This is a genomic window from Streptomyces sp. NPDC018000 (genome assembly GCF_044328025.1).
In the GTDB taxonomy this organism is placed as follows: domain Bacteria; phylum Actinomycetota; class Actinomycetes; order Streptomycetales; family Streptomycetaceae; genus Streptomyces.
In genome coordinates, this window is the sequence record NZ_JBIRGM010000007.1 from 1 (window position 1) to 108,489 (window position 108,489).

General features: G+C 68.9%; 118 protein-coding genes and 6 pseudogenes (1 of these 124 only partly in view). 59 read left to right on the forward strand and 65 right to left on the reverse strand.

Annotated features, from left to right (window positions below; translation table 11 throughout):
- Window positions 1-107: 107 nt before the first annotated feature.
- Both ACH4EW_RS17640 and ACH4EW_RS17645 read right to left on the reverse strand, forming a co-directional pair.
- Window positions 108-660 (reverse strand): annotated as a pseudogene (locus ACH4EW_RS17640) (LuxR C-terminal-related transcriptional regulator); the annotation flags it as partial.
- Window positions 658-1,446: pseudogene (locus ACH4EW_RS17645) on the reverse strand (ATP-binding cassette domain-containing protein); the annotation flags it as partial. The pseudogenes ACH4EW_RS17640 and ACH4EW_RS17645, both read right to left, overlap by 3 nt.
- A gap of 147 nt (window positions 1,447-1,593) precedes the next feature.
- On the opposite strand from ACH4EW_RS17645, the gene ACH4EW_RS17650 reads away from it, so the two are divergent.
- Window positions 1,594-2,154: a GNAT family N-acetyltransferase gene (locus ACH4EW_RS17650; RefSeq protein ID WP_398257691.1), complete on the forward strand. Its 561-nt coding sequence runs from the start codon at window positions 1,594-1,596 to the stop codon at window positions 2,152-2,154.
- Between the two features lie 31 nt (window positions 2,155-2,185).
- Here ACH4EW_RS17650 and ACH4EW_RS17655 read toward each other — a convergent pair whose 3' ends face one another.
- The 11 genes from ACH4EW_RS17655 to ACH4EW_RS17705 form a co-directional block, all read right to left on the reverse strand.
- Window positions 2,186-3,724: a type IV secretory system conjugative DNA transfer family protein gene (locus ACH4EW_RS17655; RefSeq protein WP_398257694.1), complete on the reverse strand. Its 1,539-nt coding sequence runs from the start codon at window positions 3,722-3,724 to the stop codon at window positions 2,186-2,188.
- Between the two features lies 1 nt (window position 3,725).
- Entirely contained in the window at window positions 3,726-5,144 is a 1,419-nt protein-coding gene (locus ACH4EW_RS17660; protein ID WP_398257697.1) for an ATP-binding protein, read from the reverse strand.
- A 61-nt stretch (window positions 5,145-5,205) separates the two neighbouring features.
- A complete protein-coding gene (locus ACH4EW_RS17665; RefSeq protein WP_398257700.1) occupies window positions 5,206-6,756 on the reverse strand; it encodes an SCO6880 family protein in 1,551 nt (516 codons plus the stop codon).
- A complete protein-coding gene (locus tag ACH4EW_RS17670) occupies window positions 6,753-8,126 on the reverse strand; it encodes a hypothetical protein (RefSeq protein WP_398257702.1) in 1,374 nt (457 codons plus the stop codon). The genes ACH4EW_RS17665 and ACH4EW_RS17670 overlap by 4 nt, the downstream gene beginning before the upstream one ends.
- A complete protein-coding gene (locus ACH4EW_RS17675) occupies window positions 8,116-8,985 on the reverse strand; it encodes a hypothetical protein (protein ID WP_398257705.1) in 870 nt (289 codons plus the stop codon). Before ACH4EW_RS17675 ends, ACH4EW_RS17670 begins: the two co-directional genes overlap by 11 nt.
- Before the next feature lie 178 nt (window positions 8,986-9,163).
- Window positions 9,164-9,472, reverse strand: coding sequence for a hypothetical protein (locus ACH4EW_RS17680; RefSeq protein ID WP_018101695.1), 309 nt, complete (start codon window positions 9,470-9,472; stop codon window positions 9,164-9,166).
- 284 nt (window positions 9,473-9,756) lie between these two features.
- On the reverse strand, window positions 9,757-10,431 hold the full coding sequence (locus tag ACH4EW_RS17685; protein WP_398257707.1) for a DUF402 domain-containing protein: 675 nt from the start codon (window positions 10,429-10,431) through the stop codon (window positions 9,757-9,759).
- Window positions 10,432-10,464: 33 nt separating this feature from the next.
- Window positions 10,465-10,710: a DUF397 domain-containing protein gene (locus ACH4EW_RS17690; protein ID WP_398257710.1), complete on the reverse strand. Its 246-nt coding sequence runs from the start codon at window positions 10,708-10,710 to the stop codon at window positions 10,465-10,467.
- Complete coding sequence (locus tag ACH4EW_RS17695) at window positions 10,703-10,918, reverse strand: DUF397 domain-containing protein (RefSeq protein WP_398257712.1); 216 nt, start codon at window positions 10,916-10,918, stop codon at window positions 10,703-10,705. Before ACH4EW_RS17695 ends, ACH4EW_RS17690 begins: the two co-directional genes overlap by 8 nt.
- Complete coding sequence (locus tag ACH4EW_RS17700) at window positions 10,909-11,100, reverse strand: DUF397 domain-containing protein (RefSeq protein ID WP_398257714.1); 192 nt, start codon at window positions 11,098-11,100, stop codon at window positions 10,909-10,911. Before ACH4EW_RS17700 ends, ACH4EW_RS17695 begins: the two co-directional genes overlap by 10 nt.
- Before the next feature lie 11 nt (window positions 11,101-11,111).
- Window positions 11,112-11,963, reverse strand: a complete 852-nt coding sequence (locus ACH4EW_RS17705) for a helix-turn-helix domain-containing protein (protein WP_398257716.1) — start codon at window positions 11,961-11,963, stop codon at window positions 11,112-11,114.
- A gap of 196 nt (window positions 11,964-12,159) precedes the next feature.
- On the opposite strand from ACH4EW_RS17705, the gene ACH4EW_RS17710 reads away from it, so the two are divergent.
- Window positions 12,160-12,603 carry an ATP-binding protein gene (locus tag ACH4EW_RS17710; protein WP_398257719.1) on the forward strand — a complete coding sequence of 148 codons (444 nt, stop codon included), beginning with the start codon at window positions 12,160-12,162 and terminating at the stop codon, window positions 12,601-12,603.
- 185 nt (window positions 12,604-12,788) lie between these two features.
- The gene (locus ACH4EW_RS17715) at window positions 12,789-13,367 is read left to right on the forward strand and encodes a Uma2 family endonuclease (RefSeq protein ID WP_398257722.1); all 579 of its coding nucleotides are present in this window, start codon (window positions 12,789-12,791) and stop codon (window positions 13,365-13,367) included.
- Between the two features lie 38 nt (window positions 13,368-13,405).
- On the opposite strand, the gene ACH4EW_RS17720 is transcribed toward ACH4EW_RS17715, so the two are convergent.
- Window positions 13,406-14,092, reverse strand: a complete 687-nt coding sequence (locus ACH4EW_RS17720; RefSeq protein ID WP_398257725.1) for a tyrosine-protein phosphatase — start codon at window positions 14,090-14,092, stop codon at window positions 13,406-13,408.
- A 202-nt stretch (window positions 14,093-14,294) separates the two neighbouring features.
- On the opposite strand from ACH4EW_RS17720, the gene ACH4EW_RS17725 reads away from it, so the two are divergent.
- From ACH4EW_RS17725 to ACH4EW_RS17760, 8 genes are all read left to right on the forward strand, one after another.
- A complete protein-coding gene (locus tag ACH4EW_RS17725; protein ID WP_398257728.1) occupies window positions 14,295-14,660 on the forward strand; it encodes an iron chaperone in 366 nt (121 codons plus the stop codon).
- A gap of 545 nt (window positions 14,661-15,205) precedes the next feature.
- Window positions 15,206-15,592 carry a hypothetical protein gene (locus tag ACH4EW_RS17730; RefSeq protein WP_398257731.1) on the forward strand — a complete coding sequence of 129 codons (387 nt, stop codon included), beginning with the start codon at window positions 15,206-15,208 and terminating at the stop codon, window positions 15,590-15,592.
- Window positions 15,589-17,379, forward strand: coding sequence for an alpha/beta hydrolase (locus tag ACH4EW_RS17735; RefSeq protein ID WP_398257734.1), 1,791 nt, complete (start codon window positions 15,589-15,591; stop codon window positions 17,377-17,379). The genes ACH4EW_RS17730 and ACH4EW_RS17735 overlap by 4 nt, the downstream gene beginning before the upstream one ends.
- Window positions 17,376-17,918, forward strand: a complete 543-nt coding sequence (locus ACH4EW_RS17740; RefSeq protein WP_398257736.1) for a hypothetical protein — start codon at window positions 17,376-17,378, stop codon at window positions 17,916-17,918. Before ACH4EW_RS17735 ends, ACH4EW_RS17740 begins: the two co-directional genes overlap by 4 nt.
- A gap of 228 nt (window positions 17,919-18,146) precedes the next feature.
- Entirely contained in the window at window positions 18,147-20,561 is a 2,415-nt protein-coding gene (locus ACH4EW_RS17745) for an alpha/beta hydrolase (protein WP_398257739.1), read from the forward strand.
- Window positions 20,558-21,154: a hypothetical protein gene (locus ACH4EW_RS17750; protein ID WP_398257742.1), complete on the forward strand. Its 597-nt coding sequence runs from the start codon at window positions 20,558-20,560 to the stop codon at window positions 21,152-21,154. The genes ACH4EW_RS17745 and ACH4EW_RS17750 overlap by 4 nt, the downstream gene beginning before the upstream one ends.
- A gap of 147 nt (window positions 21,155-21,301) precedes the next feature.
- Window positions 21,302-22,297 (forward strand): NlpC/P60 family protein, encoded by a 996-nt coding sequence (locus tag ACH4EW_RS17755; RefSeq protein WP_398258224.1) that lies wholly within the window; start codon window positions 21,302-21,304, stop codon window positions 22,295-22,297.
- Window positions 22,298-22,632: 335 nt separating this feature from the next.
- Window positions 22,633-23,364, forward strand: coding sequence for a phosphatase PAP2 family protein (locus ACH4EW_RS17760; RefSeq protein WP_398257745.1), 732 nt, complete (start codon window positions 22,633-22,635; stop codon window positions 23,362-23,364).
- Between the two features lie 93 nt (window positions 23,365-23,457).
- Here ACH4EW_RS17760 and ACH4EW_RS17765 read toward each other — a convergent pair whose 3' ends face one another.
- Both ACH4EW_RS17765 and ACH4EW_RS17770 read right to left on the reverse strand, forming a co-directional pair.
- On the reverse strand, window positions 23,458-25,080 hold the full coding sequence (locus ACH4EW_RS17765; protein ID WP_398257748.1) for an FAD-binding oxidoreductase: 1,623 nt from the start codon (window positions 25,078-25,080) through the stop codon (window positions 23,458-23,460).
- A gap of 102 nt (window positions 25,081-25,182) precedes the next feature.
- The gene (locus ACH4EW_RS17770) at window positions 25,183-25,371 is read right to left on the reverse strand and encodes a hypothetical protein (protein WP_398257750.1); all 189 of its coding nucleotides are present in this window, start codon (window positions 25,369-25,371) and stop codon (window positions 25,183-25,185) included.
- A gap of 134 nt (window positions 25,372-25,505) precedes the next feature.
- Between ACH4EW_RS17770 and ACH4EW_RS17775 the strand changes: the two genes are divergently transcribed.
- Both ACH4EW_RS17775 and ACH4EW_RS17780 read left to right on the forward strand, forming a co-directional pair.
- Window positions 25,506-26,474, forward strand: a complete 969-nt coding sequence (locus tag ACH4EW_RS17775) for a hypothetical protein (RefSeq protein ID WP_398257752.1) — start codon at window positions 25,506-25,508, stop codon at window positions 26,472-26,474.
- 154 nt (window positions 26,475-26,628) lie between these two features.
- Window positions 26,629-26,823: a hypothetical protein gene (locus ACH4EW_RS17780; RefSeq protein WP_398257755.1), complete on the forward strand. Its 195-nt coding sequence runs from the start codon at window positions 26,629-26,631 to the stop codon at window positions 26,821-26,823.
- Between the two features lie 90 nt (window positions 26,824-26,913).
- On the opposite strand, the gene ACH4EW_RS17785 is transcribed toward ACH4EW_RS17780, so the two are convergent.
- Entirely contained in the window at window positions 26,914-27,273 is a 360-nt protein-coding gene (locus ACH4EW_RS17785; RefSeq protein ID WP_398257757.1) for a metal-sensitive transcriptional regulator, read from the reverse strand.
- Window positions 27,274-27,472: 199 nt separating this feature from the next.
- Here ACH4EW_RS17785 and ACH4EW_RS17790 point away from each other — a divergent pair, with 199 nt between their 5' ends.
- Window positions 27,473-28,093 carry a DUF47 domain-containing protein gene (locus ACH4EW_RS17790; protein WP_398257760.1) on the forward strand — a complete coding sequence of 207 codons (621 nt, stop codon included), beginning with the start codon at window positions 27,473-27,475 and terminating at the stop codon, window positions 28,091-28,093.
- Between the two features lie 5 nt (window positions 28,094-28,098).
- Window positions 28,099-29,097, forward strand: a complete 999-nt coding sequence (locus tag ACH4EW_RS17795) for an anion permease (protein WP_398257763.1) — start codon at window positions 28,099-28,101, stop codon at window positions 29,095-29,097.
- A gap of 158 nt (window positions 29,098-29,255) precedes the next feature.
- Here the strand turns inward: ACH4EW_RS17795 and pstB are convergent, their stop codons facing one another.
- The 11 genes from pstB to mshD all read right to left on the reverse strand — a co-directional run bounded on the left by pstB (window position 29,256) and on the right by mshD (window position 41,046).
- Window positions 29,256-30,032, reverse strand: a complete 777-nt coding sequence (gene pstB, locus ACH4EW_RS17800) for a phosphate ABC transporter ATP-binding protein PstB (RefSeq protein WP_398257766.1) — start codon at window positions 30,030-30,032, stop codon at window positions 29,256-29,258.
- Window positions 30,033-30,060: 28 nt separating this feature from the next.
- Complete coding sequence (gene pstA, locus ACH4EW_RS17805) at window positions 30,061-31,146, reverse strand: phosphate ABC transporter permease PstA (RefSeq protein ID WP_398257769.1); 1,086 nt, start codon at window positions 31,144-31,146, stop codon at window positions 30,061-30,063.
- The gene (pstC, locus tag ACH4EW_RS17810; protein WP_398257772.1) at window positions 31,143-32,138 is read right to left on the reverse strand and encodes a phosphate ABC transporter permease subunit PstC; all 996 of its coding nucleotides are present in this window, start codon (window positions 32,136-32,138) and stop codon (window positions 31,143-31,145) included. The genes pstA and pstC overlap by 4 nt, the downstream gene beginning before the upstream one ends.
- A gap of 159 nt (window positions 32,139-32,297) precedes the next feature.
- Complete coding sequence (gene pstS, locus ACH4EW_RS17815) at window positions 32,298-33,431, reverse strand: phosphate ABC transporter substrate-binding protein PstS (RefSeq protein ID WP_398257775.1); 1,134 nt, start codon at window positions 33,429-33,431, stop codon at window positions 32,298-32,300.
- Window positions 33,432-33,619: 188 nt separating this feature from the next.
- Window positions 33,620-34,030 carry an NUDIX hydrolase gene (locus ACH4EW_RS17820; protein ID WP_398257778.1) on the reverse strand — a complete coding sequence of 137 codons (411 nt, stop codon included), beginning with the start codon at window positions 34,028-34,030 and terminating at the stop codon, window positions 33,620-33,622.
- On the reverse strand, window positions 34,027-35,022 hold the full coding sequence (locus ACH4EW_RS17825) for a CHAD domain-containing protein (RefSeq protein WP_398257780.1): 996 nt from the start codon (window positions 35,020-35,022) through the stop codon (window positions 34,027-34,029). Before ACH4EW_RS17825 ends, ACH4EW_RS17820 begins: the two co-directional genes overlap by 4 nt.
- Window positions 35,009-37,264: an RNA degradosome polyphosphate kinase gene (locus tag ACH4EW_RS17830; protein ID WP_398257782.1), complete on the reverse strand. Its 2,256-nt coding sequence runs from the start codon at window positions 37,262-37,264 to the stop codon at window positions 35,009-35,011. Before ACH4EW_RS17830 ends, ACH4EW_RS17825 begins: the two co-directional genes overlap by 14 nt.
- Before the next feature lie 476 nt (window positions 37,265-37,740).
- Window positions 37,741-38,733, reverse strand: a complete 993-nt coding sequence (locus ACH4EW_RS17835) for an ABC transporter permease (protein ID WP_398257784.1) — start codon at window positions 38,731-38,733, stop codon at window positions 37,741-37,743.
- Window positions 38,730-39,626, reverse strand: coding sequence for an ABC transporter ATP-binding protein (locus ACH4EW_RS17840; RefSeq protein WP_398257787.1), 897 nt, complete (start codon window positions 39,624-39,626; stop codon window positions 38,730-38,732). Before ACH4EW_RS17840 ends, ACH4EW_RS17835 begins: the two co-directional genes overlap by 4 nt.
- Window positions 39,623-40,033, reverse strand: coding sequence for a GntR family transcriptional regulator (locus tag ACH4EW_RS17845; protein WP_398257789.1), 411 nt, complete (start codon window positions 40,031-40,033; stop codon window positions 39,623-39,625). Before ACH4EW_RS17845 ends, ACH4EW_RS17840 begins: the two co-directional genes overlap by 4 nt.
- Before the next feature lie 89 nt (window positions 40,034-40,122).
- Complete coding sequence (gene mshD / locus ACH4EW_RS17850; protein WP_398257792.1) at window positions 40,123-41,046, reverse strand: mycothiol synthase; 924 nt, start codon at window positions 41,044-41,046, stop codon at window positions 40,123-40,125.
- Between the two features lie 311 nt (window positions 41,047-41,357).
- Between mshD and ACH4EW_RS17855 the strand changes: the two genes are divergently transcribed.
- Window positions 41,358-43,181 (forward strand): bifunctional metallophosphatase/5'-nucleotidase, encoded by a 1,824-nt coding sequence (locus tag ACH4EW_RS17855; protein WP_398257794.1) that lies wholly within the window; start codon window positions 41,358-41,360, stop codon window positions 43,179-43,181.
- A 116-nt stretch (window positions 43,182-43,297) separates the two neighbouring features.
- Here the strand turns inward: ACH4EW_RS17855 and ACH4EW_RS17860 are convergent, their stop codons facing one another.
- The 4 genes from ACH4EW_RS17860 to ACH4EW_RS17875 all read right to left on the reverse strand — a co-directional run bounded on the left by ACH4EW_RS17860 (window position 43,298) and on the right by ACH4EW_RS17875 (window position 45,743).
- Window positions 43,298-43,993 carry a DUF5701 family protein gene (locus ACH4EW_RS17860; RefSeq protein WP_398257797.1) on the reverse strand — a complete coding sequence of 232 codons (696 nt, stop codon included), beginning with the start codon at window positions 43,991-43,993 and terminating at the stop codon, window positions 43,298-43,300.
- Between the two features lie 108 nt (window positions 43,994-44,101).
- Window positions 44,102-44,809: a cation transporter gene (locus tag ACH4EW_RS17865; protein WP_398257800.1), complete on the reverse strand. Its 708-nt coding sequence runs from the start codon at window positions 44,807-44,809 to the stop codon at window positions 44,102-44,104.
- The gene (locus tag ACH4EW_RS17870) at window positions 44,809-45,144 is read right to left on the reverse strand and encodes an ArsR/SmtB family transcription factor (RefSeq protein ID WP_398257803.1); all 336 of its coding nucleotides are present in this window, start codon (window positions 45,142-45,144) and stop codon (window positions 44,809-44,811) included. Before ACH4EW_RS17870 ends, ACH4EW_RS17865 begins: the two co-directional genes overlap by 1 nt.
- 155 nt (window positions 45,145-45,299) lie before the next feature.
- Entirely contained in the window at window positions 45,300-45,743 is a 444-nt protein-coding gene (locus tag ACH4EW_RS17875; protein ID WP_398257805.1) for an ATP-binding protein, read from the reverse strand.
- Between the two features lie 247 nt (window positions 45,744-45,990).
- On the opposite strand from ACH4EW_RS17875, the gene ACH4EW_RS17880 reads away from it, so the two are divergent.
- The 4 genes from ACH4EW_RS17880 to ACH4EW_RS17895 all read left to right on the forward strand — a co-directional run bounded on the left by ACH4EW_RS17880 (window position 45,991) and on the right by ACH4EW_RS17895 (window position 49,414).
- Window positions 45,991-46,842 carry a helix-turn-helix domain-containing protein gene (locus ACH4EW_RS17880; protein ID WP_398257808.1) on the forward strand — a complete coding sequence of 284 codons (852 nt, stop codon included), beginning with the start codon at window positions 45,991-45,993 and terminating at the stop codon, window positions 46,840-46,842.
- Window positions 46,843-46,855: 13 nt separating this feature from the next.
- The gene (locus ACH4EW_RS17885; protein WP_398257811.1) at window positions 46,856-47,050 is read left to right on the forward strand and encodes a DUF397 domain-containing protein; all 195 of its coding nucleotides are present in this window, start codon (window positions 46,856-46,858) and stop codon (window positions 47,048-47,050) included.
- Between the two features lie 427 nt (window positions 47,051-47,477).
- On the forward strand, window positions 47,478-48,299 hold the full coding sequence (locus ACH4EW_RS17890) for a class I SAM-dependent methyltransferase (RefSeq protein ID WP_398257814.1): 822 nt from the start codon (window positions 47,478-47,480) through the stop codon (window positions 48,297-48,299).
- Between the two features lie 218 nt (window positions 48,300-48,517).
- The gene (locus ACH4EW_RS17895) at window positions 48,518-49,414 is read left to right on the forward strand and encodes a phosphatidylinositol-specific phospholipase C (protein WP_398257817.1); all 897 of its coding nucleotides are present in this window, start codon (window positions 48,518-48,520) and stop codon (window positions 49,412-49,414) included.
- A 109-nt stretch (window positions 49,415-49,523) separates the two neighbouring features.
- Here ACH4EW_RS17895 and ACH4EW_RS17900 read toward each other — a convergent pair whose 3' ends face one another.
- Both ACH4EW_RS17900 and ACH4EW_RS17905 read right to left on the reverse strand, forming a co-directional pair.
- Window positions 49,524-49,703: a hypothetical protein gene (locus ACH4EW_RS17900; RefSeq protein WP_398257820.1), complete on the reverse strand. Its 180-nt coding sequence runs from the start codon at window positions 49,701-49,703 to the stop codon at window positions 49,524-49,526.
- Between the two features lie 124 nt (window positions 49,704-49,827).
- Window positions 49,828-50,859 carry a hypothetical protein gene (locus ACH4EW_RS17905; protein WP_398257824.1) on the reverse strand — a complete coding sequence of 344 codons (1,032 nt, stop codon included), beginning with the start codon at window positions 50,857-50,859 and terminating at the stop codon, window positions 49,828-49,830.
- A gap of 306 nt (window positions 50,860-51,165) precedes the next feature.
- Here ACH4EW_RS17905 and ACH4EW_RS17910 point away from each other — a divergent pair, with 306 nt between their 5' ends.
- A complete protein-coding gene (locus tag ACH4EW_RS17910; protein WP_398257827.1) occupies window positions 51,166-51,612 on the forward strand; it encodes a helix-turn-helix domain-containing protein in 447 nt (148 codons plus the stop codon).
- Window positions 51,613-51,652: 40 nt separating this feature from the next.
- Complete coding sequence (locus ACH4EW_RS17915; protein WP_398257830.1) at window positions 51,653-52,186, forward strand: putative toxin-antitoxin system toxin component, PIN family; 534 nt, start codon at window positions 51,653-51,655, stop codon at window positions 52,184-52,186.
- Window positions 52,187-52,294: 108 nt separating this feature from the next.
- On the opposite strand, the gene ACH4EW_RS17920 is transcribed toward ACH4EW_RS17915, so the two are convergent.
- The 6 genes from ACH4EW_RS17920 to ACH4EW_RS17945 form a co-directional block, all read right to left on the reverse strand.
- Window positions 52,295-53,719: a sensor histidine kinase gene (locus tag ACH4EW_RS17920; RefSeq protein WP_398257833.1), complete on the reverse strand. Its 1,425-nt coding sequence runs from the start codon at window positions 53,717-53,719 to the stop codon at window positions 52,295-52,297.
- Window positions 53,716-54,444, reverse strand: coding sequence for a response regulator transcription factor (locus ACH4EW_RS17925; protein WP_398257835.1), 729 nt, complete (start codon window positions 54,442-54,444; stop codon window positions 53,716-53,718). Before ACH4EW_RS17925 ends, ACH4EW_RS17920 begins: the two co-directional genes overlap by 4 nt.
- A 63-nt stretch (window positions 54,445-54,507) precedes the next feature.
- Entirely contained in the window at window positions 54,508-54,687 is a 180-nt protein-coding gene (locus ACH4EW_RS17930) for a hypothetical protein (RefSeq protein ID WP_398257838.1), read from the reverse strand.
- Window positions 54,688-54,697: 10 nt separating this feature from the next.
- Complete coding sequence (locus ACH4EW_RS17935; RefSeq protein ID WP_398257841.1) at window positions 54,698-55,795, reverse strand: S1C family serine protease; 1,098 nt, start codon at window positions 55,793-55,795, stop codon at window positions 54,698-54,700.
- Between the two features lie 207 nt (window positions 55,796-56,002).
- Entirely contained in the window at window positions 56,003-57,046 is a 1,044-nt protein-coding gene (locus tag ACH4EW_RS17940) for a LacI family DNA-binding transcriptional regulator (RefSeq protein ID WP_398257844.1), read from the reverse strand.
- A 46-nt stretch (window positions 57,047-57,092) separates the two neighbouring features.
- On the reverse strand, window positions 57,093-57,896 hold the full coding sequence (locus ACH4EW_RS17945; protein ID WP_398257847.1) for a winged-helix domain-containing protein: 804 nt from the start codon (window positions 57,894-57,896) through the stop codon (window positions 57,093-57,095).
- Between the two features lie 503 nt (window positions 57,897-58,399).
- On the opposite strand from ACH4EW_RS17945, the gene ACH4EW_RS17950 reads away from it, so the two are divergent.
- From ACH4EW_RS17950 to ACH4EW_RS17975, 6 genes are all read left to right on the forward strand, one after another.
- Window positions 58,400-58,654, forward strand: coding sequence for a MoaD/ThiS family protein (locus tag ACH4EW_RS17950; RefSeq protein ID WP_398257850.1), 255 nt, complete (start codon window positions 58,400-58,402; stop codon window positions 58,652-58,654).
- A 10-nt stretch (window positions 58,655-58,664) separates the two neighbouring features.
- The gene (locus ACH4EW_RS17955; RefSeq protein ID WP_398257853.1) at window positions 58,665-60,194 is read left to right on the forward strand and encodes a hypothetical protein; all 1,530 of its coding nucleotides are present in this window, start codon (window positions 58,665-58,667) and stop codon (window positions 60,192-60,194) included.
- Between the two features lie 136 nt (window positions 60,195-60,330).
- Window positions 60,331-61,020, forward strand: a complete 690-nt coding sequence (locus tag ACH4EW_RS17960; RefSeq protein WP_398257856.1) for a DUF2993 domain-containing protein — start codon at window positions 60,331-60,333, stop codon at window positions 61,018-61,020.
- A gap of 499 nt (window positions 61,021-61,519) precedes the next feature.
- Window positions 61,520-62,365 carry a sulfurtransferase gene (locus tag ACH4EW_RS17965; protein ID WP_398257859.1) on the forward strand — a complete coding sequence of 282 codons (846 nt, stop codon included), beginning with the start codon at window positions 61,520-61,522 and terminating at the stop codon, window positions 62,363-62,365.
- A gap of 51 nt (window positions 62,366-62,416) precedes the next feature.
- The gene (locus ACH4EW_RS17970; protein WP_351200601.1) at window positions 62,417-62,704 is read left to right on the forward strand and encodes a DUF1416 domain-containing protein; all 288 of its coding nucleotides are present in this window, start codon (window positions 62,417-62,419) and stop codon (window positions 62,702-62,704) included.
- A 154-nt stretch (window positions 62,705-62,858) separates the two neighbouring features.
- Window positions 62,859-63,116, forward strand: a complete 258-nt coding sequence (locus ACH4EW_RS17975; RefSeq protein ID WP_351207450.1) for a DUF3099 domain-containing protein — start codon at window positions 62,859-62,861, stop codon at window positions 63,114-63,116.
- A 19-nt stretch (window positions 63,117-63,135) separates the two neighbouring features.
- Here ACH4EW_RS17975 and ACH4EW_RS17980 read toward each other — a convergent pair whose 3' ends face one another.
- Window positions 63,136-63,498: a DsrE family protein gene (locus ACH4EW_RS17980; RefSeq protein WP_398257863.1), complete on the reverse strand. Its 363-nt coding sequence runs from the start codon at window positions 63,496-63,498 to the stop codon at window positions 63,136-63,138.
- A 107-nt stretch (window positions 63,499-63,605) separates the two neighbouring features.
- Between ACH4EW_RS17980 and ACH4EW_RS17985 the strand changes: the two genes are divergently transcribed.
- From ACH4EW_RS17985 to ACH4EW_RS18010, 6 genes are all read left to right on the forward strand, one after another.
- Complete coding sequence (locus ACH4EW_RS17985) at window positions 63,606-64,577, forward strand: hypothetical protein (protein ID WP_398257866.1); 972 nt, start codon at window positions 63,606-63,608, stop codon at window positions 64,575-64,577.
- On the forward strand, window positions 64,574-65,410 hold the full coding sequence (locus ACH4EW_RS17990; RefSeq protein ID WP_398257869.1) for a hypothetical protein: 837 nt from the start codon (window positions 64,574-64,576) through the stop codon (window positions 65,408-65,410). Before ACH4EW_RS17985 ends, ACH4EW_RS17990 begins: the two co-directional genes overlap by 4 nt.
- Window positions 65,407-66,291 carry a hypothetical protein gene (locus ACH4EW_RS17995; RefSeq protein ID WP_398257872.1) on the forward strand — a complete coding sequence of 295 codons (885 nt, stop codon included), beginning with the start codon at window positions 65,407-65,409 and terminating at the stop codon, window positions 66,289-66,291. The genes ACH4EW_RS17990 and ACH4EW_RS17995 overlap by 4 nt, the downstream gene beginning before the upstream one ends.
- Before the next feature lie 332 nt (window positions 66,292-66,623).
- The gene (locus ACH4EW_RS18000) at window positions 66,624-67,196 is read left to right on the forward strand and encodes an FABP family protein (RefSeq protein WP_398257874.1); all 573 of its coding nucleotides are present in this window, start codon (window positions 66,624-66,626) and stop codon (window positions 67,194-67,196) included.
- A 71-nt stretch (window positions 67,197-67,267) separates the two neighbouring features.
- Complete coding sequence (locus tag ACH4EW_RS18005) at window positions 67,268-67,738, forward strand: Fur family transcriptional regulator (protein WP_398257877.1); 471 nt, start codon at window positions 67,268-67,270, stop codon at window positions 67,736-67,738.
- A 58-nt stretch (window positions 67,739-67,796) separates the two neighbouring features.
- On the forward strand, window positions 67,797-68,762 hold the full coding sequence (locus tag ACH4EW_RS18010; protein ID WP_398257880.1) for a YgfZ/GcvT domain-containing protein: 966 nt from the start codon (window positions 67,797-67,799) through the stop codon (window positions 68,760-68,762).
- Window positions 68,763-68,836: 74 nt separating this feature from the next.
- On the opposite strand, the gene dtd is transcribed toward ACH4EW_RS18010, so the two are convergent.
- Complete coding sequence (gene dtd / locus ACH4EW_RS18015; RefSeq protein ID WP_398257883.1) at window positions 68,837-69,286, reverse strand: D-aminoacyl-tRNA deacylase; 450 nt, start codon at window positions 69,284-69,286, stop codon at window positions 68,837-68,839.
- Between the two features lie 117 nt (window positions 69,287-69,403).
- Between dtd and ACH4EW_RS18020 the strand changes: the two genes are divergently transcribed.
- The 4 genes from ACH4EW_RS18020 (at window position 69,404) to ACH4EW_RS18035 (ending at window position 73,121) form a co-directional block, all read left to right on the forward strand.
- On the forward strand, window positions 69,404-70,006 hold the full coding sequence (locus ACH4EW_RS18020; RefSeq protein ID WP_398257886.1) for an ABC transporter substrate-binding protein: 603 nt from the start codon (window positions 69,404-69,406) through the stop codon (window positions 70,004-70,006).
- A gap of 44 nt (window positions 70,007-70,050) precedes the next feature.
- Entirely contained in the window at window positions 70,051-71,034 is a 984-nt protein-coding gene (locus tag ACH4EW_RS18025) for an asparaginase (RefSeq protein ID WP_398257889.1), read from the forward strand.
- A 75-nt stretch (window positions 71,035-71,109) separates the two neighbouring features.
- A complete protein-coding gene (locus ACH4EW_RS18030) occupies window positions 71,110-72,360 on the forward strand; it encodes a GNAT family N-acetyltransferase (protein ID WP_398257892.1) in 1,251 nt (416 codons plus the stop codon).
- Between the two features lie 80 nt (window positions 72,361-72,440).
- A complete protein-coding gene (locus ACH4EW_RS18035; protein ID WP_398257895.1) occupies window positions 72,441-73,121 on the forward strand; it encodes a TetR/AcrR family transcriptional regulator in 681 nt (226 codons plus the stop codon).
- 189 nt (window positions 73,122-73,310) lie between these two features.
- Here ACH4EW_RS18035 and ACH4EW_RS18040 read toward each other — a convergent pair whose 3' ends face one another.
- Together ACH4EW_RS18040 and ACH4EW_RS18045 are read right to left on the reverse strand one after the other, a co-directional pair.
- Entirely contained in the window at window positions 73,311-73,832 is a 522-nt protein-coding gene (locus ACH4EW_RS18040; protein WP_398257897.1) for a DUF2199 domain-containing protein, read from the reverse strand.
- 10 nt (window positions 73,833-73,842) lie between these two features.
- A complete protein-coding gene (locus tag ACH4EW_RS18045; RefSeq protein WP_398257899.1) occupies window positions 73,843-74,199 on the reverse strand; it encodes a hypothetical protein in 357 nt (118 codons plus the stop codon).
- A gap of 300 nt (window positions 74,200-74,499) precedes the next feature.
- Here ACH4EW_RS18045 and ACH4EW_RS18050 point away from each other — a divergent pair, with 300 nt between their 5' ends.
- Window positions 74,500-74,685: a DUF1737 domain-containing protein gene (locus ACH4EW_RS18050; protein WP_043440283.1), complete on the forward strand. Its 186-nt coding sequence runs from the start codon at window positions 74,500-74,502 to the stop codon at window positions 74,683-74,685.
- A gap of 125 nt (window positions 74,686-74,810) precedes the next feature.
- On the opposite strand, the gene ACH4EW_RS18055 is transcribed toward ACH4EW_RS18050, so the two are convergent.
- From ACH4EW_RS18055 to ACH4EW_RS18075, 5 genes and pseudogenes are all read right to left on the reverse strand, one after another.
- Window positions 74,811-75,332, reverse strand: coding sequence for an HAD domain-containing protein (locus tag ACH4EW_RS18055; RefSeq protein ID WP_398257902.1), 522 nt, complete (start codon window positions 75,330-75,332; stop codon window positions 74,811-74,813).
- Window positions 75,333-75,429: 97 nt separating this feature from the next.
- Entirely contained in the window at window positions 75,430-75,921 is a 492-nt protein-coding gene (locus ACH4EW_RS18060; RefSeq protein WP_398257905.1) for a hypothetical protein, read from the reverse strand.
- Between the two features lie 57 nt (window positions 75,922-75,978).
- Complete coding sequence (locus ACH4EW_RS18065) at window positions 75,979-76,431, reverse strand: hypothetical protein (protein ID WP_398257908.1); 453 nt, start codon at window positions 76,429-76,431, stop codon at window positions 75,979-75,981.
- A gap of 126 nt (window positions 76,432-76,557) precedes the next feature.
- On the reverse strand, window positions 76,558-76,938 hold the full coding sequence (locus ACH4EW_RS18070) for a hypothetical protein (RefSeq protein ID WP_398257911.1): 381 nt from the start codon (window positions 76,936-76,938) through the stop codon (window positions 76,558-76,560).
- 223 nt (window positions 76,939-77,161) lie between these two features.
- Window positions 77,162-77,341, reverse strand: a pseudogene (locus ACH4EW_RS18075) (TetR/AcrR family transcriptional regulator); the annotation flags it as partial.
- Between the two features lie 107 nt (window positions 77,342-77,448).
- Between ACH4EW_RS18075 and ACH4EW_RS18080 the strand changes: the two are divergent.
- From ACH4EW_RS18080 to ACH4EW_RS18090, 3 genes are all read left to right on the forward strand, one after another.
- Window positions 77,449-77,952 (forward strand): helix-turn-helix domain-containing protein, encoded by a 504-nt coding sequence (locus ACH4EW_RS18080; protein ID WP_398257913.1) that lies wholly within the window; start codon window positions 77,449-77,451, stop codon window positions 77,950-77,952.
- Between the two features lie 27 nt (window positions 77,953-77,979).
- Window positions 77,980-78,648, forward strand: coding sequence for a hypothetical protein (locus ACH4EW_RS18085; protein ID WP_398257916.1), 669 nt, complete (start codon window positions 77,980-77,982; stop codon window positions 78,646-78,648).
- Between the two features lie 123 nt (window positions 78,649-78,771).
- On the forward strand, window positions 78,772-79,107 hold the full coding sequence (locus ACH4EW_RS18090; RefSeq protein ID WP_398257919.1) for a DUF2516 family protein: 336 nt from the start codon (window positions 78,772-78,774) through the stop codon (window positions 79,105-79,107).
- On the opposite strand, the gene ACH4EW_RS18095 is transcribed toward ACH4EW_RS18090, so the two are convergent.
- The 3 genes from ACH4EW_RS18095 to ACH4EW_RS18105 all read right to left on the reverse strand — a co-directional run bounded on the left by ACH4EW_RS18095 (window position 79,089) and on the right by ACH4EW_RS18105 (window position 83,106).
- Window positions 79,089-80,495: a PP2C family protein-serine/threonine phosphatase gene (locus ACH4EW_RS18095; protein ID WP_398257922.1), complete on the reverse strand. Its 1,407-nt coding sequence runs from the start codon at window positions 80,493-80,495 to the stop codon at window positions 79,089-79,091. The genes ACH4EW_RS18090 and ACH4EW_RS18095 overlap by 19 nt on opposite strands.
- A gap of 460 nt (window positions 80,496-80,955) precedes the next feature.
- Window positions 80,956-82,044 (reverse strand): NlpC/P60 family protein, encoded by a 1,089-nt coding sequence (locus ACH4EW_RS18100; protein WP_398257925.1) that lies wholly within the window; start codon window positions 82,042-82,044, stop codon window positions 80,956-80,958.
- Window positions 82,045-82,329: 285 nt separating this feature from the next.
- Entirely contained in the window at window positions 82,330-83,106 is a 777-nt protein-coding gene (locus ACH4EW_RS18105; RefSeq protein WP_398257927.1) for a class I SAM-dependent methyltransferase, read from the reverse strand.
- A gap of 221 nt (window positions 83,107-83,327) precedes the next feature.
- Between ACH4EW_RS18105 and mshA the strand changes: the two genes are divergently transcribed.
- Entirely contained in the window at window positions 83,328-84,680 is a 1,353-nt protein-coding gene (mshA, locus tag ACH4EW_RS18110; protein WP_398257929.1) for a D-inositol-3-phosphate glycosyltransferase, read from the forward strand.
- Window positions 84,673-85,230 carry a YbjN domain-containing protein gene (locus tag ACH4EW_RS18115; RefSeq protein ID WP_398257931.1) on the forward strand — a complete coding sequence of 186 codons (558 nt, stop codon included), beginning with the start codon at window positions 84,673-84,675 and terminating at the stop codon, window positions 85,228-85,230. Before mshA ends, ACH4EW_RS18115 begins: the two co-directional genes overlap by 8 nt.
- A gap of 80 nt (window positions 85,231-85,310) precedes the next feature.
- On the opposite strand, the gene ACH4EW_RS18120 is transcribed toward ACH4EW_RS18115, so the two are convergent.
- The 3 genes and pseudogenes from ACH4EW_RS18120 to ACH4EW_RS18130 form a co-directional block, all read right to left on the reverse strand.
- Window positions 85,311-85,436 (reverse strand): hypothetical protein, encoded by a 126-nt coding sequence (locus ACH4EW_RS18120; protein WP_398257933.1) that lies wholly within the window; start codon window positions 85,434-85,436, stop codon window positions 85,311-85,313.
- 55 nt (window positions 85,437-85,491) lie between these two features.
- A complete protein-coding gene (locus ACH4EW_RS18125) occupies window positions 85,492-86,739 on the reverse strand; it encodes an RNA-guided endonuclease InsQ/TnpB family protein (protein ID WP_398258226.1) in 1,248 nt (415 codons plus the stop codon).
- Window positions 86,740-86,862: 123 nt separating this feature from the next.
- Window positions 86,863-87,540: pseudogene (locus ACH4EW_RS18130) on the reverse strand (phosphotransferase family protein); the annotation flags it as partial.
- A gap of 271 nt (window positions 87,541-87,811) precedes the next feature.
- Here ACH4EW_RS18130 and ACH4EW_RS18135 point away from each other — a divergent pair.
- Window positions 87,812-88,600, forward strand: coding sequence for a hypothetical protein (locus tag ACH4EW_RS18135; protein ID WP_398257935.1), 789 nt, complete (start codon window positions 87,812-87,814; stop codon window positions 88,598-88,600).
- Window positions 88,601-88,734: 134 nt separating this feature from the next.
- Here the strand turns inward: ACH4EW_RS18135 and ACH4EW_RS18140 are convergent, their stop codons facing one another.
- Entirely contained in the window at window positions 88,735-88,977 is a 243-nt protein-coding gene (locus tag ACH4EW_RS18140) for a hypothetical protein (RefSeq protein WP_398257937.1), read from the reverse strand.
- Complete coding sequence (locus ACH4EW_RS18145) at window positions 88,974-89,222, reverse strand: hypothetical protein (RefSeq protein WP_398257939.1); 249 nt, start codon at window positions 89,220-89,222, stop codon at window positions 88,974-88,976. Before ACH4EW_RS18145 ends, ACH4EW_RS18140 begins: the two co-directional genes overlap by 4 nt.
- A 354-nt stretch (window positions 89,223-89,576) precedes the next feature.
- Here ACH4EW_RS18145 and ACH4EW_RS18150 point away from each other — a divergent pair, with 354 nt between their 5' ends.
- The 3 genes from ACH4EW_RS18150 (at window position 89,577) to ACH4EW_RS18160 (ending at window position 91,490) form a co-directional block, all read left to right on the forward strand.
- Window positions 89,577-90,101, forward strand: a complete 525-nt coding sequence (locus tag ACH4EW_RS18150; RefSeq protein WP_398257941.1) for a hypothetical protein — start codon at window positions 89,577-89,579, stop codon at window positions 90,099-90,101.
- Window positions 90,102-90,460: 359 nt separating this feature from the next.
- Complete coding sequence (locus tag ACH4EW_RS18155; RefSeq protein WP_398257943.1) at window positions 90,461-90,766, forward strand: hypothetical protein; 306 nt, start codon at window positions 90,461-90,463, stop codon at window positions 90,764-90,766.
- 487 nt (window positions 90,767-91,253) lie between these two features.
- On the forward strand, window positions 91,254-91,490 hold the full coding sequence (locus ACH4EW_RS18160; RefSeq protein ID WP_398257945.1) for a hypothetical protein: 237 nt from the start codon (window positions 91,254-91,256) through the stop codon (window positions 91,488-91,490).
- A gap of 200 nt (window positions 91,491-91,690) precedes the next feature.
- Here the strand turns inward: ACH4EW_RS18160 and ACH4EW_RS18165 are convergent, their stop codons facing one another.
- Complete coding sequence (locus tag ACH4EW_RS18165) at window positions 91,691-91,969, reverse strand: hypothetical protein (RefSeq protein ID WP_398257947.1); 279 nt, start codon at window positions 91,967-91,969, stop codon at window positions 91,691-91,693.
- Window positions 91,970-92,114: 145 nt separating this feature from the next.
- Window positions 92,115-92,498: a hypothetical protein gene (locus tag ACH4EW_RS18170; protein WP_398257949.1), complete on the reverse strand. Its 384-nt coding sequence runs from the start codon at window positions 92,496-92,498 to the stop codon at window positions 92,115-92,117.
- Between the two features lie 72 nt (window positions 92,499-92,570).
- Here ACH4EW_RS18170 and ACH4EW_RS18175 point away from each other — a divergent pair.
- Both ACH4EW_RS18175 and ACH4EW_RS18180 read left to right on the forward strand, forming a co-directional pair.
- A pseudogene (locus ACH4EW_RS18175) lies at window positions 92,571-92,863 on the forward strand (transposase family protein); the annotation flags it as partial.
- Window positions 92,858-93,216, forward strand: a pseudogene (locus ACH4EW_RS18180) (tyrosine-type recombinase/integrase); the annotation flags it as partial. The pseudogenes ACH4EW_RS18175 and ACH4EW_RS18180, both read left to right, overlap by 6 nt.
- Window positions 93,217-93,297: 81 nt before the next feature.
- On the opposite strand, the gene ACH4EW_RS18185 reads toward ACH4EW_RS18180, so the two are convergent.
- A complete protein-coding gene (locus ACH4EW_RS18185; protein WP_398257951.1) occupies window positions 93,298-94,056 on the reverse strand; it encodes a phosphoglyceromutase in 759 nt (252 codons plus the stop codon).
- Window positions 94,057-94,270: 214 nt separating this feature from the next.
- Here ACH4EW_RS18185 and ACH4EW_RS18190 point away from each other — a divergent pair, with 214 nt between their 5' ends.
- Window positions 94,271-95,626 (forward strand): MDR family MFS transporter, encoded by a 1,356-nt coding sequence (locus ACH4EW_RS18190; RefSeq protein ID WP_398257953.1) that lies wholly within the window; start codon window positions 94,271-94,273, stop codon window positions 95,624-95,626.
- Between the two features lie 485 nt (window positions 95,627-96,111).
- Here the strand turns inward: ACH4EW_RS18190 and phoU are convergent, their stop codons facing one another.
- Window positions 96,112-96,789, reverse strand: coding sequence for a phosphate signaling complex protein PhoU (phoU, locus tag ACH4EW_RS18195; RefSeq protein WP_351206122.1), 678 nt, complete (start codon window positions 96,787-96,789; stop codon window positions 96,112-96,114).
- A gap of 198 nt (window positions 96,790-96,987) precedes the next feature.
- Between phoU and ACH4EW_RS18200 the strand changes: the two genes are divergently transcribed.
- Together ACH4EW_RS18200 and ACH4EW_RS18205 are read left to right on the forward strand one after the other, a co-directional pair.
- Window positions 96,988-98,262 (forward strand): sensor histidine kinase, encoded by a 1,275-nt coding sequence (locus tag ACH4EW_RS18200; protein ID WP_398257956.1) that lies wholly within the window; start codon window positions 96,988-96,990, stop codon window positions 98,260-98,262.
- The gene (locus tag ACH4EW_RS18205; protein ID WP_030977814.1) at window positions 98,259-98,939 is read left to right on the forward strand and encodes a response regulator transcription factor; all 681 of its coding nucleotides are present in this window, start codon (window positions 98,259-98,261) and stop codon (window positions 98,937-98,939) included. Before ACH4EW_RS18200 ends, ACH4EW_RS18205 begins: the two co-directional genes overlap by 4 nt.
- 75 nt (window positions 98,940-99,014) lie before the next feature.
- Here ACH4EW_RS18205 and ACH4EW_RS18210 read toward each other — a convergent pair whose 3' ends face one another.
- Window positions 99,015-99,686 (reverse strand): DUF461 domain-containing protein, encoded by a 672-nt coding sequence (locus tag ACH4EW_RS18210; RefSeq protein ID WP_398257959.1) that lies wholly within the window; start codon window positions 99,684-99,686, stop codon window positions 99,015-99,017.
- A 616-nt stretch (window positions 99,687-100,302) separates the two neighbouring features.
- Between ACH4EW_RS18210 and ACH4EW_RS18215 the strand changes: the two genes are divergently transcribed.
- From ACH4EW_RS18215 to ACH4EW_RS18240, 6 genes are all read left to right on the forward strand, one after another.
- On the forward strand, window positions 100,303-100,785 hold the full coding sequence (locus ACH4EW_RS18215) for a CarD family transcriptional regulator (protein ID WP_006380568.1): 483 nt from the start codon (window positions 100,303-100,305) through the stop codon (window positions 100,783-100,785).
- Window positions 100,786-101,120: 335 nt separating this feature from the next.
- Window positions 101,121-101,867 carry a 2-C-methyl-D-erythritol 4-phosphate cytidylyltransferase gene (gene ispD / locus ACH4EW_RS18220; RefSeq protein ID WP_398257961.1) on the forward strand — a complete coding sequence of 249 codons (747 nt, stop codon included), beginning with the start codon at window positions 101,121-101,123 and terminating at the stop codon, window positions 101,865-101,867.
- Window positions 101,857-102,360 (forward strand): 2-C-methyl-D-erythritol 2,4-cyclodiphosphate synthase, encoded by a 504-nt coding sequence (ispF, locus tag ACH4EW_RS18225; protein WP_398257963.1) that lies wholly within the window; start codon window positions 101,857-101,859, stop codon window positions 102,358-102,360. Before ispD ends, ispF begins: the two co-directional genes overlap by 11 nt.
- A 168-nt stretch (window positions 102,361-102,528) precedes the next feature.
- On the forward strand, window positions 102,529-103,932 hold the full coding sequence (gene cysS, locus ACH4EW_RS18230) for a cysteine--tRNA ligase (protein WP_398257965.1): 1,404 nt from the start codon (window positions 102,529-102,531) through the stop codon (window positions 103,930-103,932).
- Window positions 103,933-104,016: 84 nt separating this feature from the next.
- The gene (gene rlmB, locus ACH4EW_RS18235) at window positions 104,017-104,973 is read left to right on the forward strand and encodes a 23S rRNA (guanosine(2251)-2'-O)-methyltransferase RlmB (protein WP_398257967.1); all 957 of its coding nucleotides are present in this window, start codon (window positions 104,017-104,019) and stop codon (window positions 104,971-104,973) included.
- 114 nt (window positions 104,974-105,087) lie between these two features.
- On the forward strand, window positions 105,088-106,761 hold the full coding sequence (locus ACH4EW_RS18240; protein ID WP_398257969.1) for a DoxX family membrane protein: 1,674 nt from the start codon (window positions 105,088-105,090) through the stop codon (window positions 106,759-106,761).
- Between the two features lie 90 nt (window positions 106,762-106,851).
- Here the strand turns inward: ACH4EW_RS18240 and ACH4EW_RS18245 are convergent, their stop codons facing one another.
- The 3 genes from ACH4EW_RS18245 to ACH4EW_RS18255 form a co-directional block, all read right to left on the reverse strand.
- Entirely contained in the window at window positions 106,852-107,562 is a 711-nt protein-coding gene (locus tag ACH4EW_RS18245) for an NDP-sugar synthase (protein WP_398257971.1), read from the reverse strand.
- 34 nt (window positions 107,563-107,596) lie between these two features.
- A complete protein-coding gene (locus ACH4EW_RS18250) occupies window positions 107,597-108,010 on the reverse strand; it encodes a hypothetical protein (protein ID WP_398257973.1) in 414 nt (137 codons plus the stop codon).
- Between the two features lie 224 nt (window positions 108,011-108,234).
- On the reverse strand, window positions 108,235-108,489 hold the 3' portion of the coding sequence (locus tag ACH4EW_RS18255; RefSeq protein ID WP_398257975.1) for an ABC transporter ATP-binding protein. 882 nt of this gene lie beyond the right edge of the window; 255 of the gene's 1,137 nt are visible here — the last part of the coding sequence; its start codon lies beyond the right edge, outside the window; it ends in the stop codon at window positions 108,235-108,237.

Consider the following 108,489-nt stretch of genomic DNA (forward strand, 5'->3'; position numbering starts at 1 on the left):
ACTGCAGGGGGGACCCTGTGGGAGAGTAGGACGCCGCCGAACTCCTTTTCGGGAAAGCCCCGTGCCCTTGTGGCACGGGGCTTTTCTGCGTTCACCCCTCTTTGTGGTCAGGCGGGGGTGACCAGGTGGGTGTCGTAGGCCAGGATGACTGCCTGGACGCGGTCGCGGGATCCCGTTTTGGCGAGGATGCGAGTGACATGCGTCTTCACCGTTGATTCCGCGAGGTGGAGCCGTTCGGCGATCTCCGTATTGGTCCAGCCCTGGCCGATGACCGTGAGGATTTCCCTTTCCCGTTCGGTGAGGGGCGCGATGCGTACGTCCAGGGTGGCGGGGCCACCGGGAACGGTCGGCAGATGCTGTACATACGCGTCCAGAAGGCGGCGGGTAAGGCTGGGGGCGACCCACTGCGTCGCCGCTTGCCACAGCTCGGATACCGGAGAGGAGTTCCTCCGGCAGTGCGTCCTTGATGAGGAAGCCGCTGGCGCCGGCGCGGAGGCCGTCGTACGCGTACCGGTCGAGGTCGAACGTCGTGACGATGAGGACGCGGGTACGGGCGCCGGCCCTGATGATGCGCCGGGTGGCTTCGATGCCGTCCAGGAGTGGCATACGGATGTCCATGAGGGCCACGTCCGGTTGGTGCCGGGAGACGAGGCTCAGGGCCGCGTCCGTGCCGCGGATCTCCAGTTCGTCGGGGGCCTCGGCCGGGCCGGTGGTGATCTCGATACCGGGGCCGGTGAGAAGTTCGCGCAGGGTGTGGGCCTGCGGGGTGACGACCTTGACCGAGGCGTCTCCCGCAGTGGCCACGAAATCGGCGACCGTCGTGTCGGCGAGGAGCCGGCCCCGGCCGACGATGATCAGATGGTCGGCGGTGAGCGCCATCTCGCTCATCAGGTGCGAGGAGACGAGGACCGTACGGCCCTGCTGGGCAAGGGATCTGAGCAGGTTGCGGATCCACAGCACGCCCTCCGGATCGAGGCCGTTGACCGGCTCGTCCAGGATGAGGGTGGCCGGGTCGCCGAGCAGCGCGGCGGCGATGCCGAGGCGTTGGCCCATGCCGAGTGAGAAGCCCTTGATCCGCTTGTGGGCGACCGCGGTCAGGCCGGCCAGGTCCAGTACGTGCTCGACGCGGCTGCGCGGGATGCCGTGGGTGTGGGCGAGCGCCATGAGGTGGTTGAAGGCGGTCCGGCCGGGGTGGACGGAGCGGGCTTCCAGGAGCGCGCCGACCTCGGTGAGCGGTGCGCGGTGAGCGGCGTACGCCTGTCCGCCGATCGTCGAGCGGCCACGGGTCGGGGCGTCCAGGCCGAGCAGCATGCGCATCGTCGTCGACTTTCCGGCACCGTTCGGGCCGAGAAATCCGGTGACGGTGCCGGGCCGGACGGTGAAGTCGAGGTCCTGGACGACGGTGGTGTCTCCGTACCTCTTGCTGAGTTCGTATGCCCTGATCATGCGGTCGACGCTACGGAGGGGGTGCGCGGCGGGCGTCGGACCTGGGGCGGGATGTGGCGGTGCTGTAGTACCGGGGTACGACGCGGGACGGTTGGGGGGCCGTGAATGTTGTTTGCTCAGGTCGGGAGGGCGGGGCAGGATCAGCGGATGGAACATGTGATTCGAGCCGTACGCGCCGATGAATGGCCCCTGGTGAAGGAGCTGCGGCTGGCCGCATTGCAGGACCCGGCAGCACCGGTGGCCTTTCTGGAGACGTACGCGCAGGGCGTGGCCCAGCCCGATGCGTTCTGGCAGGACCGCGCGCTCGGTTCGTCCGAGGCCGGGAGCGGCGAAGCGCGGCAGTTCGTCGCCGTCGCGCCCGATGGGCGGTGGGACGGCAGCGTCACGGTGCTGATCGAGCGGTCGGACGCGAAGGTGCGGTTCGGGGAGGCGGTCGGCGTCCACCAGGCGCATGTGGTCGGCGTGTTCGTACGGCCCGAGGCGCGGAGTGTGGGCCTGGCCGAGGAGTTGTTCCGGGCCGCGACGGACTGGGCGTGGTCGCTGGAGGAGCCGCGGATCGAGCGGGTGCGGCTGTATGTGCACGAGGACAATGCGCGGGCTGCGGCGCTTTACCGGCGGATCGGGTTTGTGGCCACCGGGCAGTCGGTGCCTGTGCCGAGCGATCCGTCTGCTCGGGAGCTTGAGTACGCGGTGGGGCGGACGGTATAGGTGCGTAGCGCCGGGTTTGCCGGGACAGCCCTCAGCCGGGGCTTGTGAGGTTTTGGGGCCAGCGGGCGCGGGCCTGTTCCTGGGAGCGGAGGAGGGCCAGGGTCGGCAGGCCCAGGGTCTGGCCGGTCGACAGCAGCTCCGGGAGTCCGGGGAGGGGTGCCACCGCGGCGACGTCGTCGAGTACGAGCGTCATTGGTGGGTCGAGCCGACCGTCGGTTGACCGTGCGGCCAAGCGGCGGCCGTGCTCGACCACGTGCGAGGCGAGCGCCGTGAGCAGGGGCATTGCTCCGGGGCCCGAGCGGGGATCCTCGATCGGTTCACCCACCACATAGAGGGTGCCCCCCTCGCCGACAAATGATTCCAGCACGAGCGAGTCGGCCCGGTTCGGTGTGCAGGCCTCGCGGATGTGGACCGAGGAAAGCGCGGCGAAGGCCCGTACTGCCAACTCCTGTGCCATCTCGCGGCGTTCCGGATGGGCGGTGAGCGCGGATTCCAGCACGCCGGCGAGTCCGGAGGCTGCTTTGGGGTGGGTACGGAGCAGCCGCACCGGTTCGTGGGCACTGCCGCTGAGGGCCCAGCGGTGGACCTGGCGGAAGGGGCGGCCGTCGATGGCGGCGGCGTGCAGCCAGCATTTCAGGAGGGTTTCCGCGGTGTCGGCCGTCGTCGTGTCGATACGGGCCTGCGGTCGTACCGGGGCGAGAAGTGCGGTGGAGCGGGCGGCGGCCGTGTCGGCTTGTTCGCAGCCTGCCGTGGGGGACCAGTGGAGGCGGGCCGGGGTGTCGCAGAGATGGCCCGGGTCGTAGACGTGGACCGGGCCGAGCTTGGCGCGGGCGTCCTTCGTCTCGGCCCAGACGGTGGGGTCGGAGGTGACGACGAGCGCGGGCCCGTCGGCCTCCTGGACCGCTTGGAGGACGGTGGGGCGGCGGGTGGCGGCCGGTCCGTAGACGACGAGGGGGGCGCGGGGGGAGAGGAGCGTGGGAAGGGCGGTCCGGGACGGTGCGTGCTCCAGGGAAACGGGTGCGGGAACGGGAACGGGTGTGGGCACGCGTGCGGGGTCCGGGGTATGGACCGCCGCTTGCGGCTCCGGCTCCGGCTCAGGCTTCGGCTCGGTCTGCGGTGGGGTCTGGGGCTCAGGACGGGGCTCCTGCTGCTGGGACCGTACGGGCCCGTCCTCGTTCCCGTACCGTTCGCTCCGCTGCTGTGCCCGTACCATCCGCCAGCGGGTCACCACCCCTATGACGAAGACTGTCAGCACCAGCAGCACCATCAGTTCGCCTATGAACAGGCCCCAGAACAGCCCGTACCCGGAGAGCTCGCCCGCCGGGGTGTTCGGCCAGGCGGCCGGGAGGTCGTGCGGTGTGGTGGCGAGTTGTCGCATCGCCAGGGGGGTCTCGGCGAGGGTGACCCCCGTCGGCCAGGCGCCGTGCGTGAACAGTCCGGCCAGGCCGGTGGCCGTCCACGCCAGCAGCGTCAGCCCGAGCAGAAAGGCCAGCAGGCCGACCAGCAGGCCGTCCGGGATGCCTCCGCCGCCTCCGCTGCCGCTGGTTCGTACCTCGCCGCGCCCCGCCATGTCATGCCACCGTTGACTCGGACGACTCGTTCAGTCGTTGTTCGTGTTCGATCCGCGCCGCGCGCTGCTCCGCCTCCAGCTCGGCGGCGCGTACGTCCTCCGGGAGGAGTTCGGCCGCGGAGGACTCGGTCATCGCCCGGTCGGTGAAGACCAGGGGGCGCTCCGCCTCGGTGATCAGGTGTTTGACCACCTGGACGTTGCCGTTGACGTCCCAGACCGCGATGCCGGGGGTGAGGGTCGGGATGATCTCGACCGCCCATCGGGGCAGGCCGAGCACGCGTCCTGTCGCTCTGGCCTCGTCGGCCTTCTGGGCGTAGATCGTGCGGGTCGAGGCCATCTTGAGGATCGCCGCGGCCTCGCGGGCCGCCGCTCCGTCGACGACGTCGCTCAGGTGGTGGACGACGGCCACGAACGACAGACCCAGCCGTCGCCCGAACTTCAGCAGGCGCTGGAAGAGCTGGGCCACAAAGGGCGAGTTGATGATGTGCCAGGCTTCCTCGACCAGGAAGATGCGTTTCTTCCGGTCGGGCCTGATCCAGGTGTGTTCCAGCCAGACGCCGACGATCGCCATCAGGATCGGCATCGCGATCGAGTTCCGGTCGATGTGCGAGAGGTCGAAGACGATCAGCGGGGCGTCGAGGTCGATGCCGGCGCTTGTCGGTCCGTCGAACATGCCACGCAGGTCACCGTCGACCAGGCGGTCCAGGACGAGGGCGACGTCGAGGCCCCAGTTGCGTACGTCATCTATGTCGACGTTCATCGCCTCTGCGGACTCGGGCTCCGGGTGGCGCAGCTGGTCGACGATGTCGGTCAGCACCGGCTGACGGTCGGTGATCGTCTCGTTGACGTATGCGTGGGCCACCTTCAGCGCGAAGCCGGACCGCTCGTCCAGGCCATGCCCCATGGCGACCTCGATGATCGTGCGGAGCAGGGCGAGCTGGCCGGTCGTGGTGATCGAGGGGTCGAGCGGGTTGAGCCGGATGCCGCCGTTGAGTGCGGAGGTCGGGTCGAGGCGGATCGGGGTGAGGCCGAGCTCCTGGGCGATGAGGTTCCATTCGCCGACGCCGTCCTCGCCCTGGGCGTCCAGGACGACGACCTGGCGGTCGCGGAAGCGCAGCTGGCGGAGCACGTATGTCTTCTCCAGCGCGGACTTGCCGTTGCCGGACTCGCCGAGCACCAGCCAGTGCGGGGCGGGCAGCTGCTGTCCGTAGAGCTGGAAGGGGTCGTAGATGTAGCCCTTGCCGGAGTACACCTCACGGCCGATGATCACGCCGGAGTCGCCGAGGCCGGGGGCCGCGGTGGGCAGATAGACGGCCTGGGCCTGTCCGGTCGACGTACGGACGGGCAGCCTTGTCGTCTCCACCTTCCCGAAGAGGAAGGCGGTGAAGGCGTCCGACAGTGCGGACAGCGGATCTCGCATGGCGTGACCGACCTCCCTCTCGATTCTCTCGGTTGTTTGCGGTTAGTACTGCGACCGCGTATTAGCGACGGATGCCGGTGGCGAACGGCAGGGTGTTCACGAAGGCGCGGTGATGCTCGCGGTCACACCACTCCAGCTTGAGATACGACTTTCCGGCCGAGGCCCGGATCGTCCGCTTGTCGCGGGCGAGGGATTCGGGTGAACGCGAAGACACGGTGATGTACCCCACCAGGTTCACTCCGGCCGCGCCGCTCGCGAGATCTTCACCCCGCTGGTCGAGCCGGCCGTGCGCGGCGATGTCGCGCGGGTCGACAGTGCGGTTCATCTTGGCCTGACGGCTGGCTTCCGCTTCGTCGTTGGTCTTCTCGGTGAGCATCCGCTCGATGGCGATCTCGGTGGGTTCGAGGTCCATGCAGACCGCGACCGTACGGATCACATCGGGTGTGTGGACGAGGAGCGGAGCCAGGAAGTTGACGCCGACAGGTGTCATCGGCCATTCCTTCACCCAGGCCGTGGAGTGGCACCAGGGCGCGCGGGTGGCCGATTCGCGGGTCTTGGCCTGGAGGAACGTCGGCTCGACCGCGTCCAGTTCGGCCGGCCAGGCGTTGCGCTTGGTCATGGCCTGGATGTGGTCGATGGGGTGGTCGGGGTCGTACATGGAGTGCACGAGGGAGGCGAGCCGGCTCTGGCCGAGCGGCTGGCGCACTCGGATGTCGGCCTCGGCGAGGCGGGCGCAGATGTCGGTGAGTTCGCGCGCCATGACGACGGCGAGGCCCGCGTCCCGGTCCAGCTTGCGGCCGGCCGCGGGGTGGGCGGCGCGGGCCATGGCATTGGCCTCGGCTGCCAGCTCACGGGTGTAGTGCATGCAGGCCACGAGGTAGGCGCGGTGCTGCTCGCTGGAGGTGGAGACCATGGACTGCAGTTGGTCGTACGATTCCTGCAGCCAGCCCGGGGACGTCTTGTCGCCGCGCTGGGCGACGTCCTTGGCGTGAGCGTCCGGGTCGGCGGGCAGGGTGCGGGCCAGCATCTGAATGCGGGTCACGAAGCCGTCGCCGTTGGCAACATGCTTCAGCAGCGTGCCGAACCGGTCGACGAGCGCTTCCTGGTCCTCGCTGTCGCGCAGTCCGACGCCGGGGCCCTCGATCTCGATCGCGGCGGTTACGGTGCGGCGGTCGGCGTGCAGGAGTACGGCGATCTCGTCCGGGCCGAAGGGGGCGGCGAGCCAGTTGATCCGGCCGATGCCGGGGGGCGGCCCGATCTCGACCTCGAGCCCGTCGGCGCCGACGCCCGCCTCCATGGCGGCGGAGCGGTAGGTCGTACCGCGGCGCAGGGTGCGTTTGTAGCTGCGGTTGATTTCGAACCACTTGTAGAAGGTGCGGTGCTTGTACGGGAGGTACACGATCGCGAGGGCGAGGAGGGGGAAGCCCGCGAGCAGCACGATCCGCGGGGCCAGGTACGGGACGAGCAGCCCGCTCATCATGCCGAAGAACGCACCGGCGATGATCAGCGCGATCTCGCCGGTCTCGCGGTTCTTGCCGACGATCGCGTTCGGCCGGGCCCGGCCGATGAGATACGTACGGCGGGGCGCGATCGTGTGGGACTGAGTCGTCAACGCCCTCCACCTCCTGTGCTGTTGTTACCTGAACTGCCTGATCCGCCGCCTCGGGGGGCGCGGCTGCCGTGCGGGGTGCCGGAGGTCGGCGCCGATCCGCTGCGAGGCTGGGGTGCGGCGGGGGCGGATCCGCCGCCGGCTCCGCTTCCGCCGCCGGAGTTGCGGGAGCTGTGCGCGGCGACACCGCCGCTGATCGGGTTGGCGGGCCTGGCCCCACCGCTGCCGCTGTCGCCGCCGTTCTGGCCGCCACGGCCGCTGTGGGTCTTGATGCCCTGGGAGACGAGAGCGGCAGGGGAACTGATCAGGGCGGCGGCCTGGGAGCCGTCGGTGGCCTGCTTGCGGTTGGTGCGGGCGCTCTGGATCTCGTCGCCGAAGCCGGGGACGAACCGGTAGATCATCGCGGAGGCGAAGATCGCGAGCAGGATGATGGCGAGGCCGGACACGACGGAGGAGAACGCGTTCGGCCCGTCGTCCCCGGAGAGCGCGCCGGCCAGCCCCAGCACGATGACGATGACCGGCTTCACCATGATCACCGCGATCATGATGCCTGCCCAGCGGCGTACGTGGCCCCACATGTTCTTGTCGACGAGCCCCGCGTAGACGACGGTGCCGAGGAGGGCGCCGACGTATAGGAGGGCGGCGCGGATGAAGAGCTCCAGGTAGAGGATGCCCGCGGCGAGGATCGAGACGAGCGAGACGACGATCAGCATGATCGGTCCGCCGCCGATGTCGGAGCCCTTCTTCAGCGCTTCGGAAAACGACCCGAAGAAGACGTCCGTCTGCCCGCCCGAGGAGGAGGCGATGATTTCGGTGACGCCGTCGGTCGCGGAGACGACCGTGTAGAGGATCAGCGGAGTGAACGCCGAGGCGAGGACCGTCAGCCACAGGAAGCCGATGGCCTCGGAGATCGCGGTGGTCAGCGGCACGCCGCGGATCGCACGCTTGGCCACGGCGAGCAGCCACAGGACGAGCGTCAGGACGGTGGAGGCGGCGAAGACGATCGCGTACTGCTGGAGGAATTTGGTGTTCGTGAAGTCGACGGTGGCGGTGCTCTCCACGGCCTCGCTGAGCTTGCCGACGATCCATGCGGCGGCGTCGGCGCAGCCGCGGGCGAGGGAGGAGAGGGGGTCCAGGGAGTTGTCGAGGGTGGTGGAGGTGTCGGTTCTGGAGGCGCCTGCGTCGCCGTTTTCGCAGTAGTCCTTGGCGAGCCCGACGATGAGGTCGCACGCGTCGTCACTCTCGCTGGGAGACGGCGTGGGCGTCGGTGAGGGGGCCGCAGCGGCTTGCGAGGCCAGCAGGACCACCGTGGCAGGCAGGCTGCTCACGACTGTTACAAGGGAGCGCGCACGTGGGCGGCGGCTATCGGGCATAGGTGAAGCCTCCGTATCCCTCAACCGCACCGGCGATCTCGTCCGCAGTTGATGCCCTGTTGTCGCCGTTGACCGGCGTGGGGCCTTCCGTCTGGCTCGACGACTCGACCTTCCAGTCGCCCCCTACCCACTTGAGCTTTTCCGAGATGGTGAACCATGTGGCGGTGACAGGCTTGGTGGAGCCCTGTCCGGCCATTCCTACGAGACCCGTGCACCAGACCTCAACGGTGGCTGTGTCGCCGCTCTGTTCGACCACCTTCGTGCCGACTGGGACGGTCCGAGAAACGAAGGTCAGGCCACTGGGAGTGGTGCCGTCCTCGTTGAGGCCGACGTTCTCCAGGAAAGCCGGTGAGTAGGCCTTCGTCATGGCAGCCAGCAAGCCTTCCACGACGGCCGGGTCGTGGGTGGCCTGAATGATGCTCCGACGCGTGTCCGCGTTGAACATGCCGGCAGACCCAAGCGCCACCGCAAAGTTGGACGCCGCGCTCTGCGCCCCCTGCTCGTCATGGGCGAACCCCGACGCGATGGTGCCGTTCTTCCCCGTCACCGGCTTCGTCCCCGTGGCCGCCGTGGACGACGAATCCGGCTTGCTCCCCGCCTTCCCCGAGCTGTGGTTGCTGTCTCCGCCACCTCCGCCCATGTTCGCGAGCGCGATAGCCGCGAACAGGAGGACGACCACGCCGACCACCATGACGAGGGAGCGGGAGTTGCGGGCGGGGCGGCGGGGGGTGTTGTAGCCGTCGCCGCCCTCGCCGTCGGGGAAGCGGGTACGGGTCTGGCGCGTACCGCCGATGGTGCTGTACCCATCGTCCGTACGACCCGAGCCGCTGCCGTAGCCCTTCTCGTCGCCGAGACTCATGCCGCGTACGCCCCCTCAGCCGTTTTCTGAACCGGGTAGTACGACGGTAGCCGTGCGGGTTTCCGCATGGGCGCGGTGTGGTGACTCGACATCAGGGACGCAACCTCTGCCGGTGGGGCACGACGGACGGATGGTGTGGGGGTGGGCGGTACTGCCCCTGGCGTGGGATGACAGCCGGTCAGACGGCCATTCCGTAGACGATGGTGAACAGAGTTCCCAGCGATCCGATGATGAACACACCGGTCAGACCGGCGACGATCAGTCCCTTGCCCTGTTCCGCGCTGAACGTGTCGCGCAGTGCAGTGGCGCCGATGCGCTGCTTTGCCGCGCCCCACACCGCGATGCCGAGACAGAGGAGGATGGCGATGGCCATCACGACCTCGATCATTACGCGGGCCTCGTTGCCCAAGGTCCCGAACGGGCCCCAGTTTGGGGCGATTCCGCCGATGATGGTGGTGATGTCGCCCTTTTCAGCTGCCAGGATCATGTAAGTCACCGCCCCTGTTGGGTAGTTCATCGCCCCTGTCACACGACACGGGTCGCTCTCTATCTTCGCTGATGAAACCGCTTTTGTACGACGGCTTGACGGCTCTCTTTATCCGAATCTCGCACGTTTGACCGGTTCGGCGGCGCTGACCTGCGGATCGAATCAATGTATGACCGAATATGTATGGTTACTCTGTGTATCACGGAGGGTGACCCCGGGCAATGACTGTCATTCCGCCACCCTGGCCGAGACCTTTGCACAGGGCTGGTCAGCGCAGTGGCTGGTCAGAGCAGGGGGTGGCGGGGGACGGGTGGGCGGGGTGGTGTGGTCCAGGTCGGCGGCGGCCGGAAATCGCACCAGGTGCCGTCGAAGGGAAACGTTCCGGCCTCGGCAAGCTGTGCGACCGAGGCGCCCTCGCTTCGGATGGCTGACGCCTCGTCGGCCGACCAGTAGGCCGGGTCGCCGGTCTTCTCGGCGAAGGACCGCTCGTCCTTCCATTGCCAGCTCCGGTCCGGCGCCACATTGATGTCGAGCTCGTGGTCGGTGATGTCGATGTCGTCGCCGTGGTGGACTCGGCGCTCCAGGTTTACGTACCAGCCACGGAACTTCCGTCTGCGGCCGAAGAGCCAGAGAACGGAGTGCGCGGCACCGGTCGGCTGGTAGAAGAGCGCGCTGCCCATCGGCCAACGGTCGGCGACCACTGGGTATCCGCCGGCCGGGCGCTCGTGCGGGGCGATGTCCCGTAGATGCGCCCCGCGCGGAAGCTTTGTACGCCACATCGGTGTGCCGGTCTCCATCCACACCAGTTGGCCCCTGTCGGTGCGTTCGACGAGACGTACGGGCACCGAGGCGCTGAGATGGCCGCCGATGAAGAAGTTCCAGCGGAGTATCCGGCCCGGCTCGTGGTTCATGCCGTTGACCATGCCCGCAGTGGCGCGGTCGGACACGTGCTCGGGCATGTGGTTGGACACGCCGAGGCGGGCCGGTCTCCGTCAGGTCTGGGTGGCCGCGTCCTCGCCGGCGAGTTCGGTGAAGTGGTCGAACTCGCCGGCGATGACGCCCTTGGTGAAGGCGTCCCATTTCGCCTGGGTGGTCGTGACGATATTGGTGGGGTCGCCGGTCTCGCGAAGGTGGACGAGTTCGTCCGGGCCGAAGGCGATCTCGATCCAGGGGCCGGGACCCTCCTCGCCTTCGGGGGCGGCGCGGATCCAGGTGAGGTCGGTGGGGATGTCAGCCATGGGCGCGGTTCTCCTTGAGGGTGCGTACGAGGGCTGCCCAGGCGGCGGGCGTGGTGCGGAGTATCGCTCCGGTGAGGTCGCTGCTCTCGGTGAGGCTGACTGTGCCGGGGGCGGTTGCGGCTACGTGTAAGCAGGCCTCGCCCTGTGCGCAGTAGGACGATTTCTGCCAGGCGGGAGCGGGTATTTTGGGGACGTCAGTCACGGGCACGGTTCGCGGTTCTCTTTGAGGGTGCTCACCAGGGCTGCCCAGGCGGCGGGTGTAGTGCGGAGTATCGCTCCGGTGGGGTCGCTGCTTTCGGTGAGTCTGACTGTTCCCCGGTTCGCGATGACGTGCACGCAGGATTCCCCTTCTCCGCAGTACGACGACTTCTGCCATGAGGTTGTGGGCATCTTGCCTCCCTTCACAGGTCTCGGAGAATCGTATGGATGAGGTTCCGTGACTCTGCTGCGCCCTGGGCGAGAGCCTCGAGCCGAGCAAAGACTTGACGGTACTTGTGGAGCTGGGCTTCGGCGTCCAGCAGCACGATGCCGTGGGACTGGTCCAGTTGGACGGTGTCGAGCTGAGGCACGGGTCCATGGACGTAATACGCGGGCTGACCTGCCCCGGGGTATGCGCCTGCCTCGAAGGGAAGCACGTGGATCGTGACGTGGTCGGCCTCGCTCATCGTGACCAAGTGCTGAAGCTGTCTCCTGGCGATGCTGCGCCCTCCGAACCTCATGTGCAGAGCTGCCTCATGGATGACCGCATGATAAGGGGTCGGGTTTGACTGGAAAATGACGGCCTGTCGCTTTATGCGGAACGACAGCCGGTGCTCGACCTCGGGCGGCGTGAGTTCAGGGACAACCTGCCGGAATACCTCGCGTGCATGGTCTGTCGTCTGCAGCAGACCGGGAAGGCCGGAGGTGTGGGAGGTGTGTAGAGCCGTGCCGTGGTGTTCCAGCTCTGCCAGGTCCAGCAGTCCGGCCGACAAGATGTCCCGGTATTCCTCCCACCAGCCGCGTCTTCGCTCTCCGGTCATGGAGGCCAGAGCCTCGACCAAATCCAGGTCCGGGCATTGGTAGTTGCAGGCCAGGGTTCGGACCCTGTCGGCGCTCACTCCATAACGCCCGGCTTCGATGTTGCTGATGCGGGCCTGGTTGCCGCCAAGGAGTGCTGCGGCCTCGGTCGCAGTCATGCCCGCACGCTCCCGGAGCTTGCGGAGTTCGGACCCGAGTCGCTGTCGGCGAGCCGTCGGTGTGGAGTTGGCTGGCATCAGTCTCTCTCCGGCTTGGTCACCCACACGAGGGTATCTGTAATGCATTCCATGGATTCCATGGAATGCATTACATGAGCTGCTCTAGCGTTTGACTCAGGCCACCCGCCCGGAAGTACCCCGCTCGACGGAGCGGCCTCGTCACCGGGCAACCCGAAGCGCATCCTTCAACTTCTTTCCGTGAACGGAGACTTCCATGGTCAGTTCCACGGTATCCCCGCCCTGGACGTACACCCTCCAACTCCCGCAGGATCCCCGCGCCCCAGGCGTGGCCCGAGCCACCCTCCGCACCATCCTGCGCGTCCACGGCATGCTCGAACTCACCGAGAACGCCGAACTCTTGGCGAGCGAGCTCGTCACCAACGCCTACTTGCACTCCTCGGGGCCGTACTCCCTGCGCCTGCGCGACGCCGGGCGCAGCCGTATCCGGCTGAGCGTCTGGGACACCAACCCGCATATCCCCGCCCCCTTCCGATGGAGCACCGAGGCCCCGGAGGAGCTCGCCGAACGAGGGCGGGGCCTCTACCTCGTCACCCTCTACGCGGAGAGCTGGGGCGCCTACCCCATGCGGAGCGGGCTGCCGGGGCAGGGCGGGAAGCTGCTCTGGGTGGAGTGCGCGTGGAAACCGGAGTGTCAGTGAGGTGGTCTATCGTAACTGTGCGTAAGGGGGCTGCTGGCTTACTGACCGATGGGGGCGTGATGTCCGAAGCGTATGAGTACCTCCGGCAGTACGGTGGGACCACCGCAGAGCGTGAGACGGGCCCTCCCCCGAACGCGTTCTCCGCAGGTACGTCACCCGCTTCGCTGAGACAGAGGCGGCGACCCATGTCTGTTCCGCCGTTGCGTCCACGTCCGGGGAATCTGCGCGAGATCGCTGGGCAGATCGAAGAAGCGACAGGTCTGCGCGTGCAGGTCTTGGGAGGGAAACTCGTGATGTCCCCGACTCCGCGCGGAAAGCGCACGGGTGTGATCTACCGCCTTGAGCAGACGATCCGCCCGGTGCTGCCGGCCACTCTGGTGGCGGCCGAAGCGGTGTCGATCGAGATGCCTGACGACTCCGACGACTATGTCACCCCTGATCTCACTGTGTGCTCAGCGGAGTTCCTGGAGTCCGACGACTGGCTCATCGACCCGAGAGACGTCGAACTCGCCGTCGAGGTCATTTCTCAGTCGGAGAAGGCCCGGGACATCAGCCAGAAGAACGACTGGTATGCCGTTGCCGGGGTCGCGGTGCTGCTGGTCGTCGATCCCCGGCACGGCACGTGGGCTCTGCATACACGGCCTGAGGGCGGGGCGTATCAGGAGAGGGCGGAGGGCAAGTACGGCGAAGAGATCCCGCTGCCAGGACCGGTCGGTCTCGTCGTGGCCACGGATTCGTTCCCACAGTACGGGGCCGTCGGATAGCCGGCCGAACGGGTACCGGCCGGATCGAACCTTCCCCGTCAGCGCACGAATAGGTCTCGCAAGGCCCTCAGTTCCGACTCCTCGATTCCGTGCGCGAGGAGATAGGCGGGGATCGAGCCATGGTGACTGCGGATCCAGACCATGGCTCGCAGGAGGTGGGTGGCGGCGACAGGGCGCGTGCCGTGTCCTCTCGTGGACGAGGTCGCGGGCCCGGTCAGGCCCAGCTCGGCGTTGGAGCGCAGGAAATCCGCAGTGACCTCCTCCTCGGACGCCCCCAGCAGCGTCTGAAGGACAGACACGACGACACCGGTTCGGTCCTTTCCCGAGGCGCAGTGAACCAGCACCGGCGGACCGCCGGGGGAGAGAAGGCGGCGGATGACACCGACGACGGAACGCCCCGCATGCTCAGCCATGAAAGGGTAGAGCTCCCGCTGGTCGTCCGGCCATCTCTGCTCGACGAACACCGGAACGTGTACATGCTCGAAGCCGACACCGTGGCGCACGTCCGGCCGGTCCGCCACCTCGGGGACACTGCGCAGGTCCACGACCGTGCGTACCCCCAGACGCGTCAGCGCCTGCGCGCCCTTGGGCAGCAGTTCATTCAGCGCACCGGACCGGTACAGCACGCCACGGCGTACAGGCCCCACGCCGCCTGCATCCCGGAAGTTCCTCACACCCGGAACACTGATCGGCGCCAGACCCGCCCCCACCTCATCAACGATCACGCCAACACACTACGGACCTGCCCACCCTTTGCCGGCACACCCCCAACTCGGTCCGGCACAACCGCCGCAACGCCCCTTACCCCACACCTCGCACCTCACGCCTCAGCCAGCGTCGAGGGTCCTCTGCCGCCAAATGGTCAAGGGCCCAGGAAGCGACCACCAGGCGGCCGGGCCCTTCCGGTCACCGCATTAGCCTTGTCGTATGGTGCGGAGCGAGGCGGAGGACGTGGCCGGGTACCTGGCCGAGGTGCCCGAGGAGCGCCGGGACGCCCTGTCGAGGTTGCGGCAGCTGTGCCGGGCGGAGCTGGCCGGGTTCGACGAGGTCATGGCGTACGGGATGCCCGCGTACGAGCGGGACGGCACCGTGGAGATCGCGTTCGCCTCCCAGAAGCGGTACATCTCCTTCTACCTGATGCGCAGCGACGTGCGCGAGGCGTTCGCGGAGCGGCTGGCCGGCCAGGACATGGGAAAGGGCTGTCTGCGCTTCCGCAAGGCGGAAGTGGTCGACTACGAGCTGGTGCGGGATCTGCTCCGGGCCACGGCGGCGGGTCCTGGCTCGGTCTGCTGAGCGGGGGCTGCCGTTCCGGTGCCTTCTCTGGTTCGTGTGTGACATAAGCATGCGAGCGGGAGAGTTGGCGGCCCCAAGATGCATATCGGAGAGCCCGGCACTCCTGCGATCGCGGGAAATGCGCGGGCAGTGGGCACGGCGGTCGAGCAGGAACGGGCGCCATGAGAACCTCCGCCTTCACGCCTGTGCCCGCAGGCACTGAGCAGAACCCCGCCGGCTCGAGGGTCTTCCTCCGTTCCACACTCGCGACCTGGGGACGTACTGCTGCGCCCATGGGGCCGGGAAGCCACCGATCTGGGGGATGTCGGACGGTCTGGTCGATGCCGCTGCGGCCCTGCTGATCGCTCGCTGAAATCCCCGTCGGAGGGATCCGGCCGACGGGCTCGGAGCTGCACGGTGGCAGCCCGTTCGGGTGAACCACACAGCCTGGTGTGCCGGGCCAGTGGGGGCGTTACGCCTTGACACCAGTGCGGACGCGGCGTGTCGCCCGCACGGGATTTGGCACAGTGCCGCTCCACGATCAAGGACGGAGCGAGGTGGCCGGAGTGGCAGTTGTGGGACAGCCGGGGGGCCGTCAGAGGCTGAGCGACCTGGCGGGCGAGGCGGGCGGCGACGGCAGGGACGTACTGAAACACAGCAGCGGGGTCTGGACGCGGGCCGCCGGGGGCGCGGAGGGCATGGTTACGCACCTCGGGCCGGTGAAGTCGGAACTGGAAGCCGCGCACGAAGGCCTCCGCGCGGGGACTGTTGGTCTGACCGCGTTGGCGGAGCTGGAGTCCGTGCGGAACTCGTGGGAGCGACGGTTCGAGGCGGCGCGGAGGGAGTGCGCGGCCCTGGCCGGGAAGTTGAGGGCGGCCGCCCGGGCCCAGGGCGAGACGGACGAGACCGTGAAGGCGTCGTTCGCGCAGGTGGCAGCGGGCGGCGAGCGATGACCCTGACATGGGCGCAGTTACGGGACCTGAAGTGCGGTGAGCTGGAGGGCGCGGCCGACGGGTGGGGCAGGGCGAGCAACCGCGCCGACGCGGGCAGGGACCGCATCGAGACTCAGCTCCTGACCGGATTGCGCGGCACGCAGCGGGGCGAGGCGGCGGACGCGGCGGTCAGGCGGCTGCAGCAGATGAGCCGGAACCTGCAGTACGTATACACGGAGTGCGGATTGCTCCGTACGACGCTGAACAGCCTGGCTCATGAACTTCGTGCCCAGCAACGGGTGTTGCGGGAGGCGTTGGACGATGCGGAGTCCCTGAAGTTCACCGTGCACGCGGATGGCTCGGTGACGTACCCGGCGGCGGGCGAGGGCCTGATCGACGGAAAGCCGCTGCCGGGCGGGAAAGCGTCGGTGGGTGCGGCGCCCGGCCTCCTGCCGCCCTCGGGCCTGGTCGCGCCCAACCCGAACGCGGCGAAGGCGCAGGACATCGCGGACCGGGTGGCGAAGGCCGTGCGGACGGCGGCCGAGATCGACTGGCGGTACGCCCGCATCCTGCGCGAGTTGAAGGCCGAGGAGGGCCTGAAGGTTCCCGACGCCACGTGGACCGACGCGGCGGGCGACGCGGCCGCGGTACGGGACGCGGCACGTGGCTACCTGAAAGACGGCATCCCCCGCGATGCCTCACCGGCCGAGCGGAAGGCCTGGTGGGCCGGCCTGACGGACGAACAGCGCGAGGAGTACCTGGCGGTGTACCCGGACCAGATCGGCAACTTGGACGGCATTCCGGCTGTGGTGAGGGACGCGGCGAACCGGGACAACCTGCAGCTGTTGATGGGGAAGCTGGAGGGGCGGGACGACTCGAAGTCGGAGACGCAGTTGGCCGGATTGCGGGAGATCGACCGGCAGCTGCGGGAGGGCCGGCAGCCTCCGATGTTTCTGCTCGGCATCGGGGATGAGGGGAATGGGCGGGCGATTGTCTCGTTCGGGAATCCGGATACGGCACGGAATGTGTCGGCGTATGTGCCGGGGCTGAGTACTGCGCTAGACGAAGACTTCGCGAAGAACGACCTCAAGCGGGCTCGGGATACGGCTATCGGAACTCAAGTGCATGACTCGTCGAGTGCGGCGATTGTCTGGCTGGGATACGACGCACCGCAAACGCCCATCGATGACCCGCTGGGGTCCTTTGCCGTAATGGGTGACGAGAGGGCTGAGAGAGGAGGCTTGGCCTACAGCAGTTTCATGGGAGGCCTCAAAGCGACGAATGAGAATGAGAACCCGCATCTGACCGCTATCGGACACTCCTATGGTTCGCGCACCGTTGGTGCTGCTGCGCAGCAAAGCGGCGGGATCCCGGGAGTTGGCGACATCATCCTGGTTGGTAGCCCGGGGGTGGGTGTCGAGCGCGCAGAGGACCTCGGGGTTGGGAGGAATCACGTCTTCGTCGGGGCCGCTGAGCACGATGTCGTGACCAAACTTCCATCAAAGCAACAGGCTGCCACCGGACTTGTAGGGCTAATTGCTGCTGGGCCGGCAGCTGCCTACATCGCAGGGGATGTCACCGACCAGGGGGACGATGACCTCTGGTTCGGCAAGGACCCAGCGAGCGCGGCGTTCGGTGCGAGACGCTTCCCTGTGGATGAAGGCCCGCGTCTTCTTGGCGACCAGGGAATTTCATTCGACGCGCACCGTCAATACTTCGATCCAGACAGGGATACTTCATCGGCTAACAGTATTGCCCTGATTGCAGCAGGTAAATCCGAAAGGCTCAGGGCTGAGGAGCATCGATGAGGTTCCGGTTTCGAACGTTGATCGCGGCACTTCTCTTCTGTGTGTCACTCGCTGGATGCGTGAATGATGGAAAGAGGGCTGGCATGGATATGCAGGGGGCGGCAGATCACGCAGACGGCATCATGGATGCGACGTTAAGGGGTATTAAGCCGGAGGTGCAATGGGCTCATGGGCCCACAACCACGGGAAGCTGTGCTGTGACACGTAGGCGCACGGTGATGACCGTTGTGTCCGCAGCGCGCCGGGGTAACTTTTTGGGAATGGTGGAACGCATCTGGCGGAACCGTGACTACAGGATCAAGGGTGTCAACAACGATGTAGATTCTCCTGCCATCTATGCCCAGACAAGAGATGGATTCGGCGTCACTCTGATCATCGGGGGCAAGGGCCAAGCCTTCTTCGAGGTAGACAGCCCCTGCGTAAACGAGTCAGAGGTCGCCGAATCCACCACCCCACCGAACGGCCCCGCCTACGAAGGCATCTACCCCCTTCCCCGCCCCAACGTCCGCTCCAGCTTCTGGTCTGCCGGAGGTCCCTGACGTCACGTCATCAACTCCAACGCCCCATATCGGGCCAGTCGGTGGGGTAAGGGACAGGCTGGCCACCTAGGCCTTTGAGTCCTGCATTGGGCCCTGGGGCCCATGCAGCGCCCAGTGTTGGTGTGGTCGCATACAGAGACCGGGGGATCTGTCGCTGCGCCCACTCACCAAGCTGGGAGACTCGTTGTGTCTGGCATACGAGAATTAGCGGTTCCGGGTGGCGCCAGCATGAGCGCTGCCGAGGCCCGTCCGGGCAGACAGTCGTTGCCGCGCCCTCTGCAAGCGGTCCTGATTCTCGTCCGATTGCTCTTCGTCGTCACTGTATTGGGTGCGATCGACGCACTGGTCGTGGCCTCGTCAGTCGATGCGGTGGACGGTCACCTTCTGGGCATGGTGCTGTACGCCGCACTGCCCGGCATCACCGGATTCGTGCTGTCGTTGTACATGCGGACCGGCGGCGTCTGGATCTGGCGCGGGCTCCTCGCCGTGCACGCCTGGCTCACCCTCGGCGCCCTGGCGGTACTTGGTGAGGACACCGGCGGTCAAGGGCTGGCGCAACTGGTGGTGCCGGTTCTTGTCGTCGTCCTGCTGTTCCGGTCCGGATCGCGCGATTGGTTCGGGCTCAGTCCTGAACAGCGCGCCGAGCACCGGTCGTTCAGCCTCGCGCGGCTGATCAAGTGGCGTCGGGACACCGGTCAGACCGCGATGGAGTACCTGGGCATGATCCTCGTGGTCGTGGCCCTCATCGGCGGGCTCGTGGCGACGGGAATCGGCGGGCAGTTGACCGGGGAGATCCGGAACGCGATCTGCCAACTGACCGGAAGCGCCTGCCCGGCACCCGATGTCGACGCGATCGCGGGCAAGGGCCCAGATACGGGTAACGGCGGCGGCACCACGACCGGGGGCGGGTCCGATTCCGCCGGCGGTGCGGGCTCCGAGGGCGCGACCGTGACCGGGGGTACGGGGGCCAGCGGCTCCGGCGCATCCGGAGGGTCCACCGCATCTGGCGGCTCGGACTCCGGCGGCTCGGATTCCGGTGGCTCGGATTCCGGTGGCTCCGCCTCGTCCGGCGGCTCCGGTGGATCCGGTGGCACAGGCGGCTCCGGTGGCACAGGCGGTTCCGGCGGCTCCGACACCTCCGGCAGTTCCGGCGGCTCGGCCAGCGGCGATTCTTCTACGCAGGTTGACGCGGGTAGACAGGACTCGGACACCAACTCTTCCCACCCCTCGGACGGCAACTTCCTCACCGGCGTCGTCGGCGACGACGGCCTGTGGGGCGACGTCAGTGGTGTCGTCGAGACGGTCACCCACCCCCTCGACACCGCCAAGGACATCGCCGATCAGTACGCCCAGTCCGCACGCGGCGCGAGCGACAAGTGGAACAAGGGGAAGTACGTTGCCGCCACCTGGGACCTGACCAAGGCGGCCGGCGGGGGCGGCGGCGCAGTTGCCGGGCTGCCCGGCTCCGGTTCGCGTGTCGAGGCGGCGGTACGGGACGCCGAGCGCGCATACCTGAACGACCGTATCCCGCGCGATGCGACCGCGGCCCAGCGCAGGGACTGGTGGAACGGGCTGACGCAGCAACAGCGCGATCAGTACCTGGAGCTGTCCCCGGACCAGATCGGCAATCTCGACGGCATCCCGGTGGCCGACAGGGACGCGGCCAACAGGAAGAACCTCCCGGAGCTGATCTCGAAGCTGGAGGGGAAGACCGACTCCAAGTCGAAGGAGCAGCTGGCGGGGTTGAAGGAGATCGACCGACAGCTGAAGGAGGGGAGCCAGCCGCCGATGTACCTGATCGGCATCAGCGACGAGGGGAACGGCCGGGCCATCGTCTCCTACGGGAACCCCGACACCTCGAAGAACGTCTCGGCCTATGTTCCGGGGCTGAACACCTCCCTCGACGAGGATTTCGCGAAGAACGACCTCAAGCGTGCGCGTGACACGGCGATCGGAGCCCAGGGTTACGACGAGTCCACCGCGTCGATCGTCTGGCTCGGGTACGACGCACCGCAGACGCCGGACGGGCTGCACAGCCTGGCGGTCGCGGGCACCGGCCGGGCGGAGAAGGGCGGCGCGGCCTACAGCGACTTCATGGGTGGCATCGCGGCCACCAATCAGAACAAGGACCCGCACATCACGGCCATCGGGCACTCCTACGGTTCACGCACCCTGGGCGCCGCGACGCAGCGCGACGGCGGTATTCCGGGAGTGGACGACATCATCCTGCTCGGCAGTCCGGGCGTGGGCGTGGACCGCGCCGTGGACCTCGGCGTCGGCAGCGGGCACGTCTTCGTCGGTGCCGCGGCCAATGACCCGGTGACCAAGCTCCCGTCCAAGACACAGACCGTCGTGGGTGCGATCGGGATGATTCTGGGAGGGCCCGCCGGTGCATACCTCGCCGGAGACCTGGCCGACCCGGGCGACGACGATCTCTGGTTCGGCAAGGACCCGGCGAGCAAGGCCTTCGGGGCCAGGCGCTTCCCGGTGGCCCCCGGCCAGCCCGTGATCAGTACCGGCGGTGTGAGCTTCGACGCGCACTCCAACTACTTCGATCCGGTACGAGACGCTATGTCGGCAGACAGCATCGCTCTGATCGTGTCGGGACACTCCGACAGGCTCAAGATGGAGGAACAGCGATGAAGCGAAGGTTCCAGATCGTTGCGGTGGCCCTGGCTTTCGGCTTCGCACTGTCCGGCTGCGGCAACGACAGCGGGCAATCGAGTGGCAGCGAGAGCGCCAGGACCGCCAAGAGCAGCAAGAACACCAAGGAGAGCGGCATGAACATGCAGGAGGCCGCCGAACGCTCCGACGGCATGCTCGACGCCGTGCTGAAGGAGATCGACCCCGAGGTGCAGTGGGCGCACGGCCCGACGACGACGGGCAGTTGCGATGTGACGCGCAGGCGCACCGTGATGACCATCGTGTCGGCGGAGCGCCGGCAGGGCTTCCTGGACCAGGTCGAGAAGTTCTGGCGCGAGAGCGATTACCGCATCAAGGCGAAGAACGACGACAAGGTGTTCCCGGCGGTCTACGCACAGACGAAGGACGGCTTCGGCATCAGTGTGAGCTTCCGGGGCAAGGGGCAGGCGTTCTTCGAAGCCGACAGCCCCTGCGTGAAGGAGTCGAAGGTCGCCGACCCCACCTCCAAGCCGAACGGGCCTGCCTACGAAGGGGTCTACCCCCTCCCGCGGCCCAACGTGCGCTCCGACTACTGGTCGACCGGAGCATCCTGATGGCTGGTCAGTGCGCCAAAGTATCCGGTCAGTGCGCCAAAGTGGCCGGTCAACGACCCTGATGACCCGGATGATTCGTACACACCCGCGAAACCGGTCATGAACCCGGCCTTGATGGGGGATGGTTGAGGGGTGCGTAAATTCTGGGTGGTTGGTGGCATCGGGATCGGCATGGCCATGAGCTTCGTGGCGCTGCTGGTCGTCGGTACGTACTCCGCGGCTGCCGGACTCGTCGGGTCCGGCGGCCGCGGAGCCGTCGGGCTGGCGAAGGGTGCCGTGCCGGCGAAGTACCAGCCCCTGGTGGAGAAGTGGGGCAACCTCTGCCCCGCCATCAACCCGGCCCTGCTGGCCGCCCAGCTGTACCAGGAGAGCGGGTGGAATCCCCGGGCCCAGAGTCCCGCCGCCGCTCAGGGCATCGCCCAGTTCATACCGGGCACCTGGGCCTCACACGGGATCGACGGAGACAAGGACGGGGACCGGGACGTATGGGATCCGGCCGATGCGATTCCGTCCGCCGCGTCGTACGACTGCGAACTGGCCGGGTATGTGAAGAAGGTGCCGGGAGATCCGACGGACAACATGCTGGCCGCGTACAACGCCGGTGCGTACCGGGTGATCCAGTCGGGCGGGGTTCCGAACATCGCGGAGACGCAGAACTACGTCACCATCATCCGGTCCCTGGAGAAGAGCTTCGCCCGGCCCGTCGGACGGGTGCAGCCCTCGCAGCAGGCGGCCGGGGCGATCTACTTCGCGCAGAAGAAGCTCGGTACGAAGTACCTGTGGGGCGGCACCGGCACGGCCGCGCAGGGCGGGCGGTTCGACTGTTCGGGGCTGACCCAGGCCGCGTACCGCACCGTGGACATCGAACTGCCCCGGGTGGCGAACGATCAGTACAACGCCGGACCGCACCCTTCGCGGGACGAGCTGCTCCCCGGTGACCTGGTGTTCTTTTCGGACGATCTGAGCAACTCGCGGGCCATCCGCCACGTGGGGCTGTACGTCGGGGGCGGGTACATGATCAACGCTCCGTACACCGGGGCCGTGATCCGGTTCGACAAGATCGACACGCCCGACTACTTCGGAGCGACGCGCGTGACCAAGGACGGGGCCGCGGCCCTTCCGACCGACCTCCCGGCGGGATGACGCAGGGACGGCGGTGGCCGGAACTTTCCGTGAAGCCGGGGCCCTGAGCTGCGACGATGAGTCACTCTTCGATAACGTCATAGTGATCGTTCGGTGGAGAGCGGAACGTACGCCCGGGGTGCGTCGTTCCCTGGGGGGACCGGACAGCGGTGCATTGACCATGCGGCGCTGATCGGGCAACTCCTCACGGGTGGAACAGCTACGCAGTACCGATCCACGCAGTACGGGTCCACGCAGTACGGATCCACACATTGATCGAACCGACACGGGGGTTCGTCAAAGCGGTGCACATGGGTGTGGACCGCGGCAGCAGACAAGGCAAGGGGCCGCAGCAGATGGCTGGACTCGCACTGGATGGGTCGAACCCCGACGTCAGCCTGCTCTACGACATCAATGGGCTCGCGAAGTCCGCTCCCACCTGGTTCGACCGGGTCATGGAGTTCGTCGGTGAGTACGGGATCATGCTCGGCATGGTCCTGGTGGTCCTTTGGTGTTGGTGGAGCGTGCGCCGGCGCGGTACGGCCGAAGATTCGGTGACGGCGGTTGCCGGGATCGTCTGGGCGCCGCTCGCCGCCGGGATCGCGCTGCTCATCAACATCCCGATCCGCGGCTTCGTGGAGCGGCCGCGCCCGTTCCGGGACCACCAGGGGCTGGATGTTCTGGTGGACGGGAAGAACGACTTCTCCTTCGTGAGCGACCACGCCACGATGGCGATGGCTCTGGCCGTCGGGCTCTTCCTGGTCAACCGGAAGTTCGGCATCGCCGCGATCGCCCTCGCCCTGCTGGAAGGCTTCTGCCGGATCTACATGGGTGTGCACTACCCGACCGACGTCGTCGGCGGATTCGCGCTCGGCACGGCAGTCGCTCTGCTGCTTGCCCCGCTTGCGATGATGCTGTTGACCCCGTTGGTGGCGGCCGTCTCCCGTTCGGACCGGTTCGGGTGGCTCGTACGGTCGCGCCGACCGGTGCCGTCGGCAGCGGCCGACGAGCGGGCCGGGGGATTCGGGATTCCCGAGCCGCGGCCGGGGACGGGCGGCGGGGACGGAGAGAAGGACCTGGCCGCGTAGAAGGCGGCCGGGGACCATCGGTGGCCGGAGCCGGAGCCGGAACCGGAACCGGAGCCGGACCGCCCGTGACCGTACGGCGCCCGTGATCGTGCGTCAGAGAGCCTGAGGGAAGGCGAAGAGGCGGCCGGGGTCGTACTGCTTCTTCAGCCGGGTGAGACGATCGGCCGCCGAGCCGTAGTAGGAACGGCGCCAGTCGGTCAGCGCCGGGTCTGTGTAGTTCTGGTACGCCGCTCCGGACGCGTACCTGCGCATCGCCACGTGGGTGTTTTTCAGCCAGTTCTGTTGGGCGCTGCCCGCCGTGCCGGGGGTCCAGGCAGCGATGTACTGGGCGAGTACGCGTGAGCGGCGGTGGACGAAGGCCGTCGCCTGCGGGGAGACCCGGTTGATCGCCCCGCCGAGCGCGGTGAGCGCGATGGAGCCGCCGCCTCCGCCCTGGGTCACGGGAATCCGGGTGAATGCCTCGGCCCGGTCGAGCAGGGCACGCACACCGGCCGGGGACAGGGAGCGGTCGTAGAAGTCGGACGCGGCGGCGTACGTCTCGCGCTGGAGCGTGCCCTGGGCGGTGCGGCCGGGCGTCGTACCCGGCAGATGGCACTGGGCATTGGTGATGCCCGAGCAGCCCGCGTACACGAGCATCGCCTCCTGGTAGCTGCGGCGGCGCAGCGAGACGGAGGAGGCCGGGGCACCGATCCGGTCGGCGAGGCGGTCGACGGCATTTTGCAGGTCGCCGTACGTACCGAGGCTGAACGCGGCGACCGACACCGTCGGGTTGCGGCCGCCCGGTCCCGCCGCGAGATGCGCGGAGGACCAGATCTCGTCGGGCTGGGACGGTCCCCACTCCTGCCAGGCATGGATGACGGCCCGGGCGCGCGACCACGGCCAGGACATGTACGCGGTGACGGTCCGCGGGGCCTGGCGGGTACGGAACGTCAGCCCGGTGACCACGCCGAAGTTGCCGTTGCCCGCGCCGCGCAGCGCCCAGAAGAGGTCCGGGTGGTGCTTGGCGTCCACGGTGAGGGTCTTGCCGTCGGCCGTTACGACGGTTGCCGCGGTGAGGCTGTCGCAGGTCAGGCCGTACGCGCGGGACGCGACGCCGTGGCCGCCGCCAAGGGTGAGGCCGGAGATGCCGACCGTGGGGCAGGAGCCGCCGGGGATCGTCAGGCCGTGGCGGGCGAGGCCGTGGTAGACGTCGATGAGCTTGGCGCCCGCACCGATCGTGCCGTTCTTGTCGACGCGGGACAGTGACGAGACGTCAAGGACGAGGCGACCGTTGCCGCTCGACCAGCCGGCGTAGGAATGACCGCCGCTGCGGATGGACACGGGGGTGGCGGTGCGGCGGGCGAAGGCCAGGCACTCGCGGATGTCCGCCTCGTGCTTGACGTATGCGACGGCAGCGGGTTTCTGGCCGTCGAAACGGGTGTTGTAGAGCTGACGGGCGGTCCGGTAGGCCGCGTCCTGGGGGCGTACGAGGGCGCCGTCGAGGCTCTTGGCCAGGGCGGACCAGTTCGCCGGGCCGGAGGCGGAGGGTTGTCTCGACGGGACCGATGAGGCCGGTGAGACGGGAGTGGAGCCCGTGGTGACCAAGGAGTCGCCGTTGGTGCCGGAACTTGAACCGGAGCCGGATGCGCCGCTGCAGGCGGTCGCGGTGACGCCGGTGAGTGCTGCGGCGCCCGCGGTGAGCAGGGTGCGCCGGCCGGGCAGGGTCGGCAGGTTCATCGGACCTCCGGGTCATGGCGCTCAGGGCCGGTCAATGGGGAGAAGGCAGAAGGGTCGGAGAGAAGGCAGAAGGGGGGAGAAGGCAGAAGGGTGGGAGAGAGGTCAGGGCACCGCGCTGTGTTCCGCGGCGTCCGTGCGGGCCCGGTCCCGGGAGCGGCGGGCCGGCCCGGACCAGCCGCAGCCGCAGCGGGCGGTGCAGAACGAGCCGCGTTCCACGGTCGTGGGAGTGTGCCCGCAGGACGCGGGGGTGGGGGGAGTCTGCGGGACCTCTTCGGTGCGCTGGACATACACCCGTCCACGGTACTGGGCACGGCCACCCGGCGGTGTGGCGTATAGGGGGCGGCGTTACGGCGGACAGCGGCTGTCGTTATGCGGAACGGACGGGGGGCTCGGGCAAGCGGTACGTCGTTGGGGGTTGGCAGGCGATGGTGGTGCAGCAGCACAGGTCCGGAGGCGGGGCGCGCGCTGTCTGCGCCCTTGCCGTGGTGGGCGTGATGGCGGCGACGGCCGGATGCTCGGGCGGCGGTGACGGCGCCGACCCTGTGATGGCCGATGAACGGGGCAGGGCCGACTTCCTCGACGCGGTCCGCCGCGCGGCCGCGGTGCTCGCGGGGACGGCGAGCGGGACCGGGATGTGGACGGTGACCGGGGCCGCCACCCCCGGTGCCGGAGTCCGGTCCGTCGCCGGAAGCGCCGAGGTGCGTACGTCGATGGAGACCGCGGCGGGCGGGACACGGGTGACGGTCACGGGCCGGGGAACGTACGACTTCCGCAACCAGGTGGGCCGGCTCGAGGTCGTGCTGCCCGAGGATGCCGTCGGCGAGGACGACGAGCACCGTCCCATCACCGAACTGCTGGCCCCCGGCGCGCTCTACATGATGAACCGCGGCGCCGGAGTGCCCGCGGACAAGTGGGTCAGGATCGACACGACGACCTTGGAGGACGGCAATCTGGTCACCGGTGGAGTGACCGATCCGATGGCCGCCGCCGAACTGCTGCGCGGGGCACGGCAGGTGACGTACGCGGGAAGGACCGAGCTCGCCGGGGTGACCGTGCGGCACTACCGGGGGACCTCGGACATCGGTCGGGCGGCGCGCGAGGCCTCGCCGAAGTCGCGCGGGGCACTGGCCGCGGCGGCGAAGGGGTTCCGCACGGACACGGTGCCGTTCGACGCGTATCTGGACGAACAGGGGCGGCTGCGCAAAGTGCGCCACCGGTTCAGCTTCGCCAACGAGGGGCCCGCGGTGGAGGTGGTGTCGACGACGCTGCTGTACGGATTCGGGGTACCGGTCTCCGTACCGCTGCCGGACGATCGCGACATCTACACCGGGAAGATCCAACAGGGGCAGCCGGGCGGCACACGGGCGAGGGCACGGACGAAGGCGGGGGCGTAGGCATGCCGGGCGGGCGCGAAATGGTCCGTCCGTGCCATGCGCGGCGTGTGGTCCGCTCCCTACGCTAAGGGCTGTCCGGTAATCCGTGGTGCGCCCACCAGGGATTACGGGACAGCCCTTAGGAAGTCGGCGTGCGCAGTGAGAGGTGAGTGACGTGGTGACGCTCGGCACACGGACCGTATCCGACCATGTGGCCCTCGCCGAGATCGAGCTCTGCGGTGAGCTGATGATCGCCGCGTCGGCCGCGATCGGGGAACGGCTCAGTGCGGACCGTATCGACGAGGTGCTGAACGTCCGGGTGATCGCCGAACGAACCACCGTCGCCCGGCCCGCCGACTACCGGGGGTGAGTGCGGGGCCCGTCCTGCATCGGGCGCCCCCACCGCGTCGGGCACCCTCACCAAACCGGCCATTTCGGCCTTATTGGGCATTTTCCCCAGTCAGGTGCGGAGCAGGCGGGCGATGGCCTTCGTGGCCTCCTCGACCTTCGCGTCGATCTCCTCGCCCCCCTTGACCGCCGCGTCGGCGACGCAGTGCCGCAGGTGCTCCTCCAGCAACTGGAGCGCGAAGGACTGGAGCGCCTTCGTGGACGCCGAGACCTGGGTGAGTATGTCGATGCAGTAGACGTCCTCGTCGACCATGCGCTGCAGGCCGCGGATCTGGCCCTCGATCCGGCGCAGCCGCTTGAGGTGCTCGGCCTTCTGATGGTGATAGCCGTGTATACCCCGGTCATGGTCGGTGGCGACCGGTTCCGCCTCCGCGGTGGCGGCGGTGGTTCCGGCGGCCTCGGTGGTGGTCATTGCTGCCTCCCGTTTCCCTTTACCCTGCCGTTTATATACCCCTGGTGGGTATATGGTAACGAATTCTGCCGAAACGTGACCAGGGGCCCGTGCTGATCGCTGTGGGCGATGCGCGACACTGAAGAATGCCGGTTAGCCGTGGCCGGATGATGCACCTAGCATCAGCCTGACCGAATCCAAAGCACCCCGAGGACCCCACGTGCGCTTTCGTCTGACCCCCAGGGAGACGAGCTTCTACGACATGTTCTCCGCATCCGCGGACAACATCGTCACGGGCTCGAAACTCCTGATGGAACTGCTCGGGGCGGACTCTGCCTCCCGAATCGAGATCGCGGAGCGCATGCGGGCAGCGGAGCACGCGGGGGACGATGCCACCCACGCGATCTTCCACCAGCTGAACTCCTCTTTCATCACGCCGTTCGACCGCGAGGACATCTACAACCTCGCATCGTCGCTCGACGACATCATGGACTTCATGGAGGAGGCCGTCGACCTGGTCGTGCTGTACCAGATCGACGAACTTCCCAAGGGCGTCGCACAGCAGATCGAGGTGCTGGCCCGGGCGGCCGAGCTGACCGCCGAGGCGATGCCGGGTCTGCGGACGATGGACAACCTCACCGAGTACTGGATCGAGGTCAACCGTCTGGAGAACCAGGCCGACCAGATCCACCGCAAGCTGCTGGCCCATCTCTTCAATGGCAAGTACGACGCCATCGAGGTGCTGAAGCTCAAGCAGATCGTGGACGTGCTGGAAGAGGCCGCCGACGCGTTCGAGCATGTCGCCAACACGGTGGAGACCATCGCCGTCAAGGAGTCCTGAACCCCGTGGACACCTTTGCGCTGGTCGTGACCATCGGTGTCGCGCTCGGCTTCACGTATACGAACGGCTTCCACGACTCGGCGAATGCCATCGCCACGTCCGTCTCCACCCGTGCACTCACGCCACGTGCGGCACTGGCGATGGCCGCGGTGATGAACCTTGCCGGTGCGTTCCTCGGCAGCGGTGTCGCCAAGACCGTAAGTGAGGGTCTGATCGCGACCCCCGAGGGGGACAAGGGGATGGGAATCCTCTTCGCCGCGCTCGTCGGTGCGATCATCTGGAACCTTGTCACCTGGTACTTCGGGCTGCCGTCCTCGTCCTCGCACGCGCTGTTCGGCGGCATGGTCGGTGCGGCGCTCGCCGGCGGGACGCTGGTGCACTGGGACGGGGTGCTCGACAAGGTCGTCATCCCGATGTTCCTCTCGCCGATCATCGGCCTGGTCTTCGGCTACCTGGTCATGGTCGTGATCATGTGGATTTTCCGGAGGACCAATCCGCACAAGGCCAAGCGCGGCTTCCGGATCGCCCAGACGGTCTCGGCCGCGGGCATGGCGCTCGGCCACGGTCTGCAGGACGCGCAGAAGACGATGGGTGTCGTCGTGATGGCCCTGGTCATCGCCGATGTCGAGAGCCCGAGCGAGCCGATTCCGGTCTGGGTCAAGATCGTCTGCGCGCTGATGCTCTCGCTGGGTACGTACGCGGGTGGCTGGCGCATCATGCGGACGCTCGGCCGGAAGATCATCGAGCTGGACCCGCCCCAGGGGTTCGCGGCGGAGACGACGGGTGCGGCGATCATGTTCGGCTCGGCGTTCCTGTTTCACGCACCGATCTCCACGACACATGTGATCACCTCGGCGATCATGGGTGCGGGCGCCACGAAGCGGGTGAGCGCGGTGCGGTGGGGTGTCGCCAAGAACATCATCCTGGGGTGGTTCATCACGATGCCGGCCGCGGGGCTGGTCGCTGCCGCGAGTTACGGCGTTGTGGTGCTGCTGTTCGGGTGACGGGGCGAGGTCGTAAGCGGCCGGTGGCCGCTTCCTCCCCAGGCGCCGGACGGGCTTGTGAAGACGGGTCCGCCCCGCTCCCCCTGCGAGGGGAGCGGGGCGGACCCTTTGCCTTACGGGTGGCACCGCCATGCAGCACCCAAAGGCCATCCTTGGGTCTATCCGAAGCGGCCCGAGATGTAGTCCTCGGTTGCCTGGACGGACGGGTTGGAGAAGATGCGTTCCGTCTCGTCTATCTCCACGAGCTTGCCGGGCTTGCCGACCGCCGCGAGGTTGAAGAACGCCGTGCGGTCCGAGACGCGGGCCGCCTGCTGCATGTTGTGCGTCACGATGACGATCGTGAAGCGCTCCTTCAGCTCGCCGATCAGATCCTCGATGGCGAGGGTGGAGATCGGGTCCAGGGCGGAGCACGGCTCATCCATCAGCAGCACCTCCGGCTCGACCGCGATGGCGCGGGCGATGCACAGGCGCTGCTGCTGGCCACCGGAGAGACCGGAGCCGGGCTTGTTCAGCCGGTCCTTGACCTCGTTCCAGAGGTTGGCGCCGCGCAGGGACTTCTCGACGATGTCCGACAGCTGGTTCTTCTTGTACGAGCCGTTCAGCTTGAGGCCCGCCGCGACATTGTCGAAGATCGACATGGTCGGGAACGGGTTCGGACGCTGGAAGACCATGCCGACCGTGCGGCGCACGGTGACCGGGTCGACGTTCGACCCGTACAGATTCTCGTCGTCCAGCAGCACCTTGCCCTCGACGCGGCCACCGGGGGTGACCTCGTGCATTCGGTTCAGGGTGCGCAGGAAGGTGGACTTGCCGCAGCCGGACGGGCCGATGAAGGCGGTCACGGAGCGGGGCTCCACGGTCATCGAGATGTCCTCGATGGCGAGGTGGGAGCCGTAGTAGGCGGACAGGCCGCTGACGTCGATGCGCTTGGCCATCTGAATCACTGCTTCTTTCGTGCCGCGGTCAGCGGCCGGTCTTCGGGGCCTTCCAGCGGGCGATGCCGCGGGCCACCAGGTTGAGGATCATGACGAAGGCGATCAGGACCAGCGCGGCGGCCCAGGCACGGTCGTACGACGGCTCGCTGCCGATCTTGTACTGCTCCCAGATGTAGAACGGGAGCGAGGACTGTGCACCTTGGAAGGGGTTGGGGTTGATCAGCTGGCTGCCGAAGACCAGCAGCATGATCGGCGCGGTCTCACCGGCGACCCGGGCGATCGCGAGCATCACACCGGTGGTGATGCCGCCGATCGCGGTGGGGACGACCACCTTCAGGATGGTGCGCCACTTCGGGACACCGAGGGCGAGCGATGCCTCGCGGAGCTCGTTCGGGACGAGCTTGAGCATTTCCTCGGTGGAGCGGACCACGACCGGGATCATCAGGATCGACAGGGCCAGCGAACCCATCAGGCCGGACGGCTGGAGATTCGTCATCAGCATGATCGACAGGATGAAGAGACCGGCGACGATGGACGGGATACCCGTCATCACATCGACGAAGAAAGTGACGGCCTTGGCGAGCGCGCCCTTGCCGTACTCCACCAGATAGACGGCGGTCAGCAGGCCGATCGGGGCGGAGATCAGGGTGGCCAGGCCGACCTGCTCCAGGGTGCCGATCAGCGCGTGGTAGACGCCGCCGCCCGGCTCGATGCCGGGGACACCCGCCATGGAGTGGGTCAGGAAGTAGCCGTCGAGGACCTTGGCGCCACGGCTGACCGTGGTCCAGATCAGCGAGAACAGCGGGACGACGGCAAGGAGGAAGCACACCCAGACGATGCTGGTGGCGAGGCGGTCCTTGGCCTGGCGCCGGTTCTCGACGACCGATGTCGTGACGTACGAGATGACGAGGAAGAGCAGGGCGGAGAAGAGCCCCCACTGGGTGTGGCTGCGCCAGCCCGCCGCCGCGCCGATGCCACAGCCCAGCGCGAGCGCGACGGCCGCGAAGGCGAGGGGGGCCCAGCGGGGCAGGGCCCGGCTGGTGAGGCTGGTCGTGCGTGCGGGCGCCATGTGGGTGGGGCGTTCCTGTATGCCGGTGTTGGCTGCCTGGCTCATGCGTTGGCCCCCGAGTATTCCTTGCGGCGGGCGATGATCATCCGGGCCGCGCCGTTGACCAGCAGAGTGAGGACGAAGAGCACGAGGCCGGAGGCGATCAGGGCGTCGCGCCCGAACTCGTTGGCTTCGTCGAACTTCGCGGCGATGTTCTGGGCGAACGTTCCGCCACCCGGGTTGAGCAGATGCCCGGAGATGACGAAGCTCGGCGACAGGACCGTGGCGACGGCCATCGTCTCGCCGAGCGCACGGCCCAGGCCCAGCATCGAGGCGGAGATCACGCCGGAGCGGCCGAAGGGGAGCACCGAGAGCCGGATGACTTCCCAGCGGGTGGCGCCGAGGGCGAGCGCGGCTTCCTCGTTCATCTTCGGGACCTGGAGGAAGACCTCGCGGCTGACGCTGGTCACGATCGGCAGGATCATGATTGCGAGCAGGATGCCGACGGTGAAGAGCGAGCGGGCGACGCCGACCTCGGTCTTCTCGAAGATGTACGTCCAGCCGAAGAACTGGTCGAGCCAGAGGTTCAGGCCCTCCAGGTACGGGACCAGGAAGAGGGCGCCCCAGATGCCGTACACGATGCTCGGCACTGCGGCGAGCAGATCGACGACGTACGCGAGGGGCGCGGCCAGCTTGCGCGGCGCGTAGTGCGAGATGAACAGGGCGATACCGACAGCGACCGGGACGGCGATGACCATCGCGATGACCGAGCTGACGATCGTGCCGTAGAGGAGAACCGCGATGCCGAAGACCGGCGGGTCGCCGGCCGGGTTCCAGTCGAAGGTGGTGAAGAAGTTGCCTTCGTTCTCGGATACGGCGAGCGCGGCGCGGTAGGTGAGGAACACGGCGATCGACGCCATGATCACGAGCAGCAGAATGCCCGAGCCCATGGAGAGGCCCAGGAAGATCTTGTCGCCCATGCGCCCGGTACCGGGCTTTGAGGGCTTGCCCGCCACCGGCGGGGCCGGCGGCGTGTCTATAGGTGTGGTGGAAGCCATGGTCTTTCCGGTCTGTGTGGGGGAGCGGAGTGGCTCCCCTGGCGGCGGTGCACCGGATGGGTGGTGGCGGGCCGGTCCGGAGGGGTGCACCGGACCGGCCCGCCGAGGTGTCGCTGGTGTTACTGGTGGTGCTCGCGTGCCTCGGCTCGCGTGCCCCGGTTACGAGAGGGAGGCGATGGTCTCGCGGACCTTGCTGTTGATCTCGGTCGGGATCGGCGCGTAACCGGCGTCGGTGAGGAGCTTCTGGCCCTCGTCACTGGCGGTGTAGTTCAGGAAGGACTTGACCGTGGGCAGGGTCTCGGCCTTGTTGCCCTTGTCGCAGACGACCTCGTACGTCACCAGGACGATCGGGTAGGCGCCCTCGGCCTTGGTGGTGTAGTCGAGGTCGAGCGCCAGGTCCTTGCCGGTGCCCTTGATCTTGGCGGCGGCGATGGCCTTGGAGGCGTTCTCCGGGGTGGCCTTGACGGGGGCGGAGCCACCGGTGTCGATGTCGACGGTGGAGATCGACTGCGAGGTCGCGTAGCTGAGCTCGAAGTAGCCGATCGAGCCGTCGACCTGCTTCACCTGGGCGGCGACACCGGCGGAGCCGGACGCGGCCTGACCACCGGGGGCCGGCCACTTCTTCTCGGCCTCGTACTTCCAGTCGTTCGGGGCAGCCGCGCCCAGGTACTTGCCGAGGTTCTGCGTGGTGCCGGAGTCCTCGGAGCGGTGGAAGGCCTGGATGGCCTTGTCCGGGAGCTTCGCGCCGCTGTTGAGCTTGGCGATCGCCGGGTCGTTCCACTTCTTGATCTTGCCGTCGAAGATCTTGGCGAGGGTGGGGGCGTCCAGCGTGAGGTTGTCGACGCCTTCCAGGTGGTAGCCGATGGCGATCGGGCCGCCGACCATCGGAAGGTTGATGCCCTGGCCGCCCTTGCAGATCTTCTTCGACTCGGCGACCTCTTCGGGCTTCAGCGCCGAGTCGGAACCGGCGAAGCCGACCGTGCCCTGGTTGAAGGCGACGATGCCCTCACCGGAGGAGGACGACTTGTAGTTGACCTCGACGCCCGAACAGCCGGCCATGTAGTTCTTGACCCAGAGGTCCATGGCGTTCTTCTGCGCGCTGGAGCCGGAGGCGGGCAGCTGGCCCTTGGCGCCGTCGCACTTGATGTTCGACGCGGCGCTCGTCTTGCCGCCGTCGCCGGCGGACCCGCCGCTGTTGTTGTCCGAACCGCACGCCGTAAGGACCAGGGCGCCGGAGACGGCGAGGGCACCGAGCGCGGTGGCACGAAGCCGGTTCTTGCGCTGAAGCTTCACTTTCGGGTGTTCCTTCCAGGAGCCGCCGAGGTCTTGTTCGTTCTACGACGGCGTGCGATGGGATGGGTGCTCCGGCGTCGCGCCGCGCACCGGGCACAGTCGAAGTTAGGCAGAACAGGTGAAGCTGCCTACGGGGGAGAGTGAACGGGAGGTGAACCATGTCGGACGGCGCGGTTCTGGAGGCCGCATCAGATGCCCGGCAGGCCGGCGAGCAAGGCATCCAGCACATCCCGGTCGTGAGGCTGGGTGAGGCGGGCCCGGGCCGCCGCCGGGGAGAGCCAGCTCACCCGGTCGACCTCGGTGTTCGGTACGAAGGCGCCACCGGTCGCCTCGGCAGCCCAGTAGGCGACCTCTTTGGGGCGCCCGTTCACCACGTAGCGGACCGTGGGGAGCACGGCGCCCGGTGTGCAGTCGTGGCCCGTCTCCTCCAGAACCTCGCGCCGGGCACCGTCCAGCGCCGACTCGCCGCGCTTCAGCTTGCCTTTCGGATGCGACCAGTCGTCGTAACGGGGCCGGTGGACCAGACAGATCTCCAGCTCGCCGGAGTATTCGGACCGGCGCCACAGCACGCATCCCGCGGCGAGTACCGGGCCGTTCATGGTGCGACCACTGCCGTGGCGTACGGCCAGCTCTCCCGGAACACACTGCGCGCCGCCTTCACCTCGTGCCGCTGATCGGCGTGGAGGACCCCCAGGGCGTACGCGGTCGCGGGTGCGATCCGGGGCGTGCGGGCCGCCGATGCCGCTGCCGCGGCCGCCTCCGCCGCATCCCGGTGCAGATCGAGCGCGTGCCCCGGCGCGGCCAGGACCGGGTCGGGGGCGCCCCGTACCACCTCGTGGGCGTACCGGTGCAGGCGCAGCAGCAGCCGGGCCCGGTGCCAGGGCGCGTCCTGCGCCTCGTTGTACGGCTCGACCGCCTCGTGCGAGGAGAGCGTGGCCACCGCACCGAGCAGTTGCTGTTCGGCCCGGTCGGCGGGCCCGTGCAGCATCTCCTCGGCCGGAGCCGTGGCCGCCGCGGCGAGCGGCACCTCGGAGGCGAGCAGCGCGACGGCGTCGGCCACCGCGTGGAAGCGGGAGGAGCCCAGCGCCTGGAGCGCCGCGGAGTGGGCGCGGGTCCGGGCGAGGGTCAGCTGCCGTTCGAGCAGCGCCCCGGCCCGGGCCGCGCCGACGCCGAGCGCGGCGCGCTCCTTGTCACCGGCGGCATCGGAGCCGGATCTCGTACGGGCCGGGGGCAGCGAGGTGCCGGACAGGGCGTGCAGCGCTTCGAGGAGCCGCTTCAGCCGGGTCGCGCAGGCGTGCTCCCGGGCCAGGGTGCCCGACAGCCAGGCGAGTTCGGTGCGGAGCTGCTCGGCCCAGGCCGTGTCCAGCGCCGCCCGGAAGGTGTGCAGCGTGCCACCGATCCGGCGGGACGAGCGACGCAGCGCGCCGGCGGCTTCGTCGGCGGCGTGGCTTCCGGCGTCCGTACGGGCGCTGTTCTCGCGGTGCAGGCGCAGGCTGCGGAGGAATTCGGCGGCCTGTTCCTGCAGGTAGGGCGCGAGAACTGCCTCTGCCGTAAGGTCCGCCTGCGTCGTCTGGTGGTCATGGCGTCGCACGTCGGCGTCTCCGGGCGTCAATGAGCATTTCCTGTACGTGCCGCAGCGGTTGGCCTTCCCCGTCCGTGGAGTGCCGGGTCCAGTTCCCGTCGGGACCGAGGTGCCAGGAGGAGGTGGTGTCGGCCATGCCGGTCTCCAGGAGCCGGCTGAGCGCGGCACGGTGGGCGGGGTCGGTGACCCGGACCAGTGCTTCGATCCGGCGGTCGAGGTTGCGGTGCATCATGTCGGCGCTGCCGAACCATACTTCGGGTTCGCCGCCGTTGCCGAACAAGAAGATCCGGGAGTGTTCGAGGAAGCGGCCCAGTATCGAGCGGACCCGGATGTTCTCGGAGAGGCCGGGGACGCCGGGGCGGATCGCGCAGATGCCGCGTACCCAGATGTCCACCGGTACGCCCGCCATCGCGGCCCGGTAGCAGGCGTCGATGACCGCCTCGTCGACCATGGAGTTGACCTTGAAGCGGACGTAGGCGCTGCGTCCGGCCCGCTGGTGCGCGATCTCCTTGTTGATACGGGTGATCAGCCCGTCGCGCAGGGATCTCGGGGCGACCAGGAGGCGGCGGTAGGTCTCGCGGCGGGAGTAGCCGGAGAGCCGGTTGAACAGGTCGGAGAGGTCCGCGCCGACCTGCGGGTCGGCGGTCAGCAGGCCGAGATCCTCGTACAGCCGGGCGGTCTTGGGGTGGTAGTTGCCGGTGCCGACATGGGCGTACCGGCGCAGTGTGTCGCCCTCCTGGCGAACGACGAGCGAGAGCTTGCAGTGGGTCTTGAGGCCGACGAGGCCGTAGACCACATGGCAGCCGGACTCCTCCAGCTTGCGGGCCCACTTGATGTTGGCCTGCTCGTCGAAGCGGGCCTTGATCTCGACGAGTACGAGGACCTGCTTGCCGGATTCGGCAGCGTCTATGAGGGCTTCCACGATCGGGGATTCGCCCGAAGTCCGGTACAGGGTCTGCTTGATGGCCAGGACGTCGGGGTCGGCGGCGGCCTGCTCCAGGAACGCCTGGACGGAGGTGGAGAACGAGTCGTACGGGTGGTGCAGGAGTACGTCGCGTTCGCGCAGGGCGGCGAAGATGTCGGGCGCGGAGGCGGTTTCGACCTCGGCGAGATCGCGGTGGGTGCCCGCGATGAATTTGGGGTACTTCAGCTCGGGCCGGTCCAGGGACGCTATGCCGAAGAGCCCGGTCAGGTCGAGCGGTCCGGGCAGCGGGTAGACCTCGGCGTCGGACACCTTCAGCTCGCGTACCAGCAGGTCCAGCACGTACGGGTCGATGGACTCCTCGACCTCCAGGCGGACCGGCGGGCCGAAGCGGCGACGCATGAGCTCCTTCTCCAGGGCCTTGAGGAGGTTCTCGGCGTCGTCCTCCTCGACCTCCAGGTCCTCGTTCCTGGTGACCCGGAACATGTGGTGCGCGAGGACCTCCATGCCGGGGAAGAGCTCTTCGAGGTGGGCGGCGATGACGTCCTCTATGGGCACGTACCGCTGCGGCGACGCCTCCAGGAAGCGGGTCAGCAGTTGCGGCACCTTGACCCGGGCGAAGTGGCGGTGGCCGCTGACCGGGTTGCGCACGACGACGGCGAGGTTGAGCGAGAGCCCCGAGATGTAGGGGAAGGGGTGCGCCGGGTCGACGGCGAGGGGGGTCAGCACGGGGAAGACGCGCTGCCGGAAGAAGGTGAACAGGCGGGCCTGTTCCTTCTCGGTCAGCTCGGGCCAGCGGATCAGCTGGATGCCCTCGTCGGACAGGGCGGGGGCGACGTCCTGCTGGTAGCAGGCGGCGTGCCGGGCCATGAGCTCGCGCGAGCGGGTCCAGATCAGGTCGAGGACCTCGCGGGGCTGGAGTCCGGAGGCGGAGCGGGTGGCGACTCCGGTGGCGATACGGCGCTTCAGTCCGGCCACCCGGACCATGAAGAACTCGTCCAGGTTGGAAGCGAAGATGGCGAGGAAATTAGCCCGCTCGAGGAGGGGCGTCGAGGAGTCCTCGGCCAGTTCGAGCACTCGTTCGTTGAACGCGAGCCAACTGCGTTCCCGGTCCAGGAACCGGCCGTGGGGCAGTTCGCTGCCGTCGACATCGGGTTCGTACGCGTCGACGTCGGCGTCGATGTCGGGATCGAGGTCGGCCCGGGTCGACAGCATGGCGCCGTTGGACGCCGACGAGGCGAGGGCGTGCGGCCGGTGCGCGGCGAGCGAGCCGACCGACGGCTGCGCGGTGGGCTGGGCCGGGACCTCGGAGCTGGGCTGCTGGCTCATGGCCCTATTGTTCCGCTTCGGGGGCTCCGAGGGCGCGCCGGAGGGTGCGGAGACCGCGGAAAACCCACGGTTCGTGTGGTTCGCACGGTCTCCACCGGGATTTCTCCCGTTGTGCGGGGTCGGCACAGCTGGCTGCATCCTGAGAGGCTCGCAAGCCTGTCTGAATGGCTGGTAACGGCGACATGACGTGCAGGCAGCGGTGTGCGGTGGGCGGATTGGTCATATGAGCGGATTGGCCATATGAACCGTGTCCGGCCGAACCGTGTCCGGGCGCTTTCGAAGGGCCCGGACACGGTGTGTGGAGGCGGTCTCAGAGCCTGTCGGGTGACCTTCGATCGGAGAGTGGACGCGGCATGGTGCGTGCGATTCCAAGGCGCCGGGATGCCCTCGTAGCGGCGCTACTAGGGCATCCCGGCAACGCCGGAAGCGTGCGTGCCAGGCCGTGGCCGCCTGATCAGAGGTCGCCCGACAGGCTCTCAGCCGTGGAGGCGGCGCAGCACCCGGAAGGCGAGGGCGACGGCGAGCGCGGCCAGGGCGAGCAGGATGCCGGTCTCGACGAGCTGGAGCGGCCAGAAGTGCGAGGCGGGGTGGTAGTCGCCGAAGGGGGTGATGCCGCCTCGGTTGCGCGGGCAGCCTGCGAGGTCCCCGCCCGGGTCGGTCCGGAAGCAGTCGATCCAGTTGATCTCCTTGCCCGAGGCGGTGAGCATGCCCGACTCGATCAGCCAGGCGTCACGGCCCGGGCCGCCGCCGCCGAGGATGCGGTTGGTCGGCCAGAGTTCGTAGCGGCGTTTGCCGAACCCCAGCATCACTGTGCCGAGGACGAGGGCCGTCAGGCCCATGGCCAGGACGGTACGGCGTACGACCACGGCGCACAGGGCGCCGACGGCCACGGCCAGCAGGGCGTAGGCGACGGCGGTCGGCCCGAGGGCGGGGTGGATACCGCTCTCGTGCCAGCTCAGCCCCATGCCGTACGCGTTGCTCCGCATACCCGACACGCCCCATCGGTAGACGAGGACCAGAGCGGTCATCCCGGCGGTCACCAGAGCCGCAGGAAGGGCGAGCCGGGCCGCCAGCCACCGGGCCGGGGAGACCGACTGGGCCCAGGCGAGCCGGTTCGTGCCGCTCTCCAGCTCGCGGGCGATCAGTGGTCCGGCGACGAAGACGCCGATGAGACCGGCGAGCAGCAGGACAGCGGTACCACCGCTCGCCAAGTAGGCCTCGGTGGAGGTGCGGGCATAGGTGGGCAGGTAGGAGCCGTCGCCGCAGCGCGTGGTGTCGCCGTCGGCGCAGAGTTCGTCCGAGCTCGCGACCGCGACCCAGATCCGGAGCCCGACCACGATGGCGATGCCCAGCACCAGGAGTGCGCCGGCCGCCCACAGGAAACGGCGGTGCCGGCGGAGAAGGACGCGGACGGGGCCCCGCAACCCGGCGGCGGGTGCGACGGGGGCATGCAGACCGATGGCGTTCATACGGCAACCACCTCCCTGGCGGCACCGGCGCTCGGCGTCAGCAGCGCGGGGACCTCCGGAGACCGCAGATGCGCCAGCAGCAGCTCCTCCAGTGACGGTTCCGCGATCTCCCAGGCCGCGTCGTCCACCGGGCCCTCCCTCCGTACCAGCGCGGTCTGCAGACGCCCCGTCGTGCGGGACTCGACGACGGTGTGCGGTGCCAGGTCCCGTACAGGGCCCGTGAGCAGGGCGTGCGCGCCGAGGATGTCCTCGGTCTCGCCGCCGAGACGCACCCGGCCGCCGTCGACGAGCAGGAGGTAGTCGCAGGAGCCCTCCAGCTCGGTGAGGATGTGCGAGGACATCACGATGGTGGTGGCGTGCTCGGCGGCCTCCGCCATCAGGACGCCCATCAACCGGTGCCGGACAAGCGGGTCGAGGTCGGCCATCGGCTCGTCGAGCAGCAGCAGTTCGGCACGCTTGCCGAGCGCGAGGGCGAGCGCGAGCCGGGTGCGCCGGCCGCCGGAGAGCGTACGGACCCTGGCGTCCCTCGGGAGGTCCCCGATGACGCGTTCGGCGGTGTCCTGGTCCCAGGTGGCGGGGTTCAGCTCGGCGCCCGCCCAGAGGGTCTCGGCGACGGTCAACTGCGCGTACAGCGGCTTGTCCTGGGCCACGAAGGCCACCCGGGCCCGTGCCTCCCCGGGGGCACCGCCCAGCACCCGTACCGTGCCCTCGGCCGGCCGCAGGAAGCCCCCCGCGAGGGCGAGCAGGGTGGACTTGCCCGCACCGTTGGGGCCGACGAGGGCGCACACGCGCCCGGCGGGCAGCCGGAACGAACAGTCGCGCAGTGCCCAGCCCCCGCCCCTGCTCCGGTACTTCATGCCGAGGCCGATGGCCTCGATCGCAGCGCCTGTCATCCGGCGTGATCCCCCTCGAAAGTCTTGTCCAGTACGGCGGTGAAGAGTGCGCTCACGTCGTCCTTCTCCAGCCCGGCCGCGCGGGCCCGGCGGGCCCAGTCGGCGAGCTCGGCGCGCAACGGCGCGTCGTCGGCGGCCGCAGCGCCACCGAGGGTCCGCGTGACGAAGGTGCCGAGCCCGCGCCGGGCCTCGACGAGGCCTTCGCGCTCAAGCTCCCGGTAGGCCTTGAGCACGGTGTTCGGGTTGATGGCGGTGGCCTCGACGACCTCGCGTGCGGTGGGCAGCCGGTCGCCGGGCTTCAGCAGACCGAGGCGGAGGGCCTGTTTGGTCTGCTGGACGATCTGGAGGTACGTGGCGACGCCGCTGCGCCGGTCGATGCGGTACTCGACCGCTGCGGACTCTGCCATGTTCACTACTTTCACTAATTAAGTAGTGGAAGGGTGGCGTAATGAAGGGGCGGTGTCAAACGACACCGCCCCGGTTGAGTTGTGGCTGCTCAGGACTCCGTGCGGTACATCAGGTCCACCTCGTGCGTCGCGAAGCCCATCCGCTCGTAGACGGCCAGGGCCGCCTTGTTGTCCGCGTCGACGTAGAGCATCGCGGTCGGCAGTCCCTCGGCGGCCAGGTGGCGCAGCCCGATCGCGGTGAGCGCCTTGCCGAGCCCGCCGCCCTGAGCGTCGGGCCGGATACCGACGACATACACCTCGCCGAGGTGCTCATCGGCGTGCACCTTCGTCCAGTGGAATCCGATCAGCTCGCCCTCGCGCTCGGCCAGGAAGAACCCCTTCGGGTCGAACCAGGGCTCCGCCTTGCGGTCGTCCAGGTCGCGCTGGGTCAGCGAGCCCTGCTCGGGGTGGTGCGCGAAGGCGGCGCGGTTCACGGCGAGCCAGGCGGCGTCGTCCTTGCCGGGCACGAAGGTGCGGACGGTGACGCCGGGCGGCAGTACCGGCTCCGCGATGTCCAGCGGGGTCAACGGGCGGCGAAGCTGACGCAGTTCGCGGAAGAGGGAGAGGCCGAGAACCTGCGAGAGATGCCGGGCCGCGGACTTCCCGCCGTGCGCCCACACCCGCAGCCGCTTCCCGGTCGCGGCGAGCAGCGCCGCACCCAGCGCCCGACCGTGCCCCTGCCCCCGGTACGCCGGATGCACGACCAGCTCGGCGGCCGGTGCCTCGACGGGGTCGGCGCCCTCCAGCTGCGCATACCCGACCAGGACCGACCCACTGGTGAGCAGCAGATGGCGCACCCCCTCACGCCGCCCGCCCCGCAGCTGCAGCCGCCCCTGCTCGGACACGGCCTGCCTGCCGTCGGACCGGGCCGCCTCGGCGAGCAGGTCGGACACGGCTCCGGCCTGTTCGGGGGAGAGCTCTTCGAGCGTCTGGATCTCGCGTCCGGGGGCGGGGAGAGGTACGTCAGTCGTCATGTGTACGAGCGTACGGCGGGGGTGGGGCAGTGGTGGGGTCGGCGGCAGAGGTGTTCCGGGGCCCACGGCAATTGCGCAACAGTCCGTTGCGCACATCGTTCGGCCCATGCTCGAGCCGAGCTCGGGTCATCTGATGCGCATATGTAAGCCACGCGAGTGATATGAGGCCATTTGATCTCATACCGGCCGCATGGCAACCAGTTCGTAACCCTGCACACCTGTCGCGCTACGCGCGTTGACCCTAGGCTGCGGCACGCAGTCTCCAGACTCGCCAACACCCTCGAACTACCGCTGAACTCACAAGGGGACCGATGTCAGCGACACCGCAGAAGAACCGCGCGTCCCGGCGGGTGCTCGCCGCCGCGGCCGGGCTCGCCACCGTCGGCGCGCTCGTCGCCGCGATGCCGGCCGGCGCCCAGGAACACGGCCACCACAAGCCGGCCCGTACGGTCGACGTACAGCTACTGTCCTTCAACGACCTGCACGGGAACCTGGAGCCGCCGGCCGGATCGGCGGGCACGGTCACCGAGACGCAGGCCGACGGCACGACCAAGGCGATTCCGGCCGGTGGCGTCGAGTACCTCGCGTCCTCGCTGCGTACCGCGCGCAAGGGCCACCCGTACTCGATCACCGCGGCCGGTGGTGACTTGGTGGGCGCGAGCCCGCTGATGTCCGGTCTCTTCCACGACGAGCCGACCATCGAGGCGCTCAACAAGCTCGACCTCGACGTGACCAGCGTCGGCAACCACGAGTTCGACGAGGGCGCCACCGAGCTGGCCCGCCTCCAGAACGGCGGCTGCCACCCGGTCGAAGGGTGCTACGAGAAGGACGAGAAGTTCGAGGGCGCCGACTTCCCCTACCTCGCCGCCAATGTGACGAACGAGAAGACCGGCAAGCCGATCCTCAAGCCGTACACGGTGTGGAAGAAGAACGGCGTCAAGATCGGCTTCATCGGGGTGACCCTGGAGGGCACGCCGAACGTCGTCACGGCCAACGGTGTCAAGGGCCTGAAGTTCCACGACGAGATCGAGACGATCAACAAGTACGCCAAGGAGCTGGACCGGCAGGGCGTCAAGTCCGTCGTCGCGCTGATTCACGAGGGCGGGGCCCCGGCCTCCGCCTCGTACAACTACGACTGCGACAGCTCCGGCCCCGGTGACGGCATCTCCGGGCCGATCACCGACATCGCCAAGGGCATCACGCCCAAGGTCGACGCGCTGGTCACGGGCCACACCCACCAGGCGTACGTGTGCACCATCCCGGACCCGGCGGGCAACCCGCGCATGGTCACCTCGGCGTCGTCGTTCGGCAAGGTCTACACGGACACGACCCTCACCTACGACCGCCGCACCAAGGACATCGTCCGTACGTCGGTGAAGTCCGCCGGTGCCTCGAACCCGAAGTCGGCGAACCACATCGTCGACCGGGACCAGCCCAGGGCCACCGACATGACGGACCTGATCGCCCGCTGGAACACCCTCGCGGCCCCCATCGCGAACAGGCCGCAGGGCTACATCACCGCCGACATCAACGGCCGCGGCTCCAAGGCCCTTGAGAAGCCGCTCGGCAACCTGATCGCGGACGCCCAGCTGGAGGGCCTGGCCCCGGCGGACAAGGGCGGGGCGGTCATCGCCCTCATGAACCCGGGCGGTATCCGGTCGGACCTGGTGTACGCGTCGGCCGACGGCAAGTCCGACGGAGTGGTGACGTACGGCGAGGCCTTCACCGTGCAGCCGTTCACCAACATGATGAACGTCGTCGACCTGACCGGCGCCCAGCTGATCACCGCGCTCCAGCAGCAGGTCAGCGGCTCCAACGAGGCCAGCCCGAAGATCCTTCAGGTGTCCAAGGGCCTCACGTACACCCTGGACATGACGAAGACGGGCGCGGCCCGCGTGGTCACCGACACCATCAAGCTGAACGGTGAGGCGATCGACCCGGCGAAGACCTACCGCGTCGCCATGAACGAGTTCCTGGCGGGCGGCGGCGACGGCTTCGCGGCGCTCGGCCAGGGCACGAACAAGCTGGTCGGCCCCTCCGACCTGGACCTGTTCAACGCCTACCTGGCGGCCCACTCCTCGGCCGCCGCACCGCTGGCCCCGCCGGCGACGGACCGGATCACGGTCATCCAGTAACGCCCGTAACTCCCGTACGCGGCGGGTGACTTCCCTACGCGACGGTTCGGGGCGGCGGGCCGGTCGGGCCCACCGCCCCTTTCTGTTGCCCGGCGGGGGTCGGCCGGGGCGCGCCTCTACGAGCCCTGGACCCGGCGGCCCGTCGCGGAGGCGAAGCCCAGCCAGGTGTGCCGGTTGCCCGCCCAGCACCAGCCGACCTTGGGAGCGTCGCGGCGCTCGCGGCCGTCCCGCCCGGTGCCGTTGCTGATCCAGATCGCAGGCGTGCGGGCGTCCAGGGTGCCGTTGGCTTTGCGCAGCCGGGAGCCGATGGTCATGAAGCAGCGGTTGCGTTCCAGGACGGCGGGCTGCTGCAGCACCCAGTGGATGCCCTCGGCGAGCAGCAACGGCGTACGGGCCTCGGCCGTCAGGGCGGGCAATGCCTCGTTCGGGCTCCAGTTGGCCATCCGGTCGCCGCGGTCGACGCCGGTGAGGAGGTAGAGCGGGGCGTCGGGCAGCGCGACCGTGTCGAGCGGAGCGAAGAGGTCGACATCGGGCATGTCGACAACGACGAACCCCGGCTTGCCCTCGCGGCGCAGCAGCGGCGCGAGGACGGAGGCCGGGGCCCGGTCCGGGTGGACGGCGAGCAGGGCGCCGTCGCAGCACGCAGTGGCCTGGGCGGCTTCGGCGAATCCCCGGAGCTCGGCGGCGGGCAGTCCGGCGATCTCGTGCACTCCCAGCTCGATCAGCCGCTCGGCCTGCGCGCTCAAGGCGGGGAGCGAGGAGGGAAGGATAGAAGAGGGAAGGGTAGGGGCGGCTGACGTGGTTTCGGGCACGATGCTCCCTGGGGCGGCGATGCGGACGGGACAGAGGGAACGCGACGGCTCGCGGGAATGTTCCCGGCCCCGCCATGCGGGCGGACGACGCTACTTTCGAAACGCGTCCTAGCAGCAAGCGCAGCCGGGTTTGCAGCCGCAGGCGTCAACCTCCGCGACGGCTGTGGGGCCGGCGGTGGGGATGGGGCCGCAGCAGGCGTCTCCGCGCCAGGCTTCGCGGCCTTCCTTGACGGCGACGGCGGCGATGACGAGGGCGGCGATCGGGTCGGCCCAGGACCAGCCGAAGAGGCTGTTGGCGAGGAGGCCGACCAGGAGGACGGCGGAGAGGTAGGTGCAGAGCAGAGTCTGCTTGGAGTCGGCGACGGCGGTCGCGGAGCCGAGTTCGCGTCCGGCCTTGCGCTGGGCGGCGGACAGGAACGGCATGATCGCCAGCGAGAGGGCGGCGAGGACGATGCCGGTGGTGGAGTGCTGGGCTTCACCGGTACCGGTCAGCGCCCGGACGGCATCGACAGTGACGTAGATGGCGAGAGCGAAGAACGAGACGGCGATGATCCGCAGGGTGCGCTTCTCGCGGGCTTCGCGGACGTGGTGGTCGGTCGCGGAGAACTGCCAGGCGACCGCGGCGGCGGAAGAGACCTCGATGACGGAGTCGAGGCCGAAGCCGATCAGCGCGGTGGAGGAGGCGAGGCTGCCGGCGGTGATGGCGACGACCGCCTCGATCACGTTGTAGGTGATCGTCGCGGCGACCAGCAGCCGGATTCGTTTCGTCAGCGCATCGCGGCGGGCCGGGGAGGGCCCGAGGGACATCGCGGCCATCAGCAGCAGCCCTTCGTCTCCGCGTCGATGCAGGTCCGGTCGGACGCGACGGCGACGACCGCTGTGCGGAGGTCGTCCAGCGCGTGACCGAGCCGGGGGTCGGCGAGCTCGTAACGGGTACGGCGGCCGTCCGGGACGGTGACCACGAGGCCGCAGTCACGCAGGCAGGCCAGGTGGTTCGACAGCCGTGTCCGCGAGACGCCGATCCTGTCGGCGAGGTCGGACGGATAGGCGGGGGCATCCCGCAGGGCCAGCAGCAGCTGGCAACGGATGGGGTCGGCGAGAGCACGGCCGAAGCGCGCAAGCACTTCGACTTCGGAAGCGACGGTCAGCATTCTTCGACAATACAGATAATCCTGAATTCAGCAAGCCATGAACTATCGGGCCTGGGTATCCGCATGAGACGGACCGGGTCTTCGACCTCCCTGGCTTTGTCGGAACACCCGGTCCTGGTGGCGTTCCCCCGTGCTGATGCCGCCCCGCATGGGTCTCAGGGGGCTGCCCCGAGCGTGAACCAGACCGCCTTCCGATTCGGAACGCCGCCGCCAAGGATGGTCGCACCCCACGCCAGGGCCAGCCGTTCCACGAGCAACAGCCCCTGCCCGCCGACCCGTTCTGGTTCGACGCGGAAGTCCGTCGGTTCCGGCAGCGCCCAGTGGGCGTCGTCCGTCACCGAGACCGTGACCCGAGTCCGCCGGACGACTGTCTCGACGCCGATCACTGGCGTACGCGTATGGCGGTGCGCGTTGGTGACCACTTCGGTGACGCACAGGCGTGCGTCGTCGACGAGATCGCGGTGACTGCTGAGGTTGAGCAGCGATGTGATGAAGTCCCGTGCGAGCTTCGCGGCGCATGCGGTGCTGGGCAGGGCGAGCCGGTAGGTCTCGTTGTCGAGTGGGCCCGGTGGCAGAGGAGTTGCGGTGGCGGTGCTCATGTCGTTCTCCCAACGCGGTGCGGTCTGAACGGGTGCGTCGCTCGTTGTCCGTGGCGATGGCCGTGAAGAAGGCGCGGCTCAACATGCCTCCACACAGCTGCACTTCGGATGTACCGGTGTGCGGCGCGGTGCTGTGGTCACGCTAGCTTGGATGTATCAACTGTTGTGAGGGATCTAATAACTAGTGCTGTAAGTGGACCCTTTTGAGGGATGTGGCCACACTGGGATTCGACAAGAGGAGAGCTTGATGCCACCGAGGAAGCCCCCTACCGCGCGGCAGCGTCGACTGGGTACGGAGCTGCGCAAGATGCGGGATCACGCCGGCCTGACACCGACCGAGGCAGCAGCTCTGTTGGGCACGGATCGCACCACCATCAGCAACACCGAATCGGGCCGGTTCGGGGTGAGTGGCGCCCGAGTGCGCGCCTGGGCCGACCACTACGCGTGTCACGACACGGCCTATGTCGACGCGCTGGCCGAAATGGCCGAGGAGCGGATAAGGGGTTGGTGGGAGGACTATCGGGGCGAACTTTCGGGGAGCGCACTCGATTTGGCGGAACTGGAGCATCACGCGGTCGGGTTCCGGTCGGTTCAGATCATGCATATGCCTGGTCTGCTTCAGACCGAGGACTACGTGCGTGCCCTTTACGCGGAAGCCATGCCCGCGCCGACCCCGGCGAGCCTGAGGCGCAGGCTCTCGCACCGACTGAGGCGTAGGGACATCCTCGACCGATCGAATCCGCCCATCTGTACGTTTCTGATCCATGAGGCGGCTCTGCGGATGTGCTACGGCGGGCGCAAGGTGGCAGCCGGGCAACTCGAACACCTCTTGAAGGAGTCGGAGCGTGACAATGTCACCGTGCGAGTGATCCCGTTCGCGGCGGGCGGCTTCCCGAACTCTGGCAGTTCAACCCACTATGTATACGGCCCGGTTCCGCAGCTCGACACCGTCCAGACGGACACCCCGATGGGTTCCACGTTGATCGATGCCGAGGCGTGGCTCCGGGTCTTTCGGGCGGTGCTCGACCGTACGGAAGGGCGCTCGCTCGACCCGCAGAGTTCGAGAGACTTCATCAGGGAAGTCGCAAAGCAAGTATGAAGGCGTGAAAACAATGGAAATTCAGTGGCGGAAGTCGTCCAAGTCGGCGGATGCGGACGGCAACAACTGCCTGGAAATCGCCGAGTACGGAGGGGAGATCCTCATGCGTGAAAGCGACAACCCGGACGTGGTCATCCGTACGACCCGGGCCAAGCTGCGTGCCTTTCTCGGCGGTGCGAAGGGAGGGGAGTTCGACGATCTGGCCTGATCTCTAGCTCTCTCGCTCCGGGCGGTTCCCATCGGCGCAGGTGGGGCCGCTCGTTGCGTGTCGGCACGGGCTTGAATCGGTCACGGCGTAGCACTCGCAAGATATCTGCGCATCACTCTTTAGATATACAACGCTTGATGCGGGCTCGCTCAACGGGCTAGCTTGCCGTCTGTCGTCCACCGGCCACGCCTCGGGCGAGGCCCGTTCCGGCGGCATAACTCCTCGACGTACTGCGCCCGTTGAGGAGCCCGCAAGGGCTGCTCCTTGCCCGCGCTCGTCACGCCGGTGACGGGCAAGGGGCTGCCGCAACACCGCACTTGCCCATCGGGGCCGCTGGATCGAGTGGACCGTACGTCCGCGTCCCGCGTGCGGGGCTTTTTCCGGACCAAGGACTGTGGTGGTGCGGCCTGCGCCGTAGGTTGGCTCAGTGACGATTACTGCATCGCAAGAGGCTTTTCTGCGGGCGTTCCACGCTGAGCACCCGGCGGTGACCGCAGAAACGTTAGGCCGCGGCCGCGCTTCAGACGGCCGGTCCAGCTATGAACTCTTGTGCGATCGGGTGGCTGGGTGCAGGCGCGTACTGGACCTCGGCTGCGGTGATGGCCTACTGCTTGAGCTTCTGGCCCAAGGGGACAGAAGGGAGCTCGCGGGGCTGGATCTGTCTCCGCAATCTCTGGCGCTGGCACGACGCCGAGCGGCGCTCTCCGGGGCCAGGCTGGAAGAGGGACGAGCTCAGGCGCTCCCTTTCGCCACCGACAGCTTCGACGCCTGCGTTTCCCACATGGCGCTGATGTTGATGGGCGAGATCGAGCAAGTCGTGGCAGAGGTCGCCCGAGTCCTTTCTCCGGGAGGGGTTTTGGCGTGCGTATTGGGAGGCGGGGCCTTTGGCGGCGAGGCATATGACCGGTTTCTCGGGCTGTTGCGGGAGACGATTGAGGAGGTGTCCGTGTCGCAGCGCATCCCGGCGTTGGGCGACAGAAGGACACGCAGTCGCGAGGGGCTCGATGAAGTTCTCGTCCCAGCAGGCTTCGCTGCGGTGGACTGGGAGACTGTTCCTATCGATCTGAGCGGTCCGGTGGAACAGGTATGGGCGGCTGTCTCCGGACTCTATGATCTCGGTCCGCTCGATGGGGCGGCTGTGGGGCGTCTGCGTGACGCCTTCTTTGCTGAGGTGCGCGATATGACGACGTCAGAGGGGACCATCCCCTGCGCTTTCAAGGTCCACATCGCAACAGCACGACTGCGTTAGCTCCTCGCCGGATGGCTTTTGAGCACGCGGGGCAGGCGGACGCGGAGGGTGCTCGACTCCGGCCTCGTGGCTGCGTTCGCGAAGTGCTCGGACAAGGATTTCAGTCAGGCCGACGGCCCGGCGACGACGACCGCAACAGCGGTTCGCCCTGTTCCAACTCTGACGTGCGCCCGTCATAATCCGAGGGCCGTTCCCCCACCGCAGACGGAGGCCCCCGCATGAGCAGCCCGTACGCCGGTTCGCGTCGCACCTTCCTCGCAGGCGCACTCGCCGCAACCGCCACCGTCCTCCTGGGCGCGGGCTCCGCCGAGGCCGGGACCCGGCAGGCACTCACTACTCAGGACTGGTTGGGTGCCCTCTCCGACGCCACCGCCCTGCAACGTCTTACGATCCCCGGTTCGCACGACTCCGGAGCCCGGTACGGCGGGCCCTGGGCGGAGTGTCAGAACACCACGATCGCAGAGCAGTTGGTCGGCGGGATCCGTTTCCTCGACGTGCGGTGCCGGGTCACCGGTGGCTCCTTCGCCATCCACCACGGGGCCTCGTACCAGAACATGATGTTCGGCGATGTCCTCGGTGCCTGCTGGGACTTCCTGGCCGCACACCCCACCGAGACCGTGCTGATGCGGGTGAAGCAGGAGTACTCGGAGGAGAGCGACGCGACCTTTCGGGCCGTCTTCGACGACTACCTCGATGTACGGGGCTGGCGCCCGCTGTTCCGCATCGACCCGGCGCTTCCGTCACTGGGCCAGGCCCGTGGCAAGGTCGTACTGCTCGCGGACAACGGTGGACTGCCCGGCGTACGCTACGCCGACCCCGCGCTCTTCGACATCCAGGACGACTACATGGCGGAGCCGTTCGCCAAGTACCCCAAGATCGAAGCCCAGTTCCGCAAGGCCGCCCAGCAACCCGGCAAGCTGTACATGAACTACGTCAGCACGGCCGCCCTGATGCCGCCGCGCTGGAACGCGGACCGGCTCAACCCGCAGGTCCACTCGTTCCTCGACGGCTCCGAGGCGGCCGGATGGACCGGCCTCGGCATCGTCCCGCTGGACTTCCCCGCCACCCGGTCCGGCCTTGTGGAGTCACTGATCCGGCACAACCCGGGGCTCTGAGGAGCCGGAGCGATGTTCTGCCCGGCCGTCGAGGCCGGGGCCTGGACGGCCGTGGAGTCGTCGGAGACCGGGTCGGTTCCGTGGGCGACCGAGCGGTCGCCGAAATGCCTCATGCGCCCCTTCGGGTTGAGGGGGCCAGGGGGCGTGCCGGGGGCGGCGCGAGGTTGATCAGCGAGGCCGTCTTCCGGGAGCCGTCGGTGGCTTCCGCCTGTGCCTGGAGAAGCTGGGCCTTGTTGATGTCGCCGTCGATGGACTCCAGCTTGGCGAACGTACCGGGCGCGTACGTCACCGACATTGTCGGCGGTGTCCGGGCGCCAAGGACTGAATGGCTCAGCGCTCTGGGAGGCACCCAAACCGCGCCGCGTTCGATGTTCACGAGAAGTGACGGCACCCGATCCCAGGCACCCGGCGACCTACTGGAGGTTCCAGCGGTGCGGGTGTTCGGGATCGGCGGGGCAGGCGAAGACGTTGAGCTCACCGTCGCGTCCCACACGGATCTTGGTAGGTGTGGCGAACGGGTGTGGGCGAAGATCCCGGTCTTCGAGCGGTTTCCAGCTGCCACTGCCGCCATCCCACTCGGAGCTGTCGATGGTCAGCAAGAGTCTCATCGGGGTCGCGCAGGTCAGGCAGTCCATCGGGTACGGGTCAGTTGCGTGCCAGGACGCCAATCCGCCGACGCGCCAGCCGGGTGGGATGGACAGGTCGTACTGGTAGCCGACCGGCTCGGCCCTGTCTTCCTCATCGGACTGGTTGGCTTCTTCCCCCAGAACCTCCTCCCAGGCGTCAATCCGGGCGCGCAGCTCTTCGGGGAGGAGACCGGCGAAGGGGTAGGTGACCACCTGCTCCGGGTGCACGACGCAGGGCTCGGGCACGTACCCGTCGTAGCCGGCGACCTGCGGCTGCGGCGGCGAGGCGAGCACCTCGCCGACCTCCGCGGACCTGCGCCAGCGCAGGTGCAGCAGCAGGTCGTACCGTTCTGCTCCATGCGCGTCGAAGGGGCAGCAGAACACCTGGAGCAGGTCGCAGTCGTCCGGTCCGACTGGCAGGTCAGGAATGTCTCGCCGGTACAACTGCGCAAGGCCGATCAGCGGCAGCGGGTCAGTCTCGGAGGCTTCCGCGATCCGATGCGGGCGGCGCAGCTCATTCACGAGCTGCCGTTCCTCGTCCGTGAGCCCCGTGAACGGATCGCGGGACCAAGCGGAGGCCAGGACTTCGCGCTCCCGGCGAATGTCCGCAGGGCGCCGTCCGTGCCCGCGGCCGTGGTCCTCTGTGCACACCGGCCACGGCTCGTCCGCCGGCCACAGCATCGGCCCGCCCACCGAACTCGCCGCCACGTTGGGGCTGCCCGGCCGCGGATGGAGCCGGGTCGTCGTGCCCCGGTACGCGACCAGTTCCGGGAAGAGCACCTCGACATTGAGCGGGCGCGGCGGCGTGTTCCTCGTCATGGAGGCGACCTTAGACACGCGACAGACGCGGTGAACGAGCACTCCTCGCCGCCTACCACAGCAGCCCGGAGGCTTACTACGAACAGGTCCGGGACACAGTCCGTTCAGCACCAGCGCTGTCCAAACCCGTGAACATTTCGGCCAGGCTGCAGACGCCAGCCGCCTCCCAAACTGACCTTCTTCTCGCGGACAGAGCCAGCCTGAAGCTACATCCGTGACGTCTGCGCCGCCTCCCGGGTGCCGACCTCCGCTTGCGTTTCTTTCGAATTCTGTGATGCTTGAGTCATCCCAGAAGGAGACAGAGCTATGCACAGCACCGTCGAAGATCGAACCCTCCTGCCCGAGCACCGTGCGGAGATCGCCGAGCTGCGCGCATTTCTCGACAAAGCTCCGCAGGCCGATGAACCAGCACTGCTGCGCGGACCCGACGGGAGCGCCCATTCCCTGCCGCCTGAGGTCTACGAAGCCCTCATGGTGGTCGTCCGCGCCTTGTCGGAGGGCAAGGCGGTCACTGTTGCCCCGGTGAACACCACCCTGACCACGCAAGAGGCGGCGGACCTGCTCGGAGTCAGCAGACCGACCTTTGTGAAGATCCTGGACGAGGGAGGGCTACCCTTCTCCCGCCCGGGGCGGCATCGCAGGGTGCTGCTGGCGGACGTGCTCGCCTACAAGGAGAAGCGCCGTACGCAACGTCGCAGAGGGCTGGACGAACTGGTCGAGCTGACCGAGGACGCCGGCTTCTACGACGCCTGAGGTCCCATGACACCGAGCGAACTGGAGTGATGTGCAGCGCGTGGTTCTGGATACGTGTGTCCTCTTCCCGAACTACCTGAGGGACACTTTGCTCCGGCTGGCCGAAGCGGAGTTCTACGAGCCGCTCTGGTCGGCCGACATTCTGGAGGAGCTGCGGCGCAATCTGGCCGAGAAGGTGGCTCCCGTGATGGCCAAGAAGGTCGTCGAGACCATGGGGCGCGCCTTCCCGTACAGCGCGGTGACGGGATACGCGGGGCTCATCCCCGTGATGACGAACGATACGAAGGACCGCCATGTGCTGGCGGCGGCGGTCTGCGGGCAGGCGCACGCCGTGGTCACGCTCAACACGAAGGACTTCCCGCCCTCGGCGGCGGATCCGTACGAGGTCGAGGTCCTTCACCCGGACGACTTCCTGCTCGACATGCTCGACCTCGCTCCCGTCGACATGACGACCGTTCTGCGTGACCAGGTGGTCGGTTACCGGCGGGATCCGCGCGACCTGCACGGACTGCTGGACCGGCTCGCGGTCGGCGGGGCGCCGCAGTTCGCCGCCGAGTTCCGTCGGCGGCTCTGAGCCGCGGGGTTCCGGAGCCCTGGGGCTGCCAGGGCTCCGGAACGGCGCCCGGGCTCCGCGGGCCCGGGCGCCGTTCGGTTTCGTGCGGGTGTACTGATCCCGCCCTGCTCACAGCCCCGGCGGCGGCTGCGGGGCCCCCGGGAGCCGGACCGATGCCACCGTGCCGTCGCCCTTCTCCGCCGGGCGCAGGTCGACCGCGCCGCCGGACTGCTGGACCGTGCGGGCGACGATCGACAGGCCGAGGCCCGAGCCGGGGAGCTGGCGGGCGGACGGGGAGCGCCAGAAGCGTTCGAAGACATGGGGGAGTTCCTCGGCGGGGATGCCGGGGCCGTGGTCCCGTACCGTCAGTTCTCCGTTCCGCAGCGCGACCTCGATGGCGCCGCGCGGCGGGCTGAACTTGACCGCGTTGTCCAGGACGTTGACCACCGCCCGCTCCAGCGCGGCCGGCTCGCCCCGTACGTACCAGGGGGTCAGGTCCGCCCTGATCGTCAGTTCGGGGCCACGCAGCCGGGCGCGTTCCAGGGCTGTGCTCGCGATGTCGTGCAGGCCCACGACCTGGAGCGGGCCGGGGTTCGCGGCGTCGGGGCGGGCCAGTTCCTGGAGATCGCCGATGAGCGAGGCCAGCTCGGTCATCTGTGCCTTGACCGACTTCATCAGCGCCTTGCGGTCGTCCGGCGGGATGGCACGGCCGGTGTCGTCGCTGCGGGCGAGGAGTTCGATGTTGGTGCGCAGGGACGTCAACGGCGTCCGCAGCTCGTGGCCGGCGTCCGCGATGAGCTGGGCCTGGCGGTCGCGGGAGCTGGCGAGGGACGCGGTCATCGAGTTGAAGGAGCTGGACAGCCGGGCGATCTCGTCCTCGCCCTCGACCGGGATGCGGACGGTGAGGTCCTCGGTGCGGGCGACGTGCTCGACCGCCTCGGTGAGTTCGTCGACGGGGCGCAGTCCGGTGCGGGCGACCCAGAGACCGGCGGCGCCCGCACCGATGACGCCGATGCCGGAGACGACCAGGAGCACCCAGGCGAGGGTGGAGAGCGGCTCGTTGATCTCGCTCATCGGACGGGCGATGGAGACGGCGATGCTGCCCGTCGTCCCACCGGGAGCGGGGCTGATCTGCCACACGGCGTAGGTGTGGACGCGCATCCGCGTCCCGTTCTCGTTCCTCGCCGAGTGCAGGGCGTCGTGCTGTGTTCCCTCGGCCACCGCGATGTCCGCGGGGCTCACCTTGAGCGCCGCTTTCTTGGGGGCGATGCACACCGTGCCCTGGGAGTCGATGAGCTGAACGGTGTATCCGGTGAACGACTGCGGCGGCAGCGGGGAGGTGCCCTGGCAGTAGTTGTACAGGTCGCTCAGGTACCGTGCGTCGACCTTGGAACTGCGCAGCGACGCGTCCATCTGCTGCTCCAGCTGTGCCCGCGTCACGAACCAGCAGGACGCCGCGACCGCTGCCACCGCGACCGCGACCGCCGTCGCCACCAGCAGCGCGAGCCGGGAGCGCAGCGGCAGGGCGCGGAGCCGGCGCAGGGCCCCGGTCATCCGTCACCGCCGCCCGAGCGGAGCGCGTAACCGACCCCACGCACCGTGTGCACGAGCCGAGGTTCGCCGCCTGCCTCCGTCTTGCGGCGCAGGTACATCACGTACACGTCCAGGGAGTTGGAGCTCGGTTCGAAGTCGAAGCCCCACACCGCCTTGAGGATCTGTTCGCGGGTCAGTACCTGCCGCGGGTGCGCCAGGAACATTTCCAGCAGGGTGAATTCGGTACGGGTCAGCTCGACCCGGCGCGTGCCCCGGGTGACCTCGCGGGTGGCCAGGTTCATCCGCAGATCGGCGAAGGACAGCACATTGTTGTCGGGGATGTCGCCTGCCGCGGTCGCATACGAGCTGCGGCGGAGCAGGGCCCGGATGCGGGCGAAGAGCTCGTCCAGCTCGAACGGCTTGACCAGGTAGTCGTCGGCGCCCGCGTCGAGACCGGTGACACGGTCGCCGACGGTGTCGCGGGCGGTGAGCATCAGGATGGGTGTGGTGGTGCCTGTGGAGCGGAGCCGGCGGGCCGCCGTCAGTCCGTCCATCCGCGGCATCTGGATGTCGAGGACGATGAGGTCGGGGGCGTACGAATCGGCCCTGGCGAGGGCGTCGAGACCGTCGACGGCGACCTCGGTGCTGTACCCCTCGAACGCGAGACTGCGCTGCAGGGCCTCACGCACGGCGGGCTCGTCGTCGACGATCAGGATGCGCTGCGGATCGTCTTCGGCGGGGCTCATCGCTCGTTGTCCTCTTCTCGTTCCGGGCTGCCGGGGCGGGCCGCGGATGGGCCTGCCGTGTTATCAGCCTCGCACGGCCGCGGCACGTCGTCGCGCGGCCCGGCGCTTACGGCCCGCTGCGGCACGGACCTCCGGGGCGCGGCGCTTCCGGGTGGTCCCGTGCGTGGCCAGTTCCGTTACGAGGGCGAGGGGCAGGGCCAGGTCGGCCGGGCCGGTGGGGGTGTGGGCGGGGTGGTGGTGCATGGCTGTCTCCTCAGGGGGTGTTGCCGGCCCGCAGGGTGTCGAGGTCGGCCTTGACTGTGTTCACCGGGATGGCGAAGCCGAGGCCGACGCTGCCCGCGCCGGCACTGCCGGATCGGCTGGACGAACTCGGCGTGTACATCGCGGAGTTGATGCCGATGACCTCGCCGTCCATGTTGATGAGCGCGCCGCCGGAGTTACCGGGGTTGAGCGAGGCGTCGGTCTGGATGGCCTTGTACGTGGTGGTGGAGTTACCGGTGTCGCCGTTGAACTGCTGACCGCCGAACTCGAACGGCCACTGCTCGACGCCCCGTCCGCCAAGCCCGCTGCCGTTCTCCTTGGCGACCGTGACATCGCGGTCGAGGGCGGAGACGATGCCGCTGGTGACGGTGCCGGTGAGGCCCTCCGGCGAGCCGATCGCGACGACCTGCTCGCCGACCTGGACCTTCGAGGAGTCGCCCAGCGTGGCCGTCTTCAGCCCGCGCGCATCCTGGAGCTTGATGAGCGCGAGGTCCTTGTCGGGGTCGGTGCCGACGACCCGCGCGTCGTACGTCTTGCCCGTGCTGAGCGTCACCTTGATCGACGAGGCGCCGGAGATGACGTGGTTGTTGGTGACGACCTCGCCGTCGGACGTGATGACCACGCCGGAGCCGGTGGACTCGCCCGCGTTCGAGACCGCGTTGACCTCGACGATCGTCGGCGAGACGGCCTGGGCGACACCGGCGACGGAGCCCTTGCTGCTCTCCGAGACGGTGGTGCCGGGGATGATGCCCGCGCCGTTCGCATTGCTGGCGAGCCGGTTGATGACGGTGGCGGTGCCGCCGCCGACGGCCCCTGCCGCGATTGCCACGGCCACCAGGAGGGCTACCGGCCGCCGGGCCCGGCGGCCGGTAGCGGCCGCCTCGGGTGCGGGCTGCGGGAGGTCGGAGCCGTAGCTGCCGTCCCCACCGCCGTTCCCGTCGGCGCCGCCCCAGCCGGGCCACGCGGTGGCCTTGGGGCCCGTCGCGTCCGGCTGCGCGGGCTGATGGGGCGGCGGCGGGTAGGACGCGTCACCGTTGCCGTACGAGGGGTACATCGGGTACTCGCCGCTCGGGCGCTGGCTCTCTGTCATGTCCAAAAGCCTGTTCGGCGAAGATGAGAGAAACCTGAGCATGCGCTGAGAAGCCCGGCAGAACCTCGTATGTCCGATATAAGGGAGTGCGGGGGTGCGGCATAGGACGGCATGGGGTACGGCATAAGGGAGTGCGCGGGTACGGCTGCAAGGGAGTGCGAGGGTGCGGCCCGACAGGCCCTATCGAGCCCGGGACCCCGACAGGGCCTATCGAGCCCTGGACGTGGGCTCCCCGCAGCCGCAGGACCGCCGTACCACCAGCGCCGACGGGAACTGCTTCAGCCGCTCCCGCCGCGATCCCGACACCCGCAACGAGTCGTCGAGCACCAGGTCCACGGCCGCCCGTGCCATCGCCGGGCGGTCCGAGAAGACCGTCGTCAGCGGCGGATCGGTCAGACCGGCTTCCTTCACGTCGTCGAAGCCCGCCACCGCGAGATCTCCGGGCACATCGATCCGCAGCTCGCGCGCGGCCCGCAGCACACCGATGGCCTGGTCGTCGGTCGAGCAGAAGATCGCCGGAGGTCTGTCCGGTCCCGCGAGCAGCTTCAGCGCCACCTGATAGGCGTCGTAGCGGTTGTACGGGGCCTGGAAGAGCCGGCCCTCCGTCGAGCGCCCCGACTCGTGCATCGCACGGCGCCAGCCCTCGACGTGGTCGGCGACCGGGTCACCGACCACCGGGGTCGACTCCACGCCGCCGACGCACGCCACGTACTCGTTGCCGTGCTCCAGCAGGTGCCGGGTGGCCAGCTGGGCGCCGCCGATGTCGTCCGTGACGACCGCGACGTCGTCGATCGCCTCGGGCCGCTCGTGCAGCAGCACGACCCGCGCGTCCCATGCCTCGATCTCGGCCGCCGCGCGCTCGCTGGGGCCCTGGCTGACCAGGATCAGCCCGGAGACCCGCATGCCCAGGAAAGCCCGCAGATAGTGGACCTCGCGCTCGTCCCGGTAGTCGGAGTTGCCGACGAGCACCATTTTTCCGCGCTCGGCGGCAGCCTGTTCGACCGCGTGCGCCATCTCCGCGAAGAACGGCTGCCGGGCGTCCGGCACGATCATCCCTATGAGGTCGGTCCGCCGCGAGGCCATTGCCTGGGCAACCCGGTCCGGCCGGTAGCCCAGCTCCTTGATCGCGGCGAGTACCCGCTCGCGCGTGGCCGGGGCGACCGGCCTGGGTCCGTTGTTGATGACATAGCTGACGACCGCGGTCGACGTACCCGCCAGTCTCGCCACATCGTCCCGCGTCACCTTGGCCACGCGCGGCAGTCTACGCGGATGGACCAGGCGGGTGACAGGTCACCCGCTACCGGTGGGCAGGCCGGACCGGGGCTTCGTCGGCGGCCTCGGCCACCGTCGGCTGCTCCGGACGGGGTGCGGGTTCGGTGGCCGTCTCCGCCGCGGGCTGCGCCTTGGTCTTCTCGGTGGCTCGCTCCGCCTTCTCCGATGCGACGAAGCGGTAGCCGACGTTGCGGACCGTGCCGATCAGCGACTCGTGCTCGGGGCCGAGCTTGGCGCGCAGCCGCCGTACATGGACGTCGACCGTCCGCGTACCGCCGAAGTAGTCGTAGCCCCAGACCTCCTGGAGAAGCTGGGCGCGGGTGAAGACCCGGCCCGGGTGCTGCGCCAGATATTTGAGCAGTTCGAACTCCTTGAAGGTCAGGTCCAGGACCCGGCCCTTCAGCTTCGCGCTGTACGTCGCCTCGTCCACCGACAGATCGCCGCTGCGGATCTCCATCGGGGAGTCGCCGGAGCCGATCTGCTGCCGGCCGGCGGCCAGCCGCAGCCGGGCCTCGACCTCGGCCGGTCCTGCCGTGTCCAGCAGCACGTCGTCGATGCCCCAGTCGGCGGTGACGGCCGCGAGACCGCCCTCCGTCACGACGAGGATCAGCGGACAGCCCGGTCCGGTGGACCGCAGCAGCTGGCACAGCGACCGCGCCTGCGGCAGATCGCGACGGCCGTCGATCAGGATGATGTCGGCACCGGGGGTGTCGACGAGAGCGGGGCCTTCGGCCGGCGCCACCCGTACGCTGTGCAGCAGGAGACCGAGGGCCGGAAGGACCTCCGCCGACGGTTGGAGGGCATTGGTCAGGAGCAGCAGTGAACTCATCGCCGCCCACCTGCCCGGGTCGTCGGTCGCTGATGGTGCACGGTTCGCTCGCCCATTACGTCGGTCCTCCTCGTTCCCTGCGAGAGGGGCACTCCCGGGCTCGGGCCCGGGGGAGTATGCGGCACTTCTTCGTATGTTTCGCGCTGGCTTTCACACTGCTTGCCGTACGACTGCCGTCATACGGGTTTTTCGGGTGCGTCCCGCGCCCTGGGGCCGCTGAGCTTGTGGAAACGTCCTTGTAACAAACGCTTGGAAAGCACAAAAGGACCCGGGGGCTGCTTTGCCCGGATCCTCTTCCCAGCAGAATAGCCCACATGAGTTCAGTGTCCGAGGGACGATTTCGGAGTTTCCTTTGTTCCTTTGATCACGCCGGGTCCCCTGCGCACCACGTCGCGGACCGATGACGGGGTGCGTATCTAGGTCTAGGCGGTGTACGAGCCGTGCACGGCAGGTGCGTGGTGATTCATGATGTACAGCTGAGGAGAGACGAACGGAGCACCGCCATGCCTGCGGGAACGATCCGCTACTGGGCCGCCGCCAAGGCTGCCGCCGGGACCGCGGAGGAGCCGTACACAGCCGCGACCCTTGCCGAGGCGCTCGACGCGGTGTGTGAGCGGCACCCCGGTGAGCTCGGCCGAGTGCTGCGAAGGTGCTCGTTCCTCATCGACGGTGCACCCGTGGGGACCCGCAGTCATGAGACCGTACGCCTTGCCGAGGGCGGCACGGTCGAGGTGCTCCCGCCGTTCGCAGGAGGGTGAACCGCAGAACATGAGCAGTAACCATCAGCAGCATCCGTACGGACAGGACCCGGGCTACGGGTACGGGCCGGGGTACGACCCGCAGAACGGCCAGGAGCCGCGGCCCGCGCAGCCTTACGGACAGCAGCAGCCCTCGCAGCCCTACGGGGACCAGGCGTACGGCGGGCAGCCCTACGGCGGGCAGTCGTACGCAGACGGCGCGCAGTCGTACGGAGATCAGTCGTACGCGGACCGGTCCTACGGTCAGCAGTCGCACGGGGGCGAGGCCTACGGCGCGCAGTCGTACGGTCAGCAGGCCCAGTACGGAGCCCAGTACCAGGGACACGGCCCGTACGACCCGAACCAGGCACCTCAGGCGAATCCCGGGCCCGTGTGGCCGACCGGGCACACGCAGGAGCCCGCCGCGTACGACCCGCAGGATCCCGGTGTCACGCAGACCTGGGAGGGCCAGACCTGGGACACCCAGTACCAGCCGACCATCCAGCCCGCCCAGCCCGCCCAGCCCGCGCATCCCATCCAGCCCGCGCATCCTGCCCAGCCCGCGCATCCTGCCCAGCCCGCGCAGCAGCCCGTTCAGGCCGCCGCCGGGACCGGTTGTCCGCCGCCTCATCCGCAGCCGCAGGGCGCCTCCGGCTCCTACCCGCTGCCTCCCGAGGTCCCGGTCGCGCCCGTCGCCGCCGAGCCGGCCCGGGCGGCCGCACCGGCCGACGCGGCCCCGGTCGCCGCTCCGTCCGCGCTTGACGCCGCCGGATACGGCGCGCCCACCACTCTGGGCAACACCCGGATCACCAACGCCCAGCGCGCCCGCGCCGAGGGCCGCTCGCCGATCATCGCGCCGGGGATGCAGCCCGCAGGGATCACCGCGGGACTCGGGCTGCTGCTCGCCCTCGGCGCCGCGATCGGGCCGTACGCCTTGGTCGTACCCTTGGTGCTGCTCCAGGCAGTGACCGCGGCCGGCTGGTTCCGGCTCAACGGCATGTGGCCGGCCCGCCAGGGCATCGCGCTCGCGTTCGCCGGGGGCTTGGTCGCCGACATCGCACTGCTCGCCGCGGGCCGCGAGAACGGAGCGGCCGCCATCCTCGGCACCCTCGGCATCTGGGTGCTGCTCACCGTGGTCCTCCAGTTGCGCAGCCGCGCGAGCGCCGACGAGCGAATGCAAGGCCTGATGGCCACCGTCGCGTCGGCCGCCCTCGCCGTCCTGGCCGCCGGACATCTCGCGGCCGTCCCGGACGCGGTGACGGTGGGCGGGGTGGCCGTCGCGGTCGCCGTCCTCGTCCGCGCGCTGCCGCTGCCCGGACCCGCGTCGGTCGCGGCGACGCTGCTCGCCGCCGCGGGCGCCGGTGCGGTGGCCGGGGCGCTCACGGACCTCGGCACAAAGGGTGCGCTGTTCGGCCTCGCTGTGGGCGGTTGCGCACTGATCGGGCTGCGGGTGGCGAGCTACGACTACCCGTCACGGTTCGTCCACATGACAGCCGGTGTGGCGCTGCCGCTCACTGCCGCGGCCCCCGCCGTCTATCTGATCGGCCGCGCGATCTCATAGCGTGGACCGGTATCGCGCCCCCGGGAACCGAAGGGGGGTGCCCGCTCGTCGATCACCTCGGGCGCGCTGTGTATCCAACGGTGGACGCATGGGCGCAAGGGGTCCGGCCGGATACAGGGTGGGGAGAAGAGCGGGCATGCGTGCGTTGCGAATACTGCTGGTCATAGGGGTGGTTCTGGGCGGGATCTTCGCCGCTGTCGACCGGGTGGCGGTGCGCTTCGCCGAGTCCGAGGTCGAGGGGCGGGTCCAGGGCACCGGCGCCACGACCGGCTCGACGGACGTCTCCATCAAGGGATTTCCGTTCCTGACGCAGATCGTCGGCGGGCAGCTCGACGAGGTCGACGTCAAGAGCACCGGCATCGAGACCGGCACAGGCGGCCACAGGATCCGGATCAGCCGGATGAACGCGGCGCTGCACGAGGTGAAGTTCACCGACGGCTACTCCAGCGCCACCGCAGCCCGGGCCACCGGCACCGCCGTCATCTCGTACGGGGACCTGACCAAGGCCGCCGGCGACGGCGTCGTCGTCGAGTACGGCGGCAACGACAAGGTGAAGGTGACCGGCACGGTCGACGTCCTCGGCCGCCCGCTCTCACAGAGTGTGCTCTCCACCGTCACCCTGGCCGACGGGCACACGGTCAAGGTGCACGCGGACAAGGTGCCCGGCAAGGGCATCCCCGGGGTGGAGGATCTGGTGCGTAAGAAGACCGATTTCGAGCGGGAGGTCGGCGGCCTGCCCAGCGGTCTGCGGCTGCAGAAGATCCAGCCGACCGCCGACGGCCTGGAGATCTCGGTGGGGGGCACGGACGTACGGGTCGCCGGATGAGGCCGGCCGGAAAATAGGGACAGCCCTTAGGGCCGGGCAGAGGCTTCAACGAGCCTTCGTGCCACATATTGAGACGGTCGTGTCCGATCTTCAGATGGCCGGCGGGTGCCGACGGCGAGGGAACGCCGCGCGAGGCACCGTAGCGCTGCTTACGTCTCACATCACGGATGATCGTGTCTCGCGATACGAAACGGCGGTGACATGTCCGCCCGCGCCTCCCTACGATCGGTCCATGCAGTGCTCTATTGGCGGTCTCCCGCAGCGGGGACGGGCGGATCTCACGAAGCGGCGGGCAGTGGACCTGTGCCGCGTCGCCGCCATGCTCTGTCGCACTGTCTGAGCGGGAGCCTTCGGCACCCCGCATTCCCCCGGCCCTCCGACGATGTCAGGGCCCGTCCCTCATGGCCTGTGCACGTGCGCCGCACCCTGCGCGGCCGTACATCCGCATTACGCACCGTCTCGCACCATCTCGCCGCAAACTGCCCCGGAGGAGAACAGAATGAGCCGCAGTGACGTCCTGGTGGACGCCGACTGGGTCGAGGCCCACATCGACGACCCGAAGATCGCTCTCGTCGAGGTCGACGAGGACACCTCCGCGTACGAGAAGAACCACATCAAGAACGCGATCCGGATCGACTGGACCAAGGACCTCCAGGACCCGGTCCGCCGTGACTTCATCGACCAGGCGGGCTTCGAGAAGCTGCTGTCCGGGAAGGGCATCGGCAACGACACCACTGTCGTTCTGTACGGCGGCAACAACAACTGGTTCGCGTCCTACGCGTTCTGGTACTTCAAGCTCTACGGTCACCAGGATGTCCGCCTGCTCGACGGCGGCCGCAAGAAGTGGGAGCTCGACTCCCGCGATCTGGTCGACGGCGACCAGATCCCGTCCCGCCCGGCCACCGAGTACAGGGCCCAGCCGCAGGACAAGTCGATCCGCGCCTACCGCGACGACGTCGTGAAGGCGATCGGCGTCCAGAACCTGGTCGACGTGCGTTCGCCCGACGAGTTCAGCGGCAAGCTGCTCGCCCCGGCGCACCTTCCGCAGGAGCAGTCCCAGCGCCCCGGCCACGTGCCGACCGCCCGCAACATCCCGTGGTCGAAGAACGCCAACGACGACGGCACCTTCAAGTCGGACGACGAGCTCAAGGCCCTCTACGAGGACGAGCAGGTCGACCTGTCGAAGGACACCATCGCGTACTGCCGTATCGGCGAGCGCTCCGCACTCACCTGGTTCGTGCTGCATGAGCTGCTCGGCCAGAAGAACGTCAGGAACTACGACGGTTCGTGGACCGAGTACGGCTCCCTCGTGGGTGTGCCGATCGAGCTCGGCGCCAACAAGTAACTCCGCACGACCCGGATCAGCACGACCCCCGACCCAGAAGGACAGAACACCATGTGTGGAGCAAAGGCCGGCGGCCCCGACGCTTCGACCATCAAGCCCGGTGAGACCACCATCCAGGGCAGCGTGACCCGCGACGGCGAGCCCGTCACCGGTTACGTGCGCCTGCTGGACTCGACCGGCGAGTTCACCGCGGAGGTCCCGACCTCGGCGACGGGACAGTTCCGCTTCTACGCGGCCGAGGGCACGTGGACGCTGCGCGCCCTCGTCCCGGGCGGCAGCGCCGACCGCACGGTCGTGGCGCAGACCGGTGGCCTCTTCGAGGTCGCGATCGCCGTTTAGTGCCGGTCGCGGCACTATTTCCGTAACGCGGCTTCGCGCCTCTCGCGACGCCTTACCGGCCGAAGGGCCGTACCCCGGGGGTTGGACGCCTTCCGAGACGGGGTACGGCCCTTCGTGCCGTCCGCGTGGGCGGGAACGGGCCTACGCTTGACGTATGTACGCCCGACGCCGTCGCGGCTATTTCCTGATGATGGGCGGCTGCATCGTCCTCTTCGTATCGGCCTGGGCCTTTGTCAGGCTGTGGTCGATGCCCGCCGCGATAGCGATGTGTCTCGTAGCCATGGTCATCCCGCCGATCGCGGCCATGGTCGCCAACCGGCGGGGCCCGGAGGACCGCTGGTGGGACGATCCGTCCGGCGACCCGCAGTCCGACGAGTGGTGGGACGAGCTCGACGGCAAGAAGCGGCGGTAGTGGGTACGGCGCGGGCGCGTCAGTAGACGAGGGCCTGGACGTCGTCCGCCATGATCTCGCTGACGAAGACCTGCGCGCCCGCGATCCGTACGCCCTCCAGGACATCCTGCTCGGTGATGTCGCGACGGGCCGCGCACTGCGTGCAGAGGGTGATCCGCCCGCCCGCCTGGATCGACTCGATCAGATCCGGCAGTGGCGCGGCATGCGGCAGTTCGAACTCCGCGGCGCGCCCCGGCAGGGCGAACCATGAGGATTCCCCGGTCAGCCAGAGCGAGACCTCCACGCCGCTGGCGACGGCGACCGCGGCCACCGTGAAGGCCTGCGAGCAGCGCTCGGCTGATTCGGCACCGGCAGTCACCTTGATCACGAGCTTCTTCGGCATATACCGAACTGTAATCGCCGGGTGGGCAACCTCATTGCCCCGGCGGCAGTCAGGTGTGTGCGCGGATAACGGAATCCGCGCCTCAGGTCTCGTGGGGGGACCCCCTTTTGGAACCGAAAGACACCATTCCTGACGGGCAGGCCGAGCTGCTCGCCGCGAAGGAGATACCGGCCGGTGCCGTAGAGCCGTCGTCGGCGAGAGAGACACCGGAGCCGGTGATTGAGCCGGAACCGGTGCCGGCGCTCGGGGCCGGACCCGAGCCCCGGGATCAGCCCCAGGCCGTGCCCGAGCCGGCGCCCGTGGCTGATCCCGAGGCCGCACCGGCCGCCGCGCCCGCCGCGCCCGTCGCGAAGCGCCCGCGTGGGCGTACGACCCTGCTGATCGCCGTTGCCGCGGTGCTCGGTATCGCCGGCGGCACCGTCGTGGGCTACGACGTGCAGGCCGGGCGCGCCCCGACACCGCTGCCCGCCCTGTCGCAGCCCGATCTGGCGTACCCGGCGAAGGCGCTGCCCGCGGGCAAGATCCCCGACCCGCTGCCCGCGTCCCAGGACCGGCGGGTCAGGACGGACGGCGACCTGCGCAAGCTGCTCGCCGACAGGCCCGCGGGCTGGAGCGACGAGCCGGCGCTGGGCCTCAGCGACGGCTGGCTGGCCGTGGACGAGTACGCCCGCACCTTCAACGAGGCGGGCCCCATGCACGAATACTTCCTGGAGATCGGCATACGCCGGATCGCGGGCGCTGCCTGGAAGCGCGGGCAGAATCGCACCGCCGAGACATACCTCGTGCAGTTCGGCCCGGGAACCGTCCAGGGGGCCCAGGACTTCGCCGAGGCCCAGCGTTCGTACATGCCCGGCACCGAGATCGGCGCGGGCAACGACGGCGATCCGCTCAAGGGCAGCGGCAACGGCCGCTACTACATCTACGAGGTCGAGCGGAAGCCCGGCTACCTGCCGTCCTACCAGGCCAGGGCCACCGTGTACCGCGGCGACATCATGGCCGACATCTACATCTACGACACCGTACCGATCAGCAAGAAGGACATCCGGACGCTGGCCGAGCGACAGCTGGAGCGCCTGTGAACGACGTGACCACACAGGTGACCACGCCCGACGGGAGCACCGACGCTCCCGGATCGGCGGCCCCGCTTCCCCCGGCCGCCCCCGGCCGGGCACGCCGGGTGATCCTCACGGCGCTCCCCGTCGTGCTGGTGATCGCCGCGGTCGGAGGTGCGGCCGAGTACATCAGCAGCACGGTGGACAGCGCCGACCGCAGCGTCAGGACCGGTCTCTGGCAGGAGCCCGCGCACAAGCCCGGCAAGGACCCGGCCGGCGACGTGGCCCGGGGCAGAGCCTCCACAGAGCTCAGCAAGCTGCTGCTGCCGGTCCCGAGCGGCTACCGACTCGGCCCCGACATCCGGGAGATGGGCAACGACGGCGAGCAGAGCGGCAAGAAGGCGACCGCCGCGGCGAAGCAGAGCGCCCGCGGTCTCGCGGGCAAGGAACGCCGGGCCTACGAGAAGCGGATCGACAAGCTTCGTATCGAAGGCATCGCTGTCCGTTCCTATGTATCGGACGCCAACGACCTGATGGTGGAAACACAGATCATGCGGATGAAGGACAAGAAGGCGGTCCGGAACCTCTACAACGTCAGGTCGGGCCTCTTCGAGAACATCGGCCTCTTCCGCCAGGGGCCGAAGATCCAGGGGCACACGAGGAACGCCAAGTGCTTTCTCCTGCGCAAGGACAGCGAAGGCGGTGAGAACTCCCTCGTGTCCATGGAGTGCATGGCGTACGACGGCGAGCTCAGCATCAACGTCTCGGCGTCCGGCACCGTGCCCTTCGACCGGGGGGCCGTCGCCGAGCTGCTGAAGGACCAGCTCAACCACATCACGTCTCCGGGGGAGTACGTATGACCCAGCAGACGGCCAAAACGCCTGCCGAAGCCGCCCCCGCCGCACCGCCCGCCGAAGCCGACCCCGCACCGCAGGCGCCCGAGCCCCTCCCGTCCCCGCCGCTGCCGTCCGGGCCGCCCCGGCGCGTCCTGCGGGCCGTCGCCCGGTGGACCGTCGCCGTCCTGGTCCTCGGGGGTCTCGGTGCCGGCACGGCCTTCGGCATCACCTCGATGGAGCGCACCGACGTGCCCGGTCTGGCCACCGAGAGCGACGGCCGCTGGGACTACCCCGAGCTGAGCCTGCCCGCGCTGCCGGCCGGTTCGCCCCGCCCGTTCAGCGATGGCAATGTCGGTGAGATCCACCACGCCGACCTGCGGCGTCTGCTGCTGCCGGCCCCGGCCGGAGCAACCGTGGACAAGAAGCTCGACGGCGGCTGGGTGAGCACGGAGCAGTACCTCTCCGAGTATGTGAAGAGCAAGCGCTCCGACATCGCGCACACACTGAAGGACTCCGCTCCGCGGCACGTCACCGCCCGCGGCTGGACGATGCCGGACGGCACGTCGACCCGGATCTATCTCGTCCAGTTCAATTCGACGGCCTTCGCCCAGGGCTTCCTGGACGAGATCGTCCTGGACACCACCAGCGGGGTGCCGCTGGTCGGTACGTCGGAGACGTCCGAGATGGACTTCGACGAAGGCTGGAGTGGCGCCGGCGAGGTGGACGGCACCGTTTCGTACGTGTTCGGCGAGCAGAAGCCGTACGGTGCGGCCCAGGTCCGCCAGGGATACCTGGTCGCCGGCGACACGCTCGCTCTCGTCGTCCAGTCCCGCAAGGGCAAGGAGGGCACAAAGAGCGTTCCGTTCCACCAGACGCTGATCCTGCAGAACCAGCTGCTGGGCTGACCTGCCCCTCGGCGGTCCCCGAGCAAGCCCCGAACCGACGGACCGGGCCCCAACCCATTAGGCTGGGGCCCGGCGCCGTACTGCTGCCATACCGCTCGTTCCAAGGAGTTCCCGTGCTTGAGGCATTCTTCTCCGCCCTGCTGGTCCTGGTCTGTGTCGGCGTTCTCGCCTTCGCGGGCGTGACCGTGAAGAAGCTGTACCAGGGTCAGCGCTGACCCTCGCCGCCCTCGCCTCCGTTCGCGCGGGTACCCCCGTCACGGACGTGACACTCATGCCCGATGTGTCCCGTTCGCAGTCACCCGCCCCCACCTCACAGATCGTCTGAGCCGCTCATGATCGAGATCCCGTCCGACCTCCACCCGGACCTCGTCCCTCTGGCCTTCCTCCTCGGCAACTGGGCGGGCGCGGGTGTCTCCGACTTCCCCGGTGCCGAACAGTGCAACTTCGGCCAGGAAGTCTCCTTCAGCCACGACGGCCGGGACTTCCTGGAGTACGTCTCGCACACCTGGGTGCTCGACTCCGAGGGCAAGAAGGTGAAGCCGCTGGAGTCCGAGTCCGGCTACTGGCGCATCGACAAGGACCGCAAGGTCGAGGCCGTCATGGCCCGCGACCAGGGCGTCATCGAGATCTGGTACGGCGAGCTGGCCGACCAGAAGCCGCAGATCGACCTGGTCACCGACGCGGTGGCCCGGACCGCGGCCTCCGGCCCGTACAGCGGCGGCAAGCGTCTCTACGGCTATGTGAAGAGCGACCTGATGTGGGTCGGCGAGAAGGCCACCCCCGAGGTGGAGCTGCGCCCGTACATGTCGGCGCATCTGAAGAAGGTCGTCACTCCGGAAGAGGTCGAGGCCATGGCGAAGAGCCTCGGCGACCTGCCGGACGACGGCATCGCCTTCTTCAAGTAGTCCGGCCCGTCCACGGGTTTCCTCACGCGGAGAGCTGCGGACAGGTGCTCACCCGGTCCTACACTGGGCCTGTGGTGAGCACTGACTGGAAGACCGATCTCCGGCAGCGCGGCTATCGTCTGACGCCGCAGCGGCAGCTTGTCCTGGAAGCCGTCGACACGCTGGAACACGCGACGCCCGACGACATCCTTTCCGAGGTGCGCAAGACCGCGTCCGGCGTGAACATCTCCACCGTCTACCGGACGCTGGAGCTCCTGGAGGAACTGGAGCTGGTCAGCCACGCCCATCTGGGGCACGGGGCACCCACGTACCATCTGGCCGACCGCCACCACCACATCCATCTGGTCTGCCGTGACTGTTCGAACGTGATCGAGGCCGATGTCGACGTCGTCGCCGAGTTCACCGCGAAGCTGCAGGGCAGCTTCGGTTTCGAGACGGACATGAAGCACTTCGCGATCTTCGGCCGCTGCGCCGACTGCACGGCGAAGGCGGCGCCCAAGGGTGCGGCCCGGACGGCCGACGCGGCCGGTCCCAAGCCGTAACGGCCTCACCCCCGATGGGCAGTGGGGGAGGCCGTAAATCGCGTCGTACGCTGGTCACATGAAGAGCCCCTTGCTGTCCCTGCCCGGCGCCGTCCCCGCCGAAGGGCGCGACGAAGGTGTCGCCGCGCACTACGGTGACCTGTTCCGCGAGCAGCGCGCCCTGGCCGACGGCTCGGGCCTCGTCGACCTCTCGCACCGCGCCGTCGTCACCGTCACCGGCAGCGACCGGCTGGCCTGGCTGCATCTGCTGCTCACCCAGCATGTCAGCGAACTCGCCCCGGGACAGGCCACCGAGGCCCTGATCCTCACCGCGCACGGGCACATCGAGCACGCCCTCTATCTCGTCGACGACGGCGAGACCGTGTGGATGCATGCCGAGCCGGGCACGCAGGGCGATCTCATCGCCTACCTGGAGTCCATGAAGTTCTTCTACCGGGTCGAAGTCGCCGACCGTACCGAGGACTTCGCCGTGGTGTACCTGCCGGCCGGCTCCATCGCGGAGGTCCCGGACGGCGTGACGGTACGGGAGACGGCGTACGGCCGGGACCTGTTCCTGCCCCGCGCCGACCTGGAGAAGTACGCGGCAGGGAACGGCCCCGTGGCCGGCATCCTGGCGTACGAGGCGCTGCGCGTCGAGGCGCACCGTCCCCGCCTCGGCTTCGAGACCGACCACCGCACCATCCCGCACGAGCTGGGCTGGATCGGCACCGCCGTCCACCTCCAGAAGGGCTGCTACCGCGGTCAGGAGACCGTGGCCCGGGTGCAGAACCTGGGCAAGCCGCCGCGGCGGCTGGTCTTCCTGCACCTCGACGGCAGCGAGGTCGTCCTGCCCGGACACGGCACACCGGTACGGCTCGCCGCGGACGGCGCCGAGGGCCGGCAGCTGGGCTTCATCACCACGTCCGCCCGCCACCACGAGCTGGGGCCGATCGCACTGGCCCTGGTCAAGCGGAACGTCGCGGTGGACGCGGAGCTGCTCGCGGGGGACACGGCCGCCGCTCAGGAGACGGTCGTGGAGCCGTAGCCGAGCGCAGAATCTCTACGCGCGGCCGTCTGCACCGACTGCTCGACCTGAACCGGATCCGACTCGGACCCGGCTCAGACCTCGATGATGATGGTGAACGGGCCATGGTTCGTGAGCGAGACCCGCATGTCCGCCCCGAACCGGCCCGTCTCCACCTGCGCCCCCAGCGCCCGCAGCTGTGCCACCACCTCGTCGACCAGCGGTTCGGCGACCTCGCCGGGCGCCGCGGCGTTCCAGGTGGGCCTGCGCCCCTTCCGGGCGTCCCCGTGGAGAGTGAACTGCGAAATCACCAGAAGCGGTGCATTCACATCGGAGCAGGACTTCTCGCCCTCCAGAATGCGGACCGACCAGAGCTTGCGGGCCAGCTGCGCCGCCTTCTCCGCGGTGTCCCCGTGGGTGACTCCCACCAGTACACACAGCCCTTCGCCGACGATTTCGCCGACCACCTCGGGCCCGCCCGACGCGCCCGCGCCATCGGCCACCGTGACACTCGCACCGTCCACCCTCTGTACCACTGCACGCATACAGACCAACCTATCTTGGGCTGAACGGGTACAGAGCATCCACACACGCCCCACGGGAATGGCACGATGCTCGGAAGGCGGTGTGCCGACGCACCGGTCGAGGGGATGGACACAAGCATGAGTACCTATGGAACCGGGCAGTCCCCCGGCGCCGTGCCGGGCGCGCGCACCAGTACCAGCACCATGCGCCCACCCGTGCAGCGAACCATCCACGGTCCCGTGGACGATCCGTCAGCGGGACCGCAGCCCGAACTGGACGGCCTTCGGCTGCCGGAGCTGCGCACCCTGCGCCGCGAATCGCAGCGCGACGAGGCCGACCTCAGCTATGTGCGGCGGCTGGTCCAGGGGCGGATCGACATCCTGCGGGCCGAGCTGGCCCGGAGGCTGGATCCGGAGACACCGGTGGTGGACCGGCTCTCGGAGATCCTCGCCGACACCCCGTCCCGGCACCGTTCCTCCGCCAGGCATGTCACGCTCACCACACCGCGCAGCGACGAGTACCGCCGGCTGGCGGCCGAGACGCTGTCCGAGGTCGAACTCTCCGACCTCGACGCCCGTACGGACGAAGAACTGCGCGCCGCGATGGGGCGCCTGGTCCGCTACGAACAGCAGGTCTCCCGGCGCCGTCACGAGCTGCAACGGACCGCTGACGATTGCAGTGCGGAGATCGCACGCAGGTACCGTGACGGTGAAGCACAAGTAGACGACCTGCTCGCCTGAAGCGATCCTTCCGGGGCGGGTCCGCCCGTCCCCGGAAGGCCACCATGACCTCCAGCGCCGCCCTTGCCGCCCCCTGCGCCATATCCCCCGCCCACCCCGTCCTGGCCGAGGTCGTGCGGTCGGGCTTCGTGGAGGGCCGGCACCGGGGCTCGCTGGTCGTCCTGGCCGCCGACGGCAGCGTGGAGCGGGTTCTGGGTGACCCGGCGGCGCCGGTCTTCCCGCGCTCGTCCAACAAGCCGATGCAGGCCGCCGCGGTGCTGCGGGCCGGGCTCGATCTGTCCGGGGAGCGGCTGGCGCTGGCCGCCGCGAGCCACTCGGGCGAGGGCTTCCACCTCGAACTCGTGCGCACGATGCTCGCCGAGCACGGACTGACGCCCGGCGATCTGCAGACCCCGCCCGATCTGCCGCTGGACCCGGAGGAGGCGGAGACGTATCTCGCCGCGGGCCATGTCCGGGAGCGGATCACGATGAACTGCTCCGGCAAGCACGCGGCGATGCTCGCGGTGTGCAGGGTGAACGGCTGGGACCGGGCGTCCTACCTCGACCCTTCGCACCCGCTCCAGAAGCTGGTCCACCAGGTGGTCGAGGAAGCGGCGGGCGAGCCGGTGACGACGGTCGGTACGGACGGGTGCGGGGCGCCGCTGATGGCGATCAGCCTGGTGGGTCTGGCGCGCGCCTTCCGTTCGTTCGTACTGGCGGAGCCGGGGTCGGCGGAGCGCCGGGTCGGGGACGCGATGCGGGCACACCCCGAGTACGTGGCCGGAACGCGCCGCCCCGACACCTGGCTGATGCGGGAAGTGCCGGGAACGCTCTCCAAGATGGGCGCGGAGGCGGTGCAGGCGGTGGCGCTGGCGGACGGCCGGGCACTGGCCTTCAAGATCGACGACGGTGCGACGAGGGCACTCGGCCCGGTGCTGGCACAGTCGCTGCGCCTGCTCGGCATCGACGCCCCGGTCGTCTCCCGGATCGGACGCGCGCCTCTGCTGGGCGGCGGCGGGGAGGTCGGCGAGATCCGGGCAGCGTTCTGACCGGATTCGGACCGGCACATGGGGGCGGCGGAAAACCGAGCGACATTCCGGGAGCGCCTGCCTACCGTGGGGTCCATGCGCCTTGATGTCCGTGCGATAACCGAATCCGACTACCCGGACTGGCTGCGGGCCGTGCACACCGGCTTTCTGCGCCCGCCGGTGGTGACGGATCAGGAAGTTGCCAGCCGACGACCGCACACCGACCTGGCCCGTACGCAGGGCGCGTTCGACGGCGGGCGGTGCGTGGCCACGTTCCGTTCGTTCGCCCAGGAGCTCACGGTCGTCGGCGGTGCCACGGTGCCGGCCGACGCGATCTCCAATGTCACGGTGTCGCCCACGCACCGCCGCCGCGGACTGCTGAGCCGGATGATGGCCACGGACCTCGTGGCGGCGAAGGACCGCGGCGACGTGGTCGCCACACTGATCGCCGCCGAGTACCCGATCTACGGGCGGTACGGCTTCGGCCCTGCGACATGGACCACCGAATGGGAGATCGACGTACCGAGGTCGGGTCTTGACCCACGGTGGTCGGGCCCCTGCGCCGAGGACGGCGGCCGGATCGACCTGGTGGCCGGCTCTGAGGTACGCAAGCTGGGACCGGCCCTCCATGAGCGGCTGCGCGCCCGGCAGCACGGGGCGGTCGACCGCGCCGCACGCTGGTGGGAACTGACCACCGGCGAGAACCGGCCCGGCCCCGACACCTGGACGGAACCCTTCTACGCCGTCTACTCCAACGCGGACGGCGAGGCCGACGGCCTGATCATCTACCGCGCCGACGACAACTGGGGCGACGCCAAGCAGCCGCTGAACCGGGCCACGGTGTTCGACCACATCGCCGTCACCCCCGCCGCGGAGCGCGCGCTGTGGCACTTCGTCTGCTCCATCGACTGGATCACCACGGTCCGCACCGGCCACCGCGCCCCCGACGACCTGCTGCCCCTCCTCCTCCCGGACCCGCGCGCGGCGCGCATCGTGACCCAGGCGGACTGGCTGTGGGTACGCGTCCTGGACGTCGTACGCGCCCTGGAGGCCCGCACCTACGCGGTACCCGGCGCACTGACCCTGGACATCCACGACACCACCGGCCTGACCACCGGCCGCTACCACCTCGACGCCTCCCCTTCCGGTGCGACCTGCACGCCCACCACGGCCACCGCCGATCTCGCCCTGGACGTAAGGGAGTTGGGGACGCTGTACCTGGGAGACGAGTCCCCGGCCCGACTGGCGGCTCTGGGCCGCATCGAGGAACTCACGCCGGGTGCGGTGGCATTGGCGGAGGGGATGTTCCGGGCGGCGCGGCGGTCCTGGTGCCCGGATGTGTTCTGAGAGTCGCTCGGGCCGACACGGCCGCGGACGGCGCGACGGCGGCGGACGTCAAGTCCGGTTGAGGTCAAGGCGTACGCTTCATGGTCATGAGCGGAGAGAAACCCAGGCCAGGGACGGCGGAACACGCGGCCCCCGCGGCCTCTGCGGTCCCTGCGCCGATGAGCCTGCGTGAACGGAAGAAGCGGCTGACCTACCAGGCGGTCTCCGATGCCGCGATCGCGATGTTCCTGGAACGGGGCTTCGACAAGGTCTCGGTGGCGGAGGTGGCGGCCGCCGCGGACATCTCCAAGCCGACACTGTTCCGGTACTTCGCGGCCAAGGAGGACCTGGCCCTGCACCGGTTCGCCGACCACGAGGACGAGGCGGCCCGTGTCGTCGCCGCCCGGGCGGACACCGAATCCCCCCTGGACGCGCTGCGCCGTCACTTCCTGGACGGCCTGGAGCGGCGCGACCCGGTGACCGGTCTCTGCGATGCGCCGGAGGTGCTGGCGTTCCTGCGGCTGCTGTACGGGACGCCGTCCCTGGTGGCCCGCCTGTACGCCTACCAGGGCCGATCGGAGGCGGCGCTCGCCCGTGCGCTGGGCGACCGGGTGCGGGACAGGCTGGCCGCGGGCCAGGTCATCGCCGTGCAGCGCATCCTGGCCCTGGAGAACTGGCGGCGGATCGACGCGGGGGAGAGCGCGGACCAGGCGTACGGCAGTGCGGTCGAGGCCGCCGAACTCGCCTTTGTGCAACTGCGGTCGGGGATCGGGGAGGAGTAGAGGGCGGCAGCGGTGGACGGGCCGGTGTTCGCGTCGGTATCCGGGTCTGTTCGGACGGGCGGCAGTCCTCGGCACCGCCTGTGAACGTGACCGAATCGCTGTGCACCGGCGGGCACCGCCACCAGCGCGAGGGCCGCGAACACCGCCGCACCCGTCACCGCCACGGCCGGGAGTACCCGGCGGTGTCGCTCAGGTATGGGCGTCCTCGGCGTGCAGCACCGCTTCGGCGATCTCCCGCACTCGGTCGAGCGTGATGCCGGTGCGCTGTTCCACGGCGAGGGGGTGGTCGGTGGGCTCCAGCTCGATCCGGGGCCGCAGCCCGATCGGGCGGGTGTGGGCGTTCGTCTTGAGGTTGGTCGTGCGCGGCGAGTACAGCCCCAACTCGGTGCTCAGCCAGCCGAAGTACGGCTGCTCGGACTCTCGCCCGGGGGTCTCCCACACATCGAGGGCACGGGCGAAGTTCTCCGGGCTGAGCGAGACCCAGACGCCCCAGGAGAACGGCTCCTCGCTGCCGAGGACGGGTATCTCGATCAGGCCCTTGATGAAGTAGTGCTGGTGTCTGACGATGCACTGGTCCGGGGAGAGCATGCTGTCGGGATCGCTCTCCAGGCTCGCGTCCCAGACGTCGGGTGCCATGGTCGAGTACCCCATCGGGAGTTCCGCGTGGTGTTCGCCGCAGCAGGAGCAGGTGTAGCCGAGGTCGATAGCCATGGGCGGGATCCTAGGGCGTGTTTCGAAAGCAGCGTCGTCCGCCCGCAGGGCGTGGCAATGGCTGACGCCAGTCGCCCAGCGTCGTAAGGAGGAACTGGCGGGCCAGAGGACGTATTGCGTCCCACGCCGGATCTGTGGCCAGGGCGTTGGCCCAGAGGCCGGCGCGGCAGGCGGAATCGATCTCGGCCAGGCAACGGCTGATGGCCTGGAGATCGCGCAGATTCTCAGGTTCGAAGGCTCCGCGCTCCGCGAGTCCCTCGGAGATGCGGCAGAGGAGCTCCACCTCTTCAACGACAGCCTCCGTCTCCAGCTCCCGCTCACCCAGCCAGGCAAGCTGAACCTGGGTGTCGGCTGCGAGGAGGGCCATGAATCGCAGCGTCCAAGTACGCAGGCGCGCGTCGCCGAGAGGGTTCATCCATGCAGGATCGCACCTGAGGGCTGTCCCGTAATCCCTGGTGGGCGCACGACGACAGCTGCGGCACCTTGCCGCATTGTCGGAACCCATCCGCTGTTCGTTCTCAGTCATGACGTCGGTTGTTCCCCAGTCTGGGAGGCACCCCGATCCACGGTCGGGTGCACGAGTTTTGGCAGCACGGGTTACGGCCGTGGGAGCGATCGGGCTGGGGGTGCTCATAGACACCTGGAGCCGGCCTGAGATCCTTCGCTCATGAGCACACCACCGGACGGGCTGCCCGTCTACCGAGTCTTGACCGGCCCGGACGACGCCACGTTCTGCCACCGGGTGAGCGAGGCGATTGGCCTTGGCTACGAACTGCACGAAGGCCCCGCCGTCACCTTCAACGGTGAGAACGTCATCGTCGCCCAGGCGCTGATCTGGCCGGCACGGTCGTAGAAACCTTGAGACGGGCGGGATGGGTAATGAAGCGCATCTGGGCCCGCGCGGCCTGTTCCCAACCCGCCCTGTCCGGCATCTCCCGCGTCGCTACTTGCCAGGGCAGCATCGGGGTGCTCCTGGTGTCAGAACGGCTGTCGTAGCCACGAACCGAGAACCACATAGTCGTCATGGGTGAGACCAAGGCGGGCATCGACTCGGTGGAGCAGAGCGTGCCCCGGGTGGTGGGCGGCGACCCAGGCCCGGTCAGTGTCAGTGACCTCGTCATCGACCCAGACGAACGACCGCCCCGTCGCCCATTGGACGAGGGCGCGCGTCTTCCAGTGCAGTCCTTCGCGTTCGTCCTGGTCATCGATGTCGGACGGCTCTGGCCAAACCACCACGTCCAGCTGCGGAAGACCGATCAAGGGAGCGATGCACTCGTTTGCGTCATCCATCCACGTCGTGGCCCAGACCACCTCGCACGGGAGCGCGGCCAGCTTGGGCCCGTGCTCAGGATTGATCCTGTTCAGGAGCGGATTCGCGTCGGCTTCACGTGGATCGAGACCTGTCGCATAGGTCGGATACCGCTGAGGCTCCGCGCCGAATGGGATGAGTGGTCCGTCGACATCAAGGAACAGCAGCGGACGCCGCACAGAGCCAGTCACAGCAGCACAGGGTACGCGCCCTCCCCCTCCCGCTCGTCGGTAGACAGCCGCCTCTATACGGGCCAGGGCTGACCAGCAGGTAACTCCTTGTGCGGGATCAAGCTTCGATGCGGTCGGGTACAGCTGCGTACTCCCGCCACCTGTCCACCAGGTCGCGGGCTTCGTTCAGGGCGGGGTCGCGGCGCCCACCAGGCGCGTATGCCGGAGACCTGTCCGCGTGCAGCGGCACGTGGGCGCAGTACCAGGCCCGTTTGGCGCCCGCCTGTTCCGCGTCCGTGCCCGTCAGTAGATAGCTGAGCAGTGTCGCCAAGACGCGGCGGCGTCCGAATATGTAGACCGCCGGCTCGACGAACCAGCGGCAGAAGCTTGGGTCGGGGTCGTAGACAGCCGCGGCTATCAGCGGAGCGAAGAATTCCTCGGGCAGGCTCGCGCGTTCGAGCAGTTGCTTGCGCGCTGCGTGGGCCAGGTGCCGCGCGCGTCGGTCTTCCGGGACGCTGGCTGCAGTGTCGAGGTCCAGCAGCCGAGCCACCTCGGCTGCGGACGACAGGAATGTGGGTGCTTCTGCCTCTTTGTGCTCTCCATCGGCCATAGGCAGCATTCTGGGCCGATCCTGGACGGCGAGGTAGAGATGCTGGTTGCTGTGTGGTCAGTGGAACCACACGACGAGCCGCACGTTTTCCGCCCCGTGGACTTCGCTGAGCGTGCCCATGACGCTCCATACTCGACCCCAGTCGCTCCCGTCTCCTGCGGCAGCGGCCCGGCTTCGGGTGCCGGAGCTGTCTGTTTCTTGCCAATCGACGGCGGTCACCTCAGCCCAGGTGATCCACGTCGTTCCGAAGGCGTCATTGGGTCCCCCATAGGCTGCGTACTCGCTCCTCAGCCCCACCGACGCATCATTCGGGAAGCCACGGCCTTCGGCCAGAGGGCGGAAGCCGAAGGAGTTGCGGACTCCGAAGAGACAGGCGAGGCCGTCATAGGCGTTACCTTGGTTGAGCAGGAAGAGATCGATGGCCGCTTGCCACACGGAGTCCTCGTCGTCGGGACCCCAGAGGCGGGCCCCTGGTCGGCACTCGATCATTCCGCTGATGTCGGTGGACATGCCCGGATCTTGCCCGACCGGCCCAGGACTCGGCACCCGCATTTGGCCCGTTTCCGCCGGCCGGCGGCAACTGAAACGCGGACATCGGCTCGTAGTGCTCGGTGCCCTGGAACGCTCAGTCTCAGCTCAGTCACGCGAGTTCGTCAGCGCACGGGTGTGACTGGCCATTCTTGGCTGACGAGGCAGGGCTGTGGGACCAGCATCCAGCGGCCTGCCGAACTCCACCTTGGTCACATGCCGTTCCCAGGCCACCGCTTTCTCGGCTTCCCGCTCCGGCACGATGTCCAACAGTGCGAACGGCGGCATGCGGCCCTGATCGGCACCTTGGCCAGGGAAATGCCGCTGCCCGCGATACGACGGGAAGCCGCGGACCGGCCGCCCGGCCTCGAACGGCACCGAGACCGCATCCGCCAACGGCAGCCGGTGTTCACCCTGGTCATCCCGCCAGCCGACCTCGAAGCCGTCTACTTGTGACGGCTTCGTCCCTTCCAGTACACCGAGCCCCATGTATGCCACTTTGCAGACCTGCAGGGACTGGGCGGCTTGAATGGGACCAAACCTCTCGTCCGAGTGATTGCACAGTCCGCCGCGATCCCCCGCCGCTGGGCCGCGACTCTTAACTGCTGAGGCGAGGCGAGGGGCCTTCGGCAAGACTCGTGGTGGCGGCGCAAGCCCGCACGGCCCGTGGACACCGACCCTGACCTCGCTCACGTTCGGCAGGGGCTGAGCGTCACGTCGGCGGTCGCGTGAGTTTGGCGGCCACGGCGTCGAGGACCCAGTCCAGGCCGGCGAAGGATGTCTCGGCGTTCACGTCCGTGCCGTCGTACACGGCCTTGGCCAACGCCGGGAAGCGGCCGGTGGCCAGCATTCTCGTCACATGCGGGCCGTGGGCGCGCTGCCAGTCACGACAGGGAACGGACATCCCGCGAGCAGTCACACAGGGGCCACGCGAGTGGCCTGGTGCACTTTTGCAAGCAAGCGCTTGCAAAAGTTAGCAAGGTGGCGCACCATCGAGGTATGGCATCACTCAACGTCGGCAATCTCGGTGAGTACCTGCGCGAGCAGCGGCGCAATGCGCAGCTGTCGCTGCGGCAGCTCGCCGATGCTGCCGGGGTGTCCAATCCCTACCTCAGCCAGATCGAGCGCGGGCTGCGCAAGCCGAGCGCCGAGGTGTTGCAGCAGGTCGCCAAGGCGCTGCGGATCTCCGCCGAGACCCTTTACGTACGGGCCGGGATTCTGGATGAGCGGGAGCGGGAGGAACTGGAGACGCGGGCAGTGATCCTGGCCGATCCGTCCATAAACGAGCGGCAGAAGAATGTTCTGTTGCAGATCTACGACTCCTTCCGCAAGGAGAACGGGTTCGAGCCCGGGCCGGAATCCGGCGCCGAAGCCGGATCGGGGACAGGCGGCGAGTCCGGGCCGGGGGCCGGTGCGGACGGCCACCCCGGTGCCGACGGCCCCCGCAGGGCCGGCGGCAGCGATGCCGACACAGCTTCAAAGCCTTCAAAACCCTCACACTGAGTCTGATGATCCGGGAGGACCACAGTCATGGCCATCACCGATGACCTGCGCAAGACCCTCACCGACCCGACCCCCCTCTACTTCGCCGCCGGTACGGCCGATATCGCCGTCGAGCAGGCGCGCAAGGTCCCGGCGCTGATCGAGCAGCTGCGTGCCGAGGCGCCGGAGCGTATCGAGGCCGTGCGCAACGCCGACCCCAAGGCCGTGCAGGAGAAGGTGACCTCGCAGGCCAAGGAGGCGCAGGCCGCCGTGCAGGCCAAGGTCACCGAGGTGATCGGTTCGTTCGACAGCGATCTGCGGAAGCTGGGCGAGAGCGCCCAGGACCTGGCGCTGCGCAGTCTGGGCGTGGCCGCGGAGTACGCGGTGCGGGCCCGGGAGAAGTACGAGAAGGTCGCCGAGCGCGGCGAGCAGACCGTGAAGACCTGGCGCGGTGAGACGGCCGACGAGATCGTCGAGATCGCCGTCGTCGTCGAGCCGCGCAAGGAGTCCAAGCCGACCGGCACCGCCAAGCCGACGGGCACTGCCAAGCCGACGGGCACTGCCAAGCCGGGGCCGGCCGTCAAGCCGGGGCCGGCAAAGGCTTCGCCCGCCCCGAAGACCGTCAAGCCGGAGAGCAAGGCGCCGGCTGCGCCCGCCAAGAAGGCGCCCGCGCGCAAGCCCGCCGCGAAGAAGACCACTCCGCCGACCGCGAAGTAGGGTCCCGGCGCCGCAGCCGGAGTGTGTACCGGGGCGCGGGGCGGGCATTTTCCAGGGTGCCCGGCGCGTTGTCCCGGTACCTTGGCCGCGAGGCGCTCATCCATTCATTAGGCGGTGCACACCATGTTGCTCACAGGATTCAGCACATTCGTCTGGCTGCTCTACATGGCCATGCTCGTCCTGGCCGTGGTCGCACTGGTCCTGGCCGCGACGGCTCGTGAGGACGCCTACCGGGCCGCGGACAAGCAGAAGAAGTCCTTCTGGCTGATCATCCTCGGTATCACCGTCGCCGTGAACCTCTTCGTGCCGATGCTGTTCCTGCAGCTTGCGGGCGCGGTCGCGTCCATCGTCTTCATGGTGGACGTAAGGCCCGCGCTGAAGGCGGTCTCGGGTGGCGGCGGCCGGCGCGGTGGCTCCAGCAGCGACGGGCCGTACGGGCCCTACAACGGCGGGCGCTGAGCGTTCGCAGGATTTACGGCGCTTGCGGGGAGCGTAGGTGATGCCGGTTCGGGGCGGGGGCACGGGATGCCCCGGCCCCGGTCGCAGTTCGGCCCCTGTCGGCGGATGTGTCCCTGGTCGCGGTCGAGCAGCAGGACCGCGACGTCGTCGGTCAGTTCGCCGCCGTTCAGCTCGCGCACCTGGGTGACCGCGGTCTCCAGGAGGTCCTCGCCGGTGAGTCCCTGAGCCAGCTGGCGGTTGATCATTGCGACCATGCCGTCCTGGCCGAGCCGCTGAGTGCCGTTCGGCCCCACGCGTCCCTCGATCAGACCATCCGTGTACATCATCAGGCTCCAGGAGCCGCCGAGATCAACCTGTCGGCGCGGCCATGGAGTGTCCCTGGCTCGAAGAGCTCGAGGAAGGGCGTTGCGCGGCAGCAGACCCAGAGCCGGACCGCCGTCCTCGGACGGGAGAAGGTGCGCGGCCCGTCCCTGCCGGGCGATCAGCGGGGCGGGGTGGCCCGCGAGACAGAGGCCGGCGTGCCGGCCGTCGGGGGCGATGTCGACGGTGCAGAGCGTCGCGAAGATCTCCTCGCTCTCCCGCTCGTGCTCCAGGACCTGCTGGAGTGTGGAGAGCAGTTCGTCGCCGCAGAGCCCGGCCAGGGTCAACGCCCTCCACGCTATGCGCAGTTCGACGCCGAGCGCCGCCTCGTCCGGGCCGTGCCCGCAGACGTCGCCGATCATCGCGTGGACGGTGCCGTCGGGCGTACGGACCGTGTCGTAGAAGTCCCCGCCGAGCAGCGCGCGGCTGCGGCCGGGGCGGTAGCGGGCCGCGAAGCGCAGCTCGGAGCCTTCGAGCAGCGGGGTGGGGAGCAGGCCGCGTTCGAGGCGGGCGTTCTCCTGGGCGCGCAGCCGGGACTCGGTGAGCTGGTGCTGGGCGACGTCGGCGCGCTTGCGTTCGACGGCGTAACGGATGGCGCGGCTGAGCAGCCGTCCGTCGAGTTCGCCGCGGAAGAGGTAGTCCTGGGCGCCGACCCGTACCGCCTCGGCGGCCAGCTCGGCGTCGTCCTCCGCCGTGAGGGCGAGGACGGCGTGGCGCGGGGCGATCCGCAGGACGTGTTTGAGGGTCGCGAGCTTGTCGGCTCCCTCGGTGGGGGCGGAGCGGGCCTTGCCGCCGGTCGGCAGGGCCAGATCCAGCAGGATGCAGTCCACGTCGTCCGTGAGGAGCCGGCCTGCCTCGGTGAGGTTGCGGGCGTTGCGGATACGGACCCGCGTGCCGGCCGCGGCCGGGAGTTCGGGGACGGTGAAGGTGCCCGCCGGGTCGTCCTCGATCACCAGGATGGTGAGGTCGGCGCCATAGGAGGCTTCCGCAGCGGCGGCGGCGCGCTGCTGCGGTTCGGGTACGGGCATCGGTTCGGGTTTCCTTCCCTCCCCCCCCCGAGGGTGCGGCGGAACGACGATCGACGACCCGCCAGACGGGGACGATAGCGGTCCGCGGTGGGGGAACGGAATGGTGTACGGCAATCGCCCGCTGTCGTACGCACGGCCATGAGCCGCGTCAGCTCACGGATCCGGCGTGATGTGTGGGGGCGGGGTCGGGTGCCGGGGCATGACAAAGGTCACGCGCGGTTGTGGGGGGCGGGTGGTGCGGGTCACTCCCGTGGGGGGTGCGGGGGGCTCCGCGGGGATGCGGGGATGCGGGGATGCCGTCAGGCGCCCCGGTGGGTGCTTTGCCCTCAATCGCGGGATGGGCTGGATCGGACCGGACGGGCTTGATTTTGGCTCCCTGGGCTTGATCTGCCCGTCCGGGCAGCGCCCACTGCTTGGCAGCGCCCGCTACTCGGCAGCGCTCACTGCTTGGCGTCGCCCGCTACTTGTCCGGGCGGACCACGCCGAGGATCTGCATCGAGCCCGCGCCCGCCACCGTGACGTTCCGGCCGGGGCGGGGGGAGTGGATGATGGCGCCGTCGCCGATGTACATGCCCACGTGGCTGGCGTCGCCGTGGTAGATGATCAGGTCGCCGGGGCGCATGTCCTTGATCGCGATGCGGGGCAGCAGCCGCCACTGCTCCTGCGAGGTGCGCGGGATCGGCCGGCCCGCCGCCGCCCAGGCCTGTGACGTCAGCCCCGAGCAGTCGTACGAACCGGGGCCCTCGGCCCCCCAGACGTACGGCTTGCCGATCTGCGCGGTCGCGAAGGCCACCGCCTTCTTGCCGTTCGCACTCGCCTCGCGGTTGATGTCCTTCAGGGCGCCGGAGCTGAGCCAGGCCGTCTGCAGCTTGTACTCGGCCTCCTTCTCCAGCTTGAGCAGGCGGGCCCGTTCCTTCTTCTCCAGCTGGGATTCCAGCTTCTTCGCCGCGGCGATCTGCGCGTTGATCTTCTTCTTGGCCTCGGCCTGCTTGAGACGGTTGGCTTCGAGCTTCTTCCAGTTGATGCTCGCGTCCTGGGTGTACGTCTCCAGGTCCTGCTGGGTCCTGGTCAGTTCACCAAGGACGCCCTGGGCGGCCTGCTGGCCCTCCCTGACCCGGTTCACCCCGTCGAGGAACAGCTGCGGGTCGTCGCTGAGCATCAGCTGTGCGCCGGGCGGCAGTCCGCCGGTGCGGTACTGCTCGCGGGCCTGGGCGCCCGCCTGGTTCTTGAGCTCGGCGATCTTCGCCTTGCCCTCGACGATGGCCCTGGCCAGTTTGACGATCTCGTCGGACTGCTTCTTGGCCCGTTCCTCGGCGAGGTTGTACGCGTCGGTGGCCGCCCCGGCCTTGCGGTAGAGGGCGTCGATCTCCTCGCGTACCTCTTCGAGGCTCTTCTTCGGCGTCTTCGACCCGGAATCGGACCGGGTGTCGGGCTGCGTCACCGAGGGGGAGGGGGGTGCGGGCGCGGCGAAAGCCTGGACCGGCGCGGTGAGTACGGTCAGCGCACAGACCAGAGTGATCGCGGCTGCGGCAACGTGACGTCGGTTCACGAGATCCCCCTCCGAATGAACCCGATATGAATCCGAATGGATCCGATGAATCTGTTTTACCGTCAGTAACTCTTCGCCGACGACGAGATCGTGCCATGCCGTACCGAAAAGCAACAGAGGAACACGCGTGCTGTCCTGGCGGCCACACGGGTCGACCGACGTCCCGGGGATCGCTTCCCGCATCCCGGGAATCGCTTCCCATCGTCCTGACGAACGATGCCCGGTCCGCGTTCCCGCGCGCTTTACCGGACGCGGGCGCGCCGGGTCTGTTCAGGGCGTGTTGGGCTATCGGTTGGGCTGGAGGGCGGTCCACTTCACCGTGACTTCGCCCTGGCGCCACCGACGTACCCCGTCCGCCAGCGGCCAGTCGCCCGACAGCGCCCGCACCGCCGTGATCCAGCGCTGCCGGGCACCCAGTGAGGCGTACGGGGCGGCCGCGGCCCAGGCCCGGTCGAAGTCCCGCAGGAACGTGTGAACCGGTTCGCCCGGCACATTGCGGTGGATCAGCGCCTTGGGCAGTCGTTCCGCGAGGTCGGACGGGCGGTCCAGGGAGGCGAGCCGGGTCGCGAACGTCACCGTGCGCGGGCCTTCCGGGCCCAGCGCCACCCATACGTGCCGGCGTCCGATCTCGTCGCAGGTGCCCTCGACCAGCAGCCCGCCCGGCGCGAGGCGCGCGCACAGCCGCTGCCAGACGGCGACGACCTCACCCTCGTCGTACTGGCGCAGCACATTCGCCGCCCTGATGAGGCCGGGGCGCTCGGGGAGCGGGATCTCGAAGCCGCCGTGCAGGAAGGCGAGTCCCTCACGCTCGTACGGTTTCGCCGCCGCGACCCGCCCCGGGTCGATCTCTATGCCGACCACCGCCGTGCGCGGCTCGGCGGTGCGCAGGCGCTGCAGCAGTTCGACGGCGGTCCAGGGGGCGGCTCCGTACCCGAGGTCGACGGCGACGGGGGTGTCGGCGCGGCGCAGGGCCGGGCCGTGGGTGGCGGCGATCCAGCGGTCCATGCGGCGGAGCCGGTTCGGGTTGGTGGTCCCGCGGGTCGCGGTGCCGATGGGGCGCATGACAGGGAGCGTAACGATGTCGCGGGCGGCGGAAGGCGGCGCGGGGTGCCCGGGCCCGGTCCGGCCCGGTGGGCGGCGCGAGGTGCCCCCCATTTGCCGGTCGGTCTTACTGTAATGATTTGGTAAAGCGGAAATGAAAGGAGAGGTTCCGCTGTTGCAGCTCACCGAAAGGGGCGCGGGTCCCCTCGGTGTCGTGCCCTGAGTGAGGAGGACCGGACGACGTGAGTCAGTACGTCTCCCGGCTCGGCAGCAGCCGTGTCGCGCCACGCCTCAGGTTCCCTGCCGCCTTCCCCGGCGGCCCCCGCAAACCCCGCCGCATCGCGATGCTCTCCGTGCACACCTCGCCCCTGCATCAGCCGGGCACGGGTGACGCGGGTGGCATGAACGTCTACATCGTGGAGCTGGCCAAGCGCCTCGCCGCGATCAACATCGAGGTCGAGATATTCACCCGGTCCACCACCGGCGGGCTGCCCCCGGCGGTCGAGCTGGCGCCCGGTGTCCTGGTCCGGCATGTCGACGCGGGACCGTACGAAGGCCTGGCCAAGGAGGAGCTGCCCGCCCAGCTCTGTGCCTTCACGCACGGAGTCATGCAGGCGTGGGCCGGCCAGCGCCCCGGCTACTACGACCTGGTCCACTCCCACTACTGGCTCTCCGGCCATGTCGGCTGGCTCGCCGCCGAGCGCTGGGGTGTCCCGCTCGTCCACGCCATGCACACCATGGCGAAGGTCAAGAACGCGGCGCTCGCGGAGGGCGACACCCCCGAGCCCGCCGCCCGCGTCATCGGCGAGACCCAGATCGTCGGCGCGGCCGACCGGCTGATCGCGAACACCGCCGAGGAAGCGGATGAGCTCGTCCGCTTCTACGAGGCCGATCCCGGTTCCGTCGCCGTCGTACACCCCGGGGTCAACCTCGACCGCTTCCGCCCCGCCGACGGGCGCGCCGCGGCCCGGGCACGCCTCGGACTGCCGAAGGACGCCCTGATTCCGCTCTTTGCGGGCCGCATCCAGCCCCTCAAGGCTCCGGACGTGCTGCTGCGGGCCGTCGCCGTCCTGCTGGACCGCGACCCCTCGCTGCGTCGCCGGATGGTCGTACCGGTCGTCGGCGGCCCGAGCGGCAGCGGGCTCGCCAGGCCGGAAGGCCTGCAGAAGCTGGCGGCACGGCTGGGCATCGCCGATGTCGTACGGTTCCAGCCGCCGGTCGGGCAGGACCAGCTCGCCGAGTGGTTCCGGGCCGCTTCCGTGCTGGTCATGCCCTCGCACAGCGAGTCCTTCGGCCTGGTCGCCCTTGAGGCCCAGGCGGCGGGCACCCCGGTCGTCGCGGCAGCGGTGGGTGGTCTTCCGGTGGCGGTACGGGACGGGGTCAGCGGTTTCCTGATACCCGGGCACGACCCGCAGGCGTACGCACAGGCGCTGGGCCGGTTCGCCGAGGCGCCGGAACTGGTGGCCCGAATGGGCGCGGCGGCCGCCGCGCACGCGCGGGGCTTCGGCTGGGACACCGCCGCGTCCGCGACCGCCGACGTATACACGGCCGCGATGCACGAACAGCGCCGTCGCGTACGCTCGCACCATGGCTGACGTACCCGATGAAGCGGTGACGACGCAGGTCGCGCAGGCCGGCGCGCGGGCCTCGCACGTCACACAGGCCGCGCAGATCATCGAGGCGACCCTGAAGGACGCCGAACTCGAATGGGAGAGCCCCGAACCCGGCAGCTACGTCGTCAAGCTGCCCGGCACGCGGAAGCTGTCCACCACCTGCTCGCTGCGCGTCGGCAAGCACTCGCTCTCCCTCAACGCCTTCGTCGTCCGCCACCCGGACGAGAACGACGCGACGGTGCACCGCTGGCTGCTGGAGCGCAACCTCCGCCTCTTCGGCGTGAGTTACGCGATCGACCAGCTCGGCGACATCTATCTGGTCGGCAAGCTGCCGCTCTCCGTGATCACTCCGCAGGAGCTGGACCGGCTGCTCGGCACGGTCCTCGAAGCGGCCGACGGCGCGTTCAACACCTTGCTGGAGCTGGGCTTCGCGAGCGCGATCCGCAAGGAGTACGAGTGGCGGGTGTCGCGCGGCGAGTCCACGCGGAACCTCGACGCGTTCACACATCTGACCCAACGCCCCGCCGGCTGAGCTTCGACTCGGCTCTCGGGACTGACCTTCGACTCACCTCTCGGCCGACCGGGCCGAGAACGGGCGCTGCGGGCCGCTGGTCATTCCCGTGCCCGCAGCGCCGACTCCACGTCCTGCAGCGCCGTTTCGAGCTGCGGACCGACTTCCTTCCACGCCCAGTCCAGGTGCTCCTGGGAAACGCGGCGCGGAACGGTCTCCACCAGCATGATCAGATAGAGTTGACATGCTCCTCGGGCTGGGGCCCGAGGATTCTGGCCGTCGCTACCTGTCGCTGTGCCGCTGCGCGGCGCGATTGGGGTAGGTGATTCCGTGGCTTCCTGTTTCTTTGCGCTGTGCCAGAACAGGTTCTGGTCTTACCCGCGCTCCGCAGGCTGATACCGCCAGTCCGGCGGCCGCTTTCACATTCTGTGCGGCGTTGTGGTCCCGGTCGTGATGGGTGCCGCACGCGGGACATGTCCACTCCCGCACGTCCAGGGGTTTGGGTCCGTCCCGGTGACCGCAGGTGGAGCAGATCTGGCTGGTGGGCTCGAACCGGTCGATCTTCACAAACGTCCGCCCGAACCGTTGGGCCTTGTACTCCAGCATGTTCACGAACTGCGACCAGCCCGCGTCGTGCACACTCTTCGCCAGTCTCGTGCGCGCGAGTCCCGATACCGCCAGGTTCTCCACCGCGATCGCTTGATTCTCGCGGATCAGCTTCGTGGACAACTGATGGTGGAACTCTTTGCGTGCATCGGCTACGGCGGCGTGGGAGCGGGCGACCTTCGTGCGGGCCTTCTCCCGGTTCTTCGAACCCTTCTGCTTGCGGGACAGGTTTTGCTGGGCTTTCCTCAGCTTCTTCTCCGCCCGGCGCAGAAACCGCGGGGAGTCGATCTTCGTGCCGTCGGAGAGGACCGCGAAGTGCGTGAGCCCCAGATCGATACCGATCGCGGCATCGGGTGCCGGCCCCTCCCAGCGCTCCCGGTCCGTGTCAGGATCGGTCTCGACGACGAAGGACGCGAAGTACCGGCCCGCCGCATCCAGAATCACCGTCACACTCGACGGAACCACCGGCAGGCTCCGGGACCACTTGACCTTGATCTCGCCGATCTTCGGCAGCAGCAGCTTCCCGCCATCGGTGATCTTCCAGCGGGCATTCGCCGTGAACCGGATCGACTGCCTGCGGTCCTTGCGCGATCTGAAGCGGGGGGCACCCATCTTCGGACCCTTGCGCTCGCCCTTCAGAGAGGCGAAGAAGTTCTTGTACGCGACCTCCACATCCCGCAGCGCCTGTTGCAGGACAACCGAGGAGACCTCGGCCAGCCAGGCACGTTCCGGAGTCTGCTTGGCCCGGGTGATCAACCGCTGGGACAGATCGGCGGCGCTCGGGTAGGGCAACTCGGCCTTGTGGGCGTCCTCGCGGGTGCGCACCGCGTCGTTGAAGACGACGCGCGCGCACCCGAACGCCCGCGCCAGTGCGACGCGTTGGCCGGGCTCCGGGTACAGCCTGAAGGCGTACCGAAGCCGCATGACCGGCATCCTACATACGTGCGCGAGCCGCAGCCGCACGGACGCGTCGAACACCAACGGCCGCCCGCTCCCGCTCCCGTACCCGGCGAGGAAGTCCTCGTCCTCCTCCATGTCCGCGAACAGGGCGAGCGATACGAAGTCGGCGACCGGGTCGCCCCAGAACGTCCGCTCGCCGTCGATGATCCCGCCGATGGTGCGCGCACCGGGCTCCCCGTCGACGAGCAGGTTGCCCTGCCACAGGTCGAAGTGGACCAGGGCGGGCCGGGTGACATCGTCGAGCACGGGCGACGCGGCGGCGAGCAGCCTGCGGATTGCGGCCGTCGGGCGCGGCAACCGGGCGCGGTAGGTGTCCGCGTCGGCGAGGACGGCGTCGCTCATCGCCGTGAATGCCTGCCGCCAGGTCGGGGCCAATGGGCCCAACGCCCGGGCTGGATAGCCGAATCCGCCGGGGCCTGTGACGGAGTGCAGGCGGGCGACGATCCGCCCCAGCTCGTTCCTGAGCCGGTGCACCTCGGCATCGGACAGGGCGCGGTCGGCCGAGGCGCCGGCGATGTCGTGCCAGGGCTCTCCCGGGCAGGCCGACATGATCACGTATGGGCCGGTCGGGGCGTCCGGGTCGAGTTCGCGGTGCAGGACGCGGGGGACCGCCGCCGACTCGACCGCGAAGGTGTAGAACTCGACCTCGTTGACCAGCAGATCGCGCTCGTAGCTCATCAAGGTTCCGTCGGTCGTGGACGGCGGTATCTTCACCACCCAGTCGCTGCCGTCGGTGAGAGTCACCCGGGTGACAGCGTTGAACATGTCTCCGGCGAGGGGCGACTGTGGCGATCCGGTCCTCCGTCACGCCAACGGACCGGAGAACGGCCGCGGTTGTGTCATCTGACTGCATGGGGTGAATTGCCCCTCTGTGTTGGCATTTGATCCGGATTGCGAAGGCGGACAGCGTATTCACAGGTTCATCACGGCGCCATCACGATCGCATCCCATGCCCTAGTTGATTGATCGTCAAACCAAATCCCGCTCATAGAGTGAGCGAAGCCCGAAGACCCAGTTCAGAGAGACGGACCGGACCATGCGATCTACCGCCATACGCCGTACTGCTGTTGCCGCCACCGCGGTGTCCCTGGCCCTGCTCGTCACCGCATGCGGTGGCGGTTCGGACTCCGGTTCCGATTCCGGTTCCGGTGACAAGGGGACGGATGCCAAGGGCAAGGAGTCGGCCGTCAAGGCACTGACCGCCGCCGAGCTGGAGAAGGCCGTGCTGGCTCAGGGTGACGTCAAGGGGCACAAGATCACCAAGGTTGCGGCCAAGGACGACATCTCCGGCGATGACATCAAGGTCGAGAAGAAGGCCTGCGCCCCGCTCATCAACGCGCTGATGGGGGTGCAGGTCGGTGAGCCCGCGGCGTTCACCAAGCGGACGGTCGTCAGCGAGCCCAAGAAGGGCAGCATGGACAAGCAGGACGGCGCGAATGCCGAAGACGCGTTCAAGGCGGCGTTCGACATCACGACGACGCAGCTGGCCCTCGGCTCGTACGACGGCAAGGGTGCGGAGGAGTCGGTCGCCGCGCTGCGCACCGCCGCCACCGACTGCGCAGGCGGGTTCGACTTCACGGCAGCCGGTGAGAAGCAGAAGGTCAGCAAGATCACCGAGGAGCAGGTCAAGGGCGGGGAGGACGCGGCCGCCTGGACGGTCGAGATGGGGCAGGGCGGCGAGAAGGTTCAGCTCAAGCTCGTGGCCATGCGCCAGGGCCCCTCGTTCGCCTCGTTCTCCTCGATGAACCTGGCCGCGATGGGCGGGGGCGAGGACTTCGAGCTGCCGACCGCGGTGGTCGAGGCCCAGGCCGCGAAGCTGGCATAGGGGCCGGCCGCAGCTCTGCGCGTCCCTCGTAACGGCGGTCCTGTGCCGGGTGGCCGGCGCCGTGTCCGTGGAGAATCCGGGAATGAGCCAGGCCCGCCCGGGCGCCCGGAGTATCTCCTCGGTCCGGCGCTGGTTCAGGGGAGCGGGACGAGTCTCACCACGGTGACGATCAGAACCGATCCGGAGACGTAATAGAGCACGATCGCCCCGGCGACCGTCGCCTCGCGGCGGTCGCGCTCGCTCTTGACGGCGGACGATCCGTGTCCGTACGGGTCCACGCCCAGGGTGCGGGCCATCTCGTCCCGGAAGGTCTTGCCGTCGCGCATCTTGGCCAGGGAGTCGTCGGCGGGCGGGGCGTAGGAGATGCGGAAGCTCAAGCGACGCTCCGCCTCTCGGCCTCGTCCTGCGCCAACCGGTCCAGGATTTTCTCGGCTTCCGGATCGGGTACGGCCTCCAGCATCCAGTGCCGCATGACCGCCTGGATCTCGTCCACACCGGCGTCGTTGATGGCGCGGTCGAACTCCTCGCGTCTCTCTTCGGGCAGGGTGGCCCGGATGTCAGGAATGCTGTTGGGTACGTCGACTTCGGCGCCGCCGACGATGGTCTTCAGGGGCTCGCCCATGGTTGCTCTCCCCGCTCTCCTTGCTCTCTGCGCACGGCCCGTCCGATCGGCTCCGCCCATGCGCGGGCCGGTGCTCGGGCCACGGTAGCGCCAGAGGGCGCGGCCGACGCGGAGTCCACGCGATGCGTTCTCGGCGACGTGGTGAGCGCCGTCGAAGCCATGACGACAGCTCAATACCACCCGGCGCTCCACCACTTCGGCGACAATCCCCGACACCGCGCAACTCACCACCGAGCGGCATCGGGCGGACGGCCCTCGGCGGGGAATGAGACCTCGCGCCGAGGAGGCGTGTCCCGGCTAGCATTCCTGCGCCGTGCTCGGAGGCGACAACTACCCGCCAGGGAAGGGGCATTCATGGCAAAGGACACTGATCTCGGCGCTCGCACGGCAGCGAAGGCCGGGCTCGGCGAATTCTTCAGCACCCACCGGTTGTTTCGCCCGACTCCGCTGCCTTATCTGCTGCTTGCCGTGTGTGCGGCCATACTGATCGCGTGGGTGCCCGCGCTGATCGCGGACGGCATCGCTGGATCGCTCATCGTCTTCGGTGTCCTCGCGGCCGCCATCGTGGCCTATTGCTGGCTCCCGCCCTCCAAGGGCATCTCGCGCGTCGTCCTGTACGAGCACGGACTCCTGCTCGTGTCCTCGCAGTGGCCGGCTCCCCGTGCCCTGCACCGGGACCAGATCGCGTTGATCCAGACGGCGGCGACACAGAGCGATGTCACCTTCGGCACGGCGGGCCCGGCCACGACTATCACGCACGGCTACGTAGCCATCTGGCTGCACGACAAGCCCAGGCCGATCGTGATCCGCAAGGCATGGGCGCCCGGCGTTCTGCGCACCGGCCTGGAATACCTGGCCGACGATGACGACAGCGAGTGAACGAACACGTCGTTCAAAGCTGCCGGGGGCTGTCACTCGCGAGGGCCGGCCGCAGTCGCAGACCTCACCCCGCGGCGTGCCCCTGCGAGCCGTGACCCGGCCGTAGCCAAAGGCCCCCTGCCGGCGGAAAACCCGCAGGCAGGGGGCTTGATCGTGCGGGCTTGCTTCTTCTTGCCCTGGGTTTTACGGGTGATCACGGCGACCAGCGTTTTCCCGGCTCTGCACCCTGATCGCCGACGGCCGATCTCCCGTCATTGGTGTTGTCGGCTGCTGTCGATCGCCGAGAACCGGCCGGTCAAGGCACGGTGCTTGCCTGGAGCGGCTGCTGAGCCTCCCTGCCCTGCTGCTTTGATCAGAGCATGACCCACACTGATGATCCGGCTGGCGACAGATCTGGGCGGATGAGCCGTTCTGTCGTTTTCGGCGGGGCTTCCGTTGCGTTCTGGTTCTGCTGCCCGTTCTGGATGCTCGTCTGGGTTCTGGCCCTGCCGCTTGGCCTCACGGGCCTCGTCCGGAGTGCCATCGAATATCGCGCTGCCTCACGACAAGGTGTCAGTCGTGCGCAGCCTCTGGCCGGCCTGGCGCTCTCGTCGGTGGGGACGGCAGCGGCCGTTGCGTACATGCTCTTTGTGTTCACCCATCCGGACCTGCCGATTCAGGAGTAGGTCGGTGGAGTCTCGATGACCAATCGAGCTCACGAGCGATCTTGAAAACCGTCGTGGCGCGAGTCACCGTGGGTTCAAATCCCACACTCACCGCATGTGGACGGCCCCTGGTCAGCCAACTCGGTCGGGGGCCGGTCTCGTCTCTGAATACCGTGACCGCCCGGTTTTTCCCGTGGCTCCCCGCTCTGGCGGGCACGCGAGGGGCACGCGCAATGACTCTGGCGGAGTCAAGTGATAATCGGTTGGCAGGACGTTGGCTGGGTGCTAAGGGCCAGCTCGTTTGCAGAATTGACTACGTGGGTCACGGATTCGTCATCTGTGTAAGTTAGAGGGAAGGTTACTTCGGTCATCACTTTTCTCCTTTTAAGGGTCCTGCCTAGATTGGGCAGGACCCTTAAACTATCTATCGCGCCAATTGTTAAAGCTTGACTTTGCGTCAGAAGCGCTTCCACCAAGGGCCATTGTTGGGCGCCTTATCCCAGGGGCGGTGGCGGCCGATGCCGGGCCGCCGGTGGTAGTGCGGCCAATAACCACCTCGGCCGGCAAGGACGCCATTGCCCCGGCCGAGGCGATGACGCGCGCCCTGTGGGAAGGCCAGACCTCCCGCCACGGCGGACAGGCACCCACGGTGCCCGAAGCCCTGGAGGCCGCCCGCGCCGGCATCCATCTGGCTGCTGCCCTGGTTCAGTGGTTCGTCTCCGGTGCGGTGGTCCGTACTCCCTGATCCGAAGCCAGGATGCACACGCTTGCAGTGTCAGCGCGTCCAACAGGTCCAGGCCCAGCCCGTCCACGGTCTCCGGCATCCTCTTCACGCCTGCACCGTCCGCGGCCGATTCAGGATCTTCATCAGGTGTCCCTTCTGGTGAAGTTCCCACCTAATTCATGACACTCCCGATGCACGCCTACTGCCGGTCGGTCTTAGCATCATTGCAGTTGAGAGTCGAATACGAGCTCGGAGAACTCCAAGAGGTACTCCTCCGTGGACCATTTTCCTTCGACCTCAACGCGGTACGCCGTCTTGTGCTGATGGGCAAAGACCCGCCTGCGTACTTCTTTGGAAACGTCATTGGTATAGGTCTTCGTCTGCTGGAGCAGACACTCTTGCGCTTCCTCTGCCGTGCCAGAGAACTCCTCGATGTGGTTGAGGCTTTGGACCCCTGAGGAGTGAGCGAGGAGGAAGGCTGTTATCTGCCATGTGGACATGTGATGCTCTCCCTGGTTTGTGGGCGGAGTTCGCGGGTGGGCAGAGGGCTCCTCTGCCCACCCGCGGCTCGCTTTGCTGTGGTGTGCGTGGTTACCGCAGGTAGCTAAGAGTTGTCCCGTAAGTGGGTTCCGTGGCCGGTGGGCGTCAGAGGAAGGCCAGCGGGACGTTTTTCTCGATGCAGAGCCGCAGGACGCCCGCCAGCTGGCGGGCGTCCTCGATGTGTTGCTGGAGGAGCTGGTCGCCGCCCTCTCGTGCCCACTGGTCGGTGATCGCCTCCAGCCGGAGCAGAATCGACCTGCAGTCGGCGGGCGAGAGGTCGTCACCGCTGTCATCCAAATGATCGAGGAGTGGCTCCAGAGCGGTGGACACATCGCTCCACGGGCGCTCGCCGCCGAAGCCCCACATCTCGGAGAGGACGAACCCCTCGGTCTCGGCCAGACGCCGCCGGAACGCGGCAAAGCCGCTGTAGGACCAGGAGACATCCGGACTGCTGTTTTCTCCGTCGCCCGGGAAAAGAACCAGCCCCATGTGCCCTCCCTGCTTGCCGGGCACACAGGATCGAGGACATGGGGCAGCGTCGGCAACTGGGATGATCTTGGCGTGGCTGGTGTGATCATGGCGTCGGAGTCGTCCTGGATAGCCCCGTTCACCGGGCTGAGCCCGCGTGCCTTCGGGAAGCTGGTGACGGTTCTGCGGCGCGAGGGTGTGGACGTGACCGCAAGGGCCGGCCGTGGAGCCTGCCGCTGGAGGACCGGGCACTGCTGGTCGCGGCTTACCGGCGAACGAACCTGACTATGCGACAGCTCGCCCCGCTGTTCGGGGTGTCCAAGTCGGCCGCCGACCGCATCATCGACAACCTTGGGCCGATGCTCGCGCTCCGGCCCCGCAAGCGGCTGATCTTCAGTGGGCCCAATGGTGGCCACGTCTGGCGTACGTCGCTGAATGAGGACCACTGGAAGCCCGCTCTGGCGTCCGTGGGCGTCATCCCGAAGGCAAGAGCCGGGAGCACACCGCCGCGCGGGAGCACACCGCCGCGCGGGAGCACGGCATGCACGCCCTCAGGCACTTCTACGCGTCCGTGCTGTTGGACGCGGGCGAGAGCATCAAGGCCGTCGGCGAATACCTTGGGCACTCCGACCCTGGGCTGACGTTGAAGGTGTACGCGCACCTCATGCCCAGCAGCCGGGACCGTGCCCGCAAGGCGCTCGGCCAAGCGCTTCGGCCGTCGCAGGATCCGCCGCGCTGAGGGCCCCCTGTGGACCCAGGACGTGAAAATGCCTCCCACCCGCACAGAAAGTGCAGGTGGGAGGCATGATCGCTTTTCCCGTTACTTCTTGCCCTGGTTCTTCACGGCCTCGATGGCGGCCTTCGCCGCGTCCGGGTCGAGGTACGTGCCGCCCGGCTTGATCGGGCGGAAGCCGGCGTCCAGCTCGTAGGCGAGCGGGATGCCGGTCGGAATGTTCAGGCCCGCGATGTCGGCGTCGGAGATGCCGTCGAGGTGCTTGACCAGGGCGCGGAGGCTGTTGCCGTGGGCGGCGACCAGGACCGTGCGGCCGGCCAGGAGGTCCGGGACGATGCCGTCGTACCAGTACGGCAGCATGCGGACGACGACGTCCTTGAGGCACTCGGTGCGCGGACGCAGCTCCGGCGGGATCGTCGCGTAGCGCGGGTCGTCGCTCTGGGAGAACTCGGTGCCATCCTCAAGGGCGGGCGGCGGGGTGTCGTACGAGCGGCGCCAGAGCATGAACTGCTCCTCGCCGAACTCGGCGAGCGTCTGCGCCTTGTCCTTGCCCTGCAGAGCACCGTAGTGGCGCTCGTTCAGCCGCCACGTGCGGTGGACGGGGATCCAGTGGCGGTCCGCGGATTCCAGCGCGAGCTGCGCGGTGCGGATGGCGCGCTTCTGGAGGGACGTGTGCAGGACATCGGGGAGCAGACCGGCGTCCTTGAGCAGCTCACCGCCGCGGACTGCCTCCTTCTCGCCCTTCTCCGTGAGGTTGACGTCCACCCAACCGGTGAACAGGTTCTTCGCGTTCCATTCGCTCTCGCCGTGGCGGAGGAGGATCAGCTTGTACGGTGCGTCGGCCATGCGTCCGAGCGTAATCGAAGCCGTACGGGCGCTGCGCGGCCGGTCACAGGGCGGACAGGTGGGGCGGGCGAGGGGCGTGTGGGGGCCCGGGCCGGGACGATTGACGGTCGGCGTCAATTGACTGGCGGACCGGAATCCGGGATTCGTAACGTTCGTACAGTCGCCGGGCCACTTACCGGTGGTGTCCGTTCCGTACTCCCTGGGGGGATTCCCTATGTCTGTCGCCGGTATCAGACGGGCCGCACGCGAGTCCGTGTCCGGTCTCCCCAGGGAGTTCTGGTGGCTGTGGACCAGCACGCTGGTCAACCGCCTCGGGGCGTTCGTCGCCACGTTCATGGCGCTCTACCTGACCCTGGAACGGGGCTACTCCGCCTCGTACGCCGGTCTGGTCGCCGCGCTGCACGGGCTCGGCGGGGTCGTCTCCTCGCTCGGTGCGGGGGTGATGACCGACCGGCTGGGCCGCCGGCCCACCATGCTCATCGCGCAGACCTCGACCGCCGTGTCCGTGGCCGTGCTCGGGTTCATGGTCGATCCGGTGGCGATCGCCGCCGTCGCCTTCGTCGTCGGCATGGCCAGCAACGCCTCGCGGCCTGCCGTGCAGGCCATGATGGCCGACATAGTCCGGCCCGAGGACCGGGTGCGGGCCTTCTCGCTCAACTACTGGGCGATCAATCTGGGCTTCGCCGTCTCGTCTGCCGGGGCCGGGTTCGTCGCCGAGTACAGCTATCTCGCCGGGTTCCTCGGCGAGGCCGCGATGACGCTCGTCTGCGCCTTCGTCGTTTTCATGAAGGTGCCCGAGTCACGGCCCGAGAAGTCGGCGGTGTCCGGGCGTGCGGTCACCGGCGCGGACGAGATCCGGCTCTCCACCGTGCTGCGCGACGGGCGGTTCATGAGCGTCGTAGGGCTGTCCTTCGTCATCGCCCTGATCTTCCAGCAGGGGTATGTGGGGCTGCCGGTGGCCATGGGGGCGGACGGTTTCTCCAGCTCCGACTTCGGCACCGCCATCGCCGTCAACGGTGTGCTGATCGTGGTGCTTCAGATCCCGGTCACCCGCTTCATCCAGCACCGCGATCCGCGCCGGCTGCTCATCGTGTCGTCGCTGCTGGCGGGGTACGGATTCGGACTCACCGTATTCGCCGGTTCGGTCGCCGCGTACGCACTGACCATCTGCGTCTGGACGGTTGCCGAGATCGTCAACTCGCCCATCCAGACAGGCCTGGTGGTCCGGCTCTCGCCCGCCCAGGGCCGCGGCCGCTACCAGGGCATGTACACGATGTCCTGGTCGGCGGCGGCGCTGATCGCACCGCTGATGTCGGGTGTGGTGATCGACCGTTTCGGGGCGCAGTGGCTGTGGGGGACCTGCGCGGTGCTGGGGACCGGGGCCGCGCTCGGGTACTGGCTGCTGATGCGGAATCTGCAGGGGGAGGACGGGGCGGCCGCCGAGGGCAGCCGGGTGGCCGAGAGCGGCCGGGGCGCGGAGAGCGCCGGCCCGGCGGGGCCGGGTGCCGACGCCGATGCCGGTCGCGGTCACCACGCCGGACCCGAGCCCTCTGCCGAGCGGATGGGCTGAGAGCCTGCCGGGCGACCTCCGACCGGGGGTCGCCCGGCAGGCTCTGAGGCCACCGCCTTGCCGCCGGGTCCGCACACGAAAGGCGCCCCGCGTGGAGCAGCCTGCTCCACGCGGGGCGCCCTACAGGCCGGCCGGTCAGCCGCAGCAGCCACCGCACTGGCACGGGGCCCCGGACTGGCAGCCGCATCCGCAGCCCGAGCCGCAGCCGCAGGCGCCGAGCACGGTCAGGTGCACCACTTCAGCGGTTGTCTCCTGCGGGGGGTCGGTCATGGGGGAATCGGCCATGGTTCCTCCTCATTGCGCACGACAGATTGCACACGACGGATTGCGCACGACAGGGCCGTACGCCACAACGATGCGCGTACGACCGGGGCGTACGGACAAGGCGTGCCGCCCCACGCCATTGCATGCCCAACCGGGCGGGCGCATCAACGGCGCACATGCGCAGAGACGCGTGCGCGACCCGGACGCGACGATGTACGCCGTTACGCGCCCTCCACCGGTGACTGCTGCTGGATCTCGTCGGCGTGCTCGCCCGTCACCAGGTAGACCACCCGCTTGGCGACCGACACCGCATGGTCGGCGAAGCGCTCGTAGTAGCGGCCGAGCAGCGTCACGTCGACGGCGGTCTCGATGCCGTGCTTCCAGCGGTCGTCCATCAGGTGCTGGAACAGCGTGCGGTGCAGCAGGTCCATCTCGTCGTCGTCCTGCTCCAGCTGGAGCGCCAGATCGACGTCCTTGGTGATGATCACCTCGGCGGCCTTGGCCATCAGGCGCTGCGCCAGCTGTCCCATCTCCAGAATGGTGGCGTGCAGGTCGTGCGGCACCGGTGACTGCGGGAACCGCAGCCGGGCCAGCTTGGCCACGTGCTGGGCGAGGTCGCCCGAGCGCTCCAGGTCGGCACTCATCCGCAGTGACGTGACCACGATCCGCAGATCGGTCGCCACGGGCTGCTGGCGCGCGAGCAGGGCTATGGCCCGCGCTTCCAGGTCGTGCTGGAGGTCGTCGACCTTCTGGTCCGCGGCGATCACGCTCTCCGCGAGCTTGAGATCGGCATCGAGCATGGACGTCGTCGCCCGGCCGATCGCCGACCCGACGAGCCGGGCCATCTCGACCAGCCCCTCGCCGATCGAGTCGAGTTCCTCGTGGTACGCGTCACGCATGGAAGTCCCTCTCCAGTCCTCTGTGTAAGGCCGGGGCCAGGTATGAACCCCACGCTGCCACCCTGGGCGGTGTACGCGTCGCCTTCCGGCCGACCAAGTGAACCAACACTTGCTCCTCGGTGAACTCTGGGCGACGAGTGTCCGGATACCCACTTGGACGGCTGGGAGAGTCCTCCCGGACCCGCATAACCTTGACGTATGGACGTGAACGCGGCACTCGCCGCAGCTGCGGCGATCGGCGGTGCGTGCACCGGCGTGATTGCCATGCTGGCGTTCCGCTGGAGCGAGCGCGACCAGAAGAAGCCGACGCGAGCGTCCCTGCGGCCTGACAGCAACGCCCCCCTGCCCCCCGGAGTGGACACGGTCCTGTCCGTGCTCAGCTCTTCCGCGGTCGTGCTCGACGAGAGCGACAGCGTGGTCAAGGCCAGCTCCGCCGCCTATGCGCTGGGACTGGTCAGGGGCGGGCGGCTCGCCGTCGACGCGATGCTGCTCATGGCCAGGGACACCCGCCGCGACGGCGAGATACGGCAGGTCGAACTGGACCTTCCAAGGCGCGGTACGGGCCGTGGCGAGGCACTCGCGGTCTCCGCCCGGGTCGCCCCGCTGGGCTCCCGGCTGGTGCTCCTGCTGGTCGAGGACCTCACCGAGGCACGCCGTATAGAAGCGGTACGACGCGACTTCGTCGCCAATGTCAGCCATGAGCTCAAGACCCCGGTCGGCGCGCTCTCGCTGCTCTCCGAGGCCGTGCTGGACGCCTCCGACGACCCGGCGGCGGTGGAGCGGTTCGCGGGGCGGATGCAGATCGAGGCGACGCGGCTGACCAACCTCGTACAGGAGATCATCGACCTGTCCAGGGTGCAGAACGACGACCCGCTGGAGGACGCCGAGCCGGTCCGGGTGGACGAGCTGGTGGCCGAGGCCATCGACCGCTGCCGCCAGCAGGCCGGCTCGAAGCAGATCACCATGGCAGCGGGCGGCACCGCGGAGCTTCGCATCTGGGGCAACCGCGGCCAGCTCGCAGCGGCGCTCGGCAACCTCGTCGAGAACGCCGTCAACTACAGCCCCGCCCGTACCCGAGTGGGCATCGCGGCCAGGCGGCTGTCCGTACCCGGCGGGGACCAGATCGAGATAGCCGTGACCGACCAGGGCATCGGCATCTCGGAGAAGGACCGCGAGCGGGTCTTCGAACGCTTCTACCGCGTCGACCCGGCCCGTTCACGGGCCACCGGTGGCACCGGCCTCGGCCTCGCCATCGTCAAGCACGTGGCCGCCTCGCACGGCGGGGAGGTCACGGTCTGGAGCTCGGAGGGCCAGGGCTCCACCTTCACCCTGCGGCTGCCCGAAGCGGGCTCCGTACGGGAACGCGACCGCAGCTCGGGCGGACCGCTCATCGTCAAAGGCGACGAGGGCCCCTGCGGACCCGCTCACCCCGACACCCTTGATCCATTCCCTGCCCCGGAGGTCCTTCCGTGACCCGAGTGCTCGTCGTCGAGGACGAGGAATCCTTCAGCGACGCCCTGTCCTACATGCTCCGCAAGGAGGGCTTCGAAGTCGCCATCGCGGCCACGGGCCCGGACGGGCTTGACGAGTTCGAGCGCAACGGCGCCGACCTCGTGCTGCTCGACCTGATGCTGCCGGGCCTGCCCGGCACGGAGGTCTGCCGTCAGCTGCGCAGCAGGTCCAATGTCCCCGTGATCATGGTCACGGCCAAGGACAGCGAGATCGACAAGGTCGTCGGCCTGGAGATAGGGGCCGACGACTACGTCACCAAGCCGTTCTCCTCGCGGGAACTCGTCGCCCGTATCCGTGCGGTGCTGCGCCGGCGCGGTGAGCCGGAGGAGGTCACGCCGGCCGCCCTGGAGGCGGGCCCGGTCCGGATGGACGTGGACCGCCACGTCGTCACGGTCTCCGGCGGCAAGGTCGACCTCCCGCTCAAGGAGTTCGACCTGCTGGAGATGCTGCTGCGCAACGCCGGCCGGGTCCTGACCCGCATGCAGCTGATCGACCGGGTCTGGGGCGCGGACTACGTGGGCGACACCAAGACCCTCGACGTCCATGTCAAGCGCCTGCGCGCCAAGATCGAGCCCGACCCGGGTGCACCGCGCTTCCTGGTGACGGTGCGGGGCCTGGGATACAAGTTCGAGCCGTAAACCGGACCGTATGCGACGGCGGAGGGCGCCCCCGAAGGGGAGTGCGCCCTCCGCCGTCCGCGTACCCGCGTACGGTCAGTCGGTCTGCGACGAGGCGGACGAGGCGTCGCTCGGGGAGGCCGTGCCGCTGTCGGCCTCCGACCCGCCCGCCGGAGTCCCCGGCTTTCCGGAGGCGGAACCGGACGGCGTGGCGGAGGACGTCGCTCCGGGCGACTGCGACGGTGTCTCCGGCAGCGAGCTCGGACCGAAGCCCGTGAAGTAGCTGCTCGCCGGAACGACGAACGTGTCGAGCGGGACCTCACCGGTCGAGCTGAACTTGAAGACGACGGGCTGCACATTGCCGGCCTGCGCGGCCTCGCGGCTGCTCCCGATCACGGCGGACGCGTTGCCCTTGCCGCCGAGGATCACGCTGCCGCCGGCCGGGACCACGACGGGGCCGGAACCCGTGGCAGCGTGCAGCTCCACCGCGGCGCTCGAACCCGGCAGGGTGATGGAGTCCAGGGTCTGCGGCTTGACGCCGCTGTTGAACAGCGTCGCACTGACGACGGCCGGGCCCTCGGCGTCGCGCTCGGGCTGGGTGATGACGTTCGCGTTCTGGATGCTGATGTCACCGGAGGTGGTGGCAGCGGCGTCCGGCCTGATATTGAGCGACGCGGCGTCATTGCCCGCACCGCACGCGGTGAGCGAGGCGATCGAGAACGCGATGGCTGTGGCGGCGAGGGCGCCGTGTCGAAGGCTGCGGCTCACGGCGGCGGCAACTCCTTGAACGTTCGGACTGCGGACGGGGGCAGGCGACGTAAAGCCGCCCTAAGGGTGTGTCAGCGGCCTTAGGCTACCGAGCCACCCCTTCAGCCCCGCACCCGACCCGCCCCTTCGCGCCCCGGCACTTCCCGGGGCCGGTGCCGTTCGGGGACCGAGCCCTGCCGGGGTTTGCGGACCGGCGCATCCCGAATCCGGTCGACACGCGCCGTTCGCATATCGCCGGTGATCAATTCATGGAGCGTGGCGCATTCTGCTCGTATAAGCGATCACACCGGGGCGCTGATCAATTCCATTGATCAGCCGCACTTACCTCCGTACGGGTGATCGATCTTCGAACGGAGTACGGAAAGTCCAGCATCCAGAATCCGGCAAAATGGGGCGTTCGGCCACTTCGGAGTGGGGTTCGGATGCGTGTATCGTGCGCGTTTCGCCCCGCCCGTACAGCCGCTCCGACCTGCGAATACCGTCTTCCGGGAGCCTGTCGCAGCACGTACGCGTTGCTGTTGTCAAGCCCGGAGATATGCCCTGACCTGCGGAAACGCCATTCAGGAGAAGCTGTTCTCGTGTTACCCTTGATAGCCACGGAAGGGGTACCTGTCACATGACGTTCAAGGTTGGCGACACCGTGGTCTATCCCCATCACGGGGCCGCGCTGATCGAGGCTATCGAAACTCGCCAGATCAAAGGCGTGGACAAGACCTACTTGGTGCTCAAGGTCGCCCAGGGCGACTTGACGGTTCGTGTGCCGGCGGACAATGCGGAGTTCGTGGGTGTGCGCGACGTAGTCGGGCAGGAGGGGCTGGACCGGGTCTTCGAGGTGCTGCGTGCGCCGTATGCCGAAGAGCCGACGAACTGGTCCCGGCGCTACAAGGCAAATCTGGAGAAGCTCGCCTCCGGCGATGTCATCAAGGTCGCCGAAGTTGTTCGCGATCTCTGGCGTCGCGAGCGCGAGCGGGGACTCTCCGCAGGTGAGAAGCGCATGCTTGCCAAGGCTCGCCAGATTCTGGTGAGCGAGCTCGCTCTCGCGGAGAACACGAACGAAGACAAGGCCGAGGCTCTGCTCGACGAGGTACTCGCGTCCTGAACCGGCTCGTGCCGGTCGTAAAAAATGTGCCGCGGTGCCCGCTGACTATCGTATTCACGGTATGTCGCCGGGCGCTGCGGCATGTCCGGATTCAGCCGCGAGGTGTCTGGATTTCGTTCTGAATCGCCGATGCGTTGGCTTCATCGGCGATCCCCCCGATACGTTGCTCGTGATCTTGTATAGCCGATCCCGAGCGACCGGTGCGGCTTGTCCGACCTCGACCGGGTGTCACGGAAAGGGGCCTCGGTCGAGTCATGGCGTGGCGCCCGGCTCGCTTGTGGCCATACCCATGTCGGCTGTGGAAACAAACATGCCGAAGCTTCGGAGTGCAACCGATGTCTGATCAATCGCGTCCGTACCGCACCGCCGCCGTGGTTCCCGCGGCCGGACGCGGCGTACGGCTCGGCCCGGGCGCCCCCAAGGCGCTCCGCGCGCTGGGCGGGACGCCCATGCTCATCCATGCGGTACGGGCCATGGCGGCGTCCCGTTCCGTCTCCCTGGTCGTCGTCGTCGCGCCGCCGGACGGCGCCCCCGAGGTCAAGAATCTGCTGGACGAGCACGCCCTGCCCGAGCGCACCGACTACCTCGTCGTGCCCGGCGGTGAGACCCGCCAGGAGTCGGTGCGGCTCGGCCTCGACGCCCTGCCCGAGGGCATCTCCGTCGTCCTCGTCCACGACGCGGCGCGCCCGCTGGTGCCCGTCGACACCGTGGACGCGGTGATCGAAGCCGTACGGGACGGGGCGCCCGCCGTCGTCCCCGCGCTGCCGCTCGCCGACACCGTCAAGGAGGTCGAGCCCGGTCCGCCGGGGGAGCCGGAGCCGGTCCTCGCCACGCCCGTAAGGGCCAGGCTGCGCGCCGTACAGACTCCGCAGGGCTTCGACCGCGACACGCTCGTGCGCGCGCACAAGACCGTCGCTGTCAGCGGCGACGGTGCCACGGACGACGCCGGCATGGTGGAGCAGCTCGGGGCGCCCGTCGTGGTCGTACCCGGGCACGAAGAGGCGTTCAAGGTGACCCGGCCGCTGGATCTGGTGCTGGCCGAGGCGGTACTCGCGCGCAGGAGGGCGAACGATGGCTTCTGAGGAACGGTCCGGACCCGTGATCCCGCTCGTCGGGATCGGCACGGACATCCATGCCTTCGAAGAGGGCCGCGAGCTGTGGTGCGCGGGACTGCTGTGGGAGGGCGAGGGGCCCGGCCTGGCAGGCCACTCCGACGCCGATGTCGTCGCGCACGCCGCGTGCAACGCACTCTTCTCGGCTGCCGGGCTCGGCGACCTCGGGCAGCATTTCGGGACGGGCCGGCCCGAGTGGTCCGGCGCCGCCGGAGTCACCCTGCTGGCCGAGGCGGCGCGGATCGTACGGGCCGAGGGATTCGAGATCGGCAATGTCGCCGTCCAGGTCGTCGGCGTGCGGCCGAAGATCGGCAAACGGCGCGACGAGGCGCAGAAGGTGCTGTCGGCCGCCGTGGGGGCGCCCGTCTCGCTCTCCGCCGCCACCTCCGACGGGCTCGGCTTCACCGGGCGGGCCGAGGGCCTCGCGGGGATCGCGACCGCGCTGGTCTACCGCACGGGCTGACCCGCATCACTCGGCCCTTGGCTCGGCCCTTGGCGCCGCGACCGGCAAGGTTTGTCCCGGGCGAACACTGCCGGTCGCGGCACCGGAGACACTTCGCTGCCACAGACTCTTCCCCGCGATCCATAAAGGGGTCGCGGGGCACTGGTGCACGCCCACTACCCTTGAGGCGTGACTATTCGCCTGTACGACACCAGCGCCCGGCAGATCCGTGACTTCGTCCCGCTCACAGCAGGCTGTGTCTCGATCTACCTCTGTGGCGCGACCGTGCAGGCCGCCCCGCACATCGGGCACATCCGGTCCGGGCTGAACTTCGACATCATGCGCCGCTGGTTCGCCTACCGCGGCTACGACGTCACGTTCGTCCGGAACGTCACCGACATCGACGACAAGATCATCACGAAGTCGGCCGATCAGGGCCGCCCGTGGTGGGCCATCGGCTACGAGAACGAGCGGGCGTTCAACGCCGGCTACGACGCGCTCGGCTGCCTCCCGGTCACCTACGAACCCCGCGCGACCGGCCACATCACCGAGATGATCGAGATGATGCGGGGCCTGATCGAACGCGGTCACGCCTACGAGGCCGACGGCAACGTCTACTTCGACGTGCGGTCGTTCCCCGGCTATCTGGAGCTCTCCAACCAGAGCCTGGACGACCTGCGCCAGCCCTCCGGCGAGGGCGAGACCGGCAAGCGCGACCAGCGCGACTTCGCGATGTGGAAGGCCTCCAGGCCCGGCGAACCCAGCTGGGAGACCCCGTGGGGCCGCGGCCGGCCCGGCTGGCACCTGGAATGCTCCGCCATGGCCCACAAGTACCTCGGCGCCGCCTTCGACATCCACGGCGGCGGCATCGACCTGATCTTCCCGCACCACGAGAACGAGATCGCCCAGGCCAAGGCCTTCGGCGACGAGTTCGCCAGGTACTGGGTGCACAACGGCTGGGTCACCATGTCCGGCGAGAAGATGTCGAAGTCCCTCGGCAACTCCGTGCTGGTCAGCGAGATGGTCAAGCAGTGGCGGCCGATCGTGCTGCGCTACTACCTCGGCACCCCGCACTACCGGTCGATGATCGAGTACAGCGAGGAGGCCCTGCGCGAGGCCGAGTCCGCGTTCGCACGGATCGAGGGCTTCATCCAGCGGGTCATCGAGAAGGCGGGCGGCGAGGTCGTGGCCGCCTCCGAGGTGCCGCCCGCCTTCGCCGAGGCGATGGACGACGACTTGGGCGTCCCGCAGGCGCTCGCGATCGTCCACACCACGGTCCGCCAGGGCAACTCCGCACTCGCCGCCGACGACAAGGAAGCCGCCGTCGCCCGGCTCGCGGAGGTCCGCGCGATGCTCGGTGTGCTCGGCCTCGACCCGCTCGACGACCACTGGGCCGGAGAGAGCGACCGCGGCGACGATCTGCACGGGGTCGTCGACACCCTCGTACGCCTCGTCCTGGACCAGCGCGAGTCGGCCCGCGAGCGCAAGGACTGGCCCGCCGCCGACGCCATCCGCGACCAGCTGGGCCAGTCCGGACTCGTCATCGAGGACAGCCCCACCGGACCACGATGGACACTCGGCCCGCGCCAGTAGTCCACCCATGTGCTGCCCGGCGTCCCGGGCGGCACACTTCACTTGTACGCACGCATGTCTGAGAAGCAACGAAACAGGTAGGTCATGGCCGGGAACAGCCAGCGCAGGAACCGCCGCACGTCCAACAAGAAGGGCGCGCAGGTAGGCAGCGGTGGGCAGCGACGCCGTGGCCTCGAGGGCAAGGGCCCGACGCCGCCCGCCTCCGCCCGCAAGGGACACAAGAAGAACCGGATCGCCAACGCCCAGGCCAAGCAGGCCGCGGCCCGCCGCCCCGCGCCCCGGCGCGGCGGCGCCAAGGGCACGTCCGAGATGGTCGTCGGCCGCAACCCGGTCTACGAGGCCCTGCGCGACGGCGTCCCGGCGACGACCCTGTACGTCCAGCAGTACATCGACAACGACGAGCGGGTCCGCGACGCGCTCCAGCTCGCCGGCGAGCGGGGCAACGTCAACCTGATGGAGGCCCCGCGCCCCGAGCTGGACCGGATGACGAACGGCCTGAACCACCAGGGTCTCGTCCTCCAGGTCCCGCCGTACGAGTACGCGCACCCGGAGGACCTCACCGCCGCCGCGTACGACAGGGGCGAGGACCCGCTGATCGTCGCCCTCGACGGCGTCACCGACCCGCGCAACCTGGGCGCGATCGTGCGCTCCGTCTCCGCGTTCGGCGGCCACGGCGTCGTCGTGCCGGAGCGGCGCGCGGCCGGGATGACGGCGGGCGCCTGGAAGTCCTCGGCCGGCACGGCGGCCCGTACGCCGGTCTCCCGGGTGACGAACCTGACCCGGGCCCTGGAGGGCTACCAGAAGGCCGGTCTCACGGTCGTCGGCCTCGCCGCGGACGGCGAGCACACCGTCGAGGACCTGGAGGCCCTCGACGGCCCCGTCGTCATCGTCATCGGCAGCGAGGGCAAGGGCCTGGGCCGCCTCGTCGGCGAGACCTGCGACTACCGGGTCCGCATCTCGATGCCGGGCGGTGCGGAGTCGCTGAACGCGGGTGTCGCGGCCGGGATCGTCCTGTACGAGGTCGCGCGGCGCCGGGCCTGAATGCACCCGGCCGGGGGGCGGCCGACCGGGGCGCCCCCTGCCGGACCCCATTGACGGGCCTCTGACACTTCGGGCCCGTCAAGGCAGTGTCCTAAACACACATCACTCGGTTAGATGAGTGTGGACACCAGAACGCCTCGGTTCGACGAACTACCCGCCCTGAGCATGGCCAAGGTGGACTGCGACCCTGCGCAGGTCATCGTCAACCACGCCAGCTTCCGGGTGCGGCTCGCCCCCGGCCAGCGCCCGCGGCTGCGCGGTCCGGCCCCGGCCGGCGCGCCCAGGATCCCCGCCATGAGCAGCGCCGCCGGAACAGTGCGCGGCAGGCGCTCGCCCGTCGTGTGGAGCGGCCGGTCCGCCCCCGGCGACCCCGGCGCCACCGGACTCCTCCAGGCCGTACGGAACTCCACCGCGGGCCGCCCGACCCCCGCGTACGACCCCTACGACTACGACCCCTACGCCGGGCACGAGTTCGGCGGTGGGCCCGGCGCGGGCGGCACGCAGGTCATCGAGCGCCTGGAAGAGACCCGGCCCAACCCCGTCATCACCGCGCCCCAGCAGCCGGGCCGTCACGGCAACGGCCCCCTGCTGCCGCCCATGCGCCGGGCGGTCGGCGCCTACGACTCCGTCGACCCCGGGCCGTACGGCCAAGAGGTATACGGCGAGGGCGACTTCGGCGAGGGCGGCTTCGGCGAGGACGAGTACGACGACTTCGCCGAGGGCCGGGGCCGGCGCCACGGCGGCGACACCGTACGGCACGCGTACTATCCCGGGCGCCGGATGAACCTGGGCGTCGTGCTGCTGCCCATGCGGGTCTTCCTCGGCTTCATCTCCATCTATGCGGGGATGGGCAAGCTGTGCGACCCCGTCTACTTCGACGGCGGCGAGCGCGGCTCCATGGTCAAGTGGCTGAGCTCGCTGCACCCCTGGGGGCTGGCCGAGCCACTGCGCGACTTCGCGCTCTCGCACCCCGTCGGCGCCGGACTCACCGTCGCCTTCCTCCAGGTCGTCGTCGGCGTCCTCACCGTCCTCGGTCTCTGGCAGCGCGTCGCCGCCTCCGTCGGGGCTCTCCTCTCCGCCGCCCTGCTGGTCACCGTCACCTGGCGCACCGTCGCCGTCTACGACGCGCCCGACATCATCTACCTCGCCGCCTGGAGCCCGCTGATCATCGCGGGCGCCCCCGTCTACTCCGTCGACGGACGGCTCTCCGGTGAGGCCTGGCGCAGGCTCGGCCCGCGCTCGGCGATCTGGGACCTCCGCCGCCGGGTGCTGGGCCGGGGCGCCGTCGTCGCCGCCGTCGTCGTCGGCCTCACCCTTCTCGTGGGCTCCATGCTCGGCGGCGCGGTCCGCTCCTCCCAGGTCGTCACCGTGCCCGGTCACGGCGACCCGACCAACCAGCTCCCCGGCTCCCCGCTCCCGCAGGAGTCCCGCAGCGGCCGGGCCTCCCACACGCCCGACGGGCGACGACCCTCACCCTCCCGCAGCAGCGCCTCCACCACCCCGTCCGCCACGGCGTCCACACCCGCTGCGGACGCCGTTCGCGAGTCCGGCCAGGCGGTGGCCGGTGCCGGTCAGCCCAGCCAGACCCAGGGCACCGCCCAGCAGCCGCAGCAGACGACCCCGCAGCAGCCGCCGTCCAGCAGCTCCGGCCCGAGCTCTTCCGGCTTCACCGGCACCGGCGGCGGCTCGTCGGGCAGCGGCTCCACGGGCGGCGGCTCGGACAGCGGCGGCTCCACCGGCGGAACGTCCGGCGGTGGGCAGGGCGCCATCGGCGGCCTGCTCGGCTGAGAGCCTGGACCGAAGTACGCGCAGGGGCGGTCACCGGAACGAACCGGTGACCGCCCCTGCGCGTGCTCCGTCGCTTCTTGTTGCTGACCGCTATTGACCGCCCAGCTCTTTGGCGGCTTCGGTCAGGTCCTTCGCCGTGTCGATGGCCCGCCAGTACGCCCCGTGCGGCAGCGGGTATCCGGCCAGCCTGCGCTCGCGGGCCAGCCGCGGGAACGTCGTCCGCTCGTGGTCGCCCCGGTCCGGCAGCAGCTTGGTGAACGCCGGCGAGAAGACGTACACACCGGCGTTGATCAGATACGGGGACGGCGGCGACTCGATGAAGTCGGTGATGTGCCCGAACGCATCCGTCTCCACGGCGCCCCACGGGATACGGGGACGGGCCAGGGCCAGTGTGGCGGTCGCATCGCGTTCGGCGTGGAACGCGGCCATCTCTCGCAGGGAGAAGCGCGTCCAGATGTCGCCGTTGGTGGCGTACCAGGGCTGGTCCGGATCGGGCAGCCGGGCGGCGGCGTACTTCAGCCCGCCGCCGCGGCCCAGGGGCTCGGACTCCACGACGGTCGTCACGCGCAGCGGCAGCACCGCCGAGTCCAGCCACTCCTGCAGTACCTCGGCCAGATGACCGCACGACACCACGGCGTCGGTCACACCCTCGGCGGCCAGCCAGGAAAGCTGATGGCCGATGATCGGAGTCCCGGTACCCGGGATCTCGACCATCGGCTTGGGGCGGTCATCGGTGTACGGGCGCAGCCGCGATCCCTGGCCACCCGCCAGGACCACGGCCTGCGTCGGATACGTATGCATGCCAGGCACGATATGCGGTGCCCGGACCGGCGCGTCAGCTGAACTGTGCGACACCCGAGGCGAACGATGTGTCGCAGACGGGACGCGAGAACCGGTGGGCCCGCGTCGGACCGTACTGCTCGACAGCGGCGCGGCCCAGCGCCTTCGCGATCGACATGCAGTGCCGGGCGAGCGAGGGGCGGCCCTCGACGGCACGCTGCAGATCCGTCAGCGCGACCCCCGGGTCCTTCTGCCGAAGCTTCACGAGCAGCCGGTCACGGAGGATGTCCTGCGGGGTGCGCGCCTCGGCACGCTTCGAAACGTTCTGAGCCGATGCGGCCAGGATCTGCGACTCGGAATTGTGCGCTGCCCACGGCACGCTGGTGACGGCGAGAGTCCCGGAGAGGACCATCACGACGGGCAGTACGAGAGCGAGAGTTCGGCCGATGCGGCGCGCGGTGTGGGTCACGCAGCGAGCGTAGCGGTCGGTGATGACGTGGCGACGTTTCGTCACCCTTGAGGGGGATGGTTCGAGGATGCTTTTCGAATCACGCGTTGACGAACCTCGGCGAAATGACCGGTGTGCCGGGGATTTCGGGCCGTACGGATCCAAACCCAAACACGCCCACCGGCGCGCAACCGGCCCCGCACGTGCTTGGTGCGGGGCCGGCTGCGGTGCTGGTGGGCGGGGCGTCAGTCGGTGAGACGCGCACCCGTCGAGGTCGAGAAGACGTGCAGTTCGTCCGGGCGCGGCACGACGTGCAGCGTGGTGCCCTTCTCCGGAACGGCGCGGCCGCCGACGCGGACGACCAGGTCCTTGTCCTCGCCGCCGACCCGCGCGGAGCCGTACACGAAACCGTCTGCGCCGAGCTCCTCGACGACGTTGACCGAGACGGCCAGACCGGCCGGGGCGTCGGCGCTGTCCTTCGAGAGGGACTTCGCGGCCGC

Bases quoted from the DNA above. Each gene is read 5' to 3' on its own strand.
- ACH4EW_RS17650 (WP_398257691.1), top strand. From the start codon at position 1,594: ATGGAACATGTGATTCGAGCCGTACGCGCCGATGAATGGCCCCTGGTG.
- ACH4EW_RS17655 (WP_398257694.1), bottom strand. From the start codon at position 3,724: ATGGCGGGGCGCGGCGAGGTACGAACCAGCGGCAGCGGAGGCGGCGGA.
- ACH4EW_RS17660 (WP_398257697.1), bottom strand. From the start codon at position 5,144: ATGCGAGATCCGCTGTCCGCACTGTCGGACGCCTTCACCGCCTTCCTC.
- ACH4EW_RS17670 (WP_398257702.1), bottom strand. From the start codon at position 8,126: ATGCCCGATAGCCGCCGCCCACGTGCGCGCTCCCTTGTAACAGTCGTG.
- ACH4EW_RS17675 (WP_398257705.1), bottom strand. From the start codon at position 8,985: ATGAGTCTCGGCGACGAGAAGGGCTACGGCAGCGGCTCGGGTCGTACG.
- ACH4EW_RS17680 (WP_018101695.1), bottom strand. From the start codon at position 9,472: ATGATCCTGGCAGCTGAAAAGGGCGACATCACCACCATCATCGGCGGA.
- ACH4EW_RS17685 (WP_398257707.1), bottom strand. From the start codon at position 10,431: ATGCCCGAGCACGTGTCCGACCGCGCCACTGCGGGCATGGTCAACGGC.
- ACH4EW_RS17690 (WP_398257710.1), bottom strand. From the start codon at position 10,710: ATGGCTGACATCCCCACCGACCTCACCTGGATCCGCGCCGCCCCCGAA.
- ACH4EW_RS17700 (WP_398257714.1), bottom strand. From the start codon at position 11,100: ATGCCCACAACCTCATGGCAGAAGTCGTCGTACTGCGGAGAAGGGGAA.
- ACH4EW_RS17705 (WP_398257716.1), bottom strand. From the start codon at position 11,963: ATGCCAGCCAACTCCACACCGACGGCTCGCCGACAGCGACTCGGGTCC.
- ACH4EW_RS17710 (WP_398257719.1), top strand. From the start codon at position 12,160: ATGGTCAGTTCCACGGTATCCCCGCCCTGGACGTACACCCTCCAACTC.
- ACH4EW_RS17715 (WP_398257722.1), top strand. From the start codon at position 12,789: ATGTCTGTTCCGCCGTTGCGTCCACGTCCGGGGAATCTGCGCGAGATC.
- ACH4EW_RS17725 (WP_398257728.1), top strand. From the start codon at position 14,295: ATGGTGCGGAGCGAGGCGGAGGACGTGGCCGGGTACCTGGCCGAGGTG.
- ACH4EW_RS17735 (WP_398257734.1), top strand. From the start codon at position 15,589: ATGACCCTGACATGGGCGCAGTTACGGGACCTGAAGTGCGGTGAGCTG.
- ACH4EW_RS17740 (WP_398257736.1), top strand. From the start codon at position 17,376: ATGAGGTTCCGGTTTCGAACGTTGATCGCGGCACTTCTCTTCTGTGTG.
- ACH4EW_RS17745 (WP_398257739.1), top strand. From the start codon at position 18,147: ATGAGCGCTGCCGAGGCCCGTCCGGGCAGACAGTCGTTGCCGCGCCCT.
- ACH4EW_RS17750 (WP_398257742.1), top strand. From the start codon at position 20,558: ATGAAGCGAAGGTTCCAGATCGTTGCGGTGGCCCTGGCTTTCGGCTTC.
- ACH4EW_RS17760 (WP_398257745.1), top strand. From the start codon at position 22,633: ATGGCTGGACTCGCACTGGATGGGTCGAACCCCGACGTCAGCCTGCTC.
- ACH4EW_RS17765 (WP_398257748.1), bottom strand. From the start codon at position 25,080: ATGAACCTGCCGACCCTGCCCGGCCGGCGCACCCTGCTCACCGCGGGC.
- ACH4EW_RS17775 (WP_398257752.1), top strand. From the start codon at position 25,506: ATGGTGGTGCAGCAGCACAGGTCCGGAGGCGGGGCGCGCGCTGTCTGC.
- ACH4EW_RS17785 (WP_398257757.1), bottom strand. From the start codon at position 27,273: ATGACCACCACCGAGGCCGCCGGAACCACCGCCGCCACCGCGGAGGCG.
- pstB (WP_398257766.1), bottom strand. From the start codon at position 30,032: ATGGCCAAGCGCATCGACGTCAGCGGCCTGTCCGCCTACTACGGCTCC.
- pstA (WP_398257769.1), bottom strand. From the start codon at position 31,146: ATGAGCCAGGCAGCCAACACCGGCATACAGGAACGCCCCACCCACATG.
- pstC (WP_398257772.1), bottom strand. From the start codon at position 32,138: ATGGCTTCCACCACACCTATAGACACGCCGCCGGCCCCGCCGGTGGCG.
- ACH4EW_RS17820 (WP_398257778.1), bottom strand. From the start codon at position 34,030: ATGAACGGCCCGGTACTCGCCGCGGGATGCGTGCTGTGGCGCCGGTCC.
- ACH4EW_RS17830 (WP_398257782.1), bottom strand. From the start codon at position 37,264: ATGAGCCAGCAGCCCAGCTCCGAGGTCCCGGCCCAGCCCACCGCGCAG.
- ACH4EW_RS17835 (WP_398257784.1), bottom strand. From the start codon at position 38,733: ATGAACGCCATCGGTCTGCATGCCCCCGTCGCACCCGCCGCCGGGTTG.
- ACH4EW_RS17840 (WP_398257787.1), bottom strand. From the start codon at position 39,626: ATGACAGGCGCTGCGATCGAGGCCATCGGCCTCGGCATGAAGTACCGG.
- ACH4EW_RS17845 (WP_398257789.1), bottom strand. From the start codon at position 40,033: ATGGCAGAGTCCGCAGCGGTCGAGTACCGCATCGACCGGCGCAGCGGC.
- mshD (WP_398257792.1), bottom strand. From the start codon at position 41,046: ATGACGACTGACGTACCTCTCCCCGCCCCCGGACGCGAGATCCAGACG.
- ACH4EW_RS17855 (WP_398257794.1), top strand. From the start codon at position 41,358: ATGTCAGCGACACCGCAGAAGAACCGCGCGTCCCGGCGGGTGCTCGCC.
- ACH4EW_RS17865 (WP_398257800.1), bottom strand. From the start codon at position 44,809: ATGGCCGCGATGTCCCTCGGGCCCTCCCCGGCCCGCCGCGATGCGCTG.
- ACH4EW_RS17870 (WP_398257803.1), bottom strand. From the start codon at position 45,144: ATGCTGACCGTCGCTTCCGAAGTCGAAGTGCTTGCGCGCTTCGGCCGT.
- ACH4EW_RS17875 (WP_398257805.1), bottom strand. From the start codon at position 45,743: ATGAGCACCGCCACCGCAACTCCTCTGCCACCGGGCCCACTCGACAAC.
- ACH4EW_RS17880 (WP_398257808.1), top strand. From the start codon at position 45,991: ATGCCACCGAGGAAGCCCCCTACCGCGCGGCAGCGTCGACTGGGTACG.
- ACH4EW_RS17885 (WP_398257811.1), top strand. From the start codon at position 46,856: ATGGAAATTCAGTGGCGGAAGTCGTCCAAGTCGGCGGATGCGGACGGC.
- ACH4EW_RS17895 (WP_398257817.1), top strand. From the start codon at position 48,518: ATGAGCAGCCCGTACGCCGGTTCGCGTCGCACCTTCCTCGCAGGCGCA.
- ACH4EW_RS17905 (WP_398257824.1), bottom strand. From the start codon at position 50,859: ATGACGAGGAACACGCCGCCGCGCCCGCTCAATGTCGAGGTGCTCTTC.
- ACH4EW_RS17910 (WP_398257827.1), top strand. From the start codon at position 51,166: ATGCACAGCACCGTCGAAGATCGAACCCTCCTGCCCGAGCACCGTGCG.
- ACH4EW_RS17920 (WP_398257833.1), bottom strand. From the start codon at position 53,719: ATGACCGGGGCCCTGCGCCGGCTCCGCGCCCTGCCGCTGCGCTCCCGG.
- ACH4EW_RS17925 (WP_398257835.1), bottom strand. From the start codon at position 54,444: ATGAGCCCCGCCGAAGACGATCCGCAGCGCATCCTGATCGTCGACGAC.
- ACH4EW_RS17930 (WP_398257838.1), bottom strand. From the start codon at position 54,687: ATGCACCACCACCCCGCCCACACCCCCACCGGCCCGGCCGACCTGGCC.
- ACH4EW_RS17935 (WP_398257841.1), bottom strand. From the start codon at position 55,795: ATGACAGAGAGCCAGCGCCCGAGCGGCGAGTACCCGATGTACCCCTCG.
- ACH4EW_RS17945 (WP_398257847.1), bottom strand. From the start codon at position 57,896: ATGAGTTCACTGCTGCTCCTGACCAATGCCCTCCAACCGTCGGCGGAG.
- ACH4EW_RS17950 (WP_398257850.1), top strand. From the start codon at position 58,400: ATGCCTGCGGGAACGATCCGCTACTGGGCCGCCGCCAAGGCTGCCGCC.
- ACH4EW_RS17955 (WP_398257853.1), top strand. From the start codon at position 58,665: ATGAGCAGTAACCATCAGCAGCATCCGTACGGACAGGACCCGGGCTAC.
- ACH4EW_RS17960 (WP_398257856.1), top strand. From the start codon at position 60,331: ATGCGTGCGTTGCGAATACTGCTGGTCATAGGGGTGGTTCTGGGCGGG.
- ACH4EW_RS17965 (WP_398257859.1), top strand. From the start codon at position 61,520: ATGAGCCGCAGTGACGTCCTGGTGGACGCCGACTGGGTCGAGGCCCAC.
- ACH4EW_RS17970 (WP_351200601.1), top strand. From the start codon at position 62,417: ATGTGTGGAGCAAAGGCCGGCGGCCCCGACGCTTCGACCATCAAGCCC.
- ACH4EW_RS17975 (WP_351207450.1), top strand. From the start codon at position 62,859: ATGTACGCCCGACGCCGTCGCGGCTATTTCCTGATGATGGGCGGCTGC.
- ACH4EW_RS17980 (WP_398257863.1), bottom strand. From the start codon at position 63,498: ATGCCGAAGAAGCTCGTGATCAAGGTGACTGCCGGTGCCGAATCAGCC.
- ACH4EW_RS17995 (WP_398257872.1), top strand. From the start codon at position 65,407: ATGACCCAGCAGACGGCCAAAACGCCTGCCGAAGCCGCCCCCGCCGCA.
- ACH4EW_RS18000 (WP_398257874.1), top strand. From the start codon at position 66,624: ATGATCGAGATCCCGTCCGACCTCCACCCGGACCTCGTCCCTCTGGCC.
- ACH4EW_RS18010 (WP_398257880.1), top strand. From the start codon at position 67,797: ATGAAGAGCCCCTTGCTGTCCCTGCCCGGCGCCGTCCCCGCCGAAGGG.
- dtd (WP_398257883.1), bottom strand. From the start codon at position 69,286: ATGCGTGCAGTGGTACAGAGGGTGGACGGTGCGAGTGTCACGGTGGCC.
- ACH4EW_RS18020 (WP_398257886.1), top strand. From the start codon at position 69,404: ATGAGTACCTATGGAACCGGGCAGTCCCCCGGCGCCGTGCCGGGCGCG.
- ACH4EW_RS18025 (WP_398257889.1), top strand. From the start codon at position 70,051: ATGACCTCCAGCGCCGCCCTTGCCGCCCCCTGCGCCATATCCCCCGCC.
- ACH4EW_RS18030 (WP_398257892.1), top strand. From the start codon at position 71,110: ATGCGCCTTGATGTCCGTGCGATAACCGAATCCGACTACCCGGACTGG.
- ACH4EW_RS18035 (WP_398257895.1), top strand. From the start codon at position 72,441: ATGGTCATGAGCGGAGAGAAACCCAGGCCAGGGACGGCGGAACACGCG.
- ACH4EW_RS18040 (WP_398257897.1), bottom strand. From the start codon at position 73,832: ATGGCTATCGACCTCGGCTACACCTGCTCCTGCTGCGGCGAACACCAC.
- ACH4EW_RS18045 (WP_398257899.1), bottom strand. From the start codon at position 74,199: ATGGCCCTCCTCGCAGCCGACACCCAGGTTCAGCTTGCCTGGCTGGGT.
- ACH4EW_RS18050 (WP_043440283.1), top strand. From the start codon at position 74,500: ATGAGCACACCACCGGACGGGCTGCCCGTCTACCGAGTCTTGACCGGC.
- ACH4EW_RS18060 (WP_398257905.1), bottom strand. From the start codon at position 75,921: ATGGCCGATGGAGAGCACAAAGAGGCAGAAGCACCCACATTCCTGTCG.
- ACH4EW_RS18065 (WP_398257908.1), bottom strand. From the start codon at position 76,431: ATGTCCACCGACATCAGCGGAATGATCGAGTGCCGACCAGGGGCCCGC.
- ACH4EW_RS18070 (WP_398257911.1), bottom strand. From the start codon at position 76,938: ATGGGGCTCGGTGTACTGGAAGGGACGAAGCCGTCACAAGTAGACGGC.
- ACH4EW_RS18080 (WP_398257913.1), top strand. From the start codon at position 77,449: ATGGCATCACTCAACGTCGGCAATCTCGGTGAGTACCTGCGCGAGCAG.
- ACH4EW_RS18085 (WP_398257916.1), top strand. From the start codon at position 77,980: ATGGCCATCACCGATGACCTGCGCAAGACCCTCACCGACCCGACCCCC.
- ACH4EW_RS18090 (WP_398257919.1), top strand. From the start codon at position 78,772: ATGTTGCTCACAGGATTCAGCACATTCGTCTGGCTGCTCTACATGGCC.
- ACH4EW_RS18095 (WP_398257922.1), bottom strand. From the start codon at position 80,495: ATGCCCGTACCCGAACCGCAGCAGCGCGCCGCCGCCGCTGCGGAAGCC.
- ACH4EW_RS18105 (WP_398257927.1), bottom strand. From the start codon at position 83,106: ATGCGCCCCATCGGCACCGCGACCCGCGGGACCACCAACCCGAACCGG.
- ACH4EW_RS18115 (WP_398257931.1), top strand. From the start codon at position 84,673: ATGGCTGACGTACCCGATGAAGCGGTGACGACGCAGGTCGCGCAGGCC.
- ACH4EW_RS18120 (WP_398257933.1), bottom strand. From the start codon at position 85,436: ATGCTGGTGGAGACCGTTCCGCGCCGCGTTTCCCAGGAGCACCTGGAC.
- ACH4EW_RS18125 (WP_398258226.1), bottom strand. From the start codon at position 86,739: ATGCGGCTTCGGTACGCCTTCAGGCTGTACCCGGAGCCCGGCCAACGC.
- ACH4EW_RS18135 (WP_398257935.1), top strand. From the start codon at position 87,812: ATGCGATCTACCGCCATACGCCGTACTGCTGTTGCCGCCACCGCGGTG.
- ACH4EW_RS18145 (WP_398257939.1), bottom strand. From the start codon at position 89,222: ATGGGCGAGCCCCTGAAGACCATCGTCGGCGGCGCCGAAGTCGACGTA.
- ACH4EW_RS18150 (WP_398257941.1), top strand. From the start codon at position 89,577: ATGGCAAAGGACACTGATCTCGGCGCTCGCACGGCAGCGAAGGCCGGG.
- ACH4EW_RS18155 (WP_398257943.1), top strand. From the start codon at position 90,461: ATGACCCACACTGATGATCCGGCTGGCGACAGATCTGGGCGGATGAGC.
- ACH4EW_RS18165 (WP_398257947.1), bottom strand. From the start codon at position 91,969: ATGTCCACATGGCAGATAACAGCCTTCCTCCTCGCTCACTCCTCAGGG.
- ACH4EW_RS18170 (WP_398257949.1), bottom strand. From the start codon at position 92,498: ATGGGGCTGGTTCTTTTCCCGGGCGACGGAGAAAACAGCAGTCCGGAT.
- ACH4EW_RS18185 (WP_398257951.1), bottom strand. From the start codon at position 94,056: ATGGCCGACGCACCGTACAAGCTGATCCTCCTCCGCCACGGCGAGAGC.
- ACH4EW_RS18190 (WP_398257953.1), top strand. From the start codon at position 94,271: ATGTCTGTCGCCGGTATCAGACGGGCCGCACGCGAGTCCGTGTCCGGT.
- phoU (WP_351206122.1), bottom strand. From the start codon at position 96,789: ATGCGTGACGCGTACCACGAGGAACTCGACTCGATCGGCGAGGGGCTG.
- ACH4EW_RS18200 (WP_398257956.1), top strand. From the start codon at position 96,988: ATGGACGTGAACGCGGCACTCGCCGCAGCTGCGGCGATCGGCGGTGCG.
- ACH4EW_RS18215 (WP_006380568.1), top strand. From the start codon at position 100,303: ATGACGTTCAAGGTTGGCGACACCGTGGTCTATCCCCATCACGGGGCC.
- ispD (WP_398257961.1), top strand. From the start codon at position 101,121: ATGTCTGATCAATCGCGTCCGTACCGCACCGCCGCCGTGGTTCCCGCG.
- ispF (WP_398257963.1), top strand. From the start codon at position 101,857: ATGGCTTCTGAGGAACGGTCCGGACCCGTGATCCCGCTCGTCGGGATC.
- rlmB (WP_398257967.1), top strand. From the start codon at position 104,017: ATGGCCGGGAACAGCCAGCGCAGGAACCGCCGCACGTCCAACAAGAAG.
- ACH4EW_RS18240 (WP_398257969.1), top strand. From the start codon at position 105,088: ATGAGTGTGGACACCAGAACGCCTCGGTTCGACGAACTACCCGCCCTG.
- ACH4EW_RS18245 (WP_398257971.1), bottom strand. From the start codon at position 107,562: ATGCATACGTATCCGACGCAGGCCGTGGTCCTGGCGGGTGGCCAGGGA.